This window comes from Pedobacter agri (assembly GCF_032678665.1).
GTDB classification, from domain to species: Bacteria; Bacteroidota; Bacteroidia; order Sphingobacteriales; family Sphingobacteriaceae; genus Pedobacter; species Pedobacter agri_A.
Window position 1 is genome coordinate 115,344 of the sequence record NZ_JAVTSH010000009.1, and the last position, 115,343, is coordinate 230,686.

98 protein-coding genes and 1 pseudogene (2 of these 99 cut by a window edge) are annotated in these 115,343 nt (G+C 38.4%); 65 read left to right on the forward strand and 34 right to left on the reverse strand.

What is annotated here, in order from left to right:
- Positions 1 to 1,150, forward strand: partial view of a TonB-dependent receptor gene (locus tag R2Q70_RS18170; protein ID WP_316808967.1) — the 3' portion only. It extends 1,253 nt beyond the left edge of the window; the window shows 1,150 of its 2,403 coding nt (coding positions 1,254-2,403); its start codon lies off the left edge, out of view; the stop codon is at positions 1,148 to 1,150.
- 115 nt (positions 1,151 to 1,265) lie between these two features.
- On the opposite strand, the gene R2Q70_RS18175 is transcribed toward R2Q70_RS18170, so the two are convergent.
- A complete protein-coding gene (locus R2Q70_RS18175; protein ID WP_316808968.1) occupies positions 1,266 to 2,489 on the reverse strand; it encodes an MFS transporter in 1,224 nt (407 codons plus the stop codon).
- 278 nt (positions 2,490 to 2,767) lie between these two features.
- On the opposite strand from R2Q70_RS18175, the gene R2Q70_RS18180 reads away from it, so the two are divergent.
- Together R2Q70_RS18180 and R2Q70_RS18185 are read left to right on the forward strand one after the other, a co-directional pair.
- Entirely contained in the window at positions 2,768 to 4,714 is a 1,947-nt protein-coding gene (locus R2Q70_RS18180; RefSeq protein ID WP_316808969.1) for an amino acid permease, read from the forward strand.
- Positions 4,715 to 5,083: 369 nt separating this feature from the next.
- Positions 5,084 to 5,629: a transposase gene (locus R2Q70_RS18185; RefSeq protein WP_316808970.1), complete on the forward strand. Its 546-nt coding sequence runs from the start codon at positions 5,084 to 5,086 to the stop codon at positions 5,627 to 5,629.
- Positions 5,630 to 5,937: 308 nt separating this feature from the next.
- Here the strand turns inward: R2Q70_RS18185 and R2Q70_RS18190 are convergent, their stop codons facing one another.
- Both R2Q70_RS18190 and R2Q70_RS18195 read right to left on the reverse strand, forming a co-directional pair.
- Positions 5,938 to 6,102 (reverse strand): hypothetical protein, encoded by a 165-nt coding sequence (locus R2Q70_RS18190; RefSeq protein ID WP_316808971.1) that lies wholly within the window; start codon positions 6,100 to 6,102, stop codon positions 5,938 to 5,940.
- Between the two features lie 3 nt (positions 6,103 to 6,105).
- Positions 6,106 to 8,082 carry a KUP/HAK/KT family potassium transporter gene (locus R2Q70_RS18195; protein WP_316808972.1) on the reverse strand — a complete coding sequence of 659 codons (1,977 nt, stop codon included), beginning with the start codon at positions 8,080 to 8,082 and terminating at the stop codon, positions 6,106 to 6,108.
- A 180-nt stretch (positions 8,083 to 8,262) separates the two neighbouring features.
- Between R2Q70_RS18195 and R2Q70_RS18200 the strand changes: the two genes are divergently transcribed.
- The 17 genes from R2Q70_RS18200 (at position 8,263) to R2Q70_RS18280 (ending at position 28,528) form a co-directional block, all read left to right on the forward strand.
- A complete protein-coding gene (locus R2Q70_RS18200) occupies positions 8,263 to 8,793 on the forward strand; it encodes a T9SS type A sorting domain-containing protein (RefSeq protein WP_316808973.1) in 531 nt (176 codons plus the stop codon).
- A 78-nt stretch (positions 8,794 to 8,871) separates the two neighbouring features.
- Entirely contained in the window at positions 8,872 to 9,483 is a 612-nt protein-coding gene (locus tag R2Q70_RS18205; protein ID WP_316808974.1) for a fumarylacetoacetate hydrolase family protein, read from the forward strand.
- A gap of 3 nt (positions 9,484 to 9,486) precedes the next feature.
- On the forward strand, positions 9,487 to 11,220 hold the full coding sequence (locus R2Q70_RS18210; protein WP_316808975.1) for a M23 family metallopeptidase: 1,734 nt from the start codon (positions 9,487 to 9,489) through the stop codon (positions 11,218 to 11,220).
- Between the two features lie 745 nt (positions 11,221 to 11,965).
- Positions 11,966 to 12,430 carry a thioredoxin-dependent thiol peroxidase gene (bcp, locus tag R2Q70_RS18215; RefSeq protein ID WP_316808976.1) on the forward strand — a complete coding sequence of 155 codons (465 nt, stop codon included), beginning with the start codon at positions 11,966 to 11,968 and terminating at the stop codon, positions 12,428 to 12,430.
- A gap of 57 nt (positions 12,431 to 12,487) precedes the next feature.
- Positions 12,488 to 13,333, forward strand: coding sequence for a transketolase (locus tag R2Q70_RS18220; RefSeq protein ID WP_316808977.1), 846 nt, complete (start codon positions 12,488 to 12,490; stop codon positions 13,331 to 13,333).
- Positions 13,334 to 13,405: 72 nt separating this feature from the next.
- On the forward strand, positions 13,406 to 14,365 hold the full coding sequence (locus tag R2Q70_RS18225; RefSeq protein WP_316808978.1) for a transketolase family protein: 960 nt from the start codon (positions 13,406 to 13,408) through the stop codon (positions 14,363 to 14,365).
- A gap of 206 nt (positions 14,366 to 14,571) precedes the next feature.
- The gene (locus R2Q70_RS18230) at positions 14,572 to 15,132 is read left to right on the forward strand and encodes an RNA polymerase sigma factor (protein WP_010602831.1); all 561 of its coding nucleotides are present in this window, start codon (positions 14,572 to 14,574) and stop codon (positions 15,130 to 15,132) included.
- A gap of 33 nt (positions 15,133 to 15,165) precedes the next feature.
- Entirely contained in the window at positions 15,166 to 15,816 is a 651-nt protein-coding gene (locus R2Q70_RS18235) for a hypothetical protein (RefSeq protein WP_316808979.1), read from the forward strand.
- Positions 15,817 to 15,824: 8 nt separating this feature from the next.
- Positions 15,825 to 16,265 (forward strand): hypothetical protein, encoded by a 441-nt coding sequence (locus R2Q70_RS18240; RefSeq protein ID WP_316808980.1) that lies wholly within the window; start codon positions 15,825 to 15,827, stop codon positions 16,263 to 16,265.
- 69 nt (positions 16,266 to 16,334) lie between these two features.
- Positions 16,335 to 17,525 carry an aspartate aminotransferase family protein gene (locus tag R2Q70_RS18245; protein ID WP_316809090.1) on the forward strand — a complete coding sequence of 397 codons (1,191 nt, stop codon included), beginning with the start codon at positions 16,335 to 16,337 and terminating at the stop codon, positions 17,523 to 17,525.
- A gap of 73 nt (positions 17,526 to 17,598) precedes the next feature.
- Entirely contained in the window at positions 17,599 to 18,276 is a 678-nt protein-coding gene (locus R2Q70_RS18250; protein WP_316808981.1) for a response regulator transcription factor, read from the forward strand.
- Between the two features lie 137 nt (positions 18,277 to 18,413).
- The gene (locus tag R2Q70_RS18255; protein WP_316808982.1) at positions 18,414 to 19,718 is read left to right on the forward strand and encodes a HAMP domain-containing sensor histidine kinase; all 1,305 of its coding nucleotides are present in this window, start codon (positions 18,414 to 18,416) and stop codon (positions 19,716 to 19,718) included.
- Positions 19,719 to 19,781: 63 nt separating this feature from the next.
- Positions 19,782 to 21,683 (forward strand): 7TM diverse intracellular signaling domain-containing protein, encoded by a 1,902-nt coding sequence (locus R2Q70_RS18260; RefSeq protein WP_316808983.1) that lies wholly within the window; start codon positions 19,782 to 19,784, stop codon positions 21,681 to 21,683.
- A gap of 292 nt (positions 21,684 to 21,975) precedes the next feature.
- Positions 21,976 to 24,888 carry a TonB-dependent receptor gene (locus R2Q70_RS18265; protein ID WP_316808984.1) on the forward strand — a complete coding sequence of 971 codons (2,913 nt, stop codon included), beginning with the start codon at positions 21,976 to 21,978 and terminating at the stop codon, positions 24,886 to 24,888.
- Positions 24,889 to 24,899: 11 nt separating this feature from the next.
- Positions 24,900 to 26,324: a RagB/SusD family nutrient uptake outer membrane protein gene (locus R2Q70_RS18270; protein ID WP_316808985.1), complete on the forward strand. Its 1,425-nt coding sequence runs from the start codon at positions 24,900 to 24,902 to the stop codon at positions 26,322 to 26,324.
- Between the two features lie 180 nt (positions 26,325 to 26,504).
- Positions 26,505 to 27,947, forward strand: a complete 1,443-nt coding sequence (locus R2Q70_RS18275) for a glycoside hydrolase family 30 protein (RefSeq protein ID WP_316808986.1) — start codon at positions 26,505 to 26,507, stop codon at positions 27,945 to 27,947.
- A gap of 119 nt (positions 27,948 to 28,066) precedes the next feature.
- Positions 28,067 to 28,528 (forward strand): hypothetical protein, encoded by a 462-nt coding sequence (locus R2Q70_RS18280; RefSeq protein WP_316808987.1) that lies wholly within the window; start codon positions 28,067 to 28,069, stop codon positions 28,526 to 28,528.
- Between the two features lie 49 nt (positions 28,529 to 28,577).
- Here R2Q70_RS18280 and R2Q70_RS18285 read toward each other — a convergent pair whose 3' ends face one another.
- The 3 genes from R2Q70_RS18285 to panB form a co-directional block, all read right to left on the reverse strand.
- Positions 28,578 to 29,000, reverse strand: coding sequence for a hypothetical protein (locus R2Q70_RS18285; protein WP_316808988.1), 423 nt, complete (start codon positions 28,998 to 29,000; stop codon positions 28,578 to 28,580).
- A gap of 160 nt (positions 29,001 to 29,160) precedes the next feature.
- The gene (locus R2Q70_RS18290; RefSeq protein ID WP_316808989.1) at positions 29,161 to 29,847 is read right to left on the reverse strand and encodes an RluA family pseudouridine synthase; all 687 of its coding nucleotides are present in this window, start codon (positions 29,845 to 29,847) and stop codon (positions 29,161 to 29,163) included.
- Positions 29,848 to 29,963: 116 nt separating this feature from the next.
- Positions 29,964 to 30,779, reverse strand: coding sequence for a 3-methyl-2-oxobutanoate hydroxymethyltransferase (panB, locus tag R2Q70_RS18295; RefSeq protein WP_316808990.1), 816 nt, complete (start codon positions 30,777 to 30,779; stop codon positions 29,964 to 29,966).
- 311 nt (positions 30,780 to 31,090) lie between these two features.
- Between panB and carA the strand changes: the two genes are divergently transcribed.
- The 4 genes from carA to R2Q70_RS18315 all read left to right on the forward strand — a co-directional run bounded on the left by carA (position 31,091) and on the right by R2Q70_RS18315 (position 35,200).
- Complete coding sequence (carA, locus tag R2Q70_RS18300) at positions 31,091 to 32,203, forward strand: glutamine-hydrolyzing carbamoyl-phosphate synthase small subunit (RefSeq protein WP_316808991.1); 1,113 nt, start codon at positions 31,091 to 31,093, stop codon at positions 32,201 to 32,203.
- A 196-nt stretch (positions 32,204 to 32,399) separates the two neighbouring features.
- A complete protein-coding gene (locus R2Q70_RS18305; RefSeq protein ID WP_316808992.1) occupies positions 32,400 to 33,164 on the forward strand; it encodes an ABC transporter ATP-binding protein in 765 nt (254 codons plus the stop codon).
- Between the two features lie 79 nt (positions 33,165 to 33,243).
- Positions 33,244 to 34,431: an ABC transporter permease gene (locus R2Q70_RS18310; RefSeq protein ID WP_316808993.1), complete on the forward strand. Its 1,188-nt coding sequence runs from the start codon at positions 33,244 to 33,246 to the stop codon at positions 34,429 to 34,431.
- Positions 34,432 to 34,519: 88 nt separating this feature from the next.
- Positions 34,520 to 35,200: an XAC2610-related protein gene (locus R2Q70_RS18315; protein ID WP_316808994.1), complete on the forward strand. Its 681-nt coding sequence runs from the start codon at positions 34,520 to 34,522 to the stop codon at positions 35,198 to 35,200.
- A 28-nt stretch (positions 35,201 to 35,228) separates the two neighbouring features.
- Here the strand turns inward: R2Q70_RS18315 and R2Q70_RS18320 are convergent, their stop codons facing one another.
- The 4 genes from R2Q70_RS18320 to kbl form a co-directional block, all read right to left on the reverse strand.
- A complete protein-coding gene (locus tag R2Q70_RS18320) occupies positions 35,229 to 35,804 on the reverse strand; it encodes a TetR/AcrR family transcriptional regulator (protein WP_010601187.1) in 576 nt (191 codons plus the stop codon).
- The gene (locus tag R2Q70_RS18325; protein ID WP_316808995.1) at positions 35,804 to 36,211 is read right to left on the reverse strand and encodes a hypothetical protein; all 408 of its coding nucleotides are present in this window, start codon (positions 36,209 to 36,211) and stop codon (positions 35,804 to 35,806) included. Before R2Q70_RS18325 ends, R2Q70_RS18320 begins: the two co-directional genes overlap by 1 nt.
- Complete coding sequence (gene pheS, locus R2Q70_RS18330) at positions 36,211 to 37,251, reverse strand: phenylalanine--tRNA ligase subunit alpha (protein ID WP_316808996.1); 1,041 nt, start codon at positions 37,249 to 37,251, stop codon at positions 36,211 to 36,213. The genes R2Q70_RS18325 and pheS overlap by 1 nt, the downstream gene beginning before the upstream one ends.
- Before the next feature lie 150 nt (positions 37,252 to 37,401).
- Positions 37,402 to 38,589, reverse strand: a complete 1,188-nt coding sequence (kbl, locus tag R2Q70_RS18335) for a glycine C-acetyltransferase (protein ID WP_316808997.1) — start codon at positions 38,587 to 38,589, stop codon at positions 37,402 to 37,404.
- A 247-nt stretch (positions 38,590 to 38,836) separates the two neighbouring features.
- Here kbl and R2Q70_RS18340 point away from each other — a divergent pair, with 247 nt between their 5' ends.
- The 11 genes from R2Q70_RS18340 (at position 38,837) to R2Q70_RS18390 (ending at position 58,194) form a co-directional block, all read left to right on the forward strand.
- Entirely contained in the window at positions 38,837 to 41,284 is a 2,448-nt protein-coding gene (locus R2Q70_RS18340; RefSeq protein WP_316808998.1) for a DUF5686 and carboxypeptidase regulatory-like domain-containing protein, read from the forward strand.
- A 108-nt stretch (positions 41,285 to 41,392) separates the two neighbouring features.
- Positions 41,393 to 42,325: a rhodanese-related sulfurtransferase gene (locus tag R2Q70_RS18345; RefSeq protein WP_316808999.1), complete on the forward strand. Its 933-nt coding sequence runs from the start codon at positions 41,393 to 41,395 to the stop codon at positions 42,323 to 42,325.
- 192 nt (positions 42,326 to 42,517) lie between these two features.
- Complete coding sequence (locus R2Q70_RS18350) at positions 42,518 to 42,868, forward strand: four helix bundle protein (RefSeq protein WP_316809000.1); 351 nt, start codon at positions 42,518 to 42,520, stop codon at positions 42,866 to 42,868.
- A 127-nt stretch (positions 42,869 to 42,995) separates the two neighbouring features.
- Entirely contained in the window at positions 42,996 to 45,875 is a 2,880-nt protein-coding gene (locus R2Q70_RS18355; RefSeq protein WP_316809001.1) for a triple tyrosine motif-containing protein, read from the forward strand.
- 333 nt (positions 45,876 to 46,208) lie between these two features.
- Positions 46,209 to 49,229 carry a TonB-dependent receptor gene (locus tag R2Q70_RS18360; RefSeq protein WP_316809002.1) on the forward strand — a complete coding sequence of 1,007 codons (3,021 nt, stop codon included), beginning with the start codon at positions 46,209 to 46,211 and terminating at the stop codon, positions 49,227 to 49,229.
- 25 nt (positions 49,230 to 49,254) lie between these two features.
- On the forward strand, positions 49,255 to 50,811 hold the full coding sequence (locus tag R2Q70_RS18365) for a RagB/SusD family nutrient uptake outer membrane protein (RefSeq protein ID WP_316809003.1): 1,557 nt from the start codon (positions 49,255 to 49,257) through the stop codon (positions 50,809 to 50,811).
- Positions 50,812 to 50,829: 18 nt separating this feature from the next.
- Positions 50,830 to 51,717, forward strand: coding sequence for a LamG-like jellyroll fold domain-containing protein (locus R2Q70_RS18370; RefSeq protein WP_316809004.1), 888 nt, complete (start codon positions 50,830 to 50,832; stop codon positions 51,715 to 51,717).
- A gap of 57 nt (positions 51,718 to 51,774) precedes the next feature.
- Positions 51,775 to 53,463 carry a glucoamylase family protein gene (locus R2Q70_RS18375; RefSeq protein WP_316809005.1) on the forward strand — a complete coding sequence of 563 codons (1,689 nt, stop codon included), beginning with the start codon at positions 51,775 to 51,777 and terminating at the stop codon, positions 53,461 to 53,463.
- A 17-nt stretch (positions 53,464 to 53,480) separates the two neighbouring features.
- A complete protein-coding gene (locus R2Q70_RS18380; protein WP_316809006.1) occupies positions 53,481 to 54,848 on the forward strand; it encodes a glucoamylase family protein in 1,368 nt (455 codons plus the stop codon).
- Between the two features lie 80 nt (positions 54,849 to 54,928).
- Positions 54,929 to 57,226 carry a beta-glucosidase BglX gene (gene bglX, locus R2Q70_RS18385; protein ID WP_316809007.1) on the forward strand — a complete coding sequence of 766 codons (2,298 nt, stop codon included), beginning with the start codon at positions 54,929 to 54,931 and terminating at the stop codon, positions 57,224 to 57,226.
- Positions 57,227 to 57,414: 188 nt separating this feature from the next.
- Entirely contained in the window at positions 57,415 to 58,194 is a 780-nt protein-coding gene (locus R2Q70_RS18390; RefSeq protein WP_316809008.1) for a prolyl oligopeptidase family serine peptidase, read from the forward strand.
- A 183-nt stretch (positions 58,195 to 58,377) separates the two neighbouring features.
- Here R2Q70_RS18390 and R2Q70_RS18395 read toward each other — a convergent pair whose 3' ends face one another.
- Both R2Q70_RS18395 and R2Q70_RS18400 read right to left on the reverse strand, forming a co-directional pair.
- Complete coding sequence (locus tag R2Q70_RS18395) at positions 58,378 to 59,106, reverse strand: YebC/PmpR family DNA-binding transcriptional regulator (protein ID WP_316809009.1); 729 nt, start codon at positions 59,104 to 59,106, stop codon at positions 58,378 to 58,380.
- 103 nt (positions 59,107 to 59,209) lie between these two features.
- Complete coding sequence (locus R2Q70_RS18400) at positions 59,210 to 60,160, reverse strand: NAD-dependent epimerase/dehydratase family protein (RefSeq protein ID WP_316809010.1); 951 nt, start codon at positions 60,158 to 60,160, stop codon at positions 59,210 to 59,212.
- 196 nt (positions 60,161 to 60,356) lie between these two features.
- Here R2Q70_RS18400 and R2Q70_RS18405 point away from each other — a divergent pair, with 196 nt between their 5' ends.
- From R2Q70_RS18405 to R2Q70_RS18470, 14 genes are all read left to right on the forward strand, one after another.
- Complete coding sequence (locus tag R2Q70_RS18405) at positions 60,357 to 60,917, forward strand: sigma-70 family RNA polymerase sigma factor (RefSeq protein WP_316809011.1); 561 nt, start codon at positions 60,357 to 60,359, stop codon at positions 60,915 to 60,917.
- A 106-nt stretch (positions 60,918 to 61,023) separates the two neighbouring features.
- A complete protein-coding gene (locus tag R2Q70_RS18410) occupies positions 61,024 to 62,046 on the forward strand; it encodes a FecR family protein (RefSeq protein ID WP_316809012.1) in 1,023 nt (340 codons plus the stop codon).
- A gap of 193 nt (positions 62,047 to 62,239) precedes the next feature.
- Positions 62,240 to 65,170 carry a TonB-dependent receptor gene (locus R2Q70_RS18415; RefSeq protein ID WP_316809013.1) on the forward strand — a complete coding sequence of 977 codons (2,931 nt, stop codon included), beginning with the start codon at positions 62,240 to 62,242 and terminating at the stop codon, positions 65,168 to 65,170.
- A 48-nt stretch (positions 65,171 to 65,218) separates the two neighbouring features.
- Positions 65,219 to 66,124, forward strand: coding sequence for a sugar phosphate isomerase/epimerase (locus tag R2Q70_RS18420; RefSeq protein ID WP_316809014.1), 906 nt, complete (start codon positions 65,219 to 65,221; stop codon positions 66,122 to 66,124).
- A gap of 279 nt (positions 66,125 to 66,403) precedes the next feature.
- Positions 66,404 to 66,988: a gluconate 2-dehydrogenase subunit 3 family protein gene (locus tag R2Q70_RS18425; protein ID WP_316809015.1), complete on the forward strand. Its 585-nt coding sequence runs from the start codon at positions 66,404 to 66,406 to the stop codon at positions 66,986 to 66,988.
- Between the two features lie 25 nt (positions 66,989 to 67,013).
- Complete coding sequence (locus R2Q70_RS18430; protein WP_316809016.1) at positions 67,014 to 68,714, forward strand: GMC family oxidoreductase; 1,701 nt, start codon at positions 67,014 to 67,016, stop codon at positions 68,712 to 68,714.
- A gap of 69 nt (positions 68,715 to 68,783) precedes the next feature.
- Complete coding sequence (locus tag R2Q70_RS18435; RefSeq protein ID WP_316809017.1) at positions 68,784 to 69,941, forward strand: Gfo/Idh/MocA family oxidoreductase; 1,158 nt, start codon at positions 68,784 to 68,786, stop codon at positions 69,939 to 69,941.
- Positions 69,942 to 69,949: 8 nt separating this feature from the next.
- On the forward strand, positions 69,950 to 71,008 hold the full coding sequence (locus R2Q70_RS18440; RefSeq protein ID WP_316809018.1) for a sugar phosphate isomerase/epimerase: 1,059 nt from the start codon (positions 69,950 to 69,952) through the stop codon (positions 71,006 to 71,008).
- Positions 71,009 to 71,020: 12 nt separating this feature from the next.
- Positions 71,021 to 71,404 (forward strand): c-type cytochrome, encoded by a 384-nt coding sequence (locus R2Q70_RS18445; protein WP_316809019.1) that lies wholly within the window; start codon positions 71,021 to 71,023, stop codon positions 71,402 to 71,404.
- A gap of 29 nt (positions 71,405 to 71,433) precedes the next feature.
- Positions 71,434 to 72,891: a Gfo/Idh/MocA family oxidoreductase gene (locus R2Q70_RS18450; protein WP_316809020.1), complete on the forward strand. Its 1,458-nt coding sequence runs from the start codon at positions 71,434 to 71,436 to the stop codon at positions 72,889 to 72,891.
- An 81-nt stretch (positions 72,892 to 72,972) separates the two neighbouring features.
- Positions 72,973 to 73,653 carry a DUF1080 domain-containing protein gene (locus tag R2Q70_RS18455; RefSeq protein ID WP_316809021.1) on the forward strand — a complete coding sequence of 227 codons (681 nt, stop codon included), beginning with the start codon at positions 72,973 to 72,975 and terminating at the stop codon, positions 73,651 to 73,653.
- Positions 73,654 to 73,760: 107 nt separating this feature from the next.
- Positions 73,761 to 74,972 (forward strand): nucleoside permease, encoded by a 1,212-nt coding sequence (locus R2Q70_RS18460; protein ID WP_316809022.1) that lies wholly within the window; start codon positions 73,761 to 73,763, stop codon positions 74,970 to 74,972.
- A gap of 2 nt (positions 74,973 to 74,974) precedes the next feature.
- Positions 74,975 to 75,871 (forward strand): hydroxypyruvate isomerase family protein, encoded by an 897-nt coding sequence (locus R2Q70_RS18465; RefSeq protein WP_316809023.1) that lies wholly within the window; start codon positions 74,975 to 74,977, stop codon positions 75,869 to 75,871.
- 9 nt (positions 75,872 to 75,880) lie between these two features.
- Complete coding sequence (locus R2Q70_RS18470) at positions 75,881 to 76,753, forward strand: sugar phosphate isomerase/epimerase (RefSeq protein WP_316809024.1); 873 nt, start codon at positions 75,881 to 75,883, stop codon at positions 76,751 to 76,753.
- Positions 76,754 to 76,833: 80 nt separating this feature from the next.
- On the opposite strand, the gene R2Q70_RS18475 is transcribed toward R2Q70_RS18470, so the two are convergent.
- Positions 76,834 to 77,853, reverse strand: coding sequence for a lamin tail domain-containing protein (locus tag R2Q70_RS18475; RefSeq protein WP_316809025.1), 1,020 nt, complete (start codon positions 77,851 to 77,853; stop codon positions 76,834 to 76,836).
- Positions 77,854 to 77,902: 49 nt separating this feature from the next.
- Between R2Q70_RS18475 and R2Q70_RS18480 the strand changes: the two genes are divergently transcribed.
- The 4 genes from R2Q70_RS18480 to R2Q70_RS18495 all read left to right on the forward strand — a co-directional run bounded on the left by R2Q70_RS18480 (position 77,903) and on the right by R2Q70_RS18495 (position 82,713).
- On the forward strand, positions 77,903 to 78,892 hold the full coding sequence (locus R2Q70_RS18480; RefSeq protein WP_316809026.1) for an aspartate-semialdehyde dehydrogenase: 990 nt from the start codon (positions 77,903 to 77,905) through the stop codon (positions 78,890 to 78,892).
- A 132-nt stretch (positions 78,893 to 79,024) separates the two neighbouring features.
- A complete protein-coding gene (dacB, locus tag R2Q70_RS18485; protein ID WP_316809027.1) occupies positions 79,025 to 80,431 on the forward strand; it encodes a D-alanyl-D-alanine carboxypeptidase/D-alanyl-D-alanine-endopeptidase in 1,407 nt (468 codons plus the stop codon).
- Between the two features lie 72 nt (positions 80,432 to 80,503).
- Complete coding sequence (locus R2Q70_RS18490; RefSeq protein WP_316809028.1) at positions 80,504 to 81,628, forward strand: alpha/beta hydrolase; 1,125 nt, start codon at positions 80,504 to 80,506, stop codon at positions 81,626 to 81,628.
- Between the two features lie 83 nt (positions 81,629 to 81,711).
- Positions 81,712 to 82,713 carry an FAD:protein FMN transferase gene (locus tag R2Q70_RS18495; RefSeq protein ID WP_316809029.1) on the forward strand — a complete coding sequence of 334 codons (1,002 nt, stop codon included), beginning with the start codon at positions 81,712 to 81,714 and terminating at the stop codon, positions 82,711 to 82,713.
- A 160-nt stretch (positions 82,714 to 82,873) separates the two neighbouring features.
- Here R2Q70_RS18495 and R2Q70_RS18500 read toward each other — a convergent pair whose 3' ends face one another.
- The 4 genes from R2Q70_RS18500 to R2Q70_RS18515 form a co-directional block, all read right to left on the reverse strand.
- Positions 82,874 to 85,063 carry a PepSY domain-containing protein gene (locus tag R2Q70_RS18500; protein ID WP_316809030.1) on the reverse strand — a complete coding sequence of 730 codons (2,190 nt, stop codon included), beginning with the start codon at positions 85,061 to 85,063 and terminating at the stop codon, positions 82,874 to 82,876.
- A 14-nt stretch (positions 85,064 to 85,077) separates the two neighbouring features.
- Entirely contained in the window at positions 85,078 to 85,563 is a 486-nt protein-coding gene (locus tag R2Q70_RS18505) for a DUF2271 domain-containing protein (protein ID WP_316809031.1), read from the reverse strand.
- Positions 85,564 to 85,567: 4 nt separating this feature from the next.
- Positions 85,568 to 87,040 (reverse strand): ankyrin repeat domain-containing protein, encoded by a 1,473-nt coding sequence (locus R2Q70_RS18510; protein WP_316809032.1) that lies wholly within the window; start codon positions 87,038 to 87,040, stop codon positions 85,568 to 85,570.
- A gap of 274 nt (positions 87,041 to 87,314) precedes the next feature.
- Positions 87,315 to 88,010, reverse strand: coding sequence for an arylesterase (locus R2Q70_RS18515; RefSeq protein WP_316809033.1), 696 nt, complete (start codon positions 88,008 to 88,010; stop codon positions 87,315 to 87,317).
- 82 nt (positions 88,011 to 88,092) lie between these two features.
- Between R2Q70_RS18515 and R2Q70_RS18520 the strand changes: the two genes are divergently transcribed.
- Positions 88,093 to 88,782 (forward strand): ABC transporter ATP-binding protein, encoded by a 690-nt coding sequence (locus tag R2Q70_RS18520; protein ID WP_316809034.1) that lies wholly within the window; start codon positions 88,093 to 88,095, stop codon positions 88,780 to 88,782.
- On the forward strand, positions 88,775 to 91,309 hold the full coding sequence (locus R2Q70_RS18525) for an ABC transporter permease (protein ID WP_316809035.1): 2,535 nt from the start codon (positions 88,775 to 88,777) through the stop codon (positions 91,307 to 91,309). The genes R2Q70_RS18520 and R2Q70_RS18525 overlap by 8 nt, the downstream gene beginning before the upstream one ends.
- A 60-nt stretch (positions 91,310 to 91,369) precedes the next feature.
- Here R2Q70_RS18525 and R2Q70_RS18530 read toward each other — a convergent pair whose 3' ends face one another.
- Together R2Q70_RS18530 and R2Q70_RS18535 are read right to left on the reverse strand one after the other, a co-directional pair.
- Positions 91,370 to 92,494, reverse strand: a complete 1,125-nt coding sequence (locus R2Q70_RS18530) for a glycoside hydrolase family 88 protein (protein ID WP_316809036.1) — start codon at positions 92,492 to 92,494, stop codon at positions 91,370 to 91,372.
- Between the two features lie 19 nt (positions 92,495 to 92,513).
- Positions 92,514 to 93,896, reverse strand: a complete 1,383-nt coding sequence (locus R2Q70_RS18535) for a BNR repeat-containing protein (RefSeq protein WP_316809037.1) — start codon at positions 93,894 to 93,896, stop codon at positions 92,514 to 92,516.
- Positions 93,897 to 94,123: 227 nt separating this feature from the next.
- On the opposite strand from R2Q70_RS18535, the gene R2Q70_RS18540 reads away from it, so the two are divergent.
- From R2Q70_RS18540 to R2Q70_RS18550, 3 genes are read left to right on the forward strand one after another with little or no spacing between them, the layout of a single operon-like run.
- Positions 94,124 to 94,666 carry a lipocalin family protein gene (locus R2Q70_RS18540; RefSeq protein ID WP_316809038.1) on the forward strand — a complete coding sequence of 181 codons (543 nt, stop codon included), beginning with the start codon at positions 94,124 to 94,126 and terminating at the stop codon, positions 94,664 to 94,666.
- Between the two features lie 53 nt (positions 94,667 to 94,719).
- Positions 94,720 to 94,902 carry a hypothetical protein gene (locus R2Q70_RS18545; RefSeq protein WP_316809039.1) on the forward strand — a complete coding sequence of 61 codons (183 nt, stop codon included), beginning with the start codon at positions 94,720 to 94,722 and terminating at the stop codon, positions 94,900 to 94,902.
- A gap of 27 nt (positions 94,903 to 94,929) precedes the next feature.
- Positions 94,930 to 96,213: a gluconate:H+ symporter gene (locus R2Q70_RS18550; protein ID WP_316809040.1), complete on the forward strand. Its 1,284-nt coding sequence runs from the start codon at positions 94,930 to 94,932 to the stop codon at positions 96,211 to 96,213.
- Positions 96,214 to 96,215: 2 nt separating this feature from the next.
- On the opposite strand, the gene R2Q70_RS18555 is transcribed toward R2Q70_RS18550, so the two are convergent.
- From R2Q70_RS18555 to R2Q70_RS18570, 4 genes are all read right to left on the reverse strand, one after another.
- Positions 96,216 to 97,058 carry an alpha/beta hydrolase gene (locus tag R2Q70_RS18555; RefSeq protein WP_316809041.1) on the reverse strand — a complete coding sequence of 281 codons (843 nt, stop codon included), beginning with the start codon at positions 97,056 to 97,058 and terminating at the stop codon, positions 96,216 to 96,218.
- Between the two features lie 85 nt (positions 97,059 to 97,143).
- Entirely contained in the window at positions 97,144 to 98,994 is a 1,851-nt protein-coding gene (locus R2Q70_RS18560; protein ID WP_316809042.1) for a M56 family metallopeptidase, read from the reverse strand.
- 28 nt (positions 98,995 to 99,022) lie between these two features.
- The gene (locus R2Q70_RS18565) at positions 99,023 to 99,412 is read right to left on the reverse strand and encodes a BlaI/MecI/CopY family transcriptional regulator (protein ID WP_316809043.1); all 390 of its coding nucleotides are present in this window, start codon (positions 99,410 to 99,412) and stop codon (positions 99,023 to 99,025) included.
- A gap of 102 nt (positions 99,413 to 99,514) precedes the next feature.
- Positions 99,515 to 100,363: an NAD(P)-dependent oxidoreductase gene (locus R2Q70_RS18570; RefSeq protein ID WP_316809044.1), complete on the reverse strand. Its 849-nt coding sequence runs from the start codon at positions 100,361 to 100,363 to the stop codon at positions 99,515 to 99,517.
- Between the two features lie 161 nt (positions 100,364 to 100,524).
- Here R2Q70_RS18570 and R2Q70_RS18575 point away from each other — a divergent pair, with 161 nt between their 5' ends.
- The gene (locus R2Q70_RS18575; RefSeq protein ID WP_316809045.1) at positions 100,525 to 101,622 is read left to right on the forward strand and encodes a DNA alkylation repair protein; all 1,098 of its coding nucleotides are present in this window, start codon (positions 100,525 to 100,527) and stop codon (positions 101,620 to 101,622) included.
- Here R2Q70_RS18575 and R2Q70_RS18580 read toward each other — a convergent pair.
- From R2Q70_RS18580 to R2Q70_RS18610, 7 genes and pseudogenes are all read right to left on the reverse strand, one after another.
- Positions 101,611 to 102,072: an NUDIX domain-containing protein gene (locus R2Q70_RS18580; protein ID WP_316809046.1), complete on the reverse strand. Its 462-nt coding sequence runs from the start codon at positions 102,070 to 102,072 to the stop codon at positions 101,611 to 101,613. The two genes, R2Q70_RS18575 and R2Q70_RS18580, sit on opposite strands and share 12 nt — an antisense overlap.
- A 203-nt stretch (positions 102,073 to 102,275) precedes the next feature.
- Positions 102,276 to 102,602, reverse strand: a pseudogene (locus R2Q70_RS18585) (OmpA family protein); the annotation flags it as partial.
- Positions 102,545 to 102,823, reverse strand: a complete 279-nt coding sequence (locus R2Q70_RS18590) for a hypothetical protein (RefSeq protein ID WP_316809047.1) — start codon at positions 102,821 to 102,823, stop codon at positions 102,545 to 102,547. The pseudogene R2Q70_RS18585 and the gene R2Q70_RS18590, both read right to left, overlap by 58 nt.
- A 982-nt stretch (positions 102,824 to 103,805) precedes the next feature.
- Entirely contained in the window at positions 103,806 to 105,716 is a 1,911-nt protein-coding gene (locus tag R2Q70_RS18595; RefSeq protein ID WP_316809048.1) for a tetratricopeptide repeat-containing sensor histidine kinase, read from the reverse strand.
- 219 nt (positions 105,717 to 105,935) lie between these two features.
- On the reverse strand, positions 105,936 to 106,169 hold the full coding sequence (locus R2Q70_RS18600) for a hypothetical protein (protein ID WP_316809049.1): 234 nt from the start codon (positions 106,167 to 106,169) through the stop codon (positions 105,936 to 105,938).
- Positions 106,170 to 106,265: 96 nt separating this feature from the next.
- The gene (locus R2Q70_RS18605; RefSeq protein WP_316809050.1) at positions 106,266 to 106,493 is read right to left on the reverse strand and encodes a response regulator transcription factor; all 228 of its coding nucleotides are present in this window, start codon (positions 106,491 to 106,493) and stop codon (positions 106,266 to 106,268) included.
- A gap of 113 nt (positions 106,494 to 106,606) precedes the next feature.
- Positions 106,607 to 106,750, reverse strand: coding sequence for a DUF2256 domain-containing protein (locus R2Q70_RS18610; RefSeq protein WP_316809051.1), 144 nt, complete (start codon positions 106,748 to 106,750; stop codon positions 106,607 to 106,609).
- Positions 106,751 to 106,910: 160 nt separating this feature from the next.
- Here R2Q70_RS18610 and R2Q70_RS18615 point away from each other — a divergent pair, with 160 nt between their 5' ends.
- From R2Q70_RS18615 to R2Q70_RS18625, 3 genes are all read left to right on the forward strand, one after another.
- Positions 106,911 to 107,204 (forward strand): hypothetical protein, encoded by a 294-nt coding sequence (locus R2Q70_RS18615; protein ID WP_316809052.1) that lies wholly within the window; start codon positions 106,911 to 106,913, stop codon positions 107,202 to 107,204.
- Between the two features lie 244 nt (positions 107,205 to 107,448).
- Entirely contained in the window at positions 107,449 to 108,018 is a 570-nt protein-coding gene (infC, locus tag R2Q70_RS18620) for a translation initiation factor IF-3 (protein ID WP_010599961.1), read from the forward strand.
- Positions 108,019 to 108,240: 222 nt separating this feature from the next.
- The gene (locus tag R2Q70_RS18625; protein ID WP_316809053.1) at positions 108,241 to 109,341 is read left to right on the forward strand and encodes an AI-2E family transporter; all 1,101 of its coding nucleotides are present in this window, start codon (positions 108,241 to 108,243) and stop codon (positions 109,339 to 109,341) included.
- Between the two features lie 50 nt (positions 109,342 to 109,391).
- Here R2Q70_RS18625 and R2Q70_RS18630 read toward each other — a convergent pair whose 3' ends face one another.
- A complete protein-coding gene (locus tag R2Q70_RS18630) occupies positions 109,392 to 109,562 on the reverse strand; it encodes a hypothetical protein (RefSeq protein ID WP_316809054.1) in 171 nt (56 codons plus the stop codon).
- Between the two features lie 212 nt (positions 109,563 to 109,774).
- Between R2Q70_RS18630 and R2Q70_RS18635 the strand changes: the two genes are divergently transcribed.
- A complete protein-coding gene (locus R2Q70_RS18635; protein ID WP_316809055.1) occupies positions 109,775 to 112,897 on the forward strand; it encodes a PAS domain-containing protein in 3,123 nt (1,040 codons plus the stop codon).
- Here R2Q70_RS18635 and R2Q70_RS18640 read toward each other — a convergent pair.
- Both R2Q70_RS18640 and R2Q70_RS18645 read right to left on the reverse strand, forming a co-directional pair.
- On the reverse strand, positions 112,894 to 113,328 hold the full coding sequence (locus R2Q70_RS18640) for a hypothetical protein (RefSeq protein WP_316809056.1): 435 nt from the start codon (positions 113,326 to 113,328) through the stop codon (positions 112,894 to 112,896). The two genes, R2Q70_RS18635 and R2Q70_RS18640, sit on opposite strands and share 4 nt — an antisense overlap.
- Before the next feature lie 275 nt (positions 113,329 to 113,603).
- Complete coding sequence (locus tag R2Q70_RS18645; RefSeq protein ID WP_316809057.1) at positions 113,604 to 113,834, reverse strand: LuxR C-terminal-related transcriptional regulator; 231 nt, start codon at positions 113,832 to 113,834, stop codon at positions 113,604 to 113,606.
- A 440-nt stretch (positions 113,835 to 114,274) separates the two neighbouring features.
- Here R2Q70_RS18645 and R2Q70_RS18650 point away from each other — a divergent pair, with 440 nt between their 5' ends.
- Positions 114,275 to 114,559 (forward strand): hypothetical protein, encoded by a 285-nt coding sequence (locus tag R2Q70_RS18650; protein WP_316809058.1) that lies wholly within the window; start codon positions 114,275 to 114,277, stop codon positions 114,557 to 114,559.
- Between the two features lie 34 nt (positions 114,560 to 114,593).
- Positions 114,594 to 115,091, forward strand: coding sequence for a 2'-5' RNA ligase family protein (locus R2Q70_RS18655; RefSeq protein WP_316809059.1), 498 nt, complete (start codon positions 114,594 to 114,596; stop codon positions 115,089 to 115,091).
- A 106-nt stretch (positions 115,092 to 115,197) separates the two neighbouring features.
- On the opposite strand, the gene R2Q70_RS18660 is transcribed toward R2Q70_RS18655, so the two are convergent.
- A protein-coding gene (locus R2Q70_RS18660; protein WP_316809060.1) for a hypothetical protein crosses the window boundary here: on the reverse strand, positions 115,198 to 115,343 show its 3' portion. The gene runs 46 nt beyond the window's last position; only the last 146 of its 192 coding nucleotides appear in the window; the start codon falls outside the window, past its right edge — the gene reads right to left on this strand; it ends in the stop codon at positions 115,198 to 115,200.

Below are 115,343 nucleotides of genomic sequence, written 5' to 3' on the forward strand. Positions count from 1 at the left end.
CGAACAGATTAACCTAAACGGTAAATTCAAAACCGGAAGTGTGGCACATACTATCTTAGTAGGTGTTGACGCAGATCAGTCAAGGGCAACAACTTTAGGTACCTGGACTTATAATGGTGCAGCCACTTTCAATTATGGAAGCGTTAACTTATTAGATCCGGCTACGTATTATGGATCAGGACTTGTACCAAATGCCGTATCTGCAACATCAACCTTTGCCCCAATCTTCCGGATGGGCGCCTTTGTACAAGATTTAGTGAGCATTACCGAGAAATTCAAGGTTTTAGCTGGTGTAAGATGGACTTTCCAGAAAACACCTGGTGCTTATGTAACATCTGCCACTACAGGCATAAAAACGCCAAGTGCTACGGCTGACAAAGTTGATAAGGCTTACTCTCCAAAGTTTGGATTGATTTATGAGCCTGTAAAAACTACATCGATCTATTTGAGCTATGCCAATAACTTCACCGCTAACACCGGAACGGATATTTTCTTAAATCCAATGCGACCGTCTATCATCGATCAGTATGAGGCGGGTGTAAAAAATGATTTCCTTGATGGAAAATTATCAGCAAACGTAACGGTTTATAGAATACAGAACAGCAATTTAGCACAGACGGCGTTATTGAAAGCAGATGGAAGCGCGAATGTTGATGCAACAATTAAAGAATTTACAGGTAAAACCAGAAGTGATGGTTTGGAGGTAGACTTGACAGGAACGATACTGCCAGGATTAAATTTCCTTGCGGGATACAGCTATAATTTTTACAGATATGTTTCTACCCTGCCAACGGGTATTGTAGAGGGCCAACGTGTAATTGGTACAACCAAAAACAAAGCAAATGCCACAGTTTTTTACACTTTTCAGGATGGAGCCATTAAAGGATTGAAACTGGGTACAACTGTGTTGTATACCGGCACACGCAACGGCGGTTATGCAGATACAAAAACCCAAACGGCAAGCCGGTTAATTCCGCTTACACCTTTTACCACCATTGATCTTTCTGCGGGTTACACCTGGAAAAAATTGTCTTTGCTGGCTAAGGTTGCTAACATTACCGATGAGTTAAACTATTTTGTTCACGAGAATTATAGTGTGAACCCAATCGCACCTCGTCAATTTGTAACAACTGTATCTTACAAATTCTAATTAAAACATTAACGAGAAAGCGCTCCAAAGCAATGCTCTGGAACGCTTTTTTGTTGAATAGAATCTTCAAATAACCTCTCAATCGGAAGCAATCGAGACAACGGCACTTCAAGAATCAAACGTCCAATTCATTTTTCTTCCTGGTCTTCATAATTAAAAACATCACCATGATGGAAAGTATAATCATTATTAGGTAGCTATAAGAAAGATTAGCTTCATCTTTTGCTGGGATAAGGTTTACAATACCATAACTCAGAAACGACACGATGACATATGTAATTCCACCTGTTAAACCGCCAGCAATACCTGCGTTTTTTGGAAACTTGCTTAAACAAAAGGTGAAATAGTTATTAAAGGTAAAACCAGCACCAATGTGAATAATAAAGGCGAAAAAGATTAGCGAAAATAAATTGCTAACGAAATTTAAACTTACGATCATTAAAGCCACAAAAACAACCTGTAATATTGAATTAATCATCAGCCTGCTAAAAAATGGTTTGTTAATGGTTGCCTTACCAATAAAACCGCCTACCATCCAGGCAAAACCTAAAATTAAAGAGCTATAACCTGCAATTACGGGCGAATATTTCAGTTCGTGTTCGATGATAAAAGGTCCCGTCATGTTATAAACCATTACCATACAGTATGCTAAACCCAACATCACAATTCCTAAAGTAAAGCTGGTGGTTTTAATCATATCGATATAAATGCTAGTGATTTTTTTAAGTTGAAAATCTGTAAAATGTTTTAAGGTTTCTCCGCTGAATAGAAATTCGAGCACCGCAAAAACCAACGCAAAACCAGCCAGAAAATAAAAGTTTGATTCCCATCCAAATGCAGTATGTAAATATCCGCCAACAAACGGCGCAATGATGGGACCAGTAGACCAGATAATGGAAAATAAGCTTAAATAATGTTTGAGTTTCTCTCCCGTAAATAAATCGACAAAATAAGCCCGCTTCGCTACCACAATTGCACCTACCGAAAGACCGTGAATAATTCGCATGAGATAGATCAGGTAGATCTGGTGTGTTGTTGCGATTACAATACTCGCCATTGCAAATATCAGTAAACTGTATAATCCAATTTTGTAACGCCCGAAACTATCTAACAAGCTTCCGACAAAAAGTTGCGCCACACCATAACTAATCAGAAAAATACTTAATGTTAGCTGAACCTGAACATTGCTTACATCCATTTCGCCAGCCATAGTGGGTAATGATGGAATATAAATATCAGTGGCAAAACCGGAAAGTGGAATCAATGCAAAAGCCAGAATTGTGGCGATTCCTTGATTTTTCTCCTTGATATAAGATGTTTTAATAGTGGATGATGTCATTTTACTTAACAGGAAGAATGAATAATTTCAATTTTGGTGGCAAAAGTAGCTTTTTATGATGCTTTAAAAATCATGAGATTCACATAAACACACACAGATTACAATACAGCGAGATTTTTAGCAGAACATCTCATCATGCCGCCAATTTCCATCAACAAAAGTGATAATTTGACCGCTTTTGTAAAATCAATAATGATATGTAGTGAAATTTATATGTTGCTTTAAACGTTTTTAACTGATATTTTTATAAGTTTGAAGAATACAACAAGCAAACTAAGATGTTCGAAAAGCTATTTAGAAAGAAATCGATTTCCAAGATATTAAAAGATGCGGCGAGCGGCTACGGCGACCACGACAACACCCTACACAAAACACTTGGAGTACGCGATTTAACCGCATTTGGTATTGCAGCAATCATTGGCGCCGGAATTTTCAGCACCATTGGCAAAGCCAGTGCCGATGGCGGACCAGCTGTAATTTTCTTGTTTATTTTTACTGCGGTGGCTTGTAGTTTCGCTGCCTTTGCTTATGCCGAATTTGCTTCAATGGTTCCGGTTTCAGGTAGTGCTTACACCTACTCGTATGTGGCATTTGGCGAGTTGGTGGCATGGATCATCGGTTGGTCGTTAATTATGGAATATTCCATTGGAAACATAACGGTAGCCATTTCCTGGTCTGATTATTTTACAGGATTACTCTCCACCATAAAAATTCCTTTTCTCGGAATTAACGGCATTCATGTCCCAGATTGGGCGACAATGGATTATTTGAGTGCTTACAACGGTCATAAAACCGCAGAAGCTTTGCTTGCTGCAGGAAAAAACCTGGCCGGTCTTGATACTGCAACTGCTTTGGCTAATAATGCCTGGTTAACCGCCCCTCAAATTGGAGGATTTCATTTAGTAGCCGACATTCCGGCGCTTGGCATTATCATACTGATTACCTGGTTAATTTATCGCGGAATGAAAGAGAGCCGCAATGCCAGCAATGCCATGGTTGTGGTTAAGTTAGCTGTTATTTTATTGGTTTTGGCTGTAGGTATATTTTATGTTGATGTTAAAAACTGGGATCCATTTGCGCCCAATGGCGTGTCGGGTATTTTGAAGGGCGTTTCTGCTGTATTTTTCGCTTACATTGGCTTTGATGCCATTTCTACTACTGCCGAAGAATGTAAAAATCCTCAACGCGATTTACCTCGTGGCATGATGTGGGCAATTATTATTTGTACCATTTTATATGTAGCAATAGCGTTGGTTTTAACCGGGATTGTGAAATCAGATACGCTTGCTGTCGGTGATCCGTTAGCATTCGTTTTTGATCAGATCAACCTGAAATTAATGAGCGGAATTATCGCTGTAAGTGCAGTTTTTGCCATGGCAAGCGTACTTTTAGTATTTCAAATGGGGCAACCACGTATCTGGATGAGCATGAGCCGTGATGGTTTACTGCCAAAATCATTTTCTAAAATTCACCCCAAATATAAAACGCCTTCCTTTGCAACCATCGTTGTGGGTTTTGTAGTAGCAGTTCCATCACTTTTCATGAATTTAACGATTGTAACTGATCTTTGCTCGATAGGTACACTATTTGCATTTGTACTGGTTTGTGCCGGCGTTTTGGTGCTGCAAAATCGTCCGGATGTGCAGCGAGGGAAATTTAAAATACCATACGTAAACAGTAAGTTTATTGTTCCACTTGCTTTTTTAGCAGCTATTATATTTGCCTTTACCCAATTTGGTAAAGACACCAAAGCATTCTTCTTTAATTCACCTAAAACAATCGAAACGGTTTCTTTTGTTACCTCATTAAATGGAGATGAGCTCAAAATTGTAAAGGAAGAAATTGTAAAAAATGCCGCACCGCAAATTATGCTGGCTGATAAAGTTGATGCTGAATCGTATTTAAGTGCGCTCCCGGGCGATCGTTATGAACAGTTTATTTCAGCTTCAAAAGTATCTGTTGAGAAAAAATACGAAAGTGGCTGGAGCTTGTTCAAACATAAAATCCCAATGTGGATTTTTCTCATCATCTGTGTGATCATTTCTTTCTATTGCATCACAAAGAATCTTTCACTCATTCCGGTTTTAGGATTAATCAGCTGTTTGTATATGATGTGCGAACTAGGTATTTCAAACTGGATTGGTTTTGGAATATGGCTGGTTATCGGATTGGTGGTTTACTTTGCGTATGGCTACAAACATAGCAAACTGGCACAGGAAGTTTAGATTAAGTTTCGTTTGATCAAACAGATAGCCGTAATGCAGAGGCCCTTTAGTACGTTAGCCTATCGGTTGGTGTCCTCACCAACCGAAATACATATCAAATAATCATATTGCCTTTTAGTGTCACTCAATACTAAAGCAAAATGAATAGACTATCTGCTGGTGTTTTCACCAACAGAATAGATATCAAATAATTAGCCTATCGGTTGGTGTCCTCACCAACCGAAATACATATCAAATAGCCATATTGCCTTATAGTTGTCCCTCAATACTAAAGCAAAATGAATAGACCAGCGGTTGGTGTCTTCACTAACAGAAATACATACCAAATAATTATATTGCCTTTGAGTTGTCGCTCAAAACTAAATCAAAATGAATATTTTTCACAAACGCCAGGGACAAATGGATTATCATTATCCGTACTTCTATACTGACACGGTATATAATTTTGATCATCTTCTTAAAGAAGATGAATTTAAATTGATTATTATTAATTCATTACAATATTTAGTTAACCAAAAACTGGTTGAAATTTACGGGTATGTACTTATGCCAAATCATATCCATCTCCTTTGGAGCATGCTTAGAATTAATGGCAAAGAAAGTCCGGCAGCCAGTTTCACCAAGTTTACAGCACATCAGTTTAAGAGATATTTAACAAAATTTAAGCCTGATTTGCTAAACAAATATAGATCAGAGAAGGATGATCGTGAATATCAATTTTGGAAAAGAGACCCACTAGCGATTCCTTTAAGTACAGAAAAGATCTTGATTCAGAAATTAGATTACGTACATGAGAATCCTATAGAAGATAAGTGGAAATTATGTAAGCGCCCAGAAGACTATGCCTGGAGCAGTGCTGATTTTTATCAGACTGGAGTGGATAAATTTAATATACTCACTCATTTTCGAGATTAATTTGCGGGTTGTAATCTCGTCGGTAAACTTAAAATTTCGGTTGGTGGGGACACCAACCGATAGAAACAATCTTAACCTTTATGCTAAACCAATTTTTAGCATATTTCGGTTGGTGAGGACACCAACTGATAGGAAAAATTTCAACCTTTATGCTAAACCGATTAAAACATGTTTCGGTTGGTGGGGACACCAACCGATAGGAACATTAAAGGGCTGTCGACGCCTGTTGGTGAGCGCACCAACGGATAGCAAAACGGCATCAACTCATAGGACTAACAGTGTAAGTTACTCTGTAATCCTAAAATCTACTAATCCTGGTGATCTTTCTTCTTGACAAATCCCAGGGCGGTGATCATCACTAAACCTAAACCAGACGCAATCATATAGCTATTTGCATGATCGAGATGGTAAATCTTTGCAGCCGGACCAGCAATGAAAAGGCAAATGCCCAAAATTAATAGTGCTGTTCTCATCAATTAAACAGGTAATCTATTTAGCTCAATATCATCAGGCGTTACAAAAATCAACGGAACTTTCTCCACGTCAACATAACTGCTATCCAAACCAAAACTTCGTTCTTCCGATAAACTCATTTTCTTTAACAAGAAATAGTAATCCATAATCTGTCGTTCGTAGAAACTCAATTTTGTAAATTTAGAAAGGTGTTTTTCTAAAAGAACGAACCTGAAATCGCCAGCTATTTTATGTTTATTTAACGATTTATACTGACTTGTAATATCGATTTCGCCGTTTTTAACCAACTCTTCGACCACTTTACGGTACAACAAGTTTACACGTTGTTCAATCCTGAATCCTAAACGGAAATCGATACGGATTAACTTTCCTGGGATTAAAAATTCAACTTTGTAATCAAGCGTATAAGGTTCATCCATTACATCTACGTGAACCAGCCAATACACATCAGCACGTTTTGGTTCTTTCTGGATAATAGAATAAATAATCTTCGATTCTATTTCCGTTTTAAAATTTGCACTGGTTAAATACACCAACTGCGACGAATATTTAGGAACGGTTTCATCAACGCTTAATTCGCTCAAAATCTGATAATAATCTTCAATTTCAACGTATTTAACGAAACGATTTTTGATTTTCCGTGAGTTGTACCAGGTCCACATGACGCTTAACAAACCGCAACCTATTAATAATGTAACCCAACCGCCATGGATGAATTTGAATAAATTTCCTGCAAGGAAAGCAAGTTCTATCGCACCGTAAACTACAACGAAAATTACAATCAGATATTTAGGAAACTTTTTCCTTAACATGTAAACGGCAACCAAAACGGTTGTCATTAAGAAAGTAAGGTTGATGGCTAAACCATATGCCCCCTCCATATCATCAGATTTTTTGAAAATCAAAACGATGATGATACAGCCTATACACAACAGCCAGTTAATGGAAGGCACATACAACTGTCCTTTCTGTACACTTGGATAATTGATTTTAACTTTTGGCCAAAGATTCAATCTTACTGCTTCCGAAATTAAGGTAAATGAACCGGAAATCATGGCCTGAGATGCAATTACCGCAGCTGTTGTAGCTAAACCAACCATGAATAAAACCATTCCAGGAGGAACCAGCTCGAAGAAAGGGTTTACGAAATGTGGATCATAATTGGGATTTTTTAACACCCAAGCACCCTGACCTAAGTAATTGAAAATCAACATCAATTTTACAAAAATCCAGCTTACACGTATATTTTGTTTTCCACAATGTCCTAAATCTGAGTAAAGTGCTTCTGCTCCGGTGGTACACAGGAAAACCCCACCTAAAATGGCCAGTGCACCAGGATTTGTGATCAGCAAGTGAATGGCGTAATATGGATTTAAGGCTTTAAAAATCGACGGATCATGGATGATTTGCGCCAATCCGGAAACGCCGAGTGCCGCAAACCATAAAAACATAATTGGCCCGAATAACTTTCCAACCAAATTGGTTCCAAATTGCTGAATGATAAATAAGAGTGCAATGATGGTAATTACGATTGGAAGTACTTGTACCGTTGGAAACTTTAATTTTAATCCCTCAATGGCTGATGTTACCGTAATACTTGGTGTAATCATACCATCGGCAAGTAATGCCGCCCCACCAATAATGGCGGGTATCACCAGCCACTTCGCCTTCTTTCGCACCAATGAATACAATGAGAAAATTCCACCTTCGCCCTTATTGTCGGCACGCAAGGTGATCATTACATATTTTATGGTAGTTTGCAAGGTAAGTGTCCAGATTACACATGATAGTGCGCCTAGCACGAGGTCTGGATTAATATATGAACCGCCGCCGCCGCCTTTTTCTGCAATTTCTTTAGCCGTTTTAAAAATTGCTTTTAGCGTATATAATGGTGATGTACCGATATCGCCAAAAACAATCCCCAAACTTACCAGCACCCCGCCAGCAGTTAATGCGTTGACATTTTTATGATTTGACACTTCGTTGATATTTTTAGTGCGTCAAAAGTAAACTAACTATAACAAATTAACAACCATAATATTGTGTATTTTTCACACTGGTAAAAACAAAATTTATTGTTAAATTGTGTTAAAATAACAGAGATCAACAAAATGTTTAATTTCTTTGTTTTTAATTAATACATTTGCTTTATAAATTTGATGAAACTCTACCAAGTAACGTTGCTCACAAAAATTTTATGCATTTTTTGCATTGTTTTGGCGTGCAGTGTTAATTCTTGGGCACAACAAGCTGATAGTATTCACATTAGCCTAAAAAATAGAGTTAAAAAAACCAGCAGAATTCCTGAAATTAAAGCAAATATTCAGCCTTATAAGCCTTTGTTTGGCACCTTTGGTTCATCTGGTATGTTTAATACCTATTCAGGCACTACAAAACCTTCGAATATTGCCGCAACAAAAGATAAGTTATTAACCATTGTTAAAATTTATCCGAACCCTGTTGAAGAGCAATTAAATATTATCTTATCTATCGGAAAGGATGGAACCCAAACTACCATCAAAATAATAGATTTGTTAGGGAATGAGGTAGTAACATTGGCCAATGAAAGACTAAACGCTGGCGAGCAAACCAAAAGCTTCAATATTCCCAGCCGTTTAAATGCCGGCATTTACTTTCTACGTGTAATGGCAGGGTCCGAAAGTCAGGTAAAACGCATCTCGGTTTTATAACACCATTTTCTTTTCTATTTTTGGCTCATCGAGATTTTTGAAAATCTCTATGCTGTTATACTTCTAACTTTGAAAGAAATGAAAATCATCGCCATTGGCAGAAATTACGCCGAACATGCAAAAGAATTAAACAACCCTGTTCCTACTACCCCGGTAATTTTCATGAAACCTGATACGGCTTTACTGAAAGATAATAAACCATTTTATTTACCTGATTTTTCTAATGATGTTCATTATGAGCTTGAGGTGGTTTTAAAAATATGCAAAGAAGGGAAGCACATTGCCGAGAAATTCGCTTCCAACTATTACGATGAAATTGGTTTGGGAATTGATTTTACTGCCCGGGATATCCAAAGCAAACACAAAGAAAAAGGCTTACCGTGGGAATTGGCTAAAGGGTTTGACAGCTCGGCACCTGTGAGCATATTTTTGCCAAAAAGCGATTTTGAGGACATGTACAGCTTAAATTTTGAATTGAAGGTAAATGGTGAAAGTCGCCAAAGAGGACACACAAAGGATTTGTTATTCTCTTTTGAAAAGATCATCAGTTTTGTTTCTCAATACATTACCTTAAAAAAGGGCGACCTCATTTTTACAGGCACCCCGGAAGGCGTTGGCAAAACCAACCAAGGCGATAAGCTGGAGGCTTGGTTAGAAGGAAAACAACTTTTAAATTTTGATGTTAAGTAACGAATGATTAAAAATCCGATCCTGAATTTCCCTAAAATATCAACGCTAGTTTTATTTCTATTTGCCTTTAGTTCAACTCAGGCTCAACAGATTTTTAGCACAAACCGATACCCGATTACCGATTTTAGGCAGCCATTAGATATCGTTCCTCCTGCCCTTGCCGGATCTTTCGGTGAAATTCGCGGCAATCATTTCCACTCTGGCATCGATTTTCGCACTAATCAACGCGAAGGTTATCCTGTTTATGCGGTGGCAGATGGTTACGTTTCCCGTTTAAGGGTTCAAAACAGTGGTTTTGGCCAGGCGCTATACCTTAACCATGCAAATGGTTTTACTACCGTTTATGGTCATGTACAACGTTTTTCTCCAAAAATTGCCACCATTGTTAAAAACCTGGAGTACGAAAAGAAGACGTTTGAAATTGATGAATTTCCAGATGCAACTTTAATTCCAGTACGCAAAGGAGAAATTATCGCCTGGTCTGGCAACCGTGGTAGTTCCGGCGGACCACATTTACATTTCGAAATCAGAGATACCAAAACCGAAGAAACCATCAATCCTCAGTTTTTTGGTATTAATATTCCTGATAATATCCCACCGATTATTCATGGTTTGTACGTCTATCGTTTAAATGGAAAAACATTTAATGAAAATACACCGAAACAGGCTATTGGAATTACGGGTGCAAGCGGCAATTATAAAGCGCTAACGCCAATAAGTTTAACTGGCGAAGTGGGTTTTGGTGTGGTGGTAACCGATCGGCATAACGGACTTTCAGGAACAAACGGCGTTTATTCTATCCAACTGGAATTAGATGGAAAAATGATTTATACCTCGGCCTTGGAGCGTTTTGCTTTCGAAGACAGTAAGGCAATTAATTCCCATATCGATTATCCAACGTATTTGAATACCAAAAGAAGCATTCAAAAAAGCTTTGTTGATCCGGGTAATCCTCTAAAAATTTATAGTGGGTTGGTAAACAGCGGCAAAATCAACTTCAATGATGGTGCATCACATCAGCTTCGCTACATCATTACCGATGCAAAAGGCAATTCATCAGTTTTACCATTTACTGTTAACGCTGGTGTTGCAGCGGCTACACTCGCAATCATTCCAGCAGGAGTTGTTTATCCTTACAACAAGGTAAATGAGTTTAATAATGATGAAGTTAAGGTTGTGCTACCTCAGGGTACACTATATAACGATTTAAATTTTACTTACAAAAAACTTCCAAAACCAGCAGGCAATGCCTGGTCAAACATCCATCAGATTCATAACCGTTACACACCGCTTCATGTGGGTTTTAATCTTTGGATTAAGGCAGATGCGCTCCCTGAAAACCTGCGCAGCAAAGCCCTTATCGTAAGTACTGGTGGTTCATCGCAAGGCGGAACATTCGAAAATGGATATGTAAAAGCCTCGCCAAGGAATTTTGGTAGTTTTTATATCGCGGTTGATACCGTGGTGCCACGAATCAGTGCAGTAAATATTGCCGATGGAAAAAGTATGGCTGGATTATCTAAAATGACTTTCAAAATCAGCGACAATCTTTCTGGAATAAAAAGCTTTAACGGATACATTGATGGAAAATGGGTTTTGATGGAATTTGACGCGAAAACGGCTACACTTTGGCATAGCTTTGATGATCGCACGGCATCAGGAAAACATGATTTCGAATTAGTGGTGAGCGATGTAAAAGACAATGTGCGCCGCTATAGCATTTCTTTCTTTAGATAAAATCAGTTAAAAAAATTTACGATTCAGATATCTATAACTTATTTTCTCCATGTTGATGTAGCACTAAAAACGTTGTTACTTTTTTACCATTAAGAAATTAAGATCATTAAGACAGGGCGATTTGAACTTATTTTCTTAATGCCTTAATGCCTAAATGGTGAGATAACACTAAAACGTTGTTACATTTTTTACCATTAAGGGATTAAGATCATTAGGACATGGCATCGGAACTTATTTCCTTAATGCCTAAATAGTGATAGAACCATGCAAAAGCAATTGTATTTAACCATTAAGGAATTAAGATCATTAAGACACGACCATCAGAACTTATTTCCTTAACGCCTTAATGGTGAGAACACACTAAGAAACGCAACTTCTTTTTTTACCCTTAAGGAATTAAGGTTATTAACACACTGCTATTAAAACTTATTCCCTAGATGCTGAGATGAATTTGCGATTTGAAATAAACAATAGTTTTTACTGCAACCCAACGGTTTCTATTGCGCACAAAACTGATTTGCTAAACCCGGTTGGAGCGGATACCGGCCCTGTGCTTAAGGCCTGCAGGCGTATGAGCGTAAAACGGGATGGGCATTAAAATGAAATGCAGACTTTGCTTTTCAAATGATATTCCAAATATTCCATTCGAAACAACTTAAAGTCATATTTTATGCAAGTTTAAACAGTATAATTGGATAAACTGTTTAACTTGCAAAATCAATCATATACACTTAAAATTAAATATATGGCAGAACTAAATGAGGGAGACCAGGCGCCTGCAATTACGTCAAAAGACCAAAATGGCGTTGAAGTATCTTTAAGCGATTACAAAGGAAAAACCGTTGTATTGTATTTCTATCCGAAAGATGATACACCTGGATGTACAGCCGAAGCCTGCGATTTTAGAGATAATTACCAGGGCTTGCAAGCAAAAGGAATAGTGGTTTTAGGTGTGAGTGTTGATGATGAAAAATCGCACCAAAAATTTATAACTAAGCACAGTTTGCCCTTTACCCTATTGGCAGATACCGACCAGAAAATTGTAAATGATTACGGCGTATGGGCGGAGAAAAACATGTATGGTAAAAAATATATGGGCACGGTGCGTACCACTTTTATTATTGATGGTGAGGGAAAAATGTCACACATCATCAAAAAAGTCGACACTAAAAATGCAACACAACAGGTACTCGATTTAATCAATAACTAATTATGATATAGCAGTTAAAATATTAACTTTGCTATGTAACAACAACCTCTTATTTTAATGAAACATACAATTAAAGAGCTAGAAGATATCGCCTCGCAAATCAGAAGAGATATTGTAAGAATGGTTCACGGATGTCAATCTGGCCACCCAGGCGCTTCGCTAGGCTGTACAGATTTTTTTACCGCTTTATATTTTGAAGTGTTGAACCATAAAACAGATTTCACCATGGAAGGTAAAGGTGAAGATTTATTTTTCCTTTCAAACGGACATATTTCGCCAGTGTGGTACAGTACGTTAGCACATGCTGGTTATTTCGATAAAAGTGAACTCGCAACTTTCCGTAAATTGGATTCGAGATTACAAGGACACCCAACTACACATGAGCACTTGCCAGGAATCCGCATTGCTTCTGGTTCATTAGGTCAGGGTTTATCGGTTGCTATTGGCGCTGCTTTAGCAAAAAAATTAAACGGCGATAATTCTCACATTTTTGCTTTATTGGGTGATGGAGAGTTGCAGGAAGGGCAAAACTGGGAAGCAGCAATGTTTGCTCCTTTCAATAAAGTTGACCATTTAATCGCATCGGTTGATTATAACGGACAACAAATTGATGGACCAACCAGTAAGGTACTCGCTTTAGATGATTTACAAGCAAAATTTGAAGCTTTCGGCTGGCATGTAATTAATACAGATGGTAATGATATGCAAGCCATTGTTGAAGGCTTACACTACGCCAAAACTTTAACCGGAAAAGGTAAACCAATTTTAAATTTAATGAGTACACAAATGGGTGCTGGTGTAGATTATATGGTTGGCTCACACAAATGGCATGGTACAGCTCCAAATGATGAGCAATTGGCTTTGGCACTGGCGCAATTACCAGAAACTTTAGGGGATTATTAAATCAGATTGGAGATGTGAGATGTGAGATTTGAGTCTCATATCTAATGTCTAAAATCTCATATCTAAGATATAATGAAAAAATACACATATACAGAAAAAAAAGATACACGTTCGGGTTTTGGAGCTGGTTTACATGAAGCTGGAAAAAGAAATGAAAACGTTGTAGCATTATGTGCCGATTTAGTTGGATCGCTTAAAATGGATGCTTTTATTAAAGATTTTCCTGAGCGTTTTACACAGGTTGGTATTGCAGAAGCAAACATGATTGGTATTGCAGCCGGTATGACAATTGGTGGTAAAATTCCATTCACCGGAACTTTTGCGAACTTTTCTACAGGTCGTGTTTACGATCAGATTCGTCAGTCGGTAGCATATTCGAATAAAAACGTTAAAATCTGTGCGTCGCATGCGGGTTTAACTTTAGGAGAAGATGGAGCAACACACCAAATTTTAGAAGATATCGGTTTAATGAAAATGTTGCCAGGAATGGTGGTCATTAATCCTTGCGATTATAACCAAACCAAAGCAGCAACTATTGCCATTGCCGAATATGAAGGCCCGGTTTACCTGCGTTTTGGTCGTCCGGTAATTCCAGTATTTACCGATCCTGATCAGAAATTTGAGATTGGAAAAGCGTGGATGGTTAACGAAGGAACTGATGTTACCATTATTGCAACCGGCCACATGGTTTGGAAAGCTATTGAAGCTGGCGAAAAATTAGCTGAATTGGGCATTGATGCGGAAATTATCAACATCCACACCATTAAACCTTTAGATGATGAAGCCATCTTGAAATCTGTAAAGAAAACTGGCTGCGTAGTTACTTGCGAAGAGCACAATAAATTTGGCGGTTTAGGCGAAAGTGTTGCCCGCTTATTAACTACAGAATTACCTACACCACAAGAATTTGTAGCTACAAACGATACTTTTGGCGAAAGCGGAACACCTGATCAACTAATGTCTAAATACGGCTTAGATGCGGTAAACATTGTTGAGGCTGTGCAAAAAGTAATCGGCAGAAAAAAAGCATAGTATTTTTGATATAAAAATGGAAATAGAGAACGGGAAACAGATAGATAGATGCATTTGCTAGTGCAGGCTTTATTTCAATTACCCATTCCCTATTTCCTTTTTACCACGTAACATTGCCTATTTACCATTATCTATTCCCAATTTCCTTATTGTTTAATTCTTTGCCCCATCCCTTACGAGTACCTGCTCCTCTCTAAAAAATATAGATGAAACAAGTTGAAGATTCAGAAATTCTTGCCATGTTTGCCGTCGAAAAAACGCGTAATGAGGCTTTTAATCTTCTGCTAAAAAAATATCAGCAAAAAATTTATTGGCACATCCGGCGGTTGGTTCTCAATCACGATGATTGTGACGATTTGCTCCAGGAAGTTTTTGTTAAAGTCTGGAAAAACCTGGATAAATTCAGAAGCGATTCGCAGCTATACACCTGGATTTATCGAATCGCGACCAATGAGTCGATCACTTTTTTAAATAAACAAAAGCAGAAAAACAATACCCCACTTGATGAAGTTTCTTCAGAACTGGCCGACAATTTAGTCGCATCATCTTATTTTAATGGGGATAAACTGGAGCTCAAACTGCAAAAAGCCATCCTTACCCTTCCTGAAAAACAGCGCATCATTTTTAATATGAAGTATTTTGATGATATGAAATATGAAGAAATTTCAGAAGTTTTAGGCACATCTGTCGGAGCATTAAAGGCGTCATTTCACATCGCAGCAAAAAAAATTGAGGCAATTATTACAAATGATGAAATTGATTATTAAACCTTTTCCAAAAAATTGTATCATATATCCGTGATGAATGAAAATATAGAAGATAACGATTGGAAAAAGGATGCACCCTGCCTTGCTGCAATGGGGAAAAATAATCCTTTTACAGTACCGGATCACTATTTTGAAGGTGTGACGGAATCGGTGCAACAATCAGTTTTTATAGATGGATTAAAGCAACACACAGTTGAAAATGCTTTTAAAGTTCCAGAAAATTATTTCGAAAAACTTACTGAACGTTTAGAAACAAATGTAAGGTTATCGGAATTGCCTGTAGCCGAAAATGCTTTTGCTGTTCCGGAAAATTATTTTAACAACCTGCAAAATCGGATTGCCGCCAGAATTGAAGCAGAACAACCTCAAAAAATTGCGAATATTGTTCCACTTTGGAGGCGTAACATTGTAAAGTATGCCAGTGCAGCTTGTTTTGTTATTATTGCATCCTTCGGTGCTTATTTTTATCAAAATAGCACCTCTATACCTGTTGCACAAACTCAGCCTGCAGAACTTGCCAATGAACAAATGTTGTACGACATTGATGAAAGTACAATTATTGAGCATTTGGAGGCTCAAAACTTAAGCACATCCAAAACTACTTCTGCCTCAGATACAGAAATGGAAAACTATATATTGAGCAACTACTCTCCGAGTGATTTAACTCATGAATTAAATAACTAATTAAAAAAATGAAGAATTTATTATTCGTTGCTTTAATGTTCCTGTTACCCACCACCCTTTTGGCACAACGACCAAAAGGCGAGGAAATCGAATCGTTAAAAATTGCCTTTTTCACTCAAAAATTAGATCTGTCACCAGACGAAGCTAAAGTATTCTGGCCCATTTATAATGATATGCAGGCTGAGCAAAATGCCTTACGCAAAGAACGCATGCAAAAAATGATCTCCTATAGAAAAACTACAGAGATTGATAATTTGAGTGATGCTCAGGTGCAAAGTTTGATTACCAGTGAATTCGATTTTAAACAGAGAGACCTAAATCTCGATAAAAAATATTACAACCGTTTAAAATCCAGCTTACCAATTAAAGTGGTTGGAAAATTTTACAGGGCACAGGAAGGATTTAAGCGAGAGTTGCTCAACCGCTTTAAAGGCGGACCAAAAAATTAGATACGAAGACTTGCAGCAATGCAGGTCTTTTTTGTTTCAAAGGCTATTTCATTTCCGTACTTTTGTGCCATGCTTACCCAACGTCAGTTGTTTTTACAACACAATGCACAAACCTCTCCCGAACCTTTATTGCTCGAATTTGTAAGGGCCAAAGGTGTTTACATTTATGATTCTTCTGATAAAAAACATTTAGATCTCATTGCGGGCATTGGCGTGAGCAACGTTGGCCACTGCCATCCTGCGGTTGTAGAAGCCATACAAAAGCAAGCCGAAACCTACATGCATTTAATGGTGTACGGAGAGTATGTACAAACCCCACAGGTTAATTTTGCTAAAGCACTAGCCGATATTTTACCAGCAAGTTTAAGTTGTACTTACTTTTTAAATTCGGGAACCGAAGCGGTTGAAGGTGCCATGAAACTGGCCAAACGTTATACGGGCAGAAAAGGATTTATTGCTTGTAAAAATGCCTATCATGGCAGTACACAAGGTGCTGAAAGTTTAATGGAAAGCGATTTTTATTCTTCAGGCTACGGACCGTTTTTACCAAATGTAAGTTTCATTGAACACAATAACTTAGCTGATCTTGAAAAAATTACAGATGATATAGCTGCTGTGTTTATCGAACCCATTCAGGGAGAGGCCGGAATTCGCGTTGCTGATTTGGAATACATTTTAGCGTTGAGGGCAAAATGTACCGAAACCAAAACACTCCTCATTTTCGATGAAATCCAATCTGGTTTCGGCCGAAGTGGTAAAATGTTTGCCTTTGAGCACTACAACGTGGTTCCTGATGTGTTACTGCTTGCAAAAGGAATTGGTGGCGGCATGCCGATTGGCGCTTTTATCAGTTCGTTAGAGATTATGTCAGTTTTATCACATAGCCCTATCTTGGGCCACATGACCACTTTTGGCGGTCACCCGGTTTGTTGTGCTGCAGGATTGGCTACGCTAAAAACGTTAGTCGATAATAAGATTGTCGAGCAGGTTGAAGAAAAAGGACTACTTTTTAAATCACTTTTGAAACATCCGGTCATTAAAGAAATTAGAGGTAAAGGTTTAATGCTGGCTGTTGAATTTGAAAATTTCGATATCAATAAAAAAATAATTGATGCCTGCATTTTGGATGGTGTCCTGTCTGATTGGTTTTTGCATTGCAGCAATTCCATGCGCATTGCGCCTCCATTAATCATTACCAAAGAAGAAATTAAGGAAGCCTGCGAGATCATTCTGAAAAACATTAATTTAGTAAGAGGATAAAGGAACAAAGAATCAAGATCAAAGATTCATCTCAATCACTTAAAACGTATAACCTAACACTTATAACTCATTCATGAACGTACTCATAGTTGAAGATGAAAAAAGCCTGGCTTTAGAAATGGATGAATTTTTAAGCAAGGAAGGTTTCATTGTGGAACATGCCTGGAAAAAATCTTCTGCGGAAGAAAAGATATTCGTAAATAATTACGATTTCATTTTACTTGATTTAGGCTTACCCGATGGTGATGGTTTTGAAGTTTTGAAACAGCTAAAATCAATCAAAGATCGTGATGATGCCGTAATTATCCTCACTGCAAGAAGTGCTGTCGACGATCGGATTAAAGGTTTGGATGAAGGTGCAGATGATTATTTGCCAAAACCATTTTCATTAAATGAGTTGCTCGCCCGGATGCATGCCATTACCCGGAGGAAACATAAACTCGAGAAAAACGAGATCAATATTCATAATTTTCTGCTCAACATTCAAAACAGAACAGTTGCTTTTGGCGAGGAAAGGCTGAATCTTACAAAAAAAGAATTCGAGATTTTTAACTACCTGGTATTGAACAAAAATCGGGTAGTTTCGAGAATGAGTTTAACTGAACACGTTTGGGGCGACATACTGGAAGTAAATTCTGATTCCAATTTTGTTGATGTGCATGTTAAAAACCTCCGAAAAAAGCTTGCAGCAGTAACAGAAATCGACTGGTTCGAAACGGTAAGGAGTATTGGCTATCGAATTAATTGCTAAAAAGTCAGAGGTCGGGAGAACGTAGTCCGGCGAAAGCGTTTAACGCGTTATTTGCAACTCATTTGCGTATTCACTAATGAACTATTGAACAAATGAACCATTGAACAAATGAACCATTGAACTATTGAACCAACCAAATGAAGTTACAGGTTAAGTTTTCCTTATACAATGCCATCACCAAAATCGCGATTATCGTGGTATTAGGGGGAATTATCTTGTTTTCTTTGGATAAACTGGCTTTTAATCAGCTTGATAACCGGTTAATCAAGAAAAGAAATAAGATTATCGAGCACCTGAATGATAATGAGATAGATAGCTTACTTAATAAAGAACAATCTTTTACAGATTATAACATCTTAAAAGAGGAATTCATCATTTTAACGGATATTCCTGATAGTCAGAAAAGTACCTCTGCCGAAATCTTCACCGAAAAAAGAGAAATTGAAGGTGATATTGAAGTGTACCGAATTTTAAATTATAAATTTTCGTATCATACCAACTGGTACAATTTAGAAATTGGCGAATCGATGACGTCACTCTCATCCATCAAGAATGCCATTCGTTTTTATATGTTAATTGTGCTATTTGCAGCACTACTCATCACCCTGGTAACCGATTATTTCTTTTCCAACTTTTTGCTAAAGCCATTTTATTCCATCATCGACAAAAAAATTAATCTGGTTGACGACCCTTCTCATTACAACTATGAAAATATTCCAACCAGCACCGATGATTTTAAAATTTTAGACAACAGTGTAAATGCGCTAATGAAAAAAATTAACACGCTTTTCGATTTAGAGAAGCAATTCATTGCCAATGTTTCCCATGAACTATTAACCCCAATTTCAGTACTGAGTACACGTTTCGAAAACATGCTCAACACAGCCGATATACCAGAGGAGCATGAAAATAAAATTTATGCTTCTTTAAAAACACTTAACCGTTTAAAATTGATAATCAATAGCCTGCTACTGATTTCTAAAGTAGAAAATAACCAATATCTAAAATCCGAGGCATTAAGCATTCAGCAGGAAATTGAGGATATTTATGAAGATCTGGAAGACCGTATAGCCGATAAAAATATTGCCTATCACCTAAACCTATCAAGTGATTTTCAGTTCATTGGCAATAAAGCATTAATTCATACGCTTTTAATGAACATTATCAATAATGCTATAAAATATAATGTTGAAAATGGTTTCATCACCATCACTGGTAAAAATATCGGAAACCATTACAGCCTAACCATTGAAGATGGTGGTTTGGGGATGAAAAAAGAGTTGTTGGATAATGCTTTTGACCGTTTCAAGCGTGGCAATACAGAAGAAAATGGTTTTGGCTTGGGTTTAGCCATTGTGCAGAGCATTGCCAAGTTCCACCATATAACTGTCGAGATTCAATCCGAAGAGCATAAAGGTACCAGTGTCTCACTTATTTTTTAATATGAAAATCAGCTGATAGGCAGCCTGCTTCTGCCATATGCAAAATTGCTACCTTTGTGCTTCATGCTGAACCAATTTTCTACTAAAATATATTTCCTGCTTTTAGGCATTTTGCTGTCTTCCATCACCGGATTAATGGCTCAAAAGCCTGTTGCTATTCAAAATGGTGTGGACCAGCATATTTTTACTTTTACGGAAATCGAAGTACTGGAAGATGGGGCGAATAAGTTCACGTTCGATGAAATCAAAAGTTCGAAATTCGATTCACAATTTAAAGCCAGTGTAACCAGCACACCACAAACTAAAAACCTAAATAAAACTTATTGGTTCCGGATTAAAGTTAAGCCCAATGAAACTGTAGAAAAGCCGTTGATATTGGAATTTTTTGATCAAACGATCGATAACATTACTGCATATATTCCGCAACCAGATAAAAGCTATAAAACGGAAAACCTTGGTGATGCCAATGCTTTCAATAAACGCTTGATCCACCATAAAAATTTCGAAATTCCGATCAGGAATGAAGGGAAGGAAACCCAAACTTACTATTTCAAGATCAGCTCATCGCAGATAGCTGATGTAATCATTGTGCTTAGAACTGCCGAGTGGTTCATTTCTTATGCCTTAGATGAATACTTTTATTTCGGGATTTTTTACGGAATGATCCTCGTATTCAGCTTTTATAACCTGATCATGTTTATCGCCATCCGGCAGAAACAATATCTTTACTACGTACTCTATAACCTTAGTGTAGGCTTCTTCGAAATGAGTAGCGATGGAATTGCCTATCAATATTTATGGCCCAATGCACCTGCCTGGAATCAGGTGGCTTACGCATTTGCATTGTGTGCAACAAGTATTTTCGCCTTATTGTTTACCAGAGAATTGCTATTTGTTAAAGCAAAGGCACCAAAGTTAAATCAACTGATTGTTGGAATAATTGCTGCCCGATTAATCCTTTTTGCCTACAGTTACCTATTTGATCAGACGCTTTTCAGCTATAAGTTTATAGAAGCTATCCCGCTTTCAGTAGCCTTTTTTACAGGGATTTACATTTATAACAATGGCTATCAACCGGCACGCTTCTTCGTTTTAGGCTATAGTTTTTTGTTTGTGGGTTTCACATTGAAATTTTTAATCATGCTTGGGTTAAGCTGGTTAAACTTTGGTGCCATCAGTTATTACAGCTTAAGTTTTTGTTTTGTGCTGGAGATGGTTTTCCTGTCGTTTGCCATTGGAGATAAAGTGCGGCTGCTGAAACTTAAAAAAGATAAAGCGCAGCAAAAAATCATCAGGCAAATGGCGATTAATGCTAAACTGAAAGATACCGTTAACCAGGAGTTAGAGACTAAAGTTGAAGAACGTACGCGTGAGGTTTATCACAAGTCGCTCATTATCGAAAGTAAAAACCAGGCCCTGGAAGAGGTAAATGCGCTACTTCAAAAACAAGCAGAGGAAATTTCGCGAATGAATGTACTGCTGGAACAGGATAATGAGCAGCTTCAAACCAGCGTTGAAAAAGTATCCCGCGATCGGGTAATGAATACGGAAGTGGATTTTGAGGAATTCAGCAAAATCTATCCTGATAAAGAGAGTTGCTATGAGTTTTTAGCGGAACTGAAATGGAGCAAAGGGTACCATTGCCGTAAATGCAGCAGTGAACACTACTTTTCTGGCCATATTTTACATAGCCGAAGGTGTAGCAAATGTGGCTATGAGGAATCTGTTACTACTTATACCATTTTTCATAATACCAGAATACCAATCAATAAGGCCTTCTATATGATTTTCCTGATCTATTCAACAAAAGGAAAAATCTCTTCTCATAAGTTATCAGAACTACTTTCCATCAGACAAAACACATGCTGGACATTCGGAACCCGAATCAAAAAAGTGATGGATGATCGGAAGAAGATACTCAAGAAAACAGGAAAAAATGGGTGGAGCCAGTTGGTAATTGAATAATTTTGGGTTTGGATTCGTCATATTTGCGTTGTTTTAGTTCTTAAAACCGAAAAAATATTTATGGTGCTAAAGCGTATCATATTCACTCCGGCAGCCTGCACCATTTGGGTACTTAAACGCTGATAATCAATACCAAAGCCACAATAATAAGCACGGTACTTAAGCGTATCAAAACAAATACAAATACCTAAATATCAGCAACTTACATTAAAATTAACATTCAAAAAACTTGTATTTAACATAGAAGTAGTGTTAACTTTACCCAGTATAACAATTAACAAGAGCAAAAATTATGAGAAAAAAGTTTACATTACTTATGGTGTGTATTCTATGCGGAATCTCTTTGAGTATGGCGCAGAATATCACCATAAAGGGTTTAGTAAAAGATCAGAAAGGTCTGCCACTGCCTGGAGTTTCTGTAAAAGTAAAAGGAACTAACCAAGGAGCATCTACTGCCGATAACGGTAGCTACAGCATCACTGCTCCACAGAATGCTACTTTGGAGTTTTCATTCATCGGCTTCAAAGCTGTTGAAGAGGCTGTAAACAACCGCACAAGCATTAACGTAACATTATCTGATGATAATCAACAACTGAACGAAGTTGTGGTGATTGGTTACGGTACCACCGTTAAGAAAGATTTAACAACAGCTGTGGTATCAGTTTCATCTAAAGATTTAGAAAATCAGCCGATTACTAACCCACTACAAGCCATTCAAGGTCGTGCCGCTGGTATTCAGGTGAGTTCGCAATCAGGAAAACCAGGTGCAGGTATTTCAATTAGCATTAGGGGTAACACATCTATCACGGCTTCTAACAGTCCATTATATGTGATTGATGGCGTAACGTCGAGGGATGCAAGTTTTGTAAATGCAAATGATATCGAATCGATGACAATTTTAAAAGATGCATCGGCAGCAGCAATTTATGGTTCAAGCGGTGCAAACGGTGTGGTTTTAATCACCACTAAAAAAGGTTCATCAGGAAAATTAAAAGTTGCTTTTAATGCTTTTACAGGTTTTTCTAATTTCTGGCAAGAGCAAGAAGTGCTAAACAGCGAGCAATACGTTGGTTTGATGAGAGAGCTCGGATATACTTCGTTTGGTGGCAATTACAATACAGATTGGCAAAACGAAACTTTCGGAACCGGAAAGCAAAATCAATATCAAATTTCACTTTCTGGCGGAACAAAAAGTGGCCAATATTATTTCTCTACAGGTTACCAGCAAGATCAAGGAGTTGTGGCACCTGCAAAGTTAGATCGTTTAACAGCTAACTTTAACGCCACGCAAAACATCACGCCTTGGTTAAAATTAACCGGAAATGCTGTTTTAACATCAAGCACCTCTATCGATGTAGGTGATAACAGCAGTGTTTCTCGTGGCGGTGTAATTTTGGGTGCATTAACCACTCCGCCAACAATCAGTATTTTCGAGCCAAACGGACAATATACTACGATTCCAAACGCTGGTGGCTGGGATAACCCATTGGCATTGGCCTATGGCTCTGATAATAGAACGAGAAACTTTAAATTTATTGGTGCTTTTGGTGCACAATTAAACTTTACTAAAGATTTATTCTTAAAATCTACCATCAGTACAAATAATAACAGAAATTTCTATCGTTATTTCACTGATAACTTCCTAACCACGTATGGTCGCCAGGAAAGAGGTGTGGTACGTGATAACACGACCAGAGAAGGTGTTTGGTTAAACGAGAACATCTTGAACTACACTAAAAACGTAGGTAAAAATGCTTTTACAGCAACAGGTGGTTATACCATTCAATCATCAGACTGGAAATATAACAACAACGAATCTACTCGTTTTTATGATGTAGCTGGTAATCCAACCGCACCATCTGTAGCATTAACCATTCCGCAGCAGGCACAATGGAGCAAGCAATCATACCTTGCCCGTGTAACCTATGCATACGATAGTAAATATTTATTCAGCTCAAACTTTAGGGCAGATGGTTCATCAAGATTTGCAAAAGAAAACCGTTTCGGTTATTTCCCTTCAGTTTCTGCTGGTTGGAGAATTTCTGGAGAAAATTTCATGAAGGAAAGCAAAACCATTGATGATTTAAAACTTCGTGGTAGCTGGGGTAAAGTAGGTAATGACGAAGGTATTGGAGATTATGCATACTTAAAACTTTACAGCGTAAATGCACAAGGCGAATACAACCTTCAAAATCCGGCTAACAACGCACTAACATGGGAAAAAACAACACAAACCAACGTAGGTTTAGATTTAACCATGTTTAAGAGCAGAATTACTTTTAGTGCTGATGCCTACTTGAAAAAAACCAATGACCTGTTAATTAACGTTCAGTTACCTCCATCATCGGGTTTTGGTAGCCAGGCTTATAACGTTGGGGCAATGGAAAATAAAGGTTTAGAGTTTACCTTATCAACTAAAAACTTCGACCGTGAAAAATTCAAATGGACAACTGATTTAAACTTCTCATTAAATAGAAACAAAGTTACTGATTTAGGTTCTACTACTCAATCATTAGATTTTGCCGGCATTTACGAGCGTGACGCAGCAGTTAGAGTAGTTACAGGAATGCCATTGGGTAGTTTTTATGGTTACGTTTTTACAGGTGTTAATCCAGCTACTGGTGCAGCCCAATATGCCGATACCAACGGCAATGGTGTTACTGGTTCAGCTGACCCTGGGGATAGAACTTTTATTGGTTCTGCTCAGCCAAAATTCATCTACGGTATGACGAACAATTTAACTTACGGAAACTGGAATTTAAACATTTTCTTTCAAGGCGTTCAAGGAAGTCAATTATTCAATGCAACCAGAATTGATCTAGAAGGTATGTTTGATTCTAAAAACCAATCTGTTGCAGTTTTGGATAGATGGACAACACCGGGTCAGATCACAAATATTCCAAAAGCATTAAGAAGCAGCTCTGAAAACTCACTAACCTCAAGCCGTTTTGTTGAAGATGCCTCATACCTTCGTTTAAAAACAGCGACCTTATCGTACAGCTTTGGTCAATCGGTATTGGAGAAATTAAGAATGAGCAAAATTACTGTGTTTGCTACCGGATATAACCTGTTAACTTTCACTAAATACTCTGGTTTAGATCCGGAAGTAAATGTGAGCGCTGCAAACGGTCCGAACATGGGCGTTGATTTTGGAACTTATCCTCAATCGAGAAGTATATTATTCGGTGTTAATGTTGGATTTTAAGAAATAAGAAAATGAAACTAAAAATATATTCATTAGTAGCGGCTGCAGCATTAACCATTACGATGCAAAGTGGTTGCAAAAAAGATTTCCTTGATAAACAGCCCTTTAACCAGGTTACTGGCGATGTGGCGTTTACAACAGCTGCAGGAGCAGAAAAACTAATTTCAGGTGCTTATGGTGGCATGTACAATGACTACCACATTTGGGATTATATGATTAATGGTGATGTAACTGCCGATAATGCTTATGCAGGTGGTGATAACCCGGCCAATATTCAAATTGATTTGTTCACCACTAACTCAACCAATGGCAACGTTGGTCGTGATTGGAGTGGATTGTATTCTAATATTAAAAATGCCAATGAGGTATTGGAAAATGTTCCAAACATTCAGGATCAGGCTTTAGATGCCAATGGCAGAAGAAGTCAGATTTTAGGTGAAGCATCAACACTTCGTGCTTACTTCTATTTCCATTTGGTTAGATTATGGGGCGGTGTTCCATTGGTTTTAAAATCACCAACTACTTTAGAGGAAATGCAAAGACCACGTTCGTCGGTTGATGAAGTTTATGCACAAATCATCAAAGATTTAGAATATGCTTTGCCACTGGTTAGAACTTCGGCACCTAATAAAGGTATCATCACAAAAGGAATTGTAAACGCATTGCTTGCAAAAGTATATGCTTCAAAACCATCCCCTGATTGGACTAAAGTACAGCAATATGCAGATGCAACGATCAATGGTGGTTATTCATTAATTAGCTCCTTCGATCAATTATTTGATGGTGCTCATAAAAACAACAGCGAATCTATCTGGGAAATGCAGTACGATGGCTGGGGTGGCCCTTCAGGCCGTGGCAACTGGATGACAGGTGTGATTGTGGGTACAGGATGGAAACGTTTTTGTACGCCAACAAATGACTTAGTAGCTGCTTTTGATGCAGAAGGTGATGTGATTCGTAAAAATTCAAGCATCAGCTTTAGAAACGTGGTTACCGAAGGTTGGTCTGATGATTATTGGTCGAAATCAAATTATCCATTCATTAACAAATATCGTAATGATGATTTAGCCAATTCTTACATTATTCGTTTGGCTGATATTAAGTTGTTGAAAGCTGAAGCTTTAAATGAGTTAAGCGCATCAGGATGGTCGGCTGCTGCTCCAATTGTAAACGAAATTCGTGGACGTGTTAATTTAGGTGTTACTCCAGCTGCAAATCAAGCGGCAATGCGTTTAGCAATTGAAAAAGAACGCCGTTTAGAGTTGGCATTTGAAGGTCAGCGTTGGTTTGATTTACTAAGAACCAACAGGGCAATTACTGTGATGAATGCACAAAAAAATGGTAGCGGTGCAAACCTGAACTATAATGTTACCGCTGCGAAATTGCTCTTCCCTATCCCTCAGGCGGAATGGGACAGAAATCCAAATATTCGTTAATATTCATTTCAAAGGCGATAATTTCGCCTTTGATTTTTCATATCAGCAAGCCTATGCTATTTCAAGCATCTAGGCGTTGACATCACGATTTTAATCACACAAATTAAATCTTAAAGGGTGGAGCATTTACAAAAACTTCACCCTTTTAATCATCTACCCTATTACAAAACCTAAAGGCTAATGAAATCAATCTTTAATATATGCCTGGTTGCAAGCTTGTTGTTTGCATCCTGCGCTTGTAAAAAAAATGCATCAACTGCCAATCAAGAAACAAAACCTGGTATTGGTACCGTAAAATCTGAAGTGGGTTTCTGGCTTACCAAAGGTGATCAGTCACAATTATTAAGCAAACAAAATGTCGCCCTGAATTTTAGCGAAACCACCAATGCCAATCCTACGATCGAAGTTGACCAAAGTACTACTTTTCAGGAAATTGATGGCTTTGGCTATACCCTAACTGGTGGTAGTGCAAGTTTGATTAACGCTTTACCTGCTGCAGAAAAAGATAAATTATTGCATGAACTTTTTGCAGTTGCAGATGATGCAATTTCGGTAAACTACATCCGAATCAGCATTGGTGGCTCTGATTTAAGCGCATATCCCTTCACCTACAATGACCTGGCAGATGGGGAAACAGACGAATCTTTATCAAAATTTACCATCGCTAAAGAGCAAACAGATTTGATTCCAATTCTGAAAAAAATTGTTGCCATCAATCCAAAAATTAAAATTTTGGGTTCACCATGGACGGCGCCAACCTGGATGAAAAGCAACAAAAGCTTTATTGGAGGTAGCTTAAAGCCTGAATACTATCAAACTTATGCCAAATACCTGGTTAAATATATCCAGGCGATGAAAGCCGAAGGAGTTGTAATTGATGCCATTACACCTCAAAATGAGCCTTTACATCCGGGTAATAACCCGAGTATGTACATGCCCGCAGCAGATCAGGCCAATTTTATCAAAACTGCATTAGGGCCGGTATTCAAAAGCAATGGCATCGCTACGAAAATTATCATTTATGATCATAACGCAGATAAACCTGAATATCCAATTTCGGTGTTGAACGATGCTGAAGCCAAAAAATATATTGATGGCTCTGCATTCCATTTATATGCTGGTCCAATTTCAGCGTTAACACAGGTACATAATGCGCACCCTGATAAAAATGTTTACTTCACAGAACAGTGGGTTGGCGGACCAAGTAATTTTGGCGAAGATTTAAAATGGCACGTATCTACATTAATTATCGGCGCAACGCGTAACTGGAGCAGAAATGTTTTAGAATGGAATTTAGCGGCAGACCCGAATTATAATCCTCATACCGATAAAGGTGGTTGTACATCTTGCCTGGGTGCCATCACCATTGCCCCGGCAGTCACCCGGAATGTTGCTTATTATGTCATCGCTCACGCCTCAAAATTTGTTCCAACAGGTTCTGTGCGCATTGCTTCGAATATCACAAACAATCTGCAGAATGTGGCGTTTAAAACACCTGATGGAAAAAAGGTATTGATCGTTTGCAATAACAATGGCAGTGAAACAACTTTCAACATTAAACAAAATGGTAAGATGGTGACAACGGCCTTAGATAAAGGTGCTGTTGGAACCTATGTTTGGTAAAAATCTTGTTTAATTGTTTAGATGGCCCCGCAATAGCGGGGCTTTCTACGTTTAGGCTTTTTTTATTGAAATCTTGGCAGGCACTTTGTAGTAGAGCATCGAATCAATTCTTATTAACCATGAAAAAAATCATTCCAGCATTAACTATCGCAGCAGCATTGTTTACTGCTTGTCAATCAAAAAATACCAGTTCAGATGATGCAGATACAACTGCTATGTCGGCTGAATCAGCAAATACTTCACAATGTTATCAATCGATAAAAAACAGAGATACTGCAAGCATCACTTTGAATATAGAAGATGATAAGGTAACGGGCGCTTTAAACTATAACTTATTTGAGAAGGATAAAAACGCTGGTGTGATAGCTGGAATTGTGAAAGGGGATACCATTATTGCAGATTATACTTTTCAATCAGAAGGCACAACTTCTATTCGTCAGGTGGTTTGGTTAAAAAAAGAGAAGCAACTTATAGAAGGTTTTGGTGACGTGGAAGAAGTGGATGGGAAAACCCAGTTTAAAGATCAAACAAAGATAAACTTCGATAAGTCGATGGTTTTTAATCAAATCGACTGCAAATAAAAAAGGGCTTGCAACATATATCGCAAGCCCAACCCCTACACTAAACAAATTATAATTTCACTGCATCCTGCGCTGCAGCTGTCCACTCCTGGCTCAACTTAGTCATATAATCAGAATATTTTTGAACTTCTTCTGGCTTCAGTTTGCTTGACCAGGTTGCAGCATTTTGAGCCCAGGTAGTATATTTTGAGGTTAAAGATTCAACCTTGGCTTTATTTTGACTTTTTAGCGCTGCAGTATACTCTTCTTTCAATTTAGCATATTCTGCCAACCCCTTATTTACCTCGTCACTAGAGAACACAGGCACATTAGATTTTACAGTTTCAGTTTTTGTGGTGGATGTTTTCACTGTAGTATCTCCCTTAACGATGGTCGAATCTGTACTTTTTTCGGTTTTAGTTGTGCTTTCGCAGGATGTAATCACTGCTGCAAACAGTCCTGCCGCTGCGAGTGATAAAAATGCTTTTTTCATAATTTTGTTTGTTTGTTGTTACATTAATCATTTAAAGATAATGCCAAACGACAAAAGCTCATTTCACTATCTGAAATGAGCTTTCTTAAAAATTTTATGAAGCGAAAGTGGGGAATCTATTGCTATAGCCGGGAAAAAAATACCCAAGTTTTTTGCTGCTTTACATATTTTCGAATCGTTCCCAGAAGCCATCAACTGGTAATCTGGCAAAAATATTTACCGGCTCTTTTTTTACTGGATGAAGAAATTGTAACCTTCTGGCATGAAGGCAAATACTTCCCTTTCTGCTCCCACGGGGGTAACCATATTTGTTATCACCTACAATCGGGCAATCCATTGATGAAAGCTGAACACGAATCTGGTGTGACCGACCTGTGATCGGATCAACTTCCAGCAGGTAATAGCCATCAAGATTTCCAATTAAACGGTAAGAAAGTTCTGCCCGCTGGCTATTGGCCACCTCCGATTTGTAATAAGTAACCACATTTTTTTGTGGATTTTTAATTAACCAATGAATTAACGTTGCGGCAGTTTTTTCTGGCTTGTTCCTCACTACCGCCCAGTATGTCTTTTTAACCTCCCTATTTTTGAATGCAGCATTCATTCTTTCAAGCGCCTTGCTTGTTTTTGCAAAAAGAATAACGCCACTCACCGGTCGATCCAAGCGATGAACAACACCCAGAAATGCGCCGTTTGGTTTGTGATACTTTTTCGCAATGTATTTTTTTACCTGCTCATCCAACGGTTCATCGCCAGTTTCATCAACCTGCACAATATCTCCGGCTCTCTTATTAATCGCGATGAGATGGTTATCTTCAAAAAGTATGTCTTTTTCTGTAATTGGCATAAAACCCCTCCGCCCCTAAAGGGGAACTTGAATTTTTATCTTATATATGTAAGAATATAATATACTAACCTTCCTTTCCAATTTAATTGAAACTCCCCCTTCAGGGGATTGGGGGGTTAATACTGCTCCTTATCGTTAGGGAAATCATTGTTTTTTACATCCTGAATATACGATTGTGCAGCGCCTAAAATATCCTCATAAAGGTTAAGGTACTGACGTAAAAAGCGTGGTTTAAAACCTTTCGTTAAACCAATCATATCGTTCACAACCAATACCTGCCCATCACAATGAGGTCCGGCACCAATACCAATAGTTGGAATATTTAAGCTTTCTGAAACCTCCTTGCCTAATGCTGCCGGGATTTTCTCCAGTACAATTCCGAAACAACCTGCAGCCTGCAAAGCCAGAACATCAGTTTTTAATTTATTAGCTTCTTCCTCTTCTTTTGCACGAACGGTATAAGTTCCAAATTTATAAATAGATTGTGGTGTTAAACCTAAATGGCCCATCACCGGAATACCAGCCGTAATAATTCTTTGAACCGATTCAATGATCTCTTCCCCGCCTTCTAACTTTACACCATGGGCACCAGATTCTTTCATGATTCTGATGGCAGAGTTTAAGGCTTCCTTTGAATTACCCTGATAAGAACCAAAAGGCAAATCAACTACCACAAAAGCTCGTTTTACTGCCCTGATTACCGATGCAGCATGATAAATCATTTGATCAAGTGTAATGGGTAAAGTGGTTTCGTGGCCTGCCATAACATTAGATGCAGAATCGCCAACTAGCAACACATCCAAACCGGCATCATCCAAAATGGTGGCCATTGAATAATCGTACGCGGTTAGCATGGATATTTTTTCACCACGATGCTTCATTTCCTGCAAGGTATGCGTAGTGATTCTTTTTATTTCTTTATGTACCGACATGATTTTCGTTTTGTTGCCCCAAAAGTATCGTTTTTTCTTTAAAACTAAGATGAAAGACGAATGCTAAAAGACCAGAGCAGCATATTGCATACTGATGACGTCAATCTATGTTTTGAGCTTTAGCCTTTCTACTTTTAGCTTAAACCTTATTTTATATTTCTTTTTAAATTCCCAATCCTAAACCCTATCTTTGTACCCCGAAATGGAAGGGATTTATTCACGTTTTTTTGCATCCAGCAAAAACGGCATTACTGCCGCAAGCCATCCTTTTTTCAACTCTTTTTTAAATCAAAATCCATATTGTAATTACCATGACTAACTACACCAAGTTACCTGCGATTTTATTACTGGCCGATGGCACTGTTTTTTACGGCAAAGCTGCCGGAAAGATTGGTACCACTACTGGCGAAATTTGTTTTAATACCGGGATGACAGGTTACCAGGAAATTTTTACCGACCCAAGTTATTTTGGGCAAATAATGGTTACCACCAACTCGCACATCGGGAATTACGGTATTCAAAGAGAAGAAATCGAATCTGATTCAATTAAAATTGCTGGTTTAGTTTGTAAAAATTACAACATCGTTTACAGCCGCAAGCAAGCAACAGAGTCTATTCAGGATTATTTCCAAAATGATAACCTGGTTGCTATTTCTGACATTGATACCCGTGCATTGGTTCGCCACATTAGAGATAAAGGTGCCATGAACGCCATCATTTCTTCAGAAATTACCGACTTGAATGAACTGAAACAAAAACTTGCAGAAGTGCCTTCAATGGAGGGCCTGGAGCTTTCATCAAAAGTTAGTACCACTGAACCTTATTTTTATGGCAATCCGGAAGCAAGTTTAAAAGTTGCTGCTTTAGATTTGGGTATCAAGAAAAATATTCTTCGCAGTTTCGAAAACCGCGACATTTATGTTCAGGTTTTCCCGGCGAAAACAAAATTTGCTGAAATGGAAAAATTCAGCCCTGATGGTTATTTCATTTCAAATGGTCCTGGCGATCCTTCGGTAATGCCTTACGCTGTTGAAACCATTAAAGAAATTTTAGCAGAAGATAAACCATTATTTGGTATTTGTTTAGGGCACCAGTTATTGGCAGAAGCTAACGGAATTGGTACCATGAAAATGTTTAATGGCCACCGCGGCTTAAATCACCCGGTTAAAAATATCATCAAAAATCATTGCGAAGTAACTTCTCAAAACCATGGTTTTGGTGTTGTTCCTGATGAAGTTAGAAATTCAGATAAAGTGGAAATTACACACGTAAACCTAAATGATAAATCAATTGAAGGTATCCGTGTGAAAGGTAAAAAAGCATTCTCAGTACAATACCACCCTGAATCTTCTCCAGGTCCACATGATTCTCGTTACTTATTCGATGATTTTGTGAATGTGATGAAAGGCGAATTGGCTTGGTAGAAAAAGCAGAAAGATAAAAGCTTAAAGACTGAAGCAAAATACTTAAAATCTGCGAATCTGTGGCGATATAAAAGCTAAAGGTTCGCAGATTTTGTTTTTTATCAAATTTATACTTTTGATCATCATTTAACCGACATTTTATCCATTTGTAAGTAAATTCATTTTCTATTCATTTAAAGCTCCTTACCTTCGTAACATGGAAGCAAAAAATGCCATTATCCAGGTTAAAGACCTGGTAAAAAAATATGATGATTTTGTAGCCGTTCAAGGGTTAAGCTTTGAGGTTTACGAAAACGAAATTTTTGGCTTACTGGGACCAAACGGTGCCGGAAAAACTACAACGCTTGAGATCATTGAAACGCTAAGGGCAAAAACTTCTGGCGAAATTATGGTTGATGGCTTTTCTGTCGACAAAAACCCTCAGGATATTAAGCAAATTATCGGCGTGCAACTGCAAGCGGCAGGTTATTATCCAAACTTGAATCTGGTAGAACTGATCGAACTATTTGCTGGCTTATATGGCGCCAAAATTAAGCCGATGGAGATGCTCGAAAAAGTAAATCTTCAGGATAAAGCCAAAGCTAAATATAAAGCGCTTTCTGGCGGACAAAAGCAACGTTTCTCCATCGCAACCACGCTAATCAATCAACCGAAAATTATTTTCCTTGATGAACCCACTACAGGTCTGGATCCTCAAGCCAGAAGAAATTTATGGGATTTGATTATTGCCATTAGAGATGCGGGTACCACGGTGGTAATTACCACACATTATATGGATGAGGCAGAGCAACTTTGCGATCGTGTTGCTTTTGTAGAACGAGGACAAATTATCGCTTTAGATACGCCCGATAATCTGATTGATCAGCTGGTGAACAGCGGCTTTGAGCGCAAAAAAGAAGTTAAAAAGGCCAACCTGGAAGATGTTTTCATTAACCTTACAGGTAAAGCGTGGCGGGAATAACCTCCAGCCCCCTGAAGGGGAGTTATAGGCAAGATCGAAAAGCACAAATAAAAAGACAGTTACAAATTATACTTGATATATGAACGATGGAAATTCAAGTTCACCTTTAGGGGCGGAGGGGTTAAACAATAAAAATTCAACCTCCTCCTCAACGGATTTAGGACCTAAAGATCTGAACTCTTCTTTGGGGGCTAAGGGTTACAGCAATACAACAGCAACATTAGCATTGGCAAAGGCAAGTTTTCGCTCCATCATGCGAAGTCCGTCGGCAGTGGTTTTTACGCTTGCTTTCCCCTTGATATTTATTTTGGTATTCGGCTTTTTGGGTGGTGGAGGCACGCGTATCGATGTTGGTGTAAAACCTGGATCGGACATAAACAATCCTGTAATTGCCATGTTGAGCAAAACGGGCATGATTAGGCTAGTGATGGATAAATCGCAGGCTGATTTCGACAAATTACTCGAAAAAGGTAATGTTGATGCGATGATTGATGTGCACAAAAAAGTGAATTCAGTTGCTTATTCGGTCAATGTAGTTTACACTTCAGCATCAAGAGATAAGGGCGGGATTTTAAAGTCGGTGCTTAATAACGTCTTCTACAATAAAACGCTAAAACCAACAGTTGCCGAAATTAAAGAAAGTACAATTACTGGTCGTGAATATAAAACCATCGATTTCATTTTACCTGGCCAATTGGGCTTTTCGCTGTTAAGTACAGGTGTTTTTGGTACAGCATTCGTATTTTTAAGTTTGCGCCAAACCCTTGTGATTAAACGTTTTTTCGCAACTCCGGTGAAGAGATCAAGTATTGTAATTGGCGAAGCAATTGCCAGAATTGGTTTTGCATTGATTGGCGCCTTGTTTATTATATTAATTGGTCACTTCTTTTTCGGATTTACACTTGTTCACGGGGCGTTAACGGTCCTCAATATGCTCATACTCGGCACTATGGGAATTATTGTATTTATGGGCTTCGGTTTTATCATCTCAGGAATAGCAAAAACTGAAAGTATGGTACCTCCTATTTCCAACATCGTTACCTTACCACAGTTTTTACTTTCCGGAACATTCTTTTCCATCGAAGCCTTTCCAAGCTGGTTGCAGCCGATTAGCAGGGCTCTACCACTTACTTATTTAAATGATGCCATGCGTAAAGTCGCTTTTGAAGGTTCAGGTTTATGGGATGTGAAATTTCAAATTATGATTTTAATGATTTGGGGAATTGTGATTTATGCTGTTGCGGTTAAGGTGTTTAAGTGGGAATAAAATAGTGCAGGGAGATTAGCATTTATTGCCGTTAACCTTTTTTAACTTTTAGACATTGGTTAATAAAGTATTTTTGGCAAAATCGCTTATGAAAAATCTGTTTCTTTTTGTGCTATTGCTTATTTCATTTCCAGGGATGGCTCAGTTTAAGTTTTTAGCCAACAATTGTTCAAATCAATATAAGGCAAAAATATTTGTTGAAAACTGTGATAACGGGGTATGTGGTGGAAAATCGACAATTATTTTGTACGACAAGATATCAGATAAGGAATTAGAAACTTTCCATTCGGCAGATCTAGACTTCAGTTTATCCGAAAAACAGGATGCTAAAATTGGCTGGCTTGAATTGAGTAAATATCAGAGTCCTTTAATTTTCGGAGATTTCAACTTTGATGGTAAAGAGGATATGGCGATTAGAAATGGAAGCCAGGGCGTTTATATAAGTCCTTCTTACGATGTTTATTTGGCTAGAACCAACAACAGGTTTATTTTAAATACTAACTTAACAAAGCTGGCCAGTGAAAATTTGGGCATGTTTGAGGTTGATAAGAAAAACAAGTTATTAACCATTGAACAGAAAGATGGTTGTTGCTACCACAAAACGATCAATTACAGCATTGATGTTAAAAATAAGCTAACAGAAGTTTCCTCTGTTATTGAAGATTCTACCGCTGGTGATATCGTTACTGTCATCACACAGAAAAAAGTTGGCGGGAAAACGGCCAGAACAGTCAAGCGCTTTAAAACAGATGAATATTATAAGCAATAAACTTGATGAAAAATTAAACCGTCTTTATCTAAAGCGCTGCTTTTACTAAAAATGGTAATATTTCTTTCTGAAAACTCACGAAATTTTTGCGCACATCAGAATCACTTACCGAGGTAAAAGCGAATGAGAAAACGATACTTTTACTTGCTTTAAGCAAAAATGCTAAACCTTCTCGCCTTGCCGGATTATTTTTAAAAGTATCTAACTCCAGGTAAGCAGCCAATAACAACGCTTCCAGCTGATCAGATAAATGCTTTAGAAACTCTTGGGAATTCGCATTTTCACGAACAAAATCCCATCCGATAAATTCGTTGCATGCCGTAAAAGAGAGTCGGCTGGTTTTCATTACCAACGCCTTCAAGTGCTCTTCTTCCGAACCGTAACTTACTTTATTGTTGATGATTTCGTGAAGGTTTTGATCCAGATAATCCATTAGAATACTATCTAAAACCTGTTCTTTACTCTCAAAATATTTATAAATGGTTGCTTTGGCAATCCTCGCTTTTTTTGCAATTTCGTTAACACTTGTTTTGTGATAACCATATTTTCTGAAAAGTTCTTTGGCAGCCTTCTTTACTGTTTCTTTTATTTTTTCAGCTTCCATTAATTTCTTACGTTAATTGTAATGTTTCCCTGTAAGGAAACACTATAAGTTTTTAAAGTTCTTTCTGCAGGTGCCTTTTGAGGTGTACCATCAAGAAGGGAAAATTTTGCTCCCGAGCATGGATCAGTAGCAGTTAAGCCACTTTCATCCGGAACAATTTTGCATATTTTTTCGGGGTTCACCGTACTGCACCGATCAAAGGCTACAAATCCACCAAGTGGTGTTCGCACAATTACTAATCCTCCAATACCATGGTTTGGAACCAACAGCACATTATTCACTGCTTTAATGCCGAATTCTACAAGTGTTACATTGTAATTTACGGGTACATCCGGAATAAAGTTTTCTTCTTTACCGCAGCTGGTAAAAAGAACCAACACAAATAATATGCGATATAAATACCTCATTAAATTAAGGCAGATTTATATTGTTTTAAGAAACGGACATCATTTTCAGAGAATAAACGCAAATCTTTAATTACATATTTAAGATTGGTTATCCGCTCTATTCCCATTCCAAAAGCAAAACCGCTATATTTCTTCGAATCAATACCACAGTTTTCCAACACATTTGGATCTACCATACCGCAGCCTAGAATTTCTACCCAACCGCTATGTTTACACATGTTACAGCCGGCACCTTTACAAATGGTACAGGAAATATCCATCTCTGCAGAGGGCTCTGTAAAAGGAAAATAAGATGGGCGAAAACGTACTTGTGTGCCTTCACCATATAATTCCTGTACGAAATAAAATAAGGTTTGCTTCAAATCGGCAAATGACACATTTTCATCCACATACAAACCTTCTATTTGATGAAAGAAGCAATGTGCTCTTGCCGAAATGGCTTCGTTACGGTAAACGCGACCAGGCATAATGGCTCTGAATGGCGGCTGTCCCTGCTCCATCATACGTACCTGGACAGATGAAGTATGTGTACGCAAAGCAATGTCACCTTTCTCTCCACCTTTTTTAATGAAGAATGTGTCTTGCATATCTCTTGCCGGATGCTCTTCCGGGAAGTTTAATGCAGAGAAGTTATGCCAGTCATCTTCAATCTCCGGACCTTCTGCTACAGTAAAACCCAATTTGGCAAAAATCTCCACAATTTCTCTACGCACTAAAGCCAACGGATGACGGGAACCGATTTCAAAACCTTCACCTGGTAATGTCATATCAATAGCCGATTCTTCTGCTTTTACGCCAGCTCCTTCAGTTGATTCTTTTAACGTTTGGTACTTTGATTCGGCAAGTTGTTTAAACTCATTTAAAACTTTCCCCAATGATCTTTTCTCTTCAGTGGAAACCGTTTTAAATTCTTCAAAAATTTCTTTAATGATGCCTTTACTGCCTAAGTATTTGATGCGGAACTGCTCTAATTCATCTGCTTTTTCAGTTACGAAAGCATTAATTTTCTCCGAGTATTGTGTTATTTTATCCTGTAACATGGCTTCAAATATAAGGCAAATAATCCAAAAAAGTTAGTGTTGCCGGGTTCAAAAATTCTGTTTACAATATCATTATAAAAGAAAATGAACCCAAAACGCAGAAAGCCGCACTACGGCGGCTTTCTAAAAATGCTATAAAACTAAAAGGAGTTAAATCACACCAAGTTCTTTACCAACCTTAGTAAAGGCTGCGATGGCTTTATCCAGATGATGTTGTTCATGGCCGGCAGAAAGTTGTACACGAATACGTGCTTTACCTTGAGGCACAACCGGATAGAAAAATCCGATTACATAAATGCCTTCTTCCAACATTTTGGCTGCAAAAGTTTGGGCAATCTTTGCATCGTAAAGCATTACGGGTACAATTGGATGAAAACCAGGTTTGATATCAAAACCAGCCTCAGTCATTTTTTCGCGGAAATATTTGGTGTTATTTTCCAGCTTGTCTCTTAACGAAGTAGTTTCGCTTAACATATCTAATACCGCAATTGATGCGCCAGCAATCGCTGGAGCCAATGTGTTCGAAAATAAATACGGACGAGAACGCTGACGTAACATGTCGATAATTTCCTTTTTACCTGAAGTGAAACCACCAGATGCACCACCTAAAGCCTTACCTAAAGTTCCGGTAATGATATCAATTCTATCAATTACGTTAAAATGTTCGTGAGTACCTCTACCATTTTTACCGATAAAACCAGTACAATGCGATTCATCAATCATAATTAATGCTTCGTATTTATCAGCCAAATCAGCAATTTTATCAAGCGGCGCTACAGAACCATCCATAGAAAAGGCACCATCCGTAACGATAATTCTATGTCTGCAATCTTTGGCGGCAATTAATTGCTTCTCCAAATCTTCCATATCGGCATTTTTATAACGGAAGCGTTGCGCTTTACATAAACGTACGCCATCAATTATCGATGCATGGTTCAATTCATCAGAAATAATGGCATCTTCAGCATTAAATAATGGTTCAAACACACCACCATTTGCATCAAATGCCGCTGCATATAATATCGTATCTTCAGTTCCCAGAAACTGAGAAATTTTAGCTTCAAGCTCTTTATGTACATCTTGTGTTCCACAAATAAAACGCACTGACGACATTCCATAACCATGATCATCAATCGCTTTTTTGGCCGCCTCGATAACTTTTGGGTGAGAAGAAAGTCCAAGGTAGTTGTTTGCACAAAAATTAACTACTTCTGCTCCGCCACTTACTTTAATATCGGCACCTTGTGGCGTAACGATAATACGTTCGCGTTTATATAATCCAGCGTTTTCGATTTCTTCTAGTTCTTTCTGCAGAACTGGTTGTAATGTTTTATACATGGTTGCTATCGGTTGATTTTTGTTCAAAGTTATAAAAAAAACCGCTCGACATCTGAATTGACTGACTTTTTGAGTTAGTATTTTCGAGCAAACGTTTGATCATTTACCTGGAAAGCGTTTTTTAACCTTCGATTCAAAAAAAATTAGTCAAACACACATTTTTTAAAGAACTTAACAAACTTTAACATACTGCTGTATGTATAGTGTTAAAACTAATTCGATATTTATAGCTTACTAATCGACACTTATGATCAGAATCTGCGCCCTCATCCTTCTTTGCGGCTTAACTCACCTTGCATTTGCTCAGCAATACACAGTTACCGGAACAATTAAGGATACAGGCGGACAGCCAGTGCCTTTCGCATCCGTTTACATTAAAAATACCACCACCGGAACTTCGGCCAACGTTGATGGCAAATATGCCATTAAACTTCAAAAAGGCGATCATGTTTTAAGTTACCGTGCTGTTGGTTATAAACAGCAAGACCACGCATTTAAATTAGCCGCTGATGTTACTTACGACGTGAATCTTGATTCAGAAAGTTACACGCTTGATAATATAACCATTAAAGCAAATGCTGAAGATCCGGCATTTGAAATTATTAGAAAAGCCATTAAGCAAAGAAAAGTGCATTTAAATGAGGTGAATGCTTTTAGTTGCGATGTTTACATCAAAGGTGTTCAGCGGCTTAAAGGGGCACCTAAAAAATTCTTTGGTCAGGACATTCAGAAGGTTTTGGAATTGGATACCAATAGAAAAGGAATTATTTATTTATCAGAATCGCAAAGTAAATTCAGTTTCCGCCGCCCTAATGACATCCATGAAGAAATGATTTCTTCGAAAGTTGCTGGCAGAAACAATGCTTTCAGTTTTAATAAAGCATCAGATTTGATTATCAATTTTTATGATAACTATTTGCTCGAAAATACATTGAGCGCCCGAGGCTTTATCTCGCCAATTGCAGATAACGCTATGTTTTACTACAAGTATAAATTGGTAGGCGAATCGAAAGAAAATGGTGAGATTGTGCATAAAATCCAGGTTATTCCCAGAAGAGAAAACGACCCGGTTTTTAGGGGATACATTTATATTATTGATGAAAGCTGGAGAATTTACAATACGGATGTTTATCTGACAGAGAATTCGGGCATTAATTTCATTGATACCTTAAACATCAACCAGCAATTCACTAAAGTTAAGGATACGTATATGCCTACAAACATTAATTTTCAGTTTGCAGGTAATGTTTTAGGGTTCAAAATAGCCGGATATTATGTTGGCATTTACAGCAACTATAATATTGAGCCTAAGTTTTCTAAGAATTTTTTTAGTGGTGAAATATTAAAAATCACGGAAATGGTTAATAAGAAAGATTCTTCTTATTGGACCAATAACCGCCCTATTCCATTAACTGCAGATGAACAAATTAATTATGTTAAAAAAGATAGCGTGGCAAAACTAAAGGAATCGAAATATTACCTCGACTCGCTTGAAAAAGAAAACAATAAATTTAGCATTGGTAAACTACTGTTAAGAGGCTACAGCAAAAACGATCGCTATGATAAAAAGTACCTTAGCTTCGATCCTATTTTAAGATCGGTTTTTTACAACACTGTGGAAGGCTTTGCGATTAAATATGGCGTAACGTATAGAAAAGATTTCGAAAACAGGCGATCGTATTCGGTAAGACCAGAGTTAAGATATGGTTTTGCGAACCAGAAACTCACCGGAAGTTTAACAGGAAGTTATTATTACAATCCGTTAAAAAGAGCCTCTGTTGGTGCATCTTTCGGTAACGGCATTTTCGATTTGAATAATTTAGGCTCCATGACTGCATTGGGAAATACCATTAACTCTTTGTTGTATGAGAAGAATTTCCCGAAATTTTACGAAAAAAGTTTTGCCAGTATTTATACCACAAGAGAACTGGCCACCGGTTTACAAGGAAGTATAAGTGCTGATTATAGTAAAAACAACACCTTAACCAACAGTACTGACTTCAAATTTTTTGATGCCAAAGATCGGGAGTTTACTTCAAATAATCCGTTTACACCAGGAGCAGAAACCCCATTGTTTCCTACATACAAATCGTTCAGTGCCACTGCAAGTTTAACTTATACCATCGGCCAGAAATATATCACCCGCCCGGATGGAAAATTTTATACTGAATCTCATTTCCCAAAAATTACAGTTTTATATAAAAAAGGCTTTAATAACGTTTTGGGTAGCGATGTAGATTATGACTTCGTGAAACTGGAGCTGGCACAAGACCGCATCGGTTTAGGCCTATGGGGATACACATCATTATTGGTTGGAGCAGGGAAGTTTTTAAACAACCAAAGCATGTACTTCCCAGATTACAAACACTTCGCAGGTAACATTTCAACCATCTTCCCTCCTAACTTAAGGAAATTTCAATACCTCGATTTTTACCAGTTTAGTACCAATAAACAATATTTTGAGGCTCATTTGGAACATAATTTTTCTGGTTTCTTCTTAAACAAAATTCCTTTATTACGTAAAGCAAAGCTTGAAGAATTTATCGGAGGAGGTTACTTATCCTCTCCTGAAAAAAGAAATTACAAGGAATTTTACTTTGGATTTCAACGTTTGGTGTTAAGAGCCAGTTATGGTTTTGCATATGATGGCGCAAAAAAACTAACGCAAGGATTTAGAATTGCATACGGATTTTAAGCGCAAAGCAAAAAGCTCAAAGGCTAAAGCTTTCTGCTTTGGTCTTTAAGCTAAAAGCATTATCTTTGCCCCGCTTTAAACGCCGTTTGCAACGGTATCAACAGCGTTATGAAAAAATATCAAACACTACTTTATTACTGCTATAGTTACATAGCAGATGCAGAACAATTTGCTGCAGATCACCTTAAATTTTGTAAATCATTAGATTTAGTTGGCCGGATCATTGTTGCTGATGAGGGACTAAACGGAACCGTTTCTGGTTCACCGGAATCATGCGAAGCTTATATGAAAGCCATTCATGCTGATGAGCGTTTCGCCAAAACTGAATTCAAAATTGATGAGGTAGACGAGCCATCGTTTCTAAAAATGCACTGCCGTTATAAATCTGAAATCGTTCATTCCGGATTACGTGATACATCAATCATAAATCCAAACGAAAAAACTGGCAAACATTTAGAGCCTGCAGATTTCATGAAAATGAAAGATGATGAAGATGTTGTAATTTTAGATGTACGCTCAAATTATGAGCACAATTTAGGCAAATTCAAAAATGCGGTTACACTTGACATTGAGAATTTCAGAGATTTTCCTGAACAGATTAATCAGCTTGCTCAATATAAAGACAAAAAGATTTTAACTTACTGCACCGGGGGAATCAAGTGCGAAAAAGCTTCTGCCCTATTGCTTCATCATGGTTTTAATGATGTTTACCAACTTCACGGCGGGATTATTAAATATGGCAAAGAAGCTGGCGGTAAAGATTTTGAAGGCAAATGTTATGTTTTTGATAACCGCATTGCGGTAGATGTGAATAACGTAAATCCTACAGTGGTTTCAGTTTGTTACAACTGCGGCAAAACCACTCCTAAAATGATCAATTGTGCCAATCCGGAGTGTAATGAACACATTACGCAGTGTGATGATTGTGGTGAAGAACTTCAGGGATGTTGCTCAACCGCTTGTACAACCAATCCACGCAAACGCCCTTATGATGGTACCGGTTATTACGTAAAGGTGCCTCAATTGGTGGCTAAAAAATAGAATACATATAGTGGTGTTGATTGTCAATGGTTGATGGTTTGATAGCCAATCAGTCAGCATAACTTATTAAAAATTATCAAGAATGATGCGCACTAGATAATTTAAAATGTATGTATACAGAATCGCAAATTCTGTTTAGATTTATAATTGAATGATGGCAATCCATATTAAAAACCGTTATTCAGCAATCCTATGGCTTTTAAATTTGAGGAATTAAAGGTTTGGCAAATTTCTTTAAAACTTAGTAATGAAATAGATATTATTGCTAAAAGTTTCCCAAAAATAGAATTGTTCAGTTTATCTAATCAAATTAAAAAAGCCGCTGATTCAGTTAACCTAAATATCGCGGAAGGATGTATGGGACAAACGAAAGCTGAATTTTCCAGGTTTTTAAGATACTCCGTTCGATCAGGACTAGAAGTTGTAAGTTGTTTATTTATGGCCTCATCAAGAAATTATATTTCAGAAACTGAATTTAAAAGGCTATATATTGAGTACGAGCAACTTTGTAAAATGATTTCTAAACTAAAAAGCTCATTATAAGAAATGGTTCGATTAGCAATATTGGCTAACCGCCATCAGCCATGAACCATTGTCCGAATTGGCAAATCAACTATCCAACATTTTTTCAGTTACTTTGTACTACAATGGATTAACCAAATACCATTCTATGCAGAAACTATTACGTCTATTTATATTTTTTTCACTTTCCACCAATTTAATACATGCTGCTGATATCAAAAGTATTGGCGTTCCCTATATTGAAAATTATCCAAAATCGGTTTATGCTTCAGGAAATCAGAACTGGAGTATAGCTAAGGATAGTAAAGGAGTAATGTATTTTGGAAATGCAGAGGGGCTTTTGACTTTTGACGGAAAATATTGGCAAAAGTACCAAATGCCCAACAGGCAAATTGTTCGTTCGGTTGCTACCGACAATAACGGAAGAATTTATACAGGTGGCTTTGGAGAATTTGGTTACTGGGCATATTCCAATAATAAATTAACTTATCAATCATTAACCCGCTTATTGCCAAAAGAAAATAAACTCACAGATGAGATATGGAAAATTTATGTCGAAAAAGACCGGGTTATTTTTCAGTCCTTCTCCAGGATATTTATTTACAGAAAGGGGAAAATTGAAACGATAAAAGCGCCATCATCATTTTTGTTTTTGCACAAGGCCAATAACAGATATTTTATTGAGGTTTTAGATAAAGGACTTTTCGAAGTTACAGGCAGCAAATTAACGTTTTTGCAAAACAGCGAAAAAATAGGAAAACAAGGTGTATTATCTATTTTGCCTTTTAAAAATGGTAAGTTCATCATTGGAACAAGCAAAAATGGATTATTCATCTACGATGGAATTGATTTTGTACCACTCGCCACGCCTGCTAACAATTATTTGAAAACCTTTCAGCTCAATAATGGCGTTAAATTGCTGGATAGATATTATGCTTATGGAACAATTTTAAATGGTTTAATTATCATTGATGAAAATGGCGGCATAGTACAACGCATCAATAAATCAAGTGGATTACAAAACAATACCGTCCTAAGTATTTATGCTGATGATGAACAAAATTTGTGGACGGGTTTAGATAATGGAATAGACCGGATTGAGTTAAATTCTCCACTTTATTTCTACTTCGACAAAACAGGCCAATTCGGAACCGTTTATTCGAGCATTATTTTTAAAGACAAAATTTATTTGGGCACTAACCAGGGTCTGTTTTACAGTGATTGGTCGAGAAACAATGAGCTGGTACCGTTCAATTTTCGTTTGATCCCGAACTCTCAGGGCCAGGTTTGGGAACTGGCTATTTTGAATAATGAATTAATTTGCGGGCACAACAATGGTACTTTTAAAGTTACTGGTGATCAAATTAGCTGGATCTCGACAGTTAGTGGTGGCTGGACAATAAAGAAACTAAACTCAAATCCCAATTACTTCATCCAGGGCACTTATACAGGATTATCGTTGTATCAAAATACGGCGACAGGTTTAGCATTTAGCAACAAAATATTGGGTTTTGGTGAACCATCAAGATTTATTGAACAAGATCATAAAGGTGATATTTGGGTAGCGCATGCATACAAAGGTTTGTACAAACTAACACTGAACAGTAATTACAGCAAAGTAACCAGTACCAAATATTTTGATGAGCAAAATGGTTTACCCGGCAATTATAACATCAATATATTTAACCTGGAGAACAAAATTGTATTCTCATCAGACCGTGGATTTTATACATACGATGAGTTAAGCAATAAATTTACCCCTTATGAAGTACTAAATAAAAGTCTGGGGTCTTTTGCAACTTCCAATAAAATCATTAGTGCTGGCAATAAAAAATACTGGTTCATCGACCATGGAAAAACATCTTTGGTCAATTTTTCAGAGCCTGGAAAAATAGAAATCGACTCTAACCAATTCAGTTTGTTAGATGGTAGAATGGTGCAGTATTATGAAAATATCAGCCAGATTAGCAACGCGATTTATTTAATCAGTGTTGATGATGGGTTTGTGATTTACAATAGCACATTAAACCAATCTATTCAGAAACGAAAACTACCGGCAGTGCTAATCAGAAGGATTGAAGATATTACTGATAAGTATTTTACCATTAGCGAAACCGGTAATAATAGCAGTGAGACCGAAATTCCAAACAGCAGAAATAATATCCGGATATCATTTGCACTTCCCTATTACAGACAAGCAAAAATAAAGTTCCAGTACTACCTTGAAGGTTATTCTAAAGATTGGTCTGACTGGAGTACTGCTACACAAAAAGACTTTACCAATTTAAGCAGTGGAACTTATAAATTTAAAGTACGGGCAAAACTTAATGACGCTTCTGTAAGCGATACTACCACTTTTGAATTTACTATTTTGAGACCATGGTATCTCAGTAACCTTGCAATTGTTTTATACATCGCTTTGCTTATCGTATTACTCATTTTTGGCAAGCGGGCATATGAAAATAAACTAAAACGAGACAGCCAGAAAATAAGCGATAAACTCAAGGCAGAACAAGATGAAATTTTAAGACAGGAGGCAGAAGTAAACGAAAAGCAAATTATAAAACTGCAGACCGAAAAACTTCAGGCAGAGCTGGCGTCAAAAAACAGAGAACTGGCCAACTCAGCCATGACCTTAGTATACAAAAATGAACTGCTGCAAAAATTGAGTGGAGAAATCACGAAACTAAAGGATGAAAGTGGCAAAAAACTGTCGGAAGATCAAACCCGCAAAATCCAAAAAGTAATCAATGATGGAATGAATGATGAGCGGGATTGGAATTTGTTTGAAAACAGTTTTAATGAGGCGCACGAAAGTTTCTTTAAAAAGCTCAAAGCGCAACACCCAGATCTCGTACCGAATGACTTGAAGCTTTGTGCTTATCTGAGAATGAACATGAGCAGTAAAGAGATGTCATCTCTATTAAATATCAGCTTGAGAGGTGTCGAAATTCGTCGTTACCGACTACGCAAAAAACTCGAAGTACCGCATGATAAAAACCTCACAGAATTTTTAATGGAACTATAATAGAACCATTCAGTAGCTTGTCGGGAACGTTTGCATAAAACCAATGAACTGGCATCAATCGCCCATTTTGTTTGATAAAACACTACATCATTACCTCTCATGGGTAAAATTTTACCCCTACAAAAAGCATCGTGTATAATATACACTTTGTGTATCCGTAATTATTCAGTTACAAATACTAAAAGTGTGTTTTTAGTCTCAAATGCAAAATGGTAACTGTATTTGAGATAGCTTTCTTTTGGCTTTGATGTATTAATGTAGAGGTATTAGTACTTGCACAAGAGCAAAAACAATCTCACTTTTATATCACAATTAAACTAAATTATAATAAGCATGAAAAGAATCTTTACAAGAATTTCTGTTCTGGCCGTATTTTTTTTACTCGCAACTAACGTAGCATTTGCGCAAAACATCACCGTAAAAGGTGTAGTAACAGATGGAGGTGATAAGACCACCATGCCAAGTGTAAGCGTACAAGTAAAAGGAACACAAACAGGAACGCAAACAGATGCAACTGGAGCATATAGTATAAGTGCGCCAACAAATGCAACCCTGGTTTTTACATTTGTTGGTTATGCTACGCAAGAGATTGCAGTAGGCAACCGCACTACCATTAACGTAACATTGGCCTCAGGTTCAAAAGAATTAGAACAAGTGGTTGTAGTGGGTTACGGTACGCAACGAAAAAAGGATGTAACAGGGTCTATTTCGAGCGTTAAAGGCGAAGAAATTGAGAAATTTGCAGTTACAAATCCCATTGCAGCTTTGCAAGGAAAAGTGCCAGGGATGACGATTGCGAACGATGGCGCTCCTGGCTCATCTCCTACGGTTCGTTTAAGGGGTATCGCCAGCACAAAAGATGCGAATCCTTTATATGTTGTGGATGGTTTATTACAGGATAACATCGATTACCTGAATCCAAACGATATTGAAACCATTGATGTATTACGTGATGCTTCTTCAACTGCTATTTACGGTTTAAGAGGTGCAAATGGTGTAATTGCCATTACCACTAAAAGAGCAGCAAGAGGTAAAACTACGGTTAACTTTCAAACCACTTATGGTATCCAACACGTAAATAACTTAATTGATGTTGTAGATGCAGCTGGATTTAAAAAACTTTATTCTGCAGCTTTAGCAAATGCAGGTGCAGCCCCATTTGATTTCACAAACTATACCGGAGATACCAACTGGCAAAAAGAGGTTTTAAGAACCGCTGGAATTAACACCAATTCATTAAGTATCTCGAACAATAATGAAAAAAGCACAACATTGGTTAGTCTTGGATATAACAACCAGGATGGTGTGGTTGGCAGAGGAAACTATCAAAAATTTATTGCCCGTTTAAACGAAGAAATCAGAATCACTGATAAAATTAAAATTGGTGCTGATTTAACTGGCTTTCATTTTAGAAACAGACCTATTGCCGATGTTTTAAATAGCGCAATCAGAGCGGTACCGAATGTACCAATTGATAATGGTGCGGGTTTATATAACACGATGCCATCTTTCCAGAGAGCGCAGGTAGGAAATCCGGTTTATGCTATTGATCGTAATGACAGAACTTCTATTAACAGAGGTTATCGTTTCAACGGAAGCTTATTTGCTGAAATTAAATTCTTGAAAGATTTTACCTGGAAATCAACAGTTTATACTGATTTAGGTTTCAATAACGTGAGAAGTTATAATCCTCTTCCTTACACGGTGGTGAATATCGGTGAAGGAGCAATTCCAACCTCTACCTTCTTCGATCAAACAGCTAGAACTTCGATAAGTCAAAATACTTTTGAAGGAAGAAAATATCAACAAGATCATACGCTAAACTATGATAAAGTAATTAAAGATGATCATAGAATTAATGCATTGCTAGGTTTCACCTCTATTTATACATCGAGCACTACATTAAGCGGATCCAGAACTGATTCGACATTAAAAGTCCCATTTGATTCGAATCTGTGGTATATTAATGCGATTGCAAGAGACAATATAACAACAAACGGTGGTAGTGGCGCAGAGGAATCTAACGTTGGTATGTTCGGTCGTTTAAGTTACTCGTACAAAAACAAATACTTGTTAAATGCAACCATCAGAAGAGATGCAAGCTCTAGATTCGCACCTCAAAACCGCTGGGGAACTTTTGGTAGTGTTGGTTTAGGCTGGGTAATGAGTGATGAAGATTTCTTCAAAAACAACATCAAAGGTATCGATTTCTTAAAAATTAGAACCGCTTGGGGCCGTTTAGGAAATTCAAAAGGCGTTGATCCAAACTTGTACCAACAAACCGTTTCTCAGGCTTCAACAGCTGTGTTTGGAGACAACGTTTACCCTGCAGTCGATTTTACTTATATCCCTGACCCTAATCTACACTTCGAAATTGTACAGGGTTTTGATGTTGGTTTAGATTTAAGGGCATTAAACAACAGGTTAAGTGCAGAGGTTAATTATTACAACAAAACAACCGATGGTATTTTAACGAGCTTTACTTTACCAGGAGAAAACAAAACTTATTTTACGAATTTAGGTAAATTAACGAACAAAGGTTTTGAGGTTACTTTAGGCTGGAGCGATAAAATCGGTGAAGATTTTACTTATAACCTTTCTGGAAATTTCAGTTATAACAAAAACATTGTAAATTCAATTGGCAATACCAGCAATTTCCAGATTATTGGCAACGGTGGTGCTAACTTAACCGAAACAGGTAATTCAATTGGCTATTTCTATGGATACAGACAAGTTGGTATCTATCAATCAACAGCTGATTTGGATAAACAACCTCGTTTCGCTAACTCATTACCAGGCGATATCGCTTATGAAGATGTGAATGGCGATGGCATCATTAGTCCTGCGGATAGAACTTATTTAGGCACACCATTTCCTCCATACAGTTATGGCTTATCTTTATCTGCATCGTATAAAGGTTTTGATGCAACAGTTCAGGGTCAGGGCGTAGCTGGAAACAAAATTTACACGCAACGTCGTACCGCAAACTTTGCTCCGTTTAACTACGAAAGCAACAGATTAAATGCATGGACTGGTCCAGGTACATCTAACGTAGAACCAATTATAGCCAATAGGGGAAATAACTTATTGTTTAGCTCTTACTTTTTAGAATCAGGAAGTTTCTTCCGTTTACGTAACATTCAATTAGGATATACATTCAACAACCAGATTTTCGGTAAAGCGGGCATCCAGAAACTGAGAATATTCGTTAGTGGTCAGAATGTTGTAACCTGGAGTAAAGTGAGTGGTTACACACCTGAACCTAGAGTTTCGGATATTATCGGAGGAGGTGCTGACAATGGCGTTTATCCAGTTCCGGCAGTTTACTCGGTTGGTTTAAACGTAACTTTCTAATTTAAAATCATTTAATCATTATAAAATGAAAACGAATATAAACACCCGTAAAAGTATTGTTCTTGCAGTAACTGCACTGATGATATTTTCTTCAACAGGCTGTAAGAAATTTTTAGATACACAAAGACAGGGAGAATATACAACTGAAGATTATCCTTATCCTTCAGGTTCCGGTCCGTATGATGTATTTCTTTATGCAGCTTATAACGATTTGAGATCTTATGGTGTTCATGCAACGGGTTTCTTCTTGGCTACAAGCGTAAGAAGCGATGATGCTGATAAAGGCAGTTCTGCAACAGATGGCGGAGCAGATGCAAGCAGCATGGATTTATTTCCAGTACTACCTAACAATGGTTTTAGCAATGGAATGTGGACAGCTTATTACACGTTCATCGCCAAATGTAATACTGTGTTACAAAATGTGGAAACCAACAACAACATTGTTGCCACAGACGCACAAAAAATCCAAGCACAGGCTGAAGCCAGATTTTTAAGAGCCTATGCCTATTTCAACCTCGTAAGATTTTACGGACGAGTACCTTTGATTGATAAAGTTTTAACAGTTGATCAATACAATGTTCCTCAAAGCACGCCAGCTCAAATTTATGCATTTATAGAAAGCGACTTGCAGTTTGCAGCAGCAAACCTTCCACTTAGTTGGGATAAAAAGTTTGTTGGTCGTTCATCTAAAGGAATGGCGAATGGTTTATTGGCAAAAGTATACCTGACTCAACAAAAATGGGGTGCTGCAATGGGCGCTGCCAATTTAGTGATGACTTCTGGCCAATACGATTTAAGTACTTCGTATAATACCATCTTTGGTGAATCGGGCGAGAACAGTAAAGAATCTGTTTTTGAGGTACAGGCTACTGCCAGCGCAAGCGTACCAACTGACAATGGAATAGAAGCCATACAATGGCAAGGCGTTAGAGCACCAGGTGATTGGAACTTAGGTTATGGTTGGAATGTACCAAACACGAATTTAGAAAATGCTTATGAAGCCAATGACCCGAGAAGAGCCAGAACTTTCTTGTACAGAAATACAGCAGCTACTCTAGCATCACCAAATCCTTATAAAACTGTTTATGGTGAAACTACAGGAACTACCTGGGAAAATCCGGCTTATAACCATAAAACATACACAAACCCGGCATTCAGAGCACTTTACAATAACCGTGCAGGTAGATGGATGAACATGCGTGTTTTAAGATATGCTGATGTTGTTTTAATGTATGCAGAAGCAGCAAATGAGGTTGGCGGAGCAGGAAACATCACTGCAGCCTTAGCTGCACTGAATAGCGTACGTGCAAGAGCAAGAACAGGCGCAACGGCAGGAACATTACCAGATGTTGTAACTACTGATCAGTCGGTATTAAGAGAAGCCATCAGAAAAGAACGAAGAATTGAACTGGCCATGGAACATGATCGATTCTTAGATTTAGTAAGATGGGGCATCTCTGGAACAGTATTACCGAATGCCGGCAGACCAAATTTCCTTGCTTCAAGAGACAATTTGCTACCTATTCCTCAGGCTCAAATTGATTTAAGCAAAGGTGTTTTAACTCAAAATCCTGGTTATTAAACCATAAAATTATAGAAAATGAAAATTTCAACTTTAAATATAAAACGCTTCGCATTTGGCATTGCCATTTGCTCAGCCATATTTTCATCGTGCAAAAAGAGTGACAATCCCAACAATTTACCTGAGGTAGATCCTTCTGCTTACCAGGGGAAGATTGACGGCTACAACAGTTCTGATGAAATCTATCCAAATAATCTGAAAGCTTATTGGTCATTTGATGATACAAAGAATGAACTTAAATCAGCTTCAGCGCCTACTCAAACGGCAAATGATGCATTTGTTACAGGAGTAAAGGGGAAAGCAATTAAGCTTACGGCAGGTTATTTATATTATGCTAAGCAATTTGATGCATTTAAAACAGATGCCTTGAAAAGTTTCACGGTAAGTGTTTGGGTTCAGATTTTAAATAACGGTTCAAAAAGAACAATGTTGATGACTTTGGCTCGTCCGAATACCTTTGACGGAAGTCTTGATTTCAGATTAAATACCCAGGCTAACCCAGCAACGGTAACCGATAAATTAGGTATTGGCCCAAGATTTTCAACTGTTGGCGGTGGGTCTCAGGATAACCTGAACGCAACGCTGAATCCTAAAATCGGCGCTGATGTATGGACACACCTGGTTCTAACTTACGATAGTAACTCAGGAACATTTAAGGAATGGGCAAATGGTGTTGATGTTGGTTCTTACAACAACCGTGGTGTTGGAAATAACTTATTCAAAGCTTACGAACCTGGAGAATTTATTATTGGTGGTAACTACAATGTAATCCCTGGTAAAGCAGTTAATACAAGCGTAGAATATGCTGCTATGACCGGAACTGTAGATGAATTAAGAATTTACAATACTGTTCTTCCTGATGCACACATTAAAGCGTTGTATGCTCTAGGTGTTGCTGGAAAATAATAAAATTAAGCACACGGTTTAAACCGTGTGCTTATTCCAAAAAAATTAAAAAAATAGATGTTAAGATCAAATTACTTTTTGAGTTCATTAAACTTACGTTCGAAGTATTTGATGCTTATTATCTCTGTGTTGATTGCACTAGGCTGCAAAAAAGGAGACGGCTCCACTCCTATTGCTAATGATGCTTCATTATCTTTTACCGTTAACGATAAATATAATGGTACTTTAAGCTATAACGGCTTAAATAATTTTCCCGAAATTAAAATCAATTTATCAACGCCTGTAAATTCTGCAACCATTGGTAGCGCAATAAAATTTACAGCACCCGATGGAACAGATGTTCCCTATACTCAACAACTACAAAATTCAGATAAAACTATTGTAATTGTTCCTAAAACTGCACTTTCTTCATTTACAACATATACATTAGCCATTAGTGGCAATTTGAAATCTTCTACAAATGGAAGGCTAATTAATCCTGTCAACATTTCTTTATCCATTGGTTTAGACGATACCGATAAATTCCCCCGCATCACCGATGATGAACTTCTAACCCTGGTTCAAAAACAAACTTTTAAATATTTCTGGGATTTTGGCCACCCCACCAGTGGTTTAGCCAGAGAAAGAAATACAGCTGGTAATACCGTAACTTCTGGCGGTTCCGGCTTCGGCATCATGGCTTTGGTTTCAGGTATCAGTCGCAATTTTATCAGCAGAACTGAAGGCTTAGCCAGAATGCAAAAAATCGTGGCATTTTTGAAAACAGCTGAACGTTTTCATGGCGCTTATCCACATTGGCTGGATGGAAATACAGGAAAAGTAATTCCTTTCAGTACTAAAGATAATGGTGGCGACTTAGTAGAAACTTCATTTTTAATGGCAGGTTTGATGACTGCCCGCCAATATTTCAATGGAACAGATGCAAACGAAATAACTTTAAGAAACGACATCAATGCAATTTATAATGGCGTAGAGTGGAGTTGGTATCGCAAAGATAATGGTTCGATACTTTACTGGCACTGGAGTCCTAATTATGGTTGGGATATGAACCTTCCGATTAAAGGTTGGAACGAATGTTTAATTACTTATGTGATGGCTGCCGCCTCTCCTACATTTTCGATTCCTAAATCAGTTTATGATACGGGTTGGGCGCAAAATGGCGCCATGAAAAATGGTAATACTTATTTTGGTGTTCAGCTGCCATTAGGCCCCGCAAACGGTGGCCCGCTATTCTTTTCACATTATTCCTTTTTGGGTATTAATCCAAATGGCTTAACTGATGCTTATGCCAATTATGAGACGCAAACAAAAGCCCACACTTTAATTAATTACAATTACTGCAAAGCAAATCCTTTAGGAAACTATGGTTACAGTGAAAATTGCTGGGGCTTAACGGCAAGCGATATTCAAGGTGGATATACCGCAAGTTCCCCGAATAATGACCTAGGCACGATAGCACCAACGGCGGCCCTGTCATCTATGCCCTACACGCCAGCAGAATCAATGCAGGCACTAAAATATTTCTATTATAAACTTGGAAACAAAACCTGGGGCGAGTATGGCTTTTATGATGCCTTTTCGCTAAAAGATCAATGGTTTGCAACTTCAACCCTGGCGATTGATCAAGGCCCGATCATTGTAATGATTGAAAACCATAGAACAAAACTCATCTGGAACTTATTTATGAGTGCTCCAGAAATTAAATCAGGCATGCGCAATCTTGGATTTAGCAGCCCAAATCTTTAACATTATTTATTCCCGTTATGAAACTTACATTCCGCCACCTTCTTTTTTTATCATTAATCGGCACATTTATATCATCATGTGCACAAAAAACCACTCAGACAAATACAACTGATTCTACGGTAAAGGAACGCCTATCAGATGATCAATTACTCGATCTTGTACAAAAACAAACCTATAAATATTTTTACGAAGGTGCTGAACCTACTTCTGGTCTTTCCAGAGAGCGTTATCATAGCGACAACATTTATCCGCAGAATGATAAAAACATTATCGCCACCGGAGCAAGTGGCTTTGGCATCATGGGCACCATTGTTGCTATCGAACGTAAATTTATCACCAGAGAAGAAGGATTTAAACACCTTGAAAAGGGTTTAGATTTCTTAGCTAAGGCAGATCGTTTTCACGGTGTTTGGCCCCACTGGATATTACCTTCAGGTAAAGCAAAAGCCTTTGGCAAAAATGACGATGCTGGCGATTTGGTTGAAACCTCTTTTTTGGCACAGGCCTTAATTTGTGTTCGTCAATATTACGCTAATGGCAATCCACAAGAAAAGGCATTGGCTTCAAAAGCTGATGAATTATGGAAAGGCATCGACTGGAATTTTTATAGAAAAAACAATGAAAATGTATTGTATTGGCATTGGTCGCCAAACTCTGGGTGGAAAATGAACTTTGCCATTACGGGTTATAACGAATGTTTAATTACCTATGTTCTGGCAGCATGTTCGCCAACACATGGTGTTCCTGCCGAAGTGTATCATGAAGGCTGGGCAAAAAGCGGTAAGATTAATACCAACATTTCAATTTATGGCCATCCTGTTAAGTTAAAACATAATGTTGTAGGCGAAAATGTAGGTCCGCTGTTTTGGGCGCATTACTCCTATTTAGGTTTAAATCCAACAGGATTAAAAGACAGATATGCTAATTATTGGGAAGAGAACAAAAGCCAAACGTTAATCAATTACGATTATGCCATCAAAAACCCAAAAGGCTTTAAGGGTTATGGTAAAAATTCATGGGGCTTAACGGCGAGTTACTCCGTTAAGGGTTACGCGGCACACAATCCACAAGAAGATTTTGGGGTAATTGCGCCTACCGCAGCACTCTCTTCTTATCCTTATGCCAAGAAGGAGAGCATGCAGGTCATCAGAAATTTATATGAAAACCTAAATGATAAAGTTTGGGGAGAATTTGGTTTTTACGATGCGTACAGTGAAACTGATAATTGGTTTCCAAAAAGATACATCGGAATAGATCAGGGGCCAATTGTAGTCATGATCGAAAACGGCAGAACTGGGTTGCTTTGGAAGTTGTTTATGAGTGCGCCAGAAGTTAAAACCGGCTTAACAAAGCTGGGATTTGAAAGTCCGGAGCTAAAAAAATAATTGAATAAGAAGTTTCAACAACATCAAACCACTGAGGGTTGCGAAACCATTTTAAATTTTAAAGAATAAAAACACATATAATGAATAGAGCGAAAATCCTGGTTGTTTTTTTAACAGCACTGATGTTAAATGCAACGGCACAAACTAAAAAACCTGTATCAGCTGAAGAAGCAAAAATGAACACCTTCATCACCAACTTAATGGCGAAGATGACTGTTGATGAGAAGATTGGCCAGTTAAACCTGCCTAGCTCTGGCGACATTACCACCGGACAGGCAAATAGCAGCGATATCGGCAAAAAAATCAAAGGCGGTCAGGTTGGTGGTTTGTTCAACATTAAAGGGGTTGATAAAATCAAAGCGGTTCAGAAAGTTGCTGTTGAAGAGAGCAGGCTAAAAATCCCATTGCTTTTTGGTATGGATGTGATCCATGGTTACAACACCGTTTTCCCAATTCCTTTGGGCATGAGTGCAACCTGGGACATGACAGCTGTTCGAAAATCGGCAAGGGTTGCGGCAATTGAAGCCAGCGCAAGCGGTATCAACTGGACTTTCTCTCCTATGGTTGATATTTCACGCGATCCACGTTGGGGAAGAATATCTGAAGGTAGTGGTGAAGATCCTTATTTAGGGTCGCAAATTGCTGCTGCCATGGTAAAAGGTTACCAGGGTAAATTGCAAGCCAACAACGAAATTTTAGCTTGTGTGAAACATTACGCCTTATACGGTGCTGCAGAAGCGGGCAGAGATTATAATACTACTGACATGAGCAAAGTGCGCATGTACAATGAATATTTTCCGCCATACAAAGCTGCTGTTGATGCTGGTGCCGCAAGTATTATGGCATCTTTTAACGAAGTTGACGGAATCCCGGCTACGGGAAGCAAATGGTTAATGACCGAGGTTTTACGTAACCAGTGGGGCTTTAAAGGTTTCGTGGTAACAGATTATACGGGCATTCCTGAAATGATTGCACATGGTATGGGCGATTTACAAACGGTTTCCGCTTTGGCGATGAATGCTGGCATTGATATGGACATGGTTGGCGAGGGTTTCTTAGGAACGTTGAAAAAATCATTAGCTGAGAAAAAAGTAAGCATTAGCGAAATTAACAGAGCTTGTCGTTTAGTGCTTCAGGCAAAATATAAACTGGGTTTATTTACCGATCCATACAAATTCTGCGACCCAACAAGAGCGCAGAAAGAGGTTTTTAATGCAGAGAACCGCCAGATCGCTCGAGAAATTTCTGCGGAAAGTTTTGTGTTACTTAAAAACAAAAACAATATCCTTCCATTAAAAAAATCAGGCACAATTGGTTTAATAGGTCCATTGGCTGATAATACAGCCAACATGTATGGTACCTGGAGTGTTGCCGCTTTGTTTGATCAATCGGTTACAGTTTTACAGGGTTTAAAAAATGCCTTAGGTAATGATGCTAAAATTTTAACTGCCCGTGGCTCGAATTTCCTTGCTGATTCTGTGGCAGAACATCGTTATGTAAACGTTCATAACCCTACTTACAAACGCGACCCAAGAACAGAAGAAGAGATGATTAAAGAAGCACTTAAGGTAGCTGAAAAATCGGATGTGATTGTGGCTACGATGGGCGAAGGTTCTGAATTTACCGGAGAAGCGAGTAGTGTAACGGATATTCAAATTCCAGAAACACAAAAAAATCTATTAAAAGCATTGGCTAAAACTGGTAAACCAGTGGTTTTGGTGTTATTTACGGGTCGCCCACTGGCATTGAAATGGGAAGAAGAAAATATTCCTGCCATTTTAAATGTTTGGTTTCCAGGCAGCGAGGCAGGAAACTCAATTGCTGATGTGCTTTTTGGAAAGGTAAATCCTTCAGGAAAGCTGAGTGCAACTTTCCCTCAAAACGTGGGTCAGGTGCCTTTGTATTATGCACATAAAAATACGGGCAGGCCATTGGCAGAAGGTAAATGGTTTGAGAAATTCCGTTCGAATTATCTTGATGTAAGTAATGATCCATTATATCCATTCGGTTTCGGCTTAAGCTATACTACTTTTGATTATAGTGATGTGAAGTTAAGTGCAAACACGTTAACGAAAGGCAAATCGATCACCGCATCGGTTACCTTAAGCAATACTGGCAAATATGACGGTAAAGAGGTGGTGCAGCTATACATCCGCGACTTGGTTGGCAGCATTACCCGCCCGGTTAAAGAATTGAAAGGTTTCCAAAAAGTGGCGCTGAAAGCAGGTGAAAGCAAAACCATTAGCTTTAATATCTCCGAAAACGATCTTAAATTCTATAATTCTGACCTAAAATTTGTGGCTGAGCCTGGAGATTTTCAGGTATTTATTGGCACCAATTCAAGAGATGTAAAAGCAGCATCTTTTTCTCTGAAATAGAGATCAATAAGTTTACACTAGATTATTGATGTTGTCACGTTGAGCTTGTCGAAACGCTTTTAATAGTGTCTTTCGACAAGCTCAAGGACTACAAATTTTAAAAATGGTATATAAAAATGATCCAGGTTAGGCTCGATCATACAACCCTGTACTATTGCAAAGTAGTCAGGGTTTTTTAATTTTGTGATATGAAGAATTTTTTTCTAGCCATTTGTTTGCTGTTTGCAACACAAATTTCAAATGCTCAAGACTTAAAGAAATACGATAAAGGTAACTTCATCAAAGGGAAAGACTCGATTTATTACCGGATTCTCTTCCCCGAAAATTTTAATCCCAGTCAAAAATATCCGGTTTTATTTGTACTTCACGGGCGTGGAGAGAGCGGAAGTGACAATGAAAAGCAACTTACGCATGGAGCGAAACTTTTTTTGAAAGATGATGTCAGAAGGAACTTCCCGGCAATTATTGTTTTCCCACAGTGCCCGCTTGATAGCTATTGGGCAAATGTGAACATTACTACCAATGATAAAGGCAAAAGGAACTTCGCTTTTGTAGAGGGTGGCAAACCGACAAAAGCCATGCAAGCTTTGCAAAGCATGGTTAAGGATTTTCTAAAAAAGCCATTCGTAAATAAGGAGCAAGTATATGTTGGCGGTTTATCAATGGGCGGAATGGGCACTTATGAATTGCTGAGGAGAAAACGCAGAACATTTGCCGCAGCCTTTGCCATTTGTGGTGGCGATAACACCAATAACATCCAAAAATACAAAAACACGCCATTATGGATTTTTCATGGCGGCAAAGACGATATTGTTGATCCGGCATTTTCAATGGCGATTGCGGAGCGTTTAAAACTCGTTGGAAAAGAAGTTAAATTTACATTATACCCAAATGCAAACCACAACAGCTGGGACAGTGCTTTCGCCGAACCTGAATTGTTGCCTTGGTTATTCGGACATAAAAAATAAATAAATCCGTCATCTCGATTGGAGCGAAGCGAAACAGAGAGATTTTTGTACATAGATCTTCAAGATCAAAAATTTCTCCACTGCGGTCGAAATGACGAGATAGCCAATCTTAATCAAGAGAAACAAAAAAAGGCTTAAAGAAAAAATCTTTAAGCCCTTTGAATAATTTAATTAAACGGATTACTACTCCGCCATATTGTGATATACCGCCTGCACATCATCATCATCCTCTAATTTATCAATCAGTTTTAAAACATCAGCAGCTTGCTCTTCTGAAACTTCGTGATGCGATAATGCGATACGCTCTAATTTCGAGCTTTTCAATTCAATGCCTTTTTCTTCCAAAGCTTTTTGTAAGGAACCAAAATTTTCGAAAGCGCCTTGCGCTACTGCGATATCGTTTCCTTCTTCATCAGCCTCCACATAAAGTTCTTCTAAACCAGCATCAATTAGCTCAAATTCCAGTTCTTCTAAATCCAAACCTTCAGCAGGTACAAAACGGAAGATAGATTTACGGTTGAAAACGAAATCCAGTGACCCTGTTTTACCTAATGAACCGTCAGTTTTGTTGAAATAACTGCGAATATTTGCTACGGTACGGTTGGTATTATCAGTCGCAGTTTCAATTAAAACCGCAACGCCATGTGGTGCATAACCTTCGTAAACAATTTCCTCATAGTTGGCCATCGATTTATCGGATGCACGCTTTATTGCAGCTTCTACCCTATCTTTAGGCATGTTTACTGCTTTGGCATTCTGCATGGCTGTACGTAAGCGGGAATTGGTTTCCGGATGAGGCCCAGATTCCTTTACTGCCATTACAATATCTTTACCAATACGCGTAAACTGAACAGCCATTTTGGCCCAACGCTTAAATTTTCTCTCTTTTCTAAATTCGAATGCTCTTCCCATTTTTTAGTATAAAGTATAAAGTATCGAGTATGAAGACATCAGTCTAAGATCACGATCAACCTTATTTATTTTTTATTTTGCTTAGTCTTTTTGCTTTAAGCTTTTAGCTTTTCTTTAAATTATTTAACATATCTGTTGTGAGTTTCGATAAATCGAACTCTGGTTTCCATCCCCAATCTTTATTGGCAAAACTATCATCGATAGAGCGTGGCCAGCTGTTTGCAATTTGCTGACGGGGATCTTCTTTTTCGCCGTAAGTTAAGGTAAAGTTAGGAATATGTTTTCTGATTTCGGCAGCTAAAACCTCAGGTGTAAAACTTACGCCACCGAAGTTATAACTGCTGCGAACATTAATCTGATCTGCAGGTGCATCCATTAGTTCGATGGTTCCACGGATGGCATCATCCATATACATCATCGGCAATTCGCTACCAGCGTTTAAAAAACTTTGATAACTTCCCTTTTTTAATGCATCATGAAAAATATGGATGGCATAATCTGTAGTTCCACCACCTGGAGCTGCTTTCCAGCTAATCAGGCCAGGATAACGGATACTGCGTACATCTAACCCATATTTTTGATTGTAGTATTCGCACCAGCGCTCACCAGCTAACTTGCTAATTCCATAAACGGTATTTGGATCCATTACACAATATTGCGCCGTATTATCTTTTGGCGAATTTGGTCCAAAAACCGCAATCGAGCTTGGCCAATAAACTTTTGCTACTTTATACTCTAACGACAAATCCAAAACGTTCAACAACCCGTTCATATTCAAATCCCAGGCTAATTTAGGGTTTTGCTCACCTGTTGCCGACAATAAAGCAGCCAGAAGATAAACCTGTGTGGGTTTGTATTTTTTGAAAATACCATTAATCATCTCCTTATCCAAAACGTTAACAAACTCAAACGGAGCAGAATTTTTGATGTCATAATCGGGTCTGCGGATATCACAAGCCACTACATGATCATCGCCATATATTTTCCTTAACATGGTTACCAATTCGGTTCCAATTTGCCCATTAGAGCCCAAAACAATAATTTTTTCCTGCATAATTTTTTAGAGATTGAGCAAAGGTAAAAAAATGAGACAAAAGGGCTAAAAATAATTTATACTAAGCCATCTCTTCAAAAAATTCAGACAGTATAAATACGGAAGAATATTGTTAAATTTAGTAGGAAATCAGTTTTCGAAAGGAAATAAATTCCTACATTTACGTTAGTCTCCCCCTAAATAACCAAATAAATAAATGACTCTACAAGAGCCTGAAAAGTCAACTGATTTACTTTACCGGCTAAAGCAAGGCGATAAGCAGGCTTACGAAAAAATCTATTTCGGCTTTAGTAAAGAGCTGCTTTATGCGGCCTATAAAAAAACCGGCGATAAAATTGTCGCAGAGGAATTGGTTCAAAATATCTTTATTTCCCTTTGGGAAAAACGCCTCGATTTACAAATTAACAACCTCCAGGCCTATTTATTTGGTGCTTTGAAGCTGAGTGTAATTAACCATGTGCGCAGTTTGGTGATGGAGAATAAATACATGGAGTACCAAACGCTCACCTATTCAGAAGATCATCACGACACTTCAAACCAGGTAGATCTGCACGACCTGTCTTCCATTATAGAAAAAGGGATTAATTCTTTACCCGAAAAAACACAGGAGGTTTTTCGATTGAGCCGCTACCAGCATCAATCTACCAAAGATATTTCTACCGAACTGAACATTTCAGAAAAGGCTGTAGAATACCACATTACCCGCTCCATCAAAAGAATTAAAGAGTACATCAAAAATTTTTACATCTTTTTCTAACTGATTATCAGTTCGTTAAAAAAATATTTGCTTTTTTCTTTCTACCGCTTTAGGGGTTGAGCCTAATTGCGTTACTTGTATAGTATAGAGCCAAATATTTTTCCTTATGAACCAGAAATCATTCAACGATTTACTAGCCCGTTACCAAACCGGGAATTGCACTGAAGCCGAAAAGCTTTGGGTAGATAAATGGTATCATAATTTAAATAACAGAAACTTTAAAGATTTATCATCATCTGAGTTAGATGAAATGCAGGATAATATCTGGCTTAAAATAAATGGAGCGGAAGATGAAATTGCCGCACCTGTAAAAATTAAAAAGCTCTGGCCAAAATTTGCCATTGCTGCCTCCATTACTGTGGCATTTTTAATTGGAGGATTATATTTTGCCCGTTACAACCCTGCCGAAGAAGCGTTCATCAGCGAAAACGGTGACATAGCGCTTATCAGCAAAACCAACGATACTGATCGTCCCATCATTATATCGCTTAGCGACAAAAGTACTGTGACCTTAAAGCCGCAAGCAAATATTTTATATCCAAAGGTTTTTGCTGCCAATAAGAGAATGGTTTACTTAAAAGGAACTGCTTTCTTCTCGGTACGCAAAAACCCTAACAGACCGTTTTATGTGTATGATCAGAAACTGGTGGTTAGCGTTTTGGGCACCAGCTTCTGGGTAAAATCATCAACAGAAAAAATGCCTGCTCAAGTTGCGGTAAGGACAGGTAAGGTTAAAGTGCAGGAAAATGAGAAAAGTTCGCTTTTCGGCTTAGCTTCAGAAAAACTGGCCAAACCCATTCTGCTTACACCAAACCAAAAGGGAATTTTTAATGACCATAAGTTAAACAAAACTTTAGTGAGCAAACCCATTCCACTGGCCGAAGCTTACAATGTTCCATCTAATTTAAGCTATAACTTCAATGAAAAAAGCATTAAAGATATTTTCGAAACTTTATCTGAAGCTTATGGCATCGAAATAAAAGCTGACAACGAGCAGATTTCAAACTACACTTTTACCGGAGATTTAAGCAAAAAAGGGCTATATGAGCAGCTCGACTTAATCTGTGGAACCATTTCCAGCAAATATTACATCAAAGGAACCAGCATTGTGGTTTCGAATAAACACTAACCAAAATATATAAAATTATGAAGAGAGAAATAACCTATTTCAGCCAGTAGCGGGCGCTACCTCATCCATAATATTTTCTAAAAAACAAAGCCGACAATGTGGGGCATTGCCGGCGAGTTAAATACATTAGAATGTATTCATGGTATTTCTATGTCCAATAAATCCAATCATTTAATGAACAATAACCAAATTTATGAAAAAAAATCAACTTATTTCGCTGGCGATATATGCAATGAGAGTTTCGATTTACCAAATACTTGCAATAATAATTTTTACCTGTGGTGCATTTGCCAAAAATGTCGACGCCCAGGAATTTTTGAATAAACCTATTTCGATCAAAGCTGATCAAACCGATATTAAAACCATTATTGCCAAAACGGAAATGTTAGCAAACGTTAAGTTTGTATACAGTCCGCAGTTAATTAATTCGGATAGAAAAATATCCATCAATGTTGTCAATCAAAAACTTAAATACTTTCTTGAGAATTCGCTAAAACGTTATGACGTGGGATATAGAATAGTTAAAGATCAAATTTTGCTCTATTCTATTCCCGCTAATAACAACCTCGAATTATTAAAAGCTTTCGATGGCGTTGTTACAGGTAAAGTGTTAGATAGCAAGGGCAATCCAATTCCGGGCGTTTCGGTAACCGTTAAAGGTAAAACCATTGGCACCACAACTGATGAAAATGGAAATTTTGCTTTAAGAGGATTAACCGTAGATAGCCGGGTATTGGTGGTTCGTTATGTAGGTTTCATTTCTAAAGAAGTAAATTTGTCCGCCGGAAATGCCGATGAAAATATCACCATCAGCCTTTCAGAGGATAATTTACAGCTGGAAAGTGTGATGGTTACCGGTGGAAATCCGAAGAAAAAACTCGAAAGCTCCGTTGCCTTAACTTCAGTAAGCAATAAAGATATAACCAACAGGGCACCTTTAAACAGTACCGATTTATTGAAAGCGATTCCGGGTTTAACCGTAGAAAGTACCGGTGGCGATGGACCAGGTAACGTTTGGGTGCGTGGATTTCCGCAACAAGGCGGTTATATTTTCTTAGGCATTCAGGAAGATGGCTTGCCCCTGTTACCAACAGGATTTAACACCAACCCGTCTGTAGATCAATACTATAAAACAGATTTAACCATTCAGAATATTGAAGCGGTTAGAGGAGGAAACGCCTCTATTATCCAGGCGAATACACCAGGTGCCGTAGTAAACAATTTGAGTTATGTGGGCGCCGATAAACAGTACGGACAGGTTAAATTTACCACTGGTTTTTCTCAGGGTTTATATCGTTTTGATGGTAATACCGGCGGAAAAATTAATGATCAGATTAAATATAACATTGGTGGTTTCTATCGCACTGATAATGGTGTAGTTGACCAAGGTTTTAATCCGGCTAATCAAGGCGGTCAGATTAAAGGTAACATGACCTTTAACTTCAAAAATAACAAAGGTTTTATCCGCGTATATGGTAAATATCTGAATGATAAAGTACAATTTTTACTTACCAGCTACTACCCTTACGATGGAACGGGAAAACCAACTACCTACCGCGATTATAATATGGCTACACAGTCGATTATTCCTATTCAAACAGAATGGAGTTACAACGATCCGGCAACTGGTGTACATAACTTTAGCTTAACCGATGGTATTCATACAAAATTAGGGTCAGCGGGTTTCCAGTTCAATTATTTAACTGATGGTGGATGGCAGATTGTCAATAATTTCCGTTATCAGAATACACATACCAACAGCACCTACACTGCTCCAGCTGGAATTGCCGCAAGAACGACCACCACACCATACTATTATCCGGGTGGCGCTATCGCACCTTTTGTTTCAGGTGATTATGTAGTAACCTCAAACGCCCAGGGACAGATTAACAGTGATGTTCAGATTGTTGATTATTTAGATTTGAAGAAAACCATTAAAAATCACAGCTTAAATATCGGTGCCGGTATTCATCAATACAACCGTGATGATTTACGTTTTGCTTTCCGTTCATTTACTGAATTTAAAGAACATCCGAGCATTATATTGCAATCGCCAACAGCATTAGAACGTACCATTCAAACAAAAAACACTTTCATTGGCGATACCAGAACATTATCACTTTATGCAGGAGATGAAATCAAAATATCTGAACAATGGCGTTTAGATATCGGCGCAAGAATTGATAATCAGAATGTAAAAGGCGACAGGCCATACTATGCACTAAATGCAAATGGAACCGTAAACATCACCGCAGCGGCAAATCCGAATATTTTGGGTTATACCGCTTATGATGAAACACTGACTAACTGGGCGGCATCAGTAGGTGCCAACTACAAAATTAGTGCAACGGCCAGCATGTTTGCCCGTGCTACAAAGGCTTATAATGCGCCTAATATTGGTGATTATAATGCATCAGCTTATAATGGTGCTAACATCAAAAAGCGTCCGGTTTATTTGGGTGAAATTGGTTTCAAATACGCCAAAAACAACCTGGCAATTTTCGCTTCAGGAAGTTATTCTGCTATCAAAAATGTATCATTAAGCATTAATGTTCCAACAACTGCTGCAGGAACACAAGCATTGGTAGCCTTTGGTTCTACCCGCACCTTTAGTGCTGAGTATGAAATTTCATATAGAATTGCCAAACCTTTAAGTTTAAGGTTTACCGGAACGTTGCAAGATTCTAAATACACTGATTACGAAGCAAATACTAGTGGAAATGCCGCTGTTGCCGCAGAATTTGGAAACCGTATTTACAGCTTCACAGGAAACAGAACAGAACGCGTTCCGGTATTAAATACTGAACTGGGTGCGAACTATGATTTCAAAAACTTCAACTTATATGTAGCAGCAAACTATGTAGGCAGCCGTTTCACTTCTCCAAGTGAAAGCTATAAATTACCAGGTTATGTGGTAATGAAAGCAGGAGCTGGTTATAACTTTACTAAGAAAATAGCAATAAGATTCTGGGCAGACAACTTGTTAGATGCAAAAGTGTTGACAGAAGGTGATGTTCGTGGAGATCAATTCAGAGACTTTGCAAACGTAACTCCTGGTCAATTAATGATTGGCAGAACTTTACTTCAACGTACTTTCTGGGGATCATTAGCTTATTCATTTTAACAGCTAAAGCCGGAGTTTAACCTCCGGCTTTTTTAATCCATTTACATCATGACAACAAGAAGATCATTTTTACAAAAAACAAGTTTAGCCGCAGCAGCTGCATTTTTAAGTCCTTCCCTAATCACATCGGCTTTGGCTCAACCAGCAAAAATTTCTAAAATTGGCATTGGTTTATTCACCTTAAGAGAACAACTAACCGCCGATGTGAAAGCCACGATTCAGCATGTTGCAAAAATCGGTTACAATCAGGTAGAAACTTACTATGGCTATCCCGGGAAATATGAAGTTAAAGGTTTTTGGGGACTGGAGGCGAAAGATTTTAATACGCTATTAAAAAACAATAGTCTAACTTGTCCAAGCGGTCATTATAATACCACTGAATTTTTATCTACTGGCGATGATAAGATTTTAAAAACACATATAGAAGTAGCCAACAGTGTTGGTCAAAAGTATTTTGTAATCCCGGCACTGCCAACTGATGTTAGAACAAATGGAACGCTAGATGATTATAAGAGAATGGCCGCTAAGTTTAACACCGCTGGAGAATTGTGTAAAAAGGCAGGGTTGAAATTAGCCTATCACAACCATAACTTCGAATTTAAAGATCAGGGAAATGGCCTAACTGGCTACGATATTCTATTAAAAGAAACTGACGCTAAACTGGTTGGTTTTGAACTGGATATTTTTTGGGCAGTAAACGCAGGTTTAAATCCGGTCGATATGTTTAAGAAAAATCCAGGTCGTTACCAAATGTTCCATGTAAAAGATATGGATAAAGAAGATAAAACAGTTTTTGCCGAAGTGGGCTCAGGAAGAATAGATTTTAAAAGCATTTTTGCTGAATCAAAATTAGCTGGCCTGGATTATATCTTTACAGAGCAAGATCTCATAAAAAAGGATCCTTATCAAAGCATTACTGAAAGCTATAATTACGTTAAAAACAACTTGATTTAAATGATTCGATTATGATGTTATATGAGGAACATTTATTTATTAGTAAATATCACGTTTATATATAGTTATTGTATTAAATACACGAACCGGATGGATTTAGAAAACCATGAATAAACGTTATCCAGACGCTAATAATAGTCTTATTTAGAATTATTCTATGTAGTAACAATCGCATTGCAGATCTGTATTTTAACGCAACAGATTTGATTTTTACGGCATATTTTTTCTAATATTACTCATTCAACGCATAAGTAACCAATATATAAAATAACAAAAACGATGCATAGAAGAGAAGCACTCAGGAACGTCGCATTTTTGCTTGGCGGAGCCATCTCAGCCAGTACAATGGGCGTTTTATTCGAAAGTTTTACGCTCCCTGAAAACGAAAAAAACTTTGTTTCATTCTCCGTTCAGGATGAAAAAATCTTTGCTGAATTTGCCAACATCATTGTACCTACAACAAAATCATCACCGGGCGCCAAAGCTGCGGGTTTAGGGAAGTTTATTCCCATGATGATGAAAGATTGTTATCCGGCAACCATGCAAACTTCTTTTGCCAGAGGTTTTCAACAGTTACAGGAGAAAGCAATGAAAGATTTTGGCAAAAACTACATGAGTTTAACCGTTGCTGAAAAAACCAAACTGATGGTTGATTTAAGATTGATGTCAATTGCTCAAAAGGAAACCAAAGCGCCGGAAAACCAAGATCTGGCTTACTTTTTCGTTACTGCGAGAGACCTCACGCTGCTAGGTTATTACGCATCTGAAATTGGCTGTACGCAAGCACGTGAGTACATTCTGGTTCCGGGCAGGTACGATGGCAATGCGCCATTAAAGCCAGGTCAAAAATCATGGGCAACCTAATTTCTTAAAACAACGACAAAACATCATGAATTTAAATACAAATTTAAAAGCAGAAAATACTTACGATGCTATTGTAATAGGATCGGGCATCAGTGGCGGCTGGGCGGCAAAAGAACTTACCGAAAAAGGCTTAAAGGTGCTCATGCTCGAAAGAGGGATGAACATCGAACACATTACAGGTTACGAAAATGCAATGAAAAGCCCTTGGGAATTTCAGCATGCCGGTAAATTAACTGAAGAACAAAAGCGTACCCACCCGGTTCAAAAGCGAGATTATCCTTACCAGGAAGCGAATGAAAAATGGTGGGTAAATGATTTGGAATGTCCTTATACCGAAGACAAACGTTTCGACTGGTACCGTGGGTTCCATGTTGGTGGTAAATCATTAATGTGGGGTCGCCAAAGTTATCGTTTAAGTGATCATAACTTTGAAGATAATGCAAAAGATGGTCATGGAAATGACTGGCCGGTGCGTTACAAAGAACTTTCTCCATGGTACGATTATGCAGAGCGTTTTGCTGGAATTAGTGGTTCTAAAGAAAATTGGCCACTTTGTCCTGACGGAGAGTTTTTACCGCCAATGGATATGAACATTGTAGAAAAATCGGTTAAAAAACGCATTGAAGAAGCCTACAACAGAGAGCGTATCATGATGATTGGTCGCGTGGCCAATTTAACGGTTCCCCACAAAGGTCGCGGAAACTGCCAATACCGAAATTTATGTAGTCGTGGTTGTCCTTTTGGCGCTTACTTCTCTACGCAGTCTTCGACCCTTCCTGCTGCCATGGCAACAAAGCGTTTAACGCTTAGACCATATTCAATCGTAAACCACATTATTTACGATAAAGACACCAAGAAAGCAAAAGGTGTAATGGTGATTGATGCACAAACAAACGAAACGATGGAGTTTTATGCTAAAATCGTTTTTGTTAACGGATCAACATTAGGTACTACCTTCATTTTATTAAATTCAACATCAGATGCACACCCTAATGGTTTGGGTAATGCAAGTGGCCAATTAGGACATAACTTAATGGATCACCATTTCCGTTGTGGCGCTAACGGCGAAGCAGAAGGCTTTGATGATAAATATACCTATGGCCGCCGTGCCAATGGAATTTACGTTCCACGTTATCAGAATATCGGTAACGATAAACGTGATTACTTACGTGGTTTTGGTTACCAGGGCAGTGCGAACAGAAGCAACTGGCAAAGTGATGTTGCCGAATTGTCGTTTGGTTCAGGTTTGAAAGAGAAAATGACCAAACCAGGCAAATGGACCATGGGCTTAGGTGGTTTTGGAGAAATGTTGCCTTACTACGAGAATAAGGTTTACATTGATAAAACCAAAAAAGACAAATGGGGCCAGCCGGTATTGGCAATTGATTGCGAATACAAAGAAAACGAGAAGAAAATGCGTGTTGACATGATGAATGACGCGGCTGAAATGTTAGAGAAAGCAGGTTTAAAAAACATTAAAACTTTCGATAATGGCTGTTACCCAGGTATGGCTATCCACGAAATGGGAACCGCCAGAATGGGTAATGATCCTAAAACTTCAGTGCTTAACAAATGGAATCAAATGCATGAAGTGAGCAATGTTTTCGTAACAGATGGAGCTTGTATGCCATCTATCGCCTGCCAAAATCCATCATTAACATTTATGGCATTAACAGCTCGTGCTGCAGATTACGCCGTAAAAGAGTTGAAGAAAAATAATATATAAATTGGTTATAAGTTATAAGTGATAGGTTTTACGTAAAACTTATCACTTATAACTTACCACTTTTAAATAATGAAGAGAAAATTAAGAATGGGCATGATAGGCGGCGGTAAAGACGCGTTTATCGGTGCTGTACATCGCTTAGCGGCAAACATGGATGGTTTAATCGAACTATCAGCCGGAGCATTAAGTGTCAATCCTGAATTGGGTTACGAATCTGGAAAATTATTATTCCTTCCTGATCACAGAATATATAAAACCTACGAAGAAATGATCAAAGCAGAAAGCGAACTTCCTGCCGATGAAAAAATTGACTTTGTAACCATTGTAACGCCAAATTTCGCCCACTTCGCTCCTGCCATGTTGGCTTTGAACCATGGGTTTAACGTTGTAATTGAGAAGCCGATGACGTTAACTTTGGAAGAGGCTAAACAGCTTCAGGCTAAAGTTGAAGAAACTGGTTTGACACTTTGCTTAACACATACCTATTCTGGTTATCCGATGGTAAAACAGGCGAAACAAATGGTTCGTGAAGGCGCCTTGGGTGAAATCAGAAAAATTATTGTAGAGTATCCACAGGGCTGGTTAAGCACATTATCAGAACGTGAAGGCAATGCGCAAGCCGCCTGGCGTACAGATCCATCTAAAACCGGAAAAAGCGGTAGCATGGGCGATATCGGTACGCATGCCGCACATTTGGCAGAATATATCTCCGGCCTGAAAATCACTAAGATATGTGCAGATCTGAATATTGTTGTTCCTGGAAGAGCAATTGATGATGATGGCAACGTGTTGCTTAAGTTTGATAATGGATCTAACGGTGTTTTAATCGCTTCGCAAATTGCTGCCGGTGAAGAAAACGCGTTAAAAATAAAAGTTTACGGTGAAAAAGGTGGCCTGGAATGGCACCAGATGGAGCCAAATACTTTGATTGTAAAATGGTCAAATGCACCTGCACAAATCTACAGAACCGGAAACGGTTACATGGGCAGTTTCGCACAACATAATACGCGTACCCCGGGTGGTCATCCGGAAGGTTATTTAGAAGCTTTTGCTAATATTTATAAAAACTTCGCCTTAACAGTAAATGCCAAACTAAATAATGAGCAACCAACTGCAGAAATGCTGGATTTCCCGACAACGGAAGATGGTGTTCGCGGAATGGCTTTCATTGAAAATGTAGTAGCATCGAGCCAATCGGATCTGAAATGGCATGATTATAAAATTTAATTTTACCCATGACGACATTAAAAGGACCAGGAGTATTTCTAGCCCAGTTTATTGGAGATGAAGCTCCCTTTAACTCTTTAGATAATATTTGCAAATGGGCAGCTGATTTGGGTTTCAAAGGGATCCAAATGCCTACATTGGATACAAGATTTATCGATCTTCAAAAAGCGGCAGAAAGTAAAACTTATGCCGATGAACTCAAAGGGACAATTGCATCTTACGGTTTAGAAATCACTGAATTATCTACACACCTACAAGGGCAATTGGTTGCTGTGCATCCCGCATACGATGATTTGTTTGATGCTTTTGCACCAAAAGAAGTACATGGAAACCCAAAAGCCAGAACAGAATGGGCCGTGCAACAGATGAAATATGCTGCTAAGGCCTCACAAAATTTAGGTCTGAATGCTCATGCAACATTTAGCGGTTCCTTATTGTGGCAATATTTTCATCCATGGCCACAACGCCCTGCAGGTTTAGTAGAAGAAGGCTTTGCAGAACTGGCAAAACGCTGGACACCAATTTTGAATGAATTTGATACGCATGGTGTTGATGTTTGCTATGAAATCCATCCTGGTGAAGATTTATTTGATGGCGAAACCTATGAAATGTTCTTAGCCGCTGTAAATAATCATCCCCGGGCATGCTTATTGTATGATCCATCTCACTTTGTATTGCAACAGTTAGATTATATTCAGTATATCGATTTTTATCCTGAAAGAATTAAAGCTTTCCATGTAAAAGATGCAGAATTTAATCCAACAGGCAAACAAGGTACTTTCGGTGGATACCAAAGTTGGGCCAACCGGGCTGGAAGATATCGTTCTCCAGGCGATGGCCAGGTTGATTTTAAAACCATTTTCAGTAAATTAGCGCAATACGACTTTAAAGGTTGGGCCGTTATGGAATGGGAATGTTGTATTAAAAATCAGGAAGATGGTGCCCGCGAAGGATCGGAATTTATTCAGAAACACATTATTAACGTAACTGAAAAAGCATTTGATGATTTTGCAGCATCAGGAAAAGATAGCGCTTTCAATAAAAAAATATTAGGATTACAAGACTAACAACACACACAGATGAAAAAGACATTTTTAGGTTTAGGCGTTATAGTGATTTTTATGGCGTCTTTTTCGAAAGCAGATTTAGAGAAGGAGAAAATGGTGGTGGCTACAGCAACTACAACCAACCACGAATTTCAAATGAGTGCAGGCGAAAAATTGATTAACAAATCAGATTGTATCGGCTGTCACAACAAGGTGAATAAGATCATCGGTCCATCTTACACCGAGATTGCAAAAAAATATCCCGCAACTGAAAAAAACATCAATTACCTGGCTGATAAAATTATTAAAGGTGGTACGGGTGTTTGGGGTACCATGCCAATGACCGCACATGCTACGCTGAAACCGGCTGATGCTAAATTGATGGTAAAATATATTCTTTCTTTGAAGAAAAAATAAGCGAAACATCCTATAAACTTCAAATACTAATGAAAACAGACCAAGAAAATAAAAGCACGACTAACCGCCGTGATTTTATTAAAACGAGTGCCATCGCTGCCGCAGCTTTTATGATTGTTCCACGCCACGTTTTAGGCGGACCGGGATATTTAGCCCCGAGTGATCGATTAATTATTGCGGGTATCGGTGTTGGTGGAAAAGGACAAAGTGATATTGCCATGTTCGCTAAAAGCGGAAAAGCTGATATCGCTTATCTATGCGATGTTGATGACCGTCGTGCAGCAACCAGCGTTAAAAACTTTCCTAAAGCGAAATATTACAAAGATTACCGTGAGATGTTGGATAAAGAGCACAAAAATTTTGATGCTGTTTCTATCTCTACTCCTGATCATAACCACGCTATTCAAGCCTTAGCAGCAATGCAATTGGGTAAACATGTTTATGTTCAAAAACCTTTAACGCATGATATTTACGAGGCTCGTATTCTAACTGCCGCGGCAAAAAAATATAAGGTAGTTACTCAAATGGGTAATCAGGGTGCATCAAACGATGGTCCCCGCCAAATGAAAGAGTGGTACGAAGCTGGTTTAATTGGGGATGTTCACACGGTTTACGCCTGGACAGATCGTCCGGTTTGGCCTCAAGGTATTCCCTGGCCAGCTAAAAAAAGCGAAATCCCTAAAGAATTAGATTGGAATTTATGGTTAGGTACCGCTCCTGAAAAAGATTTTGTTGATAAATTAGTTCCTTTCAACTGGCGTGGCTGGTGGGATTACGGAACCGGTGCGCTTGGCGACATGGGTTGTCACTTAATTGAAGCTCCATTTAGCGTACTAAACTTGAAATACGCGAAAGAAGTTGAGGCAAGTGTAGGTTCTGTTTATGTTGACGAATTTAAACGTGGGTATTTCCCGGAAAGCTGCCCTCCATCAAGCCATGTTACCTTAAAATTCCCGAAAACGGATAAAACCAAAGGTGATGTTACCTTACACTGGATGGATGGTGGTATTCAGCCAGAGCGTCCTGTTGAGTTGGAAGCAAATGAAACTTTTGGCGATGGTGGTAATGGTACATTATTCATCGGAACAAAAGGTAAAATGATGTCTGAGACTTACAGTGCAAATCCAAAATTATTGCCTTTAAGCAGAAATAAGGATATCAAAGTAAAAGAAAAATATGCCCGTGTTAAAGATGGTGCAAATGGACACTACGCACAATGGGTTGATGCTGCAATTGCAGGTTATGGAAAACAGGAAGTAAGTTCTCCATTCGAAATTGCTGGTCCGTTAACAGAAGCCCTATTGATGGCAAACTTAGCAATCAGAAGTTTCGACATCAGGAAAAACGTAAATGGTAAAAACACTTATCCAGGCAGATACATGAAAATGCTTTGGGATAACGATAACATGAAAATCACCAATTTTGATGAAGCGAATCAATTCGTGAAACGCGAATATCGTCAAGGCTGGAACAACTTAACTCTTTAGGAACATTCGTCATTGCGATATGTAAGGCAACCTGATAATGTAGGTAGTTTTATATATCGCATTGGCTGTAAACAAAACACCATGAAAAAAATCATTCTTTCTGCCTGTATTTTACTGGCAGTCACTCAAATAGCTCAGGCGCAAAAAGGTTTTAAACCCTTATTCGATGGAAAAACAACAACAGGTTGGCATACTTATAACAAAACAACGGTAGGTAGCGGCTGGCAGGTTCAGGATGGTGCTTTGCACTTAGATCCAAAAACTAAAGGAACTGACGGCGGTGGCGATTTAGTTACCGATAAAGAATATAAAGATTTCCATTTAAAATATGACTGGAAAGTTGCTCCGAAAGCCAACAGCGGACTTATATTTTACGTTCATGAAGAACCAAAATATCATGCCACTTACTCTACCGGTTTAGAAATGCAGGTTTTAGATAATGACGGGCATCCGGATGGTAAAATTACCAAACACCGTGCTGGTGATTTATATGATTTAGTTAAAAGTAAATCAGAACCTGTTAAGGCAGTTGGAGAATGGAATAAAGCAGAAATCATCAGTAAGAAAGGAAATTTAACACTTATTTTAAACGGTGTTGAAGTAGTAAAAACTACCCTTTGGGATGAAAACTGGAAAAACCTGGTTGCAGGAAGCAAATTCGCTAAATGGGAAAACTGGGGCACTTTCAAATCTGGAAAAATTGCGTTGCAAGATCATGGGGATGAAGTTTGGTACAAAAACATCACCGTAAAAGAACTATAAAATAAGGTTGAGATTTAGGTTAAGGTCGAAAGCTAAACCTCAATCTAAGTCTTAGCACTCAACTTTAACCTCAATCTAAGCCTAAACATTAACCTTATATAAACCAAATGAATAGCACTACTCGCTTTAAACTTTCTACCATGATGTTCCTTGAATTTTTTATCTGGGGTGTCTGGTTTGTTACAATGGGAACATTTCTTGGAAAAAATTTACTAGCTAACGATGTTCAGGTAGGCTCTGCTTACAGTACTCAATCATTAGGAGCCATTATAGCGCCCTTTATTATTGGTTTAATTGCAGACAAATTTTTTTCAGCTCAAAAAGTGTTGGGTGTTTTACATTTAGTTGGTGGCGTACTTCTTTGGGTTGCAGGAACCTCACTAAATTTTGATGCCTTTTTCCCTTTCATTCTTGGGTATATGATTGCATTCATGCCAACTTTAGCTCTTGTTAATTCCATTTCATTTAAACAGTTAAATGATCCAGGAAAAGAATTTCCATCTATCAGAGTATTCGGAACTATCGGCTGGATTATTGCAGGTTTAATAATTGGTTGGTTAAATTGGGAGCAATCCGGAAATTTAATTTTAACATTTAAGACTGCCTCGATAGCATCAATAATCCTGGGTATATTTAGTTTCTTTTTACCTAATACCCCTCCTATAAAAAAGGGAGAAAAAACTTCAATTGGTGATATCTTGGGTTTAGATGCCATTGGATTACTTAAAAATAAATCTTATCTGCTATTTTTTATTGCTTCAGTAGCAATATGTATCCCTTTAGCTTTCTATTATAATTTCACCAATCCGTTCTTAAATGAAGTAGGAATGAAAAAAGCAGCTGGAGTTCAGTCTTTAGGTCAGGTTTCTGAAACGTTATTTATGTTATTGATGCCGCTATTTTTTGCTCGATTAGGTGTAAAAAAAATGCTGGCAATAGGAATGATCGCATGGGTTGTTAGGTATTTATTTTTTGCATTCGGCAATGCGGAAAGTAATTACTGGATGTTAATTGGTGGAATTGTATTGCATGGAATTTGTTACGATTTTTTCTTCGTTACAGGCCAAATTTATACAGATAGACTTGCCGGAGAGAAATTTAAAAGTGCTGCTCAAGGATTTATTACACTTGCAACTTACGGTGTAGGAATGTTGATCGGGTCAATCATTTCAGGCATGGTAGTAAATAAATATTCACTAGACGGTGCTCATGATTGGTATTCGATATGGCTTATACCGGCTGGAATTGCGGGACTTGTAGCTTTATTATTTATTTTATTTTTTAGGGATAATAATAAATCTGAAGCTAAAGCTTTATAATCATGCCTTCAAATTTAAATAGAAGAAATGCATTAAAGAACATCATTGCAGGAACTGCTGCAATTGGTGTTTCTTCGGGTTTAGCCACATTTGCAATGGATCAATCAATTCAGGATCATCAAAATGTAACCAGTTTAAAAGGAAATGTAAATCATTCCGTTTGCAGGTGGTGTTTTAATACACTTGATGTGGAAACGCTTTGTATCGAAGCAAAAAAAATTGGCATTAAAGGCATTGATTTGGTTGGCCCAAAAGATTGGCCTACCTTGAAAAAACATGGCCTTGAATCTACCATGTGCAATGGTGCAGAAATTAATCTGGTTGATGGATTTAATGATGAAAAGTTTCATGAAACCTTGATCAAAAATTATTCAGAAATGATTCCATTGGTTGCAGCTGCTGGTTACAAAAACCTGATTTGCTTTAGCGGTAATCGCCGGGGTAAGGATGATGAAACCGGGTGGAATAATTGTGTTAAAGGATTAAAGCAATTGATGCCTTTGGCCGAAAAACACGGTGTGATTTTGGTGATGGAATTATTAAATAGCAAAATCAATCACAAAGATTATCAATGTGATAAAACCTCATGGGGTGTTGAGCTTTGCAAACGTTTAGGATCAGAAAACTTTAAATTACTGTACGATATTTATCACATGCAAATTGATGAAGGTGATGTAATTCATACCATTAAAGATAATCATCAGTATATTGCCCATTATCATACCGCTGGCGTTCCGGGTAGAAATGAGATTGATGATAGCCAGGAATTAAATTACCCGGCGATAATGAAAGCCATTGTTGAAACCGGCTTTAAAGGTTTCGTAGCACAAGAATTTATTCCAAAAAATGCAAATAAATTAGCGTCTTTAAAACAGGCGATTTCTATTTGCGACATTTAATTATATCATATGTTATCAAGAAAAAGTTTTATGATCAGCAGTTGCTTAGTCCTAGCAACGTTCCTTTTAGCACCATCTTTTGCCTGTTTTGCACAGAAAAAAGCTGTTGGTCTTCAGTTGTATTCATTGCGGGATGATCTTCCAAAAGATCTAAAAGGAACTATTGAGAAAGTAGGAAAGGCTGGCTTTAGTCAGGTAGAAACGTATGGTTTCTCAGTTAAAAATCAATTCTGGGGCTTAACGCCGCTTGAATTTAAAAAACTTCTTGCAGCAAATGGCTTAACAGCTGTGAGTAATCACTTCAGTTTGGGCAGCTATTTGTCGGATGGAAATACCAGCGAGTTGAAAGCATCAATAGCGGCAGCAAAAGTTTTAGGTAGCAAGTATGTAACCATTCCATATCTGGATCAAAGCATCAGAAAAACGGCGGCTGATTATAAGAAAATTGCCGCTAAAATTAATGTTGCTGCTAAAATGTGTAAAGCTGCAGGTTTGCGTTTAGCTTATCACAATCACGATTTTGAATTTGAAAAATTTGGCGAAACCACAGGTTATCAAATTCTATTAAATGAAACCGATAAAAACCTGGTTGATTTCGAACTGGATTTATACTGGGTAGTTCGTTCAGGTAATGATCCTTTAAAATTATTTAAACAAAATCCAGGTCGTTTTACCATGTGGCATGTGAAAGATATGGATAAAACCAACCCGGCATTAAACGCTGAAGTGGGAACCGGCAGTATCGATTGGAAACCAATTTTTGCGGCGGCTAAACTTTCAGGCATGAAATACTTTTTCGTTGAGCATGAAACGAATTACAAACCAAATCCTATCGAATCAGTTGCAGCAAGCTGCGATTATCTAAAAAAGAATATTTTATAACTTAAGTTAATTCATTTAAAAAACAAACGGTCGTAGCCTCTCGCTACGACCGTTTGTTTTTTAAATAGGGTTAAAAGATTTCAGTTTAACTTTCCTGCCAAAACACAGGTATTTTTAAAGCGTTTTGTATTGCCGTTTAAATCAAATACATCAAACAAAACAATGTAAATTCCAATGGCGGCTTTTTGACCCTGATCATCAAATCCATCCCAAATGAGTTGCCCGCTCGTTCCAATGCTTTGGTTTTTCAATAACTTTCTTATTAATCGTCCCTGATCAGAATAAATATTTACCGTTGCTAAACTTGCAGGCTGAGCGAGCTGGTATTCCAGCGTCATAACGTCTTCAAAGTTATCACCATCCGGAGAAAATGTTCTGGATAGTAAACGGGCATAAACTTCATCGCCACTCTTTTCCTGTGAGTTTTTATATGTTGGTGTTGCAAAACCTACGGTAGCGGCTGCCGAAATAAAGTTGCCCGGCTCATTCGAATCGAGCGAAAAGGAAACACGCTCCAGTGAAATCCCGTCTTCATCCTGAATTAATGGATGATGAATTTTCGCATTGTAGTTAAACCTATCCAGCACCTGATTGTTACTCAATAAAATCACCGATCCTTTATCATTATTGAAAGCTGGCAAACTGCTAATCTGCGCAAACTGATTCGGAAACTTTACCTGATAATTTAATTTAATGTTGGCTTGATTAGTCGTAATTACCCAGTATGTACCGGGTGAAATCATCAACCTTGTTGCCGAAACATTTTTGATATTTGCAGGTTCGCCGGCAGTATTGGCATTAGCTAGCTGAAGTTCTTTCAAATCAATCTCATGGTTAGAGTGATTATAAATTTCTACAAAGTCAACCCCTCCTGTTCGGGGATTAAATAACACTTCTGAAATTAAAATATCACCTTTATTGATGATTTTAAGCACAGGTTTAACCCCTTGTTTTTGAACCTCTGAAAATTTATTCGGAGCATTAAGAGAGATAGATGAGCAAACGCTATTTCGCTCCTTCTTCGTTACCGAATAAGGATTTAAAATAACGGATGCAATTTTAATGGGTAACAATAGGGATATAAGCGTAATTTTTACCATATTTGGGCTTATATCAAATGTTTAATAAATATAATAATTAAAATTTAAAATGAAAGTAGCAGTAGTAGGTGCAACCGGTTTGGTTGGTACCGTTATGTTAAAAGTATTGGAGGAAAGAAATTTCCCTTTAACAGAGTTGATTCCCGTAGCTTCAGAAAAGAGTGTTGGTAAGGAAATTACTTTTAAGGGTAAGAAGTTTCCAATCGTTAGCATGGATACTGCAATTGGCATGAGACCAGATATCGCTTTGTTCTCTGCAGGTGGAAATACTTCATTGGAACACGCTCCTCGTTTTAAAGAAGCAGGTACAACTGTTATCGACAACTCGTCGGCATGGAGAATGGACCCGGCGATTAAATTAATCGTTCCTGAGGTTAACGCACACGAACTTTCTATCGATAATAAGATTATTGCCAACCCAAACTGTTCTACCATCCAAATGGTAGTGGTTTTAAAACCTTTACACGATAAATATAAAATTAAACGTGTTGTGGTTTCTACTTATCAATCGGTTACCGGTACAGGTGTTAAAGCTGTTGAGCAATTGATGAATGAGCGTAAAGGTGTAGATGGACCGAAAGCTTATGCCTATGAAATTGATTTAAACGTGCTTCCTCATATTGATGTTTTCATGGAAAATGGTTATACCAAAGAAGAAATGAAAATGGTTAAGGAAACGAATAAAATTATGAGCGACGACAGCATTAAAGTTACCGCCACAACAGTTCGTATTCCGGTAATGGGCGGTCACTCAGAATCAGTAAACATCGAGTTCGAAAATGATTTCGATTTAGCTGAAGTGCGTAGCATTTTAGAGAAATCGCCAGGCATTATCGTTGTTGATGATGTAGCAAACTTAAAATACCCGATGCCGAAAGATGCGCATGAGAAAGATGAGGTTTTTGTAGGTCGTATTCGTAGAGATGAATCGGCTCCTAAAGCTTTAAACCTTTGGATTGTTGCCGATAACTTGCGCAAAGGTGCTGCTACAAATGCGGTTCAAATTGCAGAATACCTGATTCAGAAAGAGTTGGTATAATTAGCTCAACTATTGTGGTGAATTCATTTTGACTTTTAATCAAATAGATGTTGAAATTAATTTAGCATGACAACAAAATATAAGTGATGTGTTTTTTACACATCACTTTTTTTATCTCAATTATTTTACCACATGAAGTTTTTTAAGCCTACGATATTTTTTATTTTCCTCTCTATCAATTGTATTGCTCAAAACCGCATTCAAAATATTGAAAAAGCATTTAACAATTTGCTCGCTGATGAACAGGCCAAACATGCCATTGCATCATTGTGTGTGCTTGATGCAAATACCGGAAAAACGCTTTTTGCCAAAAATGAGCAAATTGGCTTAGCCACAGCGTCTACCTTAAAAACGATCACCGCAGCAACCGCCTTTAGTATTTTAGGTAAAGATTTTCAGTTTCAAACTACACTGGCTTACTCTGGTGATATAACCGCTGATGGAACTTTAAAGGGCAGCCTAATCATTATCGGTAGCGGCGACCCGACTTTAGGTTCGTGGAGATATCAAAATAAAGAAAATGCTGTTCTAACACAGTGGGTTTCGGCTATTCAAGCTGCAGGAATTAAAAAAATTGAAGGCGCAATTATTGGAGATGACCGTATTTTTGGCACACAAACCACGCCCGAAGGCTGGGTTTGGCAAGACATTGGAAATTATTACGGTGCAGGTACTTCTGGTTTAGCCTGGCGGGAAAATCAGTTTGACATCCATTTACGCCCTGGCTCGGGCACAAACGATCAAGTGAGAATTGTAAAAACCGTTCCTGAAACGCCGTATGTGCAAATCGTAAATGAATTAAAAACTGGCGCAACTGGAACTGGAGACAGAACGTATGCCTTTCTCCCACCCTACAGCAATGTGGCTTATTTACGTGGTACCTGGGGAATGGGCATTTCCAAATCGGGAATTTCGGTAGCAACGCCTGATCCTGCCTTTGACTGTGCCTATCGTTTACAAGATACTTTAAAAAGACTAGGTATATCCAGCAGTCAGCAAGCTACAACAGCCAGATTAATGGCATTAAATAATCAAGCTGTACCTGCATCAAGCCAAAAAATAAGCACCATCAGTTCACCAACACTAAGTGAAATTTCTTACTGGTTTTTAAAAAAAAGCATCAATTTATATGGTGAAACATTACTAAAAACCATTGCCTTGAAATCGGGAAAGCCAGCAACAACTTCAAAAGGTGCGGAAACAGAGATTAATTATTGGGCGAATAAGGGAATTGATAAATCGGCTTTAAATATTATCGACGGAAGCGGCTTATCTCCTGGTGATCGAATAACCACTTCGGCTATGGCTAGTATTTTGTTTCAAATTCAGAAAGAGAACTGGTTTACTGATTTTTATAAAGGTTTACCAGAATACAACGGCATGAAAATTAAGAGCGGTACCATTAATGATGTTTCTGCATTTGCAGGTTACCATACCGATGCTTCCGGAAACAAATATATAATTGTGATTAACATCAATAATTACAGCGGTAGTGGCATTAATAAAAAATTATTCCGCGTTTTAGATGAGTTGAAATAAAGCGAAATCATTACCTCAATTTAGCTCCACTGCCTGCCGTATTTTTTAGGTTTTCCAAACTATGATAATTCCGTGTTAAAACAATTCTTATTACTTTTTACCCTATTCCCGCTGAGTTTAGCCGCTCAGGTTAATATTAGTTTGATCGTTCATGTGCCTAACAAAACAACAGATAGCTTATTTATAGCAGGGAATTTTAACGATTGGAACTCAAAAAACAAAGCTTTCAATTTAAAACGGAAGGATGACCTAACCTATGTGATTTCGCTCACTTTGCCAAAGGGAAACCACGAATTTAAAATTACCCGCGGGAATTGGGAAAAGGTAGAATGCAAGATAAATGGCAAACCTATTGCAAACAGAACTTTAAATTTAAATGTTGATACCACTATGGATTTAAGGGTTGCCAGTTGGTCAGATCATTTTAAACAGGTTAAAGAGGTATATCATTTCGGCGACCATGTTCACGTTGTTGATTCTGCCTTTTTTATACCTCAACTAAACAAGCATCGCCAAGTTTGGATTTACTTACCCAAAGGTTATGCTAAGTCAAAGAAAAAGTATCCTGTGATTTATATGCATGATGGTCAAAATTTGTTTCATGCAAATCCTCCCCGTGCTGATGAATGGGCGGTTGATTCGGTTGTGGATAGTTTGATTCGTGAAGGTTCGAAAGAAATGATTGTAGTGGGCATAAATCATGGAGAGAAAGATCGGCTGAAAGAGTATAACCCATGGGATAGTCAATATGGTAAAGGTGAAGGAAAAGAATATGTATCGTTCCTGGTTGAAACCTTAAAACCTTACATCGATTCGAAATACAGAACTTTAAAAGACCCTAAAAATACTTCCATCGCCGGTAGCTCAATGGGTGGATTAATTTCCATGTACGCCATAGCAAGATATCCAAAAGTTTTCGGTTCGGCAGGCATTTTTAGTCCAGCTTTCTGGCTTGCACCGAAACTTTATACCGAAATAAGTGAAAAACTTCCTGGCCTAAAAAACAGTAAGATATTTTTCGTTGCAGGAGATAAAGAAGGCCCGGCAATGGTTCGCGACATGAAAAAGGTTCACGATTTACTGAATCCCAGCGCTGATAATAACAACATTGTGCTACTAGAGAAAGCGGATGGTAAACATACTGAATGGTTTTGGCACCGGGAGTTTGTGCAGTTTTATCAGTTTATTGCGAAATAAAACAGGCATTCAATTCAGGCGAATATTTAGAAACTTAGCTTAGCTTTCTTAAATTTGAGAACACTTATAGTATTAGTCCAGCTTTGAAAATCAAGATTACCATTTTCCTACTCCTCACCTATTTTGCGGGTTCAGCACAGGTATTAAAAAAACGAACTACCTTATTGATGGGCAGTAAATTTGAAATTACCATTGTTGCCAAGGATGCAGAAACAGCGAATCGAAATATTGACTCAGTTATCGCTGAAATTACGAGAATTGAATATCTGATTTCGGACTGGAAGCCAGAAACGCAAATCTCGGCGGTAAATAGAAATGCTGGCATCAAACCGGTTAAGGTTGATCAGGAGGTTTTTGATCTCACCAAGAGAGCCCTTCAATTATCTAAACTAACCAACGGCGCTTTTGATATCAGCTTTGCTGCAATGGATCGCATCTGGAAGTTTGATGGCTCGATGACCGAGATGCCAACAGCAGAAGCGATTAAAAAATCAGTAGAAAAAGTAGGCTACCGCAATATTATTCTCGACAGCCTGAATTCTACCATTTTCTTAAAGTTGAAAGGCATGAAAATCGGATTTGGCGCCCTGGGCGAAGGTTATGCCGCAGACAGATGCCGAGACATAATGCTTGCCAAAGGAATTAAGGCAGGCATCGTAAATGGATCTGGCGATATGAGTACCTGGGGCAAACCGCCAAAGGAAAAAAACTGGACGATAGGCATCACGAACCCTTTTCATAAAGACAGCCTTTATGCCATTGTACCGCTCAAAGATGCAGCGGTAGTTACTTCGGGAAGCTATGCAAAATTTGTGGTGTTTAATGGAAAGCGATACGCTCACATTATTAACCCAGCAACGGGTTATCCGGCTACGGGATTAACCAGCGTTACCGTGTTTGGCCCGGATGCCGAAATGGCCAATGGCTTCAGCACTTCAATGATGGTTTTGGGAAAAGATGCTGCCTTGAAATTTATCCGATCATTCCCTGCTTACAGTTGTATTTTATTTGGCGATGACGGGCAGGTTTATCATTCTGAAAACATCAATGAGAAAATGTTAAAGCGCTGGAAAAAGCCTGTGTAGCCTTCTTGACAAATTTTTCTGATGGATTGATCTCTGCAAAGATTTTATTAAACTTAATTTATTCTCCGCATGAAACAAAATATTCTCCGCAAAAATGCGGAGAATAGCACGAATAATCTCCGCATTTCTCCAGTTATTGATTTCGAGCTTTATGAAAAGCCTAATAACAATCCATTAAAATCTGCCCGCGTGATTGATAATAACTGATACTTTTCTGCTGATCTTGCTGGCATAACGCTTCCAATAATTCGATCACATCTTTTTGCATGCTTAAAGAACCACAGAGCATTATCACGCCATTGTTTTTCAGGGTTTCGCATACCAAAGATTTATCTCTCTCTAAAAGATCCTTTACATAATGCTTCTGTCCTTCTCGGGAATAAGCCACATTGAGTTTAGTTAAGCGACTTGCTTCTTTATTAATTTCATTTTCATAAAGTGCAAAAGCATCCTGATTTCTGAAACCGCAATAAAGGTGAATATCCTGAACGCGTCCAAACTGATCGATCATGCCTAAAAATGGCGCAATACCTGTTCCGTTAGCAACCAAAATCACCGTTTTTGCCTTTTGAGGAAAATGGAAATGATTATTACGAACAACAGCTGCCTGAGTTATCTGGCCAACTTCCAACGCATGTAAAAAGCCGGAACCTAATCCTCCTTCATGCAATTTCACACTCAACTGTATTTCTTTACCAATTTTGCCAATAGAATATAAGCGTTCTCTATGATCGTTTGCCGGGTAGATGGAGAGTAAATCGCCAGAGGTAAATTTCAGTCGCTTTTTTGGAGCCAAACGGATAATAAAAGAAGTTTCTTGTCCGATGGAAACCGTTTTCGCCACCACCTGAAAAGCTTGTGTTTTTACAGGCTTAGTTTCCAGCAGTTTCGAAAGTAGCGATAATTCGATATTTGCGTTTTGTGCCCAGAGTGTTGCCCAGCGTGTAAACTCTTCCGGTGAACGATCGTTCACGGTATGAATTTCCAGCAAGGGTTTCGCCCAGTCCTCGTGAGATAAAGCATTATTAACCTCATAACCGAATTTGCAAAAATCAGGGTAAGCATGCGAACCAAAAGCTACCACAGAAAAATCTACCACATTTGATTGAGGGTGTTTTTTAAGTAACGATTTGAATTTAGTGGCATTCGTAGGCGCATCACCTTGGCCGTATGTAGCTGCAAAAACAACAATTTGCTTGGCTTTTGGATAATCACGATAACTGTTCAATTCGGCCATAAAAACCGTTTTGCCATTTTTCAGCAGTTGCTCCTGGATAGCCCTTGCAAAACGAAACGTGGTGCCGTTTTCAGAACCTACCAATAATATAAATTCAGCCTGATCAAATTTGCATTTGTTTTTAATGCCATTTGCCCTGCGTTTCCACCAGATTACAAAACCGGAGTAAATGAAAAATAAAATGTTTGCAGATGCAATGGCCAGAATAATGGCCCAAATGGCACTACCCCTTCCGGTATGCAAATCCATACTGAGGTTATTGAACAATGTAGCTTTAGAAAAAGCTTGTTCTGTAATAATATCGCCCGTAATTTGATTCACGGTGATTTCCCGATCACTAAGTTTAAGCGTGAAATAATCTTCTACATCTTCAGAAAAAGGAAATTCTATGGCCTGAAGTTCATTTAATGAGATATTTCTGAAAACCTGAAAATCGGCAACCTTCTTTGCTGGCGTTGTTTTCAACCCATCAAAATCAATCTGATGTTTGATTTTTTGTTCTTTAACAACTCCAAAACGTTGTAATGACAGATAAGTTCCACTTAAGGAAATGATGATGATTGGGATTAACAGCAATCGCCCTAAAACCACATGGTAATATTGTGCAAAGCCATCTTTTACAATTTTACCGAAAAACTTTTTAAAACTTCGCTGACGCTGGATGATTAGAACCGTTCCTGAAGTGGCAATCAAAAATAAAAGAAAAGCGGTAAGTCCCACAAAAAACCTTCCCGTTTCATGTAGAAATAAGGAGCGATGCAGTGTAGTTACCCACCGAAAAAATTCGTTCTCTTTAGCTACCTTGCCTAATGATTTCCCGGTTTTCGGATCAACATAAAAATTTCCTGATTCGTCATTGGCATCCGTTCCATTAACCAACACAAACTGATTCGCATCAATAGTTACATCAGCAATATCGGTGTAAGATTTTTGAAGTGTTGGAATAAGTTGTGCAACCGTGAGTTGATCGAAATCCTGTGATTTGTAAGGCTGGATTTTTTCGGTTACCGGTTTAAAGGAAAGAATAATTCCGGTAATGGATGCGAGGGTAATAAAAAGAAAAGAAGATACAGCCAGTGCGAGATGACTGTACCTCCATATAGAAATGGTCATTTAAAGTAAGCTTTTTAGTTAGGGCTTAGGCGAACGTATCTAATGTAACCCGTTCCTTCAGTTTTAGCCGCTAAACCTTCTGTAGTTAAAGGAATCTCAGCATCCTTAACGTAATATTTATTGTCTTCAACGGCTGTTTCAAAACGCAGTTTATATCCCTTGTTAATTTTCGCAGTTTCGATATCGAAAACTGTTACGCTCCGATCGCCGCCAGTAACCGATGCACCTGTAACAGCGCTGATATTTGTGGGTTTGCTTTTATAAGCCTTATGCCATTCTTTAAGATCAGGATACCATTTTTTATCAGAACCCATTACGTAAAGTGTTTTCTCGTAAGCCCCTTTGGCATCAATTAGTGATACCGCAATGTAAGCACCTTCACCTGTGTAATTGGTCATTTGCACCATGCATTTGTACTTCGTTGTTTTTTGTGCTGAAGACAATGTAGGTATGGAAAAAATTAGCGCAAACGCAAAACACAGTTTATAAATATTCTTCATTTTATTATTTCAAAAAGTCGATTGAGACTTTGTTTTTAGTTAAAAATTCGTTTTCAGTAGCTAAATCGTAAGGCGTTTCTTTAAATTCGGTAGCTACATCTTTTTTAGCACCTACAGAAATTAAATATTTCAAAAGCTCCGTATCTTTAGCCGTCATTGCTGCTTTATGCAAAGCGGTATAACCTTCTTTGTTTTTCAGGTTCACATCCACTTTATAATCAGCAACCAATTTAGCCAATGCCAAATCATTTTTAGCCACAGCCAAATGGTACAGTGAATTGCCATTCGGTTGTACAGCTGCAATGTTATAAGCTTTAGCTGTTAAAAGCTGGAGCTTTGCACTGAAATCTTCTTTACCGCGTGGACCGTAAGATTGGAACAGATAATATGTCGCATTATTGCCTTCTTTATCTACGGCATTTAAGTCTGCACCTTTATCCAACAGAAACTTAACCACTTCAGCTGAATTGCCACGTAAAGCCATGGCCAAAGCAGAAACACCTTTCGCGTTAACCTGATTAATATTTTTTACATTTTTCGATAACAATTCTAATGTTGCCAAATCTCTGTTACTACCCGCTGCCGCGATAAATGCAGTATTACCTTCTTTGTCTGCGGTATTTACATCTACTCCTTTTGAAAGAAAATAACTGATTATTTCTTCTTGTTTAGGTTTGCGGGCAACAGAAAACAATGCTGTTTCGCCGTTGCTACCAATTACAGTTGGTTTTAGTTTTAACCCTTCCAGGTATTGAAAAACAGCTAAACCATTTGAGCTCCCACGGCCACCTTGAGCAGCCATTAAAATTGCGTTATCGTTATATTTTACTCCCTTAGCAATCAATTTATTCATCAGTTCGATGTTTCCACTTCTGGCCACGTAGTTGAAAGCGGTGTTGCCGGCAGCATCCGTACTGTTTAGGCTTAACCCTTTTGAAACAAAATAGTCGGTTAATTTGAAATCTTTATCATTTGGAAGCGCAATTAATAATGCATTTGCTCCATCATGATTTAAGTCTTTTTTTACATCAGCGCCTTTTGAAATTAGTAAATCATAAACTTTCGTATCAGCCTGCCCGCCTACTGCTGCAAAGGTTAAGGGCGAATAACCGTGACTATCTTGCATGTTTACTTTAGCCCCATTTTTTAACAGATATTCCATTACCGGAAGATTACCTCTTGATGCTGCCCAAAAAAGGTAAGTTCTGCTATCGTGAGTCAACTTATTTACATCGTTTCCTGGCTGCGCCAGAAGAAATAAGATGGATTCAGCAGGTGCGTTATTGTTAATTGCCATTACAGAGGCATCAAACGACATCTGATTAAGCTGCGATGGACTATTGCCCTTTGCAATTTCAGCTTTGATGGTTGCTAAATCAGTATTGCCTTTCCAAAAAGCCTGGTCGAAAAAAGCATTTTTTTGAGCTTGTGCAATAAGTGATGCCATTGCAAGAACGGCAAATAGAATTTTTTTCATTTTTAACCTGGTCGTTATGAGTTATAATTTATCTGCTCATCTTGAGCCAAAAGAATTTCGGCTAAGTTAACAAGAATCATTCTAAATAAACAGGCTGAAATGAATTTTATTTATATTAATTAAAAAGAGTAGTTATTTTGTTACAAAGGAAAGGTTGAAATTAAAATGATATGAGAACGATGATGCTAATTACTTGTCATAATGAAAACGACATTGAATTATTGCACACTGCTGATCTTTGCCTTTAGTTCCAGAAAGATGTATAAACGAGAAGTTATAATAACGGCTTCAGCACCACCCAAACATTCTCAGCCAAAATCTTATCACCCTCAGCCGTAGGGTGAATGCCATCATCTTGGTTTAACTTAGGAATACCGCCCACCTTATCTAACAGGAAAGGGATCAAGGCCATATTGTTTTTCCTCGCTAAGTCAGGGAAAATGTTCTTAAAATCATTGGTGTATTTTGCGCCCATACTTGGTGGCATCTGCATTCCTGCAATTACTATTTTCACATTTGGATATTTCGTTTTAACGGTATCAATAATATCCTGAAGATTTTTGATCGTTTGTTTTACCGGTAATCCTCTCAACCCATCATTGGCACCTAATTCCAACACAAAAATATCGATAGGTTGTTTCAACAACCAGTTTATTCTTCCTTTTCCCGCAGCTGATGTTTCTCCACTTAAACCTCCGTTAATTACATTATAGGGCAGATTCAAAGAATCGATGCGATTTTGGATCAATGCCGGAAAAGCCTCTGTTGGATCTAACCCATAACCCGCTGTTAAACTGGTTCCGAAGAAAAGTATATTTTTTTTATTAGCAGCAGCTGATTTTTTTTGGTCAGCTGAATCTAAAGTTTTTTGATCATTGCCATTGCTTTTCCCATTCCCACAGGCCGCAAACATTAAAGCCAAAACAAATAAACCTATAAAGCGTTTTCGTAACATAATATCTAATTCCATCTCTAAATAAAAACCATTACCTTAACAGGCAAAGCCATGTTATGTTTGGCAAATACATCTACAAACCCTTTATTTCAAAAATTTGGAAAGTATTTTAAACATTCGAAATGTAAGTAAAATTTACCAAAGTGCCGGACGAGAACTGACAGTTTTGGATCAAATTAATTTCACTATAGAAGCAGGTTCAACGGTAGCCATTACAGGACCGTCGGGCAGCGGAAAAACCACCTTATTAGGTTTGTGTGCCGGTTTAGATCGTGCCAGCAATGGTACGGTAGAGCTTAAAGGAATCGCTTTAGAAAATTTAAATGAAGATGAACGTGCCGCCGTACGTAACCAATATGTAGGTTTCATTTTTCAAAATTTTCAGCTTTTACCTACCTTAACTGCACTCGAAAACGTAATGGTTCCACTAGAACTCAGGGGTGCAAAAAACATTAAGGCTCAGGCCATGGATCTTCTTGAAAAGGTAGGTTTAGCTGGTCGCTCCCACCATTATCCCATTCAATTATCTGGTGGAGAACAACAACGCGTATCATTGGCGAGGGCATTTTCTAATCAGCCTGCTATCCTTTTTGCTGATGAGCCTACCGGAAACCTGGACGCCGAAACAAGTGAAAAAGTAATCAAGCTGCTGTTTGATTTGAATAAAGATTTCGGCACCACGTTAGTTATTGTAACCCACGATTTAGAACTTGCTGCCCGAACGAGCAGAACGATTAAAATAAAAGGTGGTGTGATTGTCTCAGATGAAAACCCAACTTATGCCTAATCAGTTACCAAAACAAAGCATTAGTTTTTCATGGCTGTTTAAAATGGCCTGGCGGGATAGCCGCAAAAACCGGTCTAGACTTTTACTTTTTATCTCTTCCATTGTTTTGGGGATTGCGGCTTTAGTAGCTGTTTATTCCTTTAAAGACAATTTGCAACATGACATTGATGCCCAGGCTAAAGAGCTTACAGGTGCCGATTTGGTTTTAGATAGCCGGAAGGGCGTGAGCAAAGCCATGCAAAAGGTAATCGATAGCCTTGGTGATGAGCGATCACAGGAAAAAACTTTTGCCTCCATGATTTATTTTGATAACGGTGGCGGAAGCAGATTGGTGCAAATGAAAGCCATGGAAGGAAACTATCCATATTATGGTTCCATCGAAACCATACCTGCTGATGCAGCTGCACACTTTCAGGAAGGAAGAACGGCACTCGTAGATCAAACCTTGATGCTTCAATTTAATACTAAAGTTGGCGATTCGGTTCAGATTGGTGATTTAAAATTTAAAATTCTGGGTGCGCTAACCAAAGCACCCGGTCAAAATGGAATAGCAGCCAGCGTGGCGCCGATTGTTTATCTCCCCCTAAAATATCTGGCAAAAACCAACCTCATTAAAACAGGGAGCAGAATTAATAATAAATTTTATTTCCGCTACGATGATCCGTCAGGGGTAGATGAATGGGTAAAAGCCAATGAAACCAAACTTGAGAAAGAAGGTTTCGACGCCGATACTGTTGAATCGAAAAAAGAACAAACCGGTAGATCATTTAAAGATGTAAATCGCTTTCTGGCACTATCAGGATTTATTGCTTTGTTACTAGGCTGCGTTGGTGTGGGCAGTGCCATTCATGTTTACATACAGGAAAAATTAAGTGCCATTGCTACCTTGCGTTGCCTGGGCATGAAATCGAGACATGCATTTTTAATTTATTTGATTCAGATATTTTTTATTGGTTTGATTGCCGCAACGATTGGCGTGGTGCTGGGAACTGGCATACAGTTTTTGCTTCCCCTGGTTTTGAAAGATTTTCTTCCGGTAGAAATTACCATGCAGATTTCCTGGTCGGCAGTTGGGCAAGGGCTTTTACTGGGATTAATCATTTCAGTACTCTTCGCCTTACCTTCGCTTCTTTCGGTCAGGAGAATTTCGCCGCTTAATGCCATCCGCTTATCATTTGAAAAAACAAGTAGCAAAAGTGATCCTTTAACCTGGTTGGTTTATTTGTTAATGGCTGCATTTGTAGTGGGTTTTACGCATCTGCAGATGAAAACGTGGGTACAAACCCTGGCTTTCACAGCTAGCATTGGCATTGCGTTTTTGCTGCTCATCATCCTTTCAAAACTATTAATGTTTTTGGTTAAAACCTTATTGCCAACATCATCAAGTTATTTATGGCGACAGGGTTTCGCCAATTTATATCGCCCAAATAACCAAACGTTAATGCTCACGGTATCTATCGGGCTATCTACCCTATTTATTGGTACATTATTTTTTGTTCAGGGAATCCTAATGGATAGGGTAACACTTTCATCGGGAGGAAACCAGCCTAACATGGTTATGTTCGATATTCAGCAAACGCAAAAAGGCAGAATTGACAGCCTGACTAAAGCTTTCAAACTGCCGTTGATGAATCAAGTACCGGTAATCACAATGCGCATTGAGGAAATTAATGGTAAAAAAGCGAATGCCGACACCAATAACCGAAGAGCATACAGGAATGAAATCAGGGCAACTTATCAGGATAGTTTAACTGCAGCTGAAAAAATTGTTAAAGGAAAATGGGTTGGCAAAATATCCCCAAAAGAAACGGTTTATATTTCCCTTGATCAGCGCTATGCTGACCAGATAAATGTGGGTTTGGATGATAAAATTCTTTTCAATGTGCAGGGCATGATGATTCCAACAGTAGTAGGCAGTTTGCGTGAGGTGAACTGGAGCAGAATGCAAACCAATTTCAGGGTTGTTTTTCCTGCTGGCGTTTTAGAAGAGGCACCGCAGTTTCATGTGCTGATGACCAGGGTACCCAGCAGCGAATTATCAGCGAAATTTCAAGGCGAAGTGGTAAAAAATTTCCCGAACGTATCGGTAATTGATTTGGATCTGATCTTGAAATTGTTGGATGAAATATTAGATAAGATCGGTTTTGTAATTCAGTTTATGGCAGGTTTTAGCATGGTAACCGGGTGGATTGTATTGGTCTCAGCAGTATTAACCAGTAAAAATCAACGAACAAAAGAAAGCATTTTATTACGAACTATAGGTGCGAGCAAAAAGCAAATCCTGGCAATAAATGCCATAGAATATTTCTTTTTAGGTGCTTTTGCCGCAGGAGCAGGAATTATTTTAGCCATTGGCGGTAGTTGGGCATTAGCCAAATTCAGTTTTGATGCAGCTTTTGTTCCGCCATTCTTACCAACATTGGCACTTTTCGGTTCCGTTGTTATAATTGTGGTAGTTACCGGTGTGTTAAGCACTAGAAGTATCCTTAACCAACCACCGTTAAAAATATTAAGAACCGAAGGTTAGTTGGTTCAACAGGGAAATCATATTAATGATTTCCCTGTTTGTAAAGACTCGGAACCGATATTATCTTTTCAGATATCGATACATTTCGCAATTTGCCAAAAGAAATGCGCCAACCCCAAAATTTGCCGTAGCGTTTGCATCGACAATTTGGCCGGGAATTGCCTTTTCTCCGATAGGTTGAACATAACCTACACGACCGTTTTCCTGCAAAGCTATTTTTGACAAATAATTCCATGCCTTTAAGGCAGCCGGGAAATAAGTTCGCTTATCCAAATACCCGTTATTTATCCCCCATAACAATCCATAGGTAAAAAAAGCAGTTCCACTGGTTTCCTTTCCGGGGGCATGATCGGCATCAAGCAGGCTTCGGGTCCAATAACCTTCCTCTTGCTGACTAGCCAGAATAGCTTTTGCCATCCCCTGGAATTTTGAAACATATTCTGCCCGATGTTTATCTTTTTTAGGCAGATCATACAACACCTTTGCTAAACCTGCAAATACCCAACCATCGCCTCTTGCCCAAAAATCCTTTTTGCCATTTACACTTTTATGTTTTGGATAAATGTATTTCTGATCCCGATAGTAAAGCTGCTCTTCCTTATCGTACATGATGCTGTTTGCATAGGTGAAATATTCGTAGAGCTTATCAAGATACAATGGGTTTCCAGTGGTTTTGTATAATTTAGTCATTACTGGCATTACCATATATAAGCCATCTGCCCACCACCAATAATCATTTTGAGCGGTGTTCAGTTGATATTCCATAACCTCCTTTGCTCTTGCAATTTTATGCTCTTCAGGTTCTAAATGATACAAATCGATATAAGTTTGAAAGCAAATTTGCCAATCGCCAAACAATACATATTCATCCGTTTCACCATATGTGTATTTCCAAAGCGTTTTGTCGGCTGACTTTGCTCCCATCCATTGGTTTTGTGCTGCCCAATCTTCCGAAAATTTACGATAAGTTTCATTTTTGGTTATCGCGAATACTTCCATATTGCCTGTGTGATAAGCCGCATTATCCCAAAAAGCACGAACCTGAGGTTTATTATTTAACTGCCAATAATTGTTGGTTTTGTTTATGATTGCCAGCACTTCCTTTTTAGAAGGGAGATTTTGAGCTTCGGCACAAATTGTTAACAAAAGCAATACACAGCCAACGTAAAATTTATTTGTTATCATACAACATCAAAATAAGGGATTAAAATTTCGGTTTCCATTGCAGCACCCTAACGGCAGTTGGCCTAGCTTCAGCCTGTCCTTCCCCGTCTACCTGCACCACATTTTGCAGATACAAATTCAAAATGAATTGATTTTTCCAAAGTTCGGTATCGTAACTGGGCTCCCAATCGCCCACACTTTCTTCAGTTAAATCTTCAATTTTCCATTGATTACCTGTAATATCAGGATTCAAAACAATGGAAGCTTTATTCTTCCGCTCAGCATCTCTAAAAATAATTCCTGCCGCATATTTTTTCTGGTTTGGCCAGACAATAATTTGTGGTCTGGAAATTGGTATTTTTTTGGTACCTCCGCCACTTAAGCTAAATGCCGTTTTACGAAAGGTTAATGCGTTTACCTCCCATCCCTTGCCGGTATTAAAAACGATGTGATATTGAGGTATTGAATCAGGCGCATCTCGCCAGTAACTAGCTATAAATACCTTTCCATTAGCATCTGCAAACATCGAGGTCTGGTTAATTAACTCACTTTTTTGTGGAATCTTGACCGCGTATTCTGCGTTCGACGCTACAATCGGCAATTGGTAGCTTTCACCGGTTGACTTCTGCCAGGTTAATCCTCCATCCAAAGATTTTGCATAACAAAGGTCATGGTTACTCGCCACATCAGGCGTTTCTCTCCACACCCACGACAAATGCAGTCCACCCGATTGATCAATAGCCACCTGCCAGTAAGCATTGCGTTTGCCTTCTCCATCAATCATTCCATCCTGAACGCGTTGCCATTTTTTGGCTTTAACTGAGTACCTGTTAATCATTAAATTACCATTACCCGAACCACCGTCACGATAAAAGAATAACAAATCCCCATCCGGCAATTTATAAAACTCAGGATAACTGACTTTATTCTCTTTTTCGGCAAGCATGTCTAATTTCGAACCAAGCGCAAGCGAACCAGCTGAAATACCTTTAGCATAATTTAACTTGTTATTATGCTGCCCCCAGGCTACATGTAAAACGCCATCACCATCCACGATAATACTGATGGATTTATGTGCATCGGTTGCATCACCTTTGTAGGATGTCTTCTGAATCTGCCAGTTTCCGGATCCACCTTTTCGCTTAGCCAATACAACAAACTGATCAAGATCATAATATGCTGCATACTGATAGCCCTTAAATGTTACCAGTGCATTTTTCCTGAAAATAACCGCATTAACCGAATTATTTGCCCAGCCATTCTCAGCAATGGTGTAGATTTTCTGGTGCTGTGCAAAAGAAACATTATGGCAAAAAAATAAGAGGCAGAAAGCTAAACAAATTGATTTTAAAAATTTCCCATTCAAAAATATCGATGTCACATCATCCTTAAGAAAGAAATTACAATGTTTTGAGTTAATCATAGTGATGAGAATGATGCTACTAAAGAGTCCTGTTGTTCGGCAGCAATCAAGTTTAATCATTTTATAGAAATTTAGCGAATATGGTGTGATTTAACTACCTGAATAAATTATCCTGCCCCGCTAGCGCTTATTACATTTTAAAGATCAATATGAACAAAAAGTTAAATTTTTATTCCTGGTAAACCTTTTGTTAAGTGGCGTGTTTTTTTAATCACAAAGAATAAACAATGAACAATAAGCTTAGAAATTCCATATTACTTGCCACACTTGGAATCATCATCATCAGTTACGCAAGCTGTAGTGTTACGATTCCGCAAGGTGCTACAGCCATAAAACCATTCAATAAAGACAAATATTTAGGCACCTGGTATGAAATTGCCCGAATGGATTTTAAATTTGAAAAAGACCTGAACAATGTTACTGCCACGTATTCACTAAAGGATGATGGAACCATAAAGGTTGATAATAAGGGCTACAACTATGTTAAAAAGGAATGGAAACAAAGTATCGGCAAAGCCAAGTTTGTGAATGAAAGTGATGAGGCAAGACTAAAAGTTTCATTTTTTGGTCCATTTTACGCAGGTTATAATGTTATTGAAATTGATAAGGATTACCAATATGCACTAGTTGTGGGCAATAACCTTGATTACATGTGGATTTTATCAAGAACGAAAACCATACCTGATGGCGTAAAACAAGCCTACCTCGATAAAGCAAAAAGCCTGGGTTACAAAACCTCAGAATTGGTTTGGACCAAACATGATTTATAATTTAATCTTAGATTGATAAGTCCGTTTTGCTTTTTAATAATACTTTTACGCAAATGATTAGATTAAACTGCGACACGCCAAGTGAAGTACTTCAGGATGTAAAAATTGGAGACATGGTTACAGATACCTTTAGTAAAACAGGTTTGGTAGAATCCATTGAAGTTAATGATGATGGTTTGTATAGAATTTATGAATTTAATTTAGTTACCGGCAGAACAATCACTGTAAAAAAGTAAATTGCAGGGACCATATTATCTCTAGCCATGTCATTACTTATACTGCTCGCGGGCATACTGCTTCTTTTCATTTTAATTCTGAAAAAAGTCAATCCAATGATCGCCCTATTAGGCGTAGCAATTCTTACCGGATTGTTTTTGGGTATGCCAACCAGCAAGGTGATGAATTCCATTAGTAGTGGAATTGGAAGTACTTTAGGCAGCATGGTGATGGTGCTGGCATTAGGCGCCATGATGGGAAAACTGATTGAAGACAGCGGATCAGCAAGAAAGATCGTTTTCATTCTGATTAAATCATTCGGTAAAAACAACATCCAATGGGCAGTATTAATTACGGGTTTGATGGTTGGTATCCCCCTGTTCTATAACGCCGGTTTTGTAGTGCTTATTCCACTGGTTTTTGCAATTTCAGCCGCAACCGGACTTTCAAAATTGTATATTGGCATTCCAATGGCTACCGCCCTTTCTGTAACACATGGCTTTTTACCACCGCACCCCGGACCAGTTGCCCTTTCGGCTATTTTTCATGCTGATATTGGCAAAACCTTAATTTACGGATTGATTTTAAGCTTACCCATCGCGGTAATAGCAGGTATTTATTTTCCCAGGCTAATTATCAAAAGAGATCAGCCTGTTCTTTCTGCACTCGTTATTGAAGAAGGCGATGAACTCCCTTCAGCAACAAGGAGTTTCATTACGGCTTTGCTGCCTGTTTTTTTGATTATTGCCGGAACGGTTGGAAGTAGCGTCAGTATCGACTATTTTGGAAAATCATTTTTTACTTTCCTTGCCGACCCTACGGCTGCATTACTTCTTTCTGTGATCATCACCCTGTTTGTTCAGCAAACATCCATTGAAAAAGCAATGCTTTCGTGTGCCGAAGGTGTAAAAAGCATTGCAATGATCATTCTCATCATTGCCGCAGGAGGTGCGTTTAAGCAAATCTTGATTGATAGCGGAATGGGCGAAACTGTTAAACAACTTACGGCAAACCTAAATCTTTCGCCCTTATTGCTGGCCTGGTTAATTACAGCTTCGCTGAGGGTAACGCTTGGCTCGGCAACGGTTGCTGCATTAACTGCATCGGGCATGGTGTTACCTTTAATCGGCCCAAATGCACCTCCGGAGCTGATGGTATTATCGGTAGGCGCCGGAAGTTTAATGTTTTCCCATGTAAATGATACCGGTTTCTGGATGTTTAAAGAATACTTCAACCTCAGTTTGAAAGAAACTTTCCGTACCTGGACCGCTATGGAAAGCATTGTTTCCGTTCTAGGGCTACTTGGCGTATTAGCACTTAACCAACTTTAAAACTATTGTATGGTTTTATTGAAGTACTTACTAAAATAGAGCATTTGATAGGCAATTGCGTTTTCCCAATATTCAAAATTGTGAACGCCTGGCCTCACCGTAAAATCATGCGGAATATTTCGATCAGTCAATTTGTTGTGTAGGGCTACATTCACATCATAGAAAAAGTCATTTCTTCCTACATCGAAAATAATCGACAACTTGTTAGGACTTAGAAGATGTGTTAAGTTGATAACTGTATTGGCTTCCCAACGATCGGGAAACTGGTTATAAGGACCCAGCCGTTTTGCAATGTTCCAATTTTCTGGAAAAGGCCTGATGTCTACACCACCGCTCATACTTCCACAAGCGCCATAAACATCCTGATGTTTGAAAGCCAGGTACAAGCCACCGTGTCCACCCATACTTAAACCCGTAATTGCTCTTCCGGTTCTATCATTTATGGTCCGGTAGCGCCCATCAACAGATTCAACCAGTTCTTTTGAAACATAAGTTTCGTACTGGTAGGCGGGATCGATAGGGCTATCAAAATACCAGCTGGTTACGCCGCCATCCGGGCAAACCACAATGATTCCGAAATTATCTGCCAGTTTTTTTACCGCTTCCTTATCCCTGGTGTTTAACAGCCAATCTGAATATTTTCCGCCAGCGCCGTGCAGCAGATATAAAACCGGGAAACGTTTTGTTGAATTTTCATAAAGCTGCGGTTTTACCACCGCAGCTTTGATATCTTTTTTCATTGATTTACTTCGGGTCACAACAGTATCTACCGTTGCCGCGAATGCCAGCTGGGTGTAGAGTAATGTTATTAGGACCGCAAGGCAATTTAATATCGATTTTTTCATATCTGAAAGATGATTTTTCAGACTGAAATTAGATTTTTTTCACCACATGCCAAAATGGTTCCGATTTAGCTGATGCATTATTAACCTAATTCTTGGTTACCTTGTCAACCCTAACGTAACTCATTGATTGATTTACATTCTCAAGGTATTTTTTTTGATATTTCTGATGAACACGCTCATTTTGCTTTACGCCGTTCACAATCATACTATTTTTATCAAGTGAAAATGAAAGATTTGTGGTATTAGATACCAATCCATCTTTTAATAATTCAGCACTGATTTTATCTGTGTGATCTTTTCCATTCTCTACGTGAACATTTACGGAATTTCCTTCATTAAACGTAACGCTACCATTTATTCTCGGAGGAGTTGGCGGCGCAGCAGGTGGCTGCGGAACAGCATGACTTCCCGCTACTGGAGGGCTTGGTGGCGTTGGAGGAACAACTCCTGTTACTTTCGCCGGGCGAGGTGGCTTTGGCGGCTTCGGTGTTTGACTTCTTTTTTTATCATCCTGCGCCCATTTTTTTTCATCCTCAGCATATTTTTTTTCATCCTCCGCATATTTTGCCTCATCGGCAGCATACTTTTTCTCTGCCGCTTTGTATTTCTTTTCACTCTCAGCATACTTTTTTTCTTCTGCTGCAAAGCGGGCATCATCAGCAGCTTGTTTTGCATCGCGTTCTACTTGTTTTGCATCTATCCGATCTTGCTTTAAAGCTGCTTCTCCCAAGTCTGCTTTTTTAGCTGATTGATTTTTGCGCTCTGCAGCCTTCATTTTCTGCTCAATTTCTTTTTCCAGCTGATCTCCCGATTTGGATTTCTTAGCCGTATCCTGAACAGTTAAAGCAGAAGTAGAAATTATGTTTGTACTACTTGCAGCGGCGTGACTTATGCCTTTGAATGCAGCAGTGCATAGTACCGTAGATACCAATGCAATGGTTAATATTGTTTTTTCCATTTTGTTTAAAGTTGAATTGGTGTTAAATAACATTCTGCTCGCCCGATGCAGCAGACTACCCTTTTTGCCCGTAATGCCCATCGCATAAGCAGGTGCACACTGCTTAAATTCCTGACAAAAAACCAAGGCGCTCACATAGTTTTTCCGATCGTTTACACAGGAGATGGCCAAATCATCACAGCAATGCTCGCGTTCGGTTTTAATAAGTTGCGATACCCAAAGTACCGCAGGATTGAAGAAAAATACAATTTCGATGAAGCTTTGCAGAATATTAATGAGATAATCTCTACGTTTAATGTGCGCCAGTTCGTGAGCCAAAATAGCTTCTACTTCAGCAGTAGATAATCTATTTAATAAACCCAAAGGAATTAAAATTAATGGCTTAAAATGCCCAATAACCATGGGAACCTTAGCTATCCCCGATTGCATCAATTTAACCTGCTGATTTAAGCCAAGTTTATCAGAGAGCAGTTCCAGATGTTCATTCCAGGTTTTGCCAGCGGCATAAATTTGTCTTTTACGTAAATAATAAACACTGTTTAAACCCATCACCAGCTGAATACTTTTTCCGCAAATAATCAGGAACCAGATCAGTACAATTTGAGCGGAATAAGTATTCCAGATGTTGAATACCTTATTCAGGCCTGCGTACAAACTAAATTGAACGGAAGATACTGTCGGCTGGCTACTTTGCAGCGTTGTTAAACTAATTTCAACCTGATCATTTAAGCGCACCTCCGAACGACCTGTCAATTCAGTGAGTTTAGCATAAAAAACAGCAGAGATAGCAAATACAAACAAAAACAAACCACCTGTTAACAAGTCATAACGTAATTTTGCACTTGTTTTACGGGTCGCAAACATTATTGCTCCTGAAAAAACCGCCAGGATCACGCCCATCCATAATGAGTGAAAAAGTGTTGTACCCAAAGCACTCAACCAGTTTTCAGGCAAAAAGTTAATCCATTTAAATTCCATTGTGGTAGTTCTTTAGCAAAAGGTTATACTAATCCATTTTATCCAATAGCCGCTTAATCTCCTCAATCTCCTCTTTTGAAGTTTTTTGGTTCCCTAACAATTGCATCATCAACTGCGAAGCCGATCCTTTATACAAAGTATTCACAAAACGATCTAACAACTGAACTTTAGTTTTCTCCTCTGCTTCAACTGGAATATAAATGTGCTTCATTTGGCTTTCATCACGTTTTAAAATTCCTTTTTCTGCAAGGATCTGCATCTGTTTCAAGGTAGAAGTATAATTCACTTCCCGGTTCTCATTCAGCTTATCGTTTACAAACCTTACTGTAGATGGACCAAATTCCCAAAGCACCTGCAGGATTTCTAGTTCCGCTTTGGTAGGTTCCGGCAAATGATGATCATTTTGATTATTCTTCATAATCTAAAGGTACGATATTTTTCGTACGATACAAATATTACCTAATGTTTTTTTTTACCAAGCCTTGGGTGCCTTACAAAAAGGCTACAAATGTCAGAATAGCTATTTCAGGGACTTAATCACTGCGATCAAATCTTCTTCGCCATATGTGGCTTCTGCATCCTCGAAGGTTTCCAATGCTGTTGTTGCAAGCGGCGAGGAAATGCCTTCAGCTTTTGCTAACCTTAAATCTTTAACAATGTGCTTCAATGCGAACGCCGCCTGGTAATTGTCATTCAAAATGGCATCACCTTTTATGCTGGTAAAAATATTTCCAATTGCAGCGTTGTTAATCAGCTTCAACAGGTCGCCAGTTTGGATTCCGTTTTCATTGGCAAATAAGATGGTTTCCGCCAAGCCCTGCGTGTACAAGGCCAGCAAAGAATTTATGGCCAGCTTGGCCTGGTTTCCAGCACCTGAGGCACCAACCCGCAAAGACAATTTCCCCAATTTCTCAAAAACAGGTTTTGCACTTTCGTAAATGTCTTCATCGCCGCCAACCATGATCACCAGTTGACCAGTCTCCGCCTGTTTTACACTGCCAGAAACAGGGGCATCAAGATAATGATTACCCTTTCGTTTACTTTTCTCATTCATTTCCCTCGAAATAGCTGGGGAAACCGTACTCATGTTAATCACGATTTTTCCGCTGGTATCTGCAGCCAATAAACCTTCTTCCGATTCAAAAATCTGTCTGATGGCCGCATCATCAGAAACCATAAGGATCAGGATGTCAACTTTCTCCAATAGTGATTTCGGCGTTGCTGCAACTGATGCACCAGCTTTTTCCAGTTCGCCCATCTTATCTTTTGTCCGGTTAAAAACGCAAACCTCATATCCGGCTTTTATTAATTGTCCGGCCATCGGCATCCCCATATTACCCAAACCAATCCATCCTATATTATTCATCATTTCTTTATTAATTATTTAATTTTCAAAGGAAAGACTTAATATCTAATTAGAAAATTTTTAATACTTCTTTTACATTTCAGATTGAATGTTCAAACAATAATTGTTTAAAAAATTAAAATAATCTCATTTGTTCAAACCTTAAATTTGTTCAAAAAACCAACATGCTGCTCAAAGATTTATATTCTCCTGCTTTCTACGATCGGTTGTCTGATGCGTTATTGATTACACTTCCAGGCTTTGATAAAAAGAAATTTATTGCAAATATTTATGTGCCTGATTTCGAAAGAAAGGAATTAAAGGAGCGTATGAAGCATACCTCAGTTGTACTGCATCAATTTATGCCTACGGATTATGCCCAAACCGTTTTGTTAATTAAAAATACTGTTGCACAACTTCGCATCGCAGGAGTTGGTGAAGATGGACTGGCGTTCATGTTTTTGCCCGATTACCTGGAAACCTATGGGATTGATCATTTTGAAGAATCTGTTCACGCCCTCGAATCTGTTACGCAATTTGTGAGCTGCGAGTTTGCTGTTCGGCCTTTTATTTTGAAATACGAGCAACAAATGATTCAAAAAATGCTAACCTGGTCTTTACACGAGAACCACAAAGTAAGAAGATTAGCCAGCGAAGGCAGCCGGCCGCGATTACCATGGGCGATGGCCATCCCATTTTTAAAAAAAGATCCTTCATCGATACTTCCAATTTTAAATCAACTGAAGCAGGATCCATCAGAATATGTTCGAAGAAGCGTAGCCAATAGCCTGAACGATATTGCTAAGGACCACCCGGGTGTAGTGCTCGAAGTTGCCAGAAACTGGACCGGATTAGGACCTGAAACAGATGCCATCATTAAACACGGCAGCCGAACTTTGCTAAAACAAGGGCATGCAGAAATTCTGAAACACTATGGATTAGATGATCGGGGAATTGTGTTAAAAGATTTCAAATTAATTAATCCCATAGTGAGAATCGGTGAAAGCCTGACATTTTCGTTTACCATTAAAAATGAAAATAAGGTGGCAAAAAAAATCAGACTGGAATATGCCATTTATTATAAAAAGCAAAATGGGCAAAATACAAAGAAGGTTTTTAAAATTTCGGAAAAGATCTTTCCAGCAGGTGCAGCGTCGCATATTATTCGTAAACAAAAGTTCATACTAATTACGACGCGTAAATTTCACCCTGGCGACCATCAAATCGCAATGGTTGTTAATGGAGCGGAAAAAGAAATATTGAATTTCGAATTACAAACTTAAAATGGCAACCAATTGATCTAATAGCGGTATTTGTCTGTCTTTAATCGCTTTGCAGGCGCCTTGATAATCGAACCATTCGCCCCGATCTACTTCAACAAAATGCTGCTTTTTACCTGATTTTGGTGGCCATTCCATCTCAAAAGTGTTACTATGCAGGGATGATGGATCTAAATCGCCTTCCACCGCCCAGCATAAAACTTTCTTTCCTCCTTTTTGAACAATGGGATCCAACTCAATAAAATCTCCATCAATTCGGGTTCCCACTTCTTCCTCAAATTCCCGTATCGCAGCGTGAAGCGGGGCTTCATCCTGCTCGAACTCACCTTTTGGAACAGACCAAACCCCAAAATCTTTTTTAGCAAAAAGAGGTCCGCCGGGGTGAATAAGAAAAAACTCCAGCCCTGTAGTTTTCTTTCTGAATAATAATATGCCTGCGCTAACCCTCATCATCTCGTATTAAATCACCAATTTCTGACAGCCAATTACAGCGCCTATTTACATGAAACAAATTTTGTCGATGCTTGTTCTGCCTTTCATCATCAAAAAAATAAATGGCACATTTCCACATGTAGCTAGCAGAATCACAGCATAAAAAAAAGCCGTTCCTTTCGGAACAGCTTTCACTTGCATTCACGCTCTCTTAATGTATACAGTTATTGTTTTGTGATTTTGAACTCAGTCCTTCTGTTTAACTGGTGATCAGCTTCTGAACATTTTACGCCATTAGCGCATTTGTTAAGTAATTTGCTTTCACCATAACCTTTAGCAGTAATCCTGTTTTTATCAATTCCATGGTCAATGATATATTGTACTGCTGAGTTTGCCCTGCTTTGTGCAAGCCATTGATTATACTGGTCGTTGCCACGGCTATCTGTATGTGAGCCCAATTCAATCCAGATCGTTGGGTTGTCTTTCATGATCTTCACAAGTTTATCCAGTTCAATTGCAGCATCTGGTCTGATGTTCGATTTATCGAAATCATCCCGGCGACGTGTGCGGTTAATGGTGCGGCATCAGTGGTACGGGTTAAACTAACACGTGCATGAAGCAAGCCTTTATTAGCCGTCTCCAGCTCCAGAAGTGCATCTTTGTTAGGTAAATTTCCGCCGGGAACCGTACCGTCTTTTACCTTTTGCTGCGCAAAGGATAGAGATACACCAAAAACAAGCCCCGATAAACTAAGGAGTAAACGTTTGTTCATATACAATTGATTAAACTATGATGTTAGAATATGATTTTGTTTGTTATTTATCGCTGCAAATGAATTGCGGAATACAAAAAGAAGTCGGGACAATTTTAAAGCAGCGTTTACAGCAGTATAATCAATTAGTGAACCAAACGGGCGAGCATGCTTTTAAATTCAAAAAACGAAGAACCGGGGAAAAACCCCATCCCATAACGGGCATATAATTACACGTTTTGGGGAAAATATTGTGGCGATATTTCCACGTTCCACAATTTATATCTCCACCAACAAAAGATGAAGAGCATACAATGCATTGATATCAAGTAGATGTGACGTTTGAAAACCTATGAGAACCATAAGCGCTGATTCTTTTCAAATAAAATTCATTGGAAGTTTACAACTCACAACCGTGGAAAATATTTCCCGACCGTTATTAAAGCAACGACATATCGAACAACATTCTTCAGGCGAGAGGTGGAAAGCGGAAAAGCTCAAAGCTCAAAGTCGAAAGTAGAAAAGCTGAAAGCTCAAAGTGGTTTTACGACAATCATCCGTCATCTCGAAGAACATTTTTCATGTTGGAGAGATCTTATTTCGAAAGTGGAAAGTTTAAAGTCGAGAGTGGAAAAGCTGAAAGATTGGAGTGTCTTACGGCGTAAAAGAGTAGATTGCCGCAGTCAGCTGAAAAAGCTTCCTTCGCAATGACGTAGGAGGGCTTGATTGATTGTAAGAAAACGAATCGTTGAAATTTCCTATATTTTCTATATGCCTATATGGTTCAAGAAGAATAAAGAACAAAGATCAAGGAACAAAGAATACGGAACAAAGAATAAGGAACAAAGATCAAGAAACAAAGATCGCAAACGCTAGCTCGGTGGTTAAAATGCTGAGATGGTTGGTGTAAACAAGTAGATTACAAAGGTAAACAAACACTTCTTCGCCTATATGCCTTAAGCAGGCAAGAAAATACGGTTGTGATAGCTGCACTGGTATAAATTTATAGCGGCAAAGAAAAATAAAATGTAGTACCCAGGCCTTCGGTAGAGGTATACCAGATTCGGCCGCCATGGCTTTCGATAATTTGTTTTGAAATGGCTAAACCCATCCCGAACGATTCTTCTGCAGCTGTACCTACCCTACCATTATCCGAAAACATTTCAAAAATACGGTCTCCCATGTGCGCCGGTATGCCCACACCTTGGTCTGCAATACTCACCACCACCTCCTGTTCTTGCCTGGCCGTGGCAATTGTGATGGTATCATTCGCTGAACTAAATTTAATGGCATTGATGATCAGGTTATTGATCACCCGCGAGATTTTATCCTTATTAACCAAAACCACAATATGTTCGGCTGATATCTGTATTTTCTGCAATTTTGCTTCGGCCTTAAAGTGCAGAAGGTTGCTGCTATCATTTAACAAAGTATAAATATCTGTTGGCACAACTTCCCCTAAGCCCTGGTGTGTGTTTAAAATTTCATTGATCAAGGATAGTGCATTTGATCCGGCATCTCTTACCAAATGTAACATATGAAGGTTAATTTCTGATAAGCTTTCGTCTTCCAGCATCAATTTAGCTGCGTGAATAATACCCGAAACCGGCCCTCTTAAATCATGTGCCACAACTTTCATGATGGTTGCATTTTCATTATGGCTCTTTTCCAAAACACTAAAAACCTGCGTAAGCTGAACATACTGACTTTGAATCTGGCTTTTAGATACGTTCAACTTCGCGATATTCGCCCTGGTGTGTTTCAGGTTTCTAAGAACAATGTATAAAATCACAAAAATCAGGATGATCAAAATGATGGCTCCTACAATGAGTAGCTTTTTAGATTGCGCATCTTTTTTGAGCAGTTGGATCATTTGCGCTTTATCGGCATCTTTCAGGCCATGCTCAACATCTACATACCGCTGCCCTTTACTAGCAGTCTCAATTGAATCGTTTAAAACATGAAATCTTTCTAAATTGAGGTAAGCTTTTTCGGTGTCGTGTATCCTTTCATAATATTTCCATTTTACCTGGTGAAATTTCAAAATCAACTCGGGAGAGCGTTCTTTGCTACCAAATGCATTTGGATGATCCATCGCCTTGATCAATAAGCCGGCTTTTTGATACTGACCATTGTCGCTATACAGGGAAATCAACCTAACTTTAACTTCCTGGGCATCGCCCACTTCGAATCCTTTTTTATCATTAATCTCAATCGACTTCAATAAATATTGTTCTGCCTGCCCGAGTTTACCCTTTTGTATAAATACGTTAGCCATATTGCCGTATATCACGCCCTGTGCCCTGAAAGGGAAATTCTTTTTTTCGGGAAACTTATTTTTTCGTTCTTCGATAAAACTGAGGGCTTTGTGATAATAAAACAATGCACTGTCGGGCTGTTTTAAGTTATAAAAACAAACACCCAACGTATTCAGCACGCCCTGAGGCGAAACGAAACTTTCTTCGAAACTGGATGGATTGCCGCATTGCAACTGCTCCTGAAAACCTGTTTTGAGGTAAGGTATAGCAGCCTGATAAGCGCCCTGGCGGTAACGCAGAAATCCAATTCTTTTCGCCATGGTAAAACATCTTGCTTTGGCCTGCGAGATTTTATCGCCCCTTACATAAACATCAAAAGCATCGTCATATAATCCTAAATCCATGAGTACATCGCCCCTTAAAAATAATGCGGAAATATAATGACTGAGTAGCCTGGGTTTATCTTTTACAACCTTCACTAAACTATCGGCATATTTTAAGGCACTATCTGGCATTCTTTTGTACCGTAAAAAATAAGCTGTTTTTGTATTCAGTATACTCCAGTGGTCTACTGCAGTTAATTGAAGAGGGGAAGTTAAGCGGTCGAGGTATCGGATTGCTGAATCTTGTTCTCCGTTTTTATAAAGGTCATCCACTATCTCACGGATATTAAACAGCGTAGGCGATATCTCAGTAGGTTCTTGATGGACGTTATTTTTACAACCCAACAATGCTATTGCAGCGAAACAACAAAGAGAATAGCATATTATTTTTTGATATCGGTCATGTATCAAACTTGAACAGGGATGGTACACAAGTTAATAACATTTACAAAAAAATGCAAATTGAATTCAGGACTATGCCTGGAAAGCAGGCTAATTGATGTTAACTGTCATTGAGACTATGTTGCCTTTTTTATCCCGTATGGGCATCACATTTACTGCCTGCAAGCTGCTCTTTACAAAGCTAATATCGAATTGAACAACGTCAAAACGTTTAAAAACAATGGTTTTATCTTCGTTATAAAACCTAATCTTTTGTTTGTTGCTATCTTTGATGAAACCAACTCCTGCTATTTGATTATATGACATTACAATTCCCGTTCTCATAAGGTTTAAACTTTAAGTATAACTACGGGACATTAAACTGAACAACCGTATAAATACGCAAAAGGTTTTAAAATATGGAAACTTACACGGAATAAATTAAGTGAGTATGCCCGATCTAAACGAAAAGGCAATCAATGCCGCTGTATTTTTCGAGTTGGTTTTTACTAGTAATGATTCACGAATCCCCTCAATGGTGCGTTTACTTAAAAAAATTTTATCTCCAATTTCCTTGTTGGTCATACCGTCTGCAATAAAATCAAGCACGGTCAGCTCCCGTATGGTAATATCAAGATCAAATAAAGAAATTTTAAGCTGGTTAAACATGCTTTAAAGATAGCGATAATATATTGCACAAATACATAACATCCTGTATCAGAAATAGTAAAGCATAAACCGCTCTGATTGCATATAGTTTAAGTAAGGGTTTAAGGTAACGCCTAAATCCGTTTTGTATGCCTGCATTTAACACTACAATAAATCACCTCACTCCAGGTCCGCTCCCATTTTTTTCGCCATGCAAACGGAAGCTTACAAACGGGGCATATCTTTACCGGCAGGTTTTCCTTTTTCACACCTTTCATTGTATCTGCTAAAATTGATCTATTAACACACTGAAAATCAATGTCAAATCAAGCATATTATAACCTTTAGAAATAATAACCAAAAAAGCACCATCACGGTTTAAGCTGAGGCAAAATTTATTTTTTTTAAACTTTTTTGGTCCAAATGGGTCTATTTTATATGATAGAAACACAAGAAACATTTAATTTTACTACAATGCCTGTTATTAGCGGCATCTTATTACTGATTTTTGGCGCTTTCATTTTCATATTGGCATTGAGACGGAGAAATGAAAGAAGAAGAGTGAGCGGCATCAGCGGATTTACCTGTGCAGATAGAATGGTCAACACAAAAACTACAGAAAAATTTCTGCGTATTGTTGCCCTGGTATTACTTTTATCGGGATTCATACTTATCACTTTTGAGGCCCTTAGAATAGAAAATAAAGTAACTACGGAGCTTGCGATAAGTTAATATCCAAGTTTATCAGGTTGAAAATTAACCTGAAAATTTTCATTTGGGATTTTATAGCTAAGATCATCTGATATTTCGTAACTAGGATCGTCGGATATTTCATAACTAAGATTGGCATCAACGGTATAAATAAAGTCATCATTGAGCCGGATATTTGGATATCGGCACAAAAAGGCTTATATTATCATTTCCATCAGCATCAAGTATGCGCTAATTCATATTTTTTCACTAAAAATTTTCAAATTTGGCATTAAAAAAAGCAGGATTTTACAGAGGGCCACGCTTACCCTTCAGAAAGAAAGAAGCAGAACACAAAATTAATCAGTTGATCACCTCACCGGAGGTTAGATTAACTGGCGACAATGTTGAAACCAACATTTACCCGCTGGCAGAGGCACTGAAACTGGCAGAAGAACTGGATTTAGATCTGGTAGAGATTTCCCCAAACGCTACGCCGCCTGTATGTCGCATTATCGATTACAGCAAATTCCTTTACGAACAAAAGAAAAAGCAAAAGGAAATTAAGAGTAAAGCGAAACAAACCATTATTAAGGATATCCGTTTCGGTCCGAATACCGACGAGCATGATTTTCAGTTTAAACTTAAACATGCCGTTTCATTTTTAGAAAGCGGAGAAAAAGTACGGGCTTTCGTACATTTCAAAGGCCGGTCTATCGTGTATAAAGACCAGGGAGAAATCCTGCTCTTGAAATTTGCGCAGGGACTGGAAGAGGTTGGTAAGGTAGAATTGTTACCAAAACTCGAAGGTAAGCGAATGTTTTTAACCCTGGCACCCAAAGCCGCAAAGCGGTAAATTGCATATCAGTATTTTAAAGTAATAATCAGCTCCCTTACCAGATCATTTTATGTTCTGGCAAGGGAGCATGAAAAGGTTTTACTCCACAATTTCGACTCGAAATCAATTAAGAACCTTCGGAAAAAGGATAAGTTATTTTTTAAAGCTTAATCCTGATACAGTTGCTGTTGCCTGTAGCTTGGTCGAATCCTTCAAAATCATACAAACATTTTATGCCAAATGAAGTTATTCCAAGGCATGAACATCAAAACAAATGACGGGATATTCAGGACAGTAACCTCGATTATTCTTTACACTGCCGGATTGGTTATCCTGCTCTGGTTTTTATATAAAATTCTTAGTGTGGTTTTACTTGGAATTTTCGCCATTGTGCTTGGGGTAATCATTAACGCACCGGTAAGCCGGCTCGAAAAAAAAGGCATGAAGCGATGGCTGGCCAGCCTGATTGTATTTTTCATCATTTTTGGGATTACCTTTTTACTTGGCTGGATGGTGGTGCCACATTTGAGTAACCAACTGGATGTGCTCATTGGAAATCTGCCAAAATATTATGCGAGTGTAACAGCATACCTCGACAACCTGCTGAGTAAATTCCCCGAACTTCGAAAAGAGATTAGAGAAGGAGGTTCATCCATTACATCGGCTATGCCTTCGGTAGGCAATACGGTGATGGGCATTGGTAACTTTTCTTTTTCCGTTTTAGGTGGGATTTTTGTTTTCATCGTTTTCATTTGCATGGTTGTTTTTTTTGTAGGCAACCCAAAGCCAATTATCGAACTTTATTTAACTGTATTTCCGATAAAACAAAGGGAGAAAGCAGAAAATGCAATGAAACATACTTCGGTAATGCTTGTTGGCTGGATGAAATCGAACCTGATTGGCGGTGCGATTGAAGCGGTATTGGTATACGGTTTCCTCACTTTAATGAATGTTCCAGGTGCGTTGGTGTGGGCAGCACTGGCCTTTTTTTCGGAGCTTATTCCAAAAATAGGTTTTTACATTATGGCCATCCCCCCTACCCTGGTGGCACTCTCGGTAAGCCCCGCGACAGCCTTATGGTGTTTGGTTTTCTTTCTCTTGCTGAATGAACTGGTATCTGATTTTCTGATGCCGAAACTTCGCTCTTCTACGATGAACATCCACCCCATGTCGTCGCTTTTTCTCCTGTTAGCGATGGGAACTGCTTTTGGACTTACCGGAGCTTTGCTTGCAACGCCATTGGCTGCTATCATTAAAGCATATTACGAAGCGTTTTACCTCAGCAAGTTTCCTGATGATCCACAACTTGAAAAACGTACGCAGGATATCATTTATCCCTAATCATTACCAATCAAAATACGGTAATTTTTCCCTGGATAATGTTTTGCAACTTACATTACCCGGTTGCCAGCCTTCAGTTTAAGGAAAAGAACACCTATGGTAACAATAGATGAAACGACTTGTACTGTAATTGGAATTTCTAATTTAAATAAATGATTTGTAGCGTAAAAAGCAATATTGTAGATGATGAGTAAAAGCAGTACAATGAGGAGACGTTTCATAGGCGTAAATTGATACCCTAAATATACATAATTTTTCGGTCTACCACAGCGAAATACATCTTCTGGCCTAGCGAAAAAATTTAATTTACAGCAAGTGTTTAGCGGTGCAATTCATCAGCGCCAATTAAAATTCTTTTTTTCTGCCAAACCAAAATGAGTGTTATACCGTTACCTTTATGCGCAAAATCCCTTAGAATAAATAAAATACTGCAATGAAGCCTTTGCCGACACGGTTTACCGAAACGAAAATAGTGGACATTCTTAGTCAATCTCCTAATGCTACCGGCATATACTCAGGCGAAGAAATTTATATTGAATTTGCCAATGATGCGATGATTGCATTATGGGGGAAAGATAAATCGGTAATTGGAAAGACTATTGCCCAGGCACTACCCGAAATTGTTGGGCAACCTTTTATTGGCATACTGCAAGAGGTTTGGCGTAGCGGTATAAGTTATGAAAGCAAAAATACGCCGGCAGAATTATTTGTAAACGGCGAATTGCAGATTTTCTATTTCGATTTTATTTATCAGGCTGTGAAGGATGAAAATGGCAAAACAGATTACATTCTTCACACCACTACCGATGTTACCGAACTGAACCGTACCCGTGATATTGTGGCAGAAAGCGAAGAAAAACAAAAGGCTTTAAACCATGAGCAGGAGATTAATCAACAACTGGCTTCTATAAATGAGGAACTGGCTGCATCAATGGAAGAATTAAATGCTACCAATGAAGAATTGCAGTTAAGCAAAGATAATTTCCAGCAGTTAAATGAAGTTTTGGAAAGCAGGGTTGCAGAACGGGTAAAAACAATTGGATATTTATACCAGCAGCTGGAAGCCTCGAATGAGGAAATCCTGGCGTCGAATGAGGAACTTGCGGCAACTAATGAAGAATTAGTGAACAGCAGTTCGAAGCTGGAACAAACCTTAATTGAACTTGCCGAAAGCGAATTCCGTACCCGAAGCATTATCGAAAATGCACCCTTTCCAATTGGGGTTTATACGGGTAAAGAAATGAGGATTGCTTTCGCCAATCAATCCATTATCGGCGTTTGGGGTAAAGGTAATGACGTGATTGGGAAGCTTTATGCAGACGTTTTGCCAGAGCTTAGCAACCAGGCGATATTTCAGCAGCTTGATCAAGTTTTTACCACAGGTGTATTTTTTGAAGCCAGAAACCAGCGCCTTGAACTAGTAGTAAACGGTGTATCGACAACTTTTTACTTCAACTACATTTTCACTCCTTTAAGAAATGCTGCCGGCGAAATCTACGGCGTAATGAATACCGCAGCCGATGTTACTGATGTGGTGATGGCTAAACAAGCCCTTGAGGCTGCCGCAGAAGAAAAGCAAAACTTAAATGAAGAACTTGCTGCCATCAATGAAGAAATGGTGGCCATTAATGAGGAGCTAACGGCTTCTAATGAAGAACAGGCCAGGTTCAATTTTGAGTTATCATCACTATATGAGAAGCTAAAAATTAGTCAGGATGAACTAGAACTGGCAATTGACGCTGCCGGCTTAGGCACATTCGATCTTAACCCGGAAACCGGCCGTTTCTCTGGCAACAATTTAACTAAATTATGGTTTGGCTTACAGCCAAGAGATGAAATTGAGTTAACCAAGGCTACCGATGTGATTCACGAATCGGATCGTGAAAGGGTGGTTAACGCCATCCAATACGCTTTAAATTATGAATCTGGCGGATATTATGATACCAATTACGTGATTCAATTGCCTGGTGAAACAGAAGGAAGAATCGTTCGGGCAAAAGGTAAAGCAATTTTCAATAAAGAAAAAAAAGCCACTCGGTTAAGCGGTGTGCTGATTGATGTAACCGAACAAATCAGTTCTACAAAAAAAATGGCTGCAATGGTAGATAGCCTTGCGTTAAGCGAGCGAAAATTCCGTTCGCTGATTCAGCAGGCACCTGTAGCCATTAACGTATTTAAAACCGCTGATTTAATTGTGGAAAGTGCGAATGACAAAATGCTGGAGATTTGGGGAAAAACAGAACCTGTTGACGGGAAAAAATTTGTTGATATCCTGCCCGAACTAAAAAATCAGTCCTTTATTGATATTTTGAAAAGTGTGCTGCTCACAGGTAAACCTTACTATGGCGTAGAAAATAAGGTGTATATTTTAAGAGGTGGCACCCTCGAAGAACGTTTCTTCAACTTTATTTATCAGCCGGTAAAAAATGATGCCGGAGAAACCGATAGCATTTTGCAGGTGGTAACCGAAGTTACCGAGCAGGTGAACGCTAAAAAAGAAGTCATTGAAATAAACAACAGGTTGAACATTGCTATCGAGGCGGGTGCCTTAGGTTCAGCAGAGGTTGACTTGGCTACAGGAACGATGGTATGCAATGATCGCTATAAAATGTGTTATGGATGGCCACTCGACCGGGACTTTACCTACCCGGATTTGTACGCTTCTATGCTTCCCCAATATCGCGAAAATGTTAAAAATTTAGTTAATGAAGCCATTGAAAACCGAGCGGTTTATAAAGCAGAGTATGAAGTGAGCTGGCCTGACGGCGCTATACATTGGGTAAGCGCACATGGAAAAGCAAGATACGACAATGAAGGCAAGGCCATTAAAATGGTCGGAATCGTTTCAGACATTACCGAAGTAAAAGCAGACGAGCAACGAAAAAACGATTTCATTGGCATGGTAAGTCATGAGTTGAAAACGCCTTTAACTTCGCTTACAGCCTATATTCAATTGCTGCAAAGCAAGGCCAGTAAAAACCAGGATAGTTTTGCCTTAAGCGTTTTAGAAAAGGCCAACAATCAGTCGAAAAAAATGGTAAACATGATTAACAGCTTCTTAAATGTATCGAGACTGGAATCAGGAAAAATCCATATTGAAAGGCAGCATTTTGATTTATCACTGTTGATGCAGGAAATCGACGAAGAATTTAACGTTGTGGTGAATAGCCATCAATTCATCTTTAAAACTGAAAAAGTATTCATCAATGCCGATCGCGAAAAAATCAGTCAGGTGATTAATAATTTTATTTCTAATGCGGTGAAATACTCTCCTACAGGAAGTACCATTGAAATATCCTGCTCAATGGATGGAGCATCGGCAATTGTGGCTGTTCGCGATGAGGGTATAGGCATAATGCCGGAAGACCAGCATCAGCTTTTTGAGCGCTACTATCGTGTAATGAGCCAGCCACAAACGGTTTCAGGTTTTGGTATCGGACTTTATCTTTGTGCCGAAATTATCAAACGTCATCATGGGCAGATTTGGCTTCAGAGTGAAATAGGTATCGGATCTACTTTCTATTTTAGCATACCTATCGAAGGTGGCTTGAATTAAGGTATTATGATATTGGCAGATCTTGCATTTAAGCTTCCGTCGATAGTCAGTAATACCTGATCATGATAGATAAAATCCAGGTGTCCTTTTCCGTTTCCGGCATCATCGCTAACAACAGATGAACCGATGGAAACAATAATTTCATCGCCTGATTTTACCGGCAAGCTTTCATAAGTTTTATTCCCATATTGCCGGTCGACATGGAGTATTTTTTTTCCGCATGGGCAAGCCATGGAAATATTCAAATCTGTTACAGCCGTTAACTGACTTACCTGAATTTTGATAATTCCTGAACCTGGATGCGAAGGATCAGACTTTTTGCAGGATAGCAAACAAAGGCTACCCCATAAAAGAAAGATGAAAGAGCGTTTCATGTGATTTTGGATTGGTGTATTAAAGATAAGCAGTGTAATGCCTTTCTTAATCTTCATCAGCGAACAACAAATTTCACATATTACTTCACAAAAAAAGGCCATTGATATTTCAATAGCCTTAATAAACCAAACAAATGATTGTAATAGATAGATGTATAGTCAAGACAATAAGCGGGCAAAAAAGTTTTGAAAACAAGTGTTTTTTTTTCGAAAGGTAACATGAGGATCAATTGAATGAATATGTTGACCAACCTGTGGCCGGTTTGTACTCATCTTGATTCTAATAAATGTCTTCCACTACCGCATAAATGTTATGGTTGACCCAGGAAAATTTATGTTTTCAACAGGCCGAAGCGAAATGCGAAGGTAATCAACGCAGCGGTATTTCTGGCTTTGGTTTTACTAAGCAGGCTTTTCCGATGATTGTTAACCTGCATCAGGCTCAGTGTTAATTTATCTCCAATTTCTTTCGCAGTAAGGCCTTCAGATATTAATATCAAAACTTGATGTTCCTCTTCATTAAGCCTCATAATATGCGGAACGGTATTTAGGTTGATGTCCATGAAGGATGAAAACAGTACAATGAGGCAGATTGTTTTGCATTTAACACCCCCATTAAAAGTGCTTCGAAGCCACTGCTTCACTACTTTTTCTGTTGTAAATTTTAAGCCGCAGCATCCTTGACTGTTATTAGGCAGATGGCGCTGCATGCTATTGAAGCGCTTATGGTATTAAAGGACTATTCTTACTGATACCGAAGTGAATTAACTTAGGGCGTTATTAAATTACTAATGGGAACGATCTACTTCCGGATGGAATAGCGTAGTTAATGAGAACCTGGAGCACCATCACTTCAGGTTTTTTAGCCGATAAGCAGCAAATCCAAAAAGAAGAATCAGTTAAATTGGGTTTACTCCTGAAACAACTAAAAAAAGTCCGGTTCATCAACCCTACTTAAAACATAATAACAGCAAACGATGTTAAAGAGATAATAAGATACAATATGAACTACAGCAGTATAACCGAAACGATTCCACAAAACTATTATCAAACCCAATTTATAGATAGCTATAGAGGCGGAATAGAAGGCGATAATACCATGACATTTTTAGTAAAAGATGATACAGATTTGGTTACCTATGCCATGGCGGCTAAACAAGCCTGGGAATCTGTTGGAGATTATCCTTCCAGTTTCAAAGGCATCATCAGAAAAGTGAACGGAAATTGTTTCGCTACGTTCGATTACCTTGGGGCACTAGAAGCAAGCTTCAGCCAAAACGAACAGTAAATCATGCTTAGCGCTACATAAACGCTATTATTGGATGAGCACCTATATATTGACTGCCCGAATTGATGCCAATAATCAGCGTTTCTTTGATGAACTTCGTGAACTGCATTTCCCGAAAGAAAGAAATTTTCTAAAAGCCCATCTCACACTGTTTCATACCTTACCGGATGTTCCAAAGCTAAGGGAAGTATTAGAAACAATTGAGCTTAAACCCATAACTGCAACCGTAAGCAGTTTAAGAAATATTGGCCATGGCGTTGCCTATTTTATATCGAGTGAGCCCCTGGAAAATCTGCGGGTAATGCTGAGGAGAAACTTTGAGCATCATCTTTCGCTGCAAGATAAACAGCCTTTCAAACCACACATTACCATACAAAATAAAGTTAACTCAGATCAGGCGAAAGCTTTATTTCAAAGTCTCAACGCATCTTTTGAGCCATTTGAACTTACCATCCATGGCCTTGATTTGTGGATTTACTTAAATGGACCATGGGAACACCGCGGCTACTTTCCTTTCCTTAAAACACAATAACAAACGTATTATTTTACCTGCTCGATTGTTTTACACAGCATACCGTTCACGAAAAAAGCCCCAATCTGATAAGAAAGGAGCTTTTTTAAAATAGGGGGTTATGATTTTATAACAAACCGTAAAGGCCGTGTGCGTAGGTTCTTAAAGATGCAGAAACAGAATTCATTTTATCCGGAGATGGTCCTTTCACTTTATAGGCTTCCGGGTGAAGCTCTAAAGAATGATTATTCACTTGTTCTGCTGTATCTTTGT

Bases quoted from the DNA above. Each gene is read 5' to 3' on its own strand.
- R2Q70_RS18175 (WP_316808968.1), bottom strand. From the start codon at position 2,489: ATGACATCATCCACTATTAAAACATCTTATATCAAGGAGAAAAATCAA.
- R2Q70_RS18180 (WP_316808969.1), top strand. From the start codon at position 2,768: ATGTTCGAAAAGCTATTTAGAAAGAAATCGATTTCCAAGATATTAAAA.
- R2Q70_RS18185 (WP_316808970.1), top strand. From the start codon at position 5,084: ATGAATATTTTTCACAAACGCCAGGGACAAATGGATTATCATTATCCG.
- R2Q70_RS18190 (WP_316808971.1), bottom strand. From the start codon at position 6,102: ATGAGAACAGCACTATTAATTTTGGGCATTTGCCTTTTCATTGCTGGT.
- R2Q70_RS18200 (WP_316808973.1), top strand. From the start codon at position 8,263: ATGAAACTCTACCAAGTAACGTTGCTCACAAAAATTTTATGCATTTTT.
- R2Q70_RS18205 (WP_316808974.1), top strand. From the start codon at position 8,872: ATGAAAATCATCGCCATTGGCAGAAATTACGCCGAACATGCAAAAGAA.
- R2Q70_RS18210 (WP_316808975.1), top strand. From the start codon at position 9,487: ATGATTAAAAATCCGATCCTGAATTTCCCTAAAATATCAACGCTAGTT.
- bcp (WP_316808976.1), top strand. From the start codon at position 11,966: ATGGCAGAACTAAATGAGGGAGACCAGGCGCCTGCAATTACGTCAAAA.
- R2Q70_RS18220 (WP_316808977.1), top strand. From the start codon at position 12,488: ATGAAACATACAATTAAAGAGCTAGAAGATATCGCCTCGCAAATCAGA.
- R2Q70_RS18225 (WP_316808978.1), top strand. From the start codon at position 13,406: ATGAAAAAATACACATATACAGAAAAAAAAGATACACGTTCGGGTTTT.
- R2Q70_RS18230 (WP_010602831.1), top strand. From the start codon at position 14,572: ATGAAACAAGTTGAAGATTCAGAAATTCTTGCCATGTTTGCCGTCGAA.
- R2Q70_RS18235 (WP_316808979.1), top strand. From the start codon at position 15,166: ATGAATGAAAATATAGAAGATAACGATTGGAAAAAGGATGCACCCTGC.
- R2Q70_RS18240 (WP_316808980.1), top strand. From the start codon at position 15,825: ATGAAGAATTTATTATTCGTTGCTTTAATGTTCCTGTTACCCACCACC.
- R2Q70_RS18245 (WP_316809090.1), top strand. From the start codon at position 16,335: ATGCTTACCCAACGTCAGTTGTTTTTACAACACAATGCACAAACCTCT.
- R2Q70_RS18250 (WP_316808981.1), top strand. From the start codon at position 17,599: ATGAACGTACTCATAGTTGAAGATGAAAAAAGCCTGGCTTTAGAAATG.
- R2Q70_RS18255 (WP_316808982.1), top strand. From the start codon at position 18,414: ATGAAGTTACAGGTTAAGTTTTCCTTATACAATGCCATCACCAAAATC.
- R2Q70_RS18260 (WP_316808983.1), top strand. From the start codon at position 19,782: ATGCTGAACCAATTTTCTACTAAAATATATTTCCTGCTTTTAGGCATT.
- R2Q70_RS18265 (WP_316808984.1), top strand. From the start codon at position 21,976: ATGAGAAAAAAGTTTACATTACTTATGGTGTGTATTCTATGCGGAATC.
- R2Q70_RS18270 (WP_316808985.1), top strand. From the start codon at position 24,900: ATGAAACTAAAAATATATTCATTAGTAGCGGCTGCAGCATTAACCATT.
- R2Q70_RS18275 (WP_316808986.1), top strand. From the start codon at position 26,505: ATGAAATCAATCTTTAATATATGCCTGGTTGCAAGCTTGTTGTTTGCA.
- R2Q70_RS18280 (WP_316808987.1), top strand. From the start codon at position 28,067: ATGAAAAAAATCATTCCAGCATTAACTATCGCAGCAGCATTGTTTACT.
- R2Q70_RS18285 (WP_316808988.1), bottom strand. From the start codon at position 29,000: ATGAAAAAAGCATTTTTATCACTCGCAGCGGCAGGACTGTTTGCAGCA.
- R2Q70_RS18290 (WP_316808989.1), bottom strand. From the start codon at position 29,847: ATGCCAATTACAGAAAAAGACATACTTTTTGAAGATAACCATCTCATC.
- panB (WP_316808990.1), bottom strand. From the start codon at position 30,779: ATGTCGGTACATAAAGAAATAAAAAGAATCACTACGCATACCTTGCAG.
- carA (WP_316808991.1), top strand. From the start codon at position 31,091: ATGACTAACTACACCAAGTTACCTGCGATTTTATTACTGGCCGATGGC.
- R2Q70_RS18305 (WP_316808992.1), top strand. From the start codon at position 32,400: ATGGAAGCAAAAAATGCCATTATCCAGGTTAAAGACCTGGTAAAAAAA.
- R2Q70_RS18310 (WP_316808993.1), top strand. From the start codon at position 33,244: ATGAACGATGGAAATTCAAGTTCACCTTTAGGGGCGGAGGGGTTAAAC.
- R2Q70_RS18315 (WP_316808994.1), top strand. From the start codon at position 34,520: ATGAAAAATCTGTTTCTTTTTGTGCTATTGCTTATTTCATTTCCAGGG.
- R2Q70_RS18320 (WP_010601187.1), bottom strand. From the start codon at position 35,804: ATGGAAGCTGAAAAAATAAAAGAAACAGTAAAGAAGGCTGCCAAAGAA.
- R2Q70_RS18325 (WP_316808995.1), bottom strand. From the start codon at position 36,211: ATGAGGTATTTATATCGCATATTATTTGTGTTGGTTCTTTTTACCAGC.
- pheS (WP_316808996.1), bottom strand. From the start codon at position 37,251: ATGTTACAGGATAAAATAACACAATACTCGGAGAAAATTAATGCTTTC.
- kbl (WP_316808997.1), bottom strand. From the start codon at position 38,589: ATGTATAAAACATTACAACCAGTTCTGCAGAAAGAACTAGAAGAAATC.
- R2Q70_RS18340 (WP_316808998.1), top strand. From the start codon at position 38,837: ATGATCAGAATCTGCGCCCTCATCCTTCTTTGCGGCTTAACTCACCTT.
- R2Q70_RS18345 (WP_316808999.1), top strand. From the start codon at position 41,393: ATGAAAAAATATCAAACACTACTTTATTACTGCTATAGTTACATAGCA.
- R2Q70_RS18350 (WP_316809000.1), top strand. From the start codon at position 42,518: ATGGCTTTTAAATTTGAGGAATTAAAGGTTTGGCAAATTTCTTTAAAA.
- R2Q70_RS18355 (WP_316809001.1), top strand. From the start codon at position 42,996: ATGCAGAAACTATTACGTCTATTTATATTTTTTTCACTTTCCACCAAT.
- R2Q70_RS18360 (WP_316809002.1), top strand. From the start codon at position 46,209: ATGAAAAGAATCTTTACAAGAATTTCTGTTCTGGCCGTATTTTTTTTA.
- R2Q70_RS18365 (WP_316809003.1), top strand. From the start codon at position 49,255: ATGAAAACGAATATAAACACCCGTAAAAGTATTGTTCTTGCAGTAACT.
- R2Q70_RS18370 (WP_316809004.1), top strand. From the start codon at position 50,830: ATGAAAATTTCAACTTTAAATATAAAACGCTTCGCATTTGGCATTGCC.
- R2Q70_RS18375 (WP_316809005.1), top strand. From the start codon at position 51,775: ATGTTAAGATCAAATTACTTTTTGAGTTCATTAAACTTACGTTCGAAG.
- R2Q70_RS18380 (WP_316809006.1), top strand. From the start codon at position 53,481: ATGAAACTTACATTCCGCCACCTTCTTTTTTTATCATTAATCGGCACA.
- bglX (WP_316809007.1), top strand. From the start codon at position 54,929: ATGAATAGAGCGAAAATCCTGGTTGTTTTTTTAACAGCACTGATGTTA.
- R2Q70_RS18390 (WP_316809008.1), top strand. From the start codon at position 57,415: ATGAAGAATTTTTTTCTAGCCATTTGTTTGCTGTTTGCAACACAAATT.
- R2Q70_RS18395 (WP_316809009.1), bottom strand. From the start codon at position 59,106: ATGGGAAGAGCATTCGAATTTAGAAAAGAGAGAAAATTTAAGCGTTGG.
- R2Q70_RS18400 (WP_316809010.1), bottom strand. From the start codon at position 60,160: ATGCAGGAAAAAATTATTGTTTTGGGCTCTAATGGGCAAATTGGAACC.
- R2Q70_RS18405 (WP_316809011.1), top strand. From the start codon at position 60,357: ATGACTCTACAAGAGCCTGAAAAGTCAACTGATTTACTTTACCGGCTA.
- R2Q70_RS18410 (WP_316809012.1), top strand. From the start codon at position 61,024: ATGAACCAGAAATCATTCAACGATTTACTAGCCCGTTACCAAACCGGG.
- R2Q70_RS18415 (WP_316809013.1), top strand. From the start codon at position 62,240: ATGAAAAAAAATCAACTTATTTCGCTGGCGATATATGCAATGAGAGTT.
- R2Q70_RS18420 (WP_316809014.1), top strand. From the start codon at position 65,219: ATGACAACAAGAAGATCATTTTTACAAAAAACAAGTTTAGCCGCAGCA.
- R2Q70_RS18425 (WP_316809015.1), top strand. From the start codon at position 66,404: ATGCATAGAAGAGAAGCACTCAGGAACGTCGCATTTTTGCTTGGCGGA.
- R2Q70_RS18430 (WP_316809016.1), top strand. From the start codon at position 67,014: ATGAATTTAAATACAAATTTAAAAGCAGAAAATACTTACGATGCTATT.
- R2Q70_RS18435 (WP_316809017.1), top strand. From the start codon at position 68,784: ATGAAGAGAAAATTAAGAATGGGCATGATAGGCGGCGGTAAAGACGCG.
- R2Q70_RS18440 (WP_316809018.1), top strand. From the start codon at position 69,950: ATGACGACATTAAAAGGACCAGGAGTATTTCTAGCCCAGTTTATTGGA.
- R2Q70_RS18445 (WP_316809019.1), top strand. From the start codon at position 71,021: ATGAAAAAGACATTTTTAGGTTTAGGCGTTATAGTGATTTTTATGGCG.
- R2Q70_RS18450 (WP_316809020.1), top strand. From the start codon at position 71,434: ATGAAAACAGACCAAGAAAATAAAAGCACGACTAACCGCCGTGATTTT.
- R2Q70_RS18455 (WP_316809021.1), top strand. From the start codon at position 72,973: ATGAAAAAAATCATTCTTTCTGCCTGTATTTTACTGGCAGTCACTCAA.
- R2Q70_RS18460 (WP_316809022.1), top strand. From the start codon at position 73,761: ATGAATAGCACTACTCGCTTTAAACTTTCTACCATGATGTTCCTTGAA.
- R2Q70_RS18465 (WP_316809023.1), top strand. From the start codon at position 74,975: ATGCCTTCAAATTTAAATAGAAGAAATGCATTAAAGAACATCATTGCA.
- R2Q70_RS18470 (WP_316809024.1), top strand. From the start codon at position 75,881: ATGTTATCAAGAAAAAGTTTTATGATCAGCAGTTGCTTAGTCCTAGCA.
- R2Q70_RS18475 (WP_316809025.1), bottom strand. From the start codon at position 77,853: ATGGTAAAAATTACGCTTATATCCCTATTGTTACCCATTAAAATTGCA.
- R2Q70_RS18480 (WP_316809026.1), top strand. From the start codon at position 77,903: ATGAAAGTAGCAGTAGTAGGTGCAACCGGTTTGGTTGGTACCGTTATG.
- dacB (WP_316809027.1), top strand. From the start codon at position 79,025: ATGAAGTTTTTTAAGCCTACGATATTTTTTATTTTCCTCTCTATCAAT.
- R2Q70_RS18500 (WP_316809030.1), bottom strand. From the start codon at position 85,063: ATGACCATTTCTATATGGAGGTACAGTCATCTCGCACTGGCTGTATCT.
- R2Q70_RS18505 (WP_316809031.1), bottom strand. From the start codon at position 85,563: ATGAAGAATATTTATAAACTGTGTTTTGCGTTTGCGCTAATTTTTTCC.
- R2Q70_RS18510 (WP_316809032.1), bottom strand. From the start codon at position 87,040: ATGAAAAAAATTCTATTTGCCGTTCTTGCAATGGCATCACTTATTGCA.
- R2Q70_RS18515 (WP_316809033.1), bottom strand. From the start codon at position 88,010: ATGGAATTAGATATTATGTTACGAAAACGCTTTATAGGTTTATTTGTT.
- R2Q70_RS18525 (WP_316809035.1), top strand. From the start codon at position 88,775: ATGCCTAATCAGTTACCAAAACAAAGCATTAGTTTTTCATGGCTGTTT.
- R2Q70_RS18530 (WP_316809036.1), bottom strand. From the start codon at position 92,494: ATGATAACAAATAAATTTTACGTTGGCTGTGTATTGCTTTTGTTAACA.
- R2Q70_RS18535 (WP_316809037.1), bottom strand. From the start codon at position 93,896: ATGATTAACTCAAAACATTGTAATTTCTTTCTTAAGGATGATGTGACA.
- R2Q70_RS18540 (WP_316809038.1), top strand. From the start codon at position 94,124: ATGAACAATAAGCTTAGAAATTCCATATTACTTGCCACACTTGGAATC.
- R2Q70_RS18545 (WP_316809039.1), top strand. From the start codon at position 94,720: ATGATTAGATTAAACTGCGACACGCCAAGTGAAGTACTTCAGGATGTA.
- R2Q70_RS18550 (WP_316809040.1), top strand. From the start codon at position 94,930: ATGTCATTACTTATACTGCTCGCGGGCATACTGCTTCTTTTCATTTTA.
- R2Q70_RS18555 (WP_316809041.1), bottom strand. From the start codon at position 97,058: ATGAAAAAATCGATATTAAATTGCCTTGCGGTCCTAATAACATTACTC.
- R2Q70_RS18560 (WP_316809042.1), bottom strand. From the start codon at position 98,994: ATGGAATTTAAATGGATTAACTTTTTGCCTGAAAACTGGTTGAGTGCT.
- R2Q70_RS18565 (WP_316809043.1), bottom strand. From the start codon at position 99,412: ATGAAGAATAATCAAAATGATCATCATTTGCCGGAACCTACCAAAGCG.
- R2Q70_RS18570 (WP_316809044.1), bottom strand. From the start codon at position 100,363: ATGATGAATAATATAGGATGGATTGGTTTGGGTAATATGGGGATGCCG.
- R2Q70_RS18575 (WP_316809045.1), top strand. From the start codon at position 100,525: ATGCTGCTCAAAGATTTATATTCTCCTGCTTTCTACGATCGGTTGTCT.
- R2Q70_RS18580 (WP_316809046.1), bottom strand. From the start codon at position 102,072: ATGATGAGGGTTAGCGCAGGCATATTATTATTCAGAAAGAAAACTACA.
- R2Q70_RS18590 (WP_316809047.1), bottom strand. From the start codon at position 102,823: ATGAACAAACGTTTACTCCTTAGTTTATCGGGGCTTGTTTTTGGTGTA.
- R2Q70_RS18600 (WP_316809049.1), bottom strand. From the start codon at position 106,169: ATGAGAACGGGAATTGTAATGTCATATAATCAAATAGCAGGAGTTGGT.
- R2Q70_RS18605 (WP_316809050.1), bottom strand. From the start codon at position 106,493: ATGTTTAACCAGCTTAAAATTTCTTTATTTGATCTTGATATTACCATA.
- R2Q70_RS18610 (WP_316809051.1), bottom strand. From the start codon at position 106,750: ATGAAAGGTGTGAAAAAGGAAAACCTGCCGGTAAAGATATGCCCCGTT.
- R2Q70_RS18615 (WP_316809052.1), top strand. From the start codon at position 106,911: ATGATAGAAACACAAGAAACATTTAATTTTACTACAATGCCTGTTATT.
- R2Q70_RS18625 (WP_316809053.1), top strand. From the start codon at position 108,241: ATGAAGTTATTCCAAGGCATGAACATCAAAACAAATGACGGGATATTC.
- R2Q70_RS18630 (WP_316809054.1), bottom strand. From the start codon at position 109,562: ATGAAACGTCTCCTCATTGTACTGCTTTTACTCATCATCTACAATATT.
- R2Q70_RS18635 (WP_316809055.1), top strand. From the start codon at position 109,775: ATGAAGCCTTTGCCGACACGGTTTACCGAAACGAAAATAGTGGACATT.
- R2Q70_RS18640 (WP_316809056.1), bottom strand. From the start codon at position 113,328: ATGAAGATTAAGAAAGGCATTACACTGCTTATCTTTAATACACCAATC.
- R2Q70_RS18645 (WP_316809057.1), bottom strand. From the start codon at position 113,834: ATGGACATCAACCTAAATACCGTTCCGCATATTATGAGGCTTAATGAA.
- R2Q70_RS18650 (WP_316809058.1), top strand. From the start codon at position 114,275: ATGAACTACAGCAGTATAACCGAAACGATTCCACAAAACTATTATCAA.
- R2Q70_RS18655 (WP_316809059.1), top strand. From the start codon at position 114,594: ATGAGCACCTATATATTGACTGCCCGAATTGATGCCAATAATCAGCGT.